Below are 89,828 nucleotides of genomic sequence, written 5' to 3' on the forward strand. Positions count from 1 at the left end.
CATTATCACTTACTTTTGTCTGTGCTAAGTATCGTTACAAAGGCATTGAAGAATGAATCAGCAAAAGGTTTCCATCGCTGTATTACCAAATCACTAGAATTATCATGAGCGTAATAATTTTCAGGGAATGAAATTGTTAGCCCTTTTTTACAATCACGAATATATTCCGTATGCAACGTATTAGGTGCATACTCTAAATGGCCATTGATATAAATATCTTTATTATCTTTTGATATTAATAAATCTGCACCAAATTCAGGATGAGTGCTGATTATGGTTAAGTCAGTCTTATCTTTAATATCTTGTATCACAAAATTTGTATAGCGTGATTGGGGTATATAGTAGCTTTGAAAATTATTTGTTAAAGGATGATCCACCAGAACATTATAAGCATATACACCAAACAATTTCTTATTACCTTTAAAAGTGAATTTCTCAATATTGTAATAGTGATGTAACGCAAATTGTGCTGCCCAGCAAATAAACAACCGCGTATGTTGTTGCGCTTTAGACCAATCTATGATCCTTTTAAGTTCTTCATAATAATAAACAGATGCAAAAGGAAGATGCTCTACAGGTGCTCCTGTTACGATTAACGCATCATAATCGTATCGTTGAGCTTGTTCGAAATTTATATAATGTTGCTTAGCATAATTTCTTTTTTCAGTATTTGTTTGATGTGTCTCTAAATATAAAAAATCAATCATAGCTGTTTTAAAATGATGTATAAACTGCAGTTCCGTTTCGAATTGATTTGGCATTAAATTAACGATTAGAATACGAGGAACAACCAATTAAATCACACTTAATCCTTGTTCCAGGTCTGCGATAATATCATCGATATGTTCAATGCCAATAGAAATTCGAATCGTTTCTGGACTTACACCTGCTGCGAGTTGTTCAGCTTCTGTAAGTTGTGCATGTGTAGTAGAAGCGGGATGAATGATAAGCGATTTTGCATCTCCAACATTTGCAAGTAAAGAGAAGAGCTCAAGTGATTCGATAAACTTCTTACCGGCTTCACGGCCACCTTTAACTCCGAACGTAAAGATAGAACCTGCACCTTTCGGTAAGTATTTTTCTTGCAATGTTTTGTAGGGACTGTCTGGTGTATCTGCATATTTAATCCAGGCAACCTTATCGTGATTGGAAAGAAACGCGATTACTTTTTGTGTATTTTCCACGTGACGCTCTACACGAAGCGAAAGTGTTTCTAATCCTTGGGTTAATAAAAATGAATTGAACGGTGAAATTGCTGCACCAGTATCTCTGAGTAGTGTTGTGCGTATCTTAAAGGCATAGGCAGCTTCACCAAAAGCTTCGGTAAAAATGAGATTATGATAGCTTGGATCAGGTTCGGATAAGTTTGTAAACTTACTATTATTCCAGTCAAAATTACCACTATCAATAATGACGCCACCAATTGAAGTACCATGTCCTCCGATAAATTTCGTTGCGGAATGTACGACAATATCTGCACCAAACTCAATTGGACGACACAGATAGGGAGAAGCAAAAGTATTATCGACGATTAAAGGAATACCATGATTGTGTGCAATGTTTGCAAGCGCTTCAATATCTTCAACATTTCCTTCAGGATTACCGATAGTTTCTACAAAAATAGCTTTTGTATTATCTTTTAATGCCTCTTTTACATGTTCTAAATTTGTCGTATCCACGAGTGTTGTTTCAATACCGAATTTCTTAAATGTGTGTTCGAATAAAGTGTGTGTTCCACCATATAAACTTGTAGTTGCTACGATGTGGTCACCGCTGTTCGCAATCGTTTGTATCGCGTAAGTAATGGCAGCCATTCCTGAAGCGACAGCGACACCTGCTACACCACCTTCAAGTTCAGCAACACGTGTCTCAAAAGCAGCTGTTGTAGGATTTGTAAGTCTTGAATAGATGTTACCTAATTCTTTTAAACCGAAGAGATTTGCAGCATGTTCCGTATCGTTGAATGTAAATGATGTTGTTTGATAAATTGGGAGTGCACGTGCATTCGTTTCCTTGTCGATAACTTGTCCTGCATGAACTTGCAGAGTTTCAAATTTGTACTGATTTGTCATAATGAATTCCTCCTGGCATAAAATTGTATTCCACACTAAATTTAATAAGAGGAGCAAAAAAATGAGCCTACCTCAAAGAAGTAGACTCATAAGCTCATCTTTCAGGTTAAACCTGCTGGAATTAGCACCTAATTGAATAGGTTGCTGGGTTTCATAGGGCCAGTCCCTCCACCACTCTGGATAAGTAATATTTAGTTGTAAGAATTAAACATATTCTAAAACGATTATTCTGAATTGTCAAATATTTATTTTGAAATGATTTGTTAGTTATTTTTTAATTTATTGATATATTCCTCTAGTTTCTCTTGATTTTCTTGTGAAATTTCAGGAAACTCAGGTTTTAATCGCTTTATTGTATCTATCATAACTTCTGTAACGATACGTCTTGTATGCCATTCATCATCTGCAGGTAAAATGAACCACGGACTATGTTCAGTAGATGTAGCTTCTAACATTTCAGAGAATATTTTTTGGTAGTCATCCCAATACTCACGCTCTTTTACGTCATTGAATGAAAATTCCCAGTTCTTATCTTTATTAGTCATTCGCTCAAGTAAACGATCACGTTGCTCATCTTTTGACATGTTGAAGAAGAATTTAATCACTTCAAAGCCATTCTCGGTTAAATAACGTTCATAATCATTGATTTGGCGGAATCGGGTTTTCCAAATTGATTCATCCACTTCGTTATTTGGTGTTTCATGTTCTTCAACAGAATCATGTATTCTTGGCGCAAGTACATCTTCATAGTATGAACGATTAAAAATTCCAATTTGCCCACGCTCAGGTAAACCTTCATGATAACGCCATAAATAGTCGTGTTTAAGTTCTGTGTTATTTGGCTTACCGAAAGAAGTAGTCTTTAATCCCTGTGCACTTAGATTAGAGAAGATATAACTGATAACTTCATCTTTTCCGGCGGCATCTAGCGCCTGCAGCACAACGATGATACCATTTTTTTCAGCAGCATGTAGTTTTAGATGAAGCTTTTCAAGTTTTTCTGTTAGTTCAGGCATGATATCATTTTTTATTTTATCGTTATTTTGTTTTTCATTTTCTGATGTTTTATAATTATTGAAATCAAATTTAGTATTAGGTATTACTTTATATTGGTTAATGTCCATAGAAACCCTCCATATACTTTTTTGATGTATTCCCTAGCAGATATAGAAGTAAACAGTATTTATATCTATTTGTTATAATTTAATAATAATCATTATGAAATAAGATGACTTAAGAGAGGAAGAGAGGAAGAGAGGAATTAATGAAACTTATTCGATCTACCCATTACCACGAAGATTTACTAGAACAATTTGAGTTAACTGAAGAACAACTAAAGTTTGTGAAAAGTCCTGAAGTAAACATCAGTGTGGCAAAAGAGGATACTAATCGCACACCAATTTTTGGACTAAATGAAGAGGGAATACCTGTTGTATTTTTGTGTTACATGAACATAGCGAATTTGAAAGCAAATTTGAAGTAGATAACAGTATATATATAAGATCTTTTGCGAATGACAACAGACATTTAAGACAAGGTTATGCAAAACAAGCATTAATTGCGTTACCGGAATTTATTATGAGTGATTTTCCGCATATTAAATATTTAACGTTACTTGTGGATGTCCCTAATACCGTTGCACACGACATGTATTTAAAACTTGGATTTGTACAAGGTAATCAAATAGAGGGTGAAAGATACCCAGCTTACTGCATGGTGAAAAAATAGCAGGTTAACATAAACCTGCTATTTCATACCGTCATGGATTACTTTAATATTGTGTTCCATCATTTTGTAGTAACTATCACCATCACTATTTTTGCTGCCGATTGAATCGGTATAGACTTCTCCCGCAATTGGTTTTTTTGTCATTTCACTTAATGTTTGCATACTACGTTTATCTACGCTTGTCTCAACGTATAAGGATTTTACATTATTGTGTCGTACGTAGTTGATGGCTTTTGTCATTTGTTCAGGAGTACCTTGCTTTTCAGTATTAATTTCCCATATATATGCATGATGGATATCATAATCTCTACTGAAATATTTAAAAGCGCCTTCACTTGTAACTAACTGTCGTTGTACCTTAGGGATGTCTTTGAACTTGTCTTTGTATTTGTTACTCAGTTGTTTCAACTGTCCAATGTATTGCGCTACATTTTTGTCATAATCCGATTTGTAATCTTTATCAAAGAGGACGAGTGTGTTTGCAATATTTTTACTATAAGTAATACCATTCTCTATGCTTAACCATGCATGAGGATCTACAGCATGTGTGTCTTTATGATTGTTTAAATATATTTTCTTAACACCTTCACTAACAGCAACAACTTGTCTATCATTAATGTCTTTATTCCCTTGCTTCAATGCTTTCTGAAACCAACCACTAGATGTTTCAAGGTTCAGTCCATTATAAAATACAATATCTGCATCTGTGATGGCTTTAATATCTTGTGGTTTAACTTCATATTCATGGGGATCCTGACCGATAGGGACTATGTTTATCACGTTAGCATTATTTCCTGTAATTTCTTTTGTCATATCGTAGAGGATGGAATTTGTTGTGACGATTTTTAACTTTTGTTCGGGAGGTTCTGATGAACAACCGTTTAATAATAAAGTAGGAAGTAAAATAAGCATACATAGATATAATAATAGACGTTTCCTCATAGTAATCTTCCTTTCTTATATAAAAAATTAGTCTTACTTAAAATGAAAGTAAACATATAAATAATAGTTGCGATAATAACTATACAAGCACCACTCGGTACGTTCATCATATAGCTGATATAAATACCTATGACTGCACTGATTAAACCGAATATTGCAGATAAAATCATCATTTGGTGTAAGCTTTTGGAAATTAAATAAGCACTTGAAGCAGGAGTGATTAACATAGCCACTACTAAAATAATCCCTATTGTCTGTAAGCTAACAACAGTAATAAGTGCGAGTAACATCATGACAGTATAGTGCCAGAATTTTGGATTAATGCCATTCATTTTACTAAAAATAGGGTCGAATGTTGTCAATTTAAGTTGTTGGTAAAATACGATGACGATGATAAGTACTAATATACATATGGATAGTGTTGTATACATTGCTTCTCTCGTCACAGTAAGTACATCACCAAATAGAATGTGGTAAAGATTTGTGGTTGTTTCCATCAAACTAATCATGACGACTCCGACAGAAAAGAAAAGTGTAAATGCAATACCAATTGCGGCATCTTTTTTCGTCTTCGAATGATCTGTAAGGGCACCGATGAGTACACTTGTTAATAATCCTGTGAATAGGGCACCGATAAACATAGGAATGTTTAATAGAAAGCTCAAAGCGACACCGGGTAATACGGCGTGACTCATTGCATCACCCATTAAACTCAGTCCTCTTAAAATGATAAGGCAACCAACGATGCCTGCCACAATACCAACTACTCCTGCGGTAATCATTGCTCTTGAAAGGAAAGGATAATTCATTAAATCATTGACAAAATGCATCATTTTCACCTCCTTGAACAAGGAATGTTTTTCTTATGTTGTCATCAGTTAAAACTTCTGAGGTAAAGCCAGATGCAATAATTTCTTTGTTTAATAAAATACATTCATCAAATAAATTTGCAGCCGTGTTTAAATCATGATGAATAATAAAAATTAGTTTGTTATTTTTACGTAAATCAAATAAGCGGTTTTTGATTATTTCATAACTGTTGAAATCAATACCAACAAACGGTTCATCTAAAAAATAAATATCTTTTTCCTGCATTAAACTTCTGGCGATAAGCACGCGCTGTAACTGTCCTCCACTCAATTCACTTATGAGCTTATGCTTTATAGATTGAAGTTCCATTAACGTCATCAATCGTTTTAGATTATTGCGAGCGCTAGATTGACTATCAGTAAGATGTCCTTTAGTATATGCACCTGAACGAATTACATCGATTACAGTTATGGGAAAATCAATATCTAAAGCTGACTTCTGAGGTATGTAAGCGCAGCGTGTCAATTGATGTTTCAGCAAATGATTATCCAAATGAACAGTCCCATTTGAATGAATAAATCCTAAAATGCTTTTAAAAAGTGTTGATTTACCTGCACCATTTGGACCTAAAACTCCGATAAGCTTTCCAGTTAATTGTTGTGTATAATTGATGTGTTGAAGAATTGTTCGCCCGTTTAATGCAAAATGTAAATTTTTAATTTCAATCATAATAATCACCTTTTCAAAGTTATTAAAAATACTTTTAGGTATACCTAAACTATTTTTAATATAATCCGAAAAGCTGTAAAGGTCAAGTTTACTTTATGAATAAAATATGAAAATTTTGGAGGAGAATGTATGTTATCAGATGAAAAAGAAGATTATTTAAAGTGTATATACCAATATAATGGTTTAAAAGATTATGTATCGAATAAACAAATATCTACACATTTGGGTATTAAACCCCCGTCTGTAACCGAAATGTTTAATCGATTAGAAAAAGAAAGTTATATTATTATCAAACCTTATAAAGGAGCAATGCTAACAGAAAAAGGTAAAAAAGAAGTTATTAGAATTGTGAGAAGACATCGTTTGATAGAATGTTTCTTGATAAAATCTTTAGGATACCGTTGGGATGAAGTACATCAGGAGGCAGAAATACTTGAGCATAAAGTGTCAGATCTATTTATTGAGCGTTTAGATAAAATGCTCGATTATCCAACATATTGTCCTCATGGAGCTATCATTCCTAGAGGAGAAATTATTGAAGAAGAGGTCCAGGAAATAACAAAATTACAAATAGGGAATTCATTTATTCTGCAAAAGGTGCAAGATGAGGTACCATTACTCACTTATTTATACGAACAAAATATTAAGATTGGTGACGAATTGTTGATTGAATCGATTGATGAAGCCAATCATATTGTCTATCTTACTAAAGGGAATGTGAGAACTGGGTTAAGTTTGGATAATGCTAAAAAGTTATATTACAAGGTAAATAATAACTTTTAAAATATAAAAACAATCTATCAATATGAATTTACTTGTAAATAAAAACTGTGCATGATCCTAATATCTATCAGCATCATGCACAGTTTTTATTTCTTTTCAAATTGGTAAATATTATTTTACAAAGTTTTGTTCAGAATGACATCGTCTCTTCTACCGTTTAAGTATGCATAAACTAATCCGATAAATAAACCACCACCGATGTAGTTACCGATATATGCATAAAATAAATTTTTCAGAACGTCAATCCAAGATAATGCATCGATATTGTAGAACATCATTCCGGCAAACAATCCTGCATTGTAAACAACGTGTTCGTAAGCCATAAATACAAAGATAACTACTCCGACACCGATAAAGAATACTTTAGCTAATACTTCCTTACATTGTAATGAAATATAAATACCGATATTGATAAAGAAGTTAGCGAATATCCCTTTAATTAGAATTGCATGCCAACTTGATTCAATTGTTTTTGCATCTACTGTTTTCGTTAATGCTGCTACCATTTCAGGTGTCATAACTTTAGTGCCTGTCATCATTCCAAATAAGATAAATCCACCAATAATATTTCCCAGGAAACATAACGTAAATATTTTTATTATTTTACCCATTGTGATTGTTTTGAAATAATAACCCACTGTAAAGAACATAAAGTTACTTGTTAATAATTCAGAATTAGTAAGTACGATCATTACGAGTGCGATACTGAATGCAATTGCCCCTACTAAATTGATAAGCCCTGCATTTTCAGTTGAAGCAAATTGTGTCTTAGCTGCAAGTTGAAGCACTGCCATAATAGCTAGTAAAAACCCTGACATAATCGCTTTTAACATATAGCGCCCAGGTGTCTTATCTGCCATCACTTCTTTCATTGATACTTGGTTTAATACGTTTTCAATGTTACCTTTCGAAGCATAAGTATCTTCGATAGTTTTAGCTGGAATTTCAATAGCCATTGTAGAGCCTCCTGTTGAACAAGATTTTATGAATAAACATGAATGTGATAAATACAATATTATTATATCTGTTACTGAGTAACGTGTATATAGTTAATTTGTGAAAAGGTGAACATTATACTAAATCAAGCATCATTATATAGTCGGTCTGTGCTTCATCGCCCATTTGAAAGACATGAGAATCGATATGTTTAAAGCCGATTTTTTTATAAAAATCTAATGCATTATGGTTATGTTCCCAAACACCAAGCCATATTTTTTTGATGTTCTGATCTTGTGCACGTGATACTGCCTTTTCATATAAATGTTTACCAATACCTTGTTTTTGAAAAGTTTTGTCGACATAAATTCGCTCAATTTCGAGTGAATTATCCGTTATGTTTTCTGTTTGAGCATCATCAGTATTAATTTTTAAGTAACCGGCAACTTGTTCTTCGATTAAAGCAAAATAAAATTCTGAATGTGGATCATTAAGCTGAGCCATCATCTTTTCTTTAGTGAAAGATGTCTTTAAGTAATGATCGATAACTTCATCCTTATTATCCGGTCTGAAAGTATCATCGAATGTTTTTTTGCTTATATTGATTAGAGTATTGAGATCGTTTTCTGTAACTTTGCGTATTACAATTTTATTCATAAAGCGAGCTCCTTTAGTCAATTTGTTAATCACATTATGAGCTTAAATGAATGTTTATGCAATCAATATTTGTATAGTAATATGTTGATGAAATAAAATTTCGAGTTGACAAAATTTAGTTTCGCGAGTACTGTAAAAATAACAAATCAAATAAGCGCACTAGGGGTGTTTTATTAAAAACTGAGATAAGGCTGTAGCCTTAGACCCTTTGAACCTGATCTAGATGATACTAGCGTAGGGAAGTGTATAGTCACAGTATAAGTGTGGCTATTTTTCCGTACGCAGTCTTCTCTATAGAAGGATGCGTATTTTTTATGGAGGAATGAAAATGAACAGAAATAGTCAAGGTTTGAAGTTGTCAGATATTTTAGTGACAGTATTAGTAGCAGTATTATTTGCGGTAGCGTACAATTTTGTCTGGTTACCTTATGAGGCAATGAAACCACTGGGGCTACATTTTGAACAGTTGATATATGGTGTTTGGTTTATGGCTGCAGTTGTGGCGTATTTAATTGTTCCGAAAGCAGGAATTGCATTACTGGCTGAGTTTGCAGCAGGTGCAGGAGAGACAATTGTAATGGGGAAATTTGATATACCAACGTTTGTTTTTGCATTTTTACAAGGTTTGGCATGTGAATTTGTATTTATGTTATTCAAATATCAATCACGTAGCATGATGGTGTGTATATTAGCGGGTGTTGCAGCTGCAATTATAAGTCTGCCAGTTGAGTATTTCTATGGATATATGTCTGAAGTAGCAGGATGGAACGTGCTGCTTTATATTATAATGCGTTTGATTAGTGGTGCATTAGTAACCGGGGTGTTGTCATATTTAATTGTTAAAGCATTGGATCAGACTGGTGTAACGAAGCTATTCAGAACGTCAACTCAATCAGATTACGATAGTTTATAGATGATGTTATCTGTTAGAAATTTAAGATTGAAATATCCCGGTGAAAAAGAAAAGATATTTGACGGTATCGATATTACGATAGCAGAGAAAGAAAAAGTATTATTGCTCGGACCTTCAGGTTCTGGAAAGAGCACATTGTTGAACGTACTAAGTGGCATTGTCCCTGAGTTGATAGATTTACCGATGAAATATGATGTATTAGAACGCGACATGAATGCTAGTGTTATATTTCAGGATCCAGACAGTCAATTTTGTATGCCGAAAGTCTATGAAGAACTGGCTTTTATTCTGGAAAATCAAAATGTTGATAAATCGCAAATGAATCACTTGATTAATGATGTTTTGATTAAAGTAGGACTGGATGTTGAACCCTCACAACCAATCAATCAACTCAGTGGCGGTATGAAACAGAAACTCGCAATTGCAGGGTCATTGCTGCAGAATGCTGATACGTGGTTTTTAGATGAACCTACAGCGATGCTCGATAGCGATGCAACAAAGTATTTATGGGAATTGATGATTGATTTATGGCAGGATAAGACAGTACTTATCGTAGAACATAAAGTTGAGCATATATGGCAATATGTTGATCGTATTATTCTGATGGATGCTGATGGTAAGTTGGTTACACAAGGCACACCACAATTTATTCTTGAGCAACATGAAGATTTATTGAACCAGTATGGTGTATGGCACCCTAATGCATATAAGTGTGCACCAGAACCATTGCATTATGATCATATTTCTAATGACTTTGAACTCGTGTTAAAAGATGTGGCAGTAAAACGTAAAGAAAAGACGTTATATCATATTGATAAACTTGTTATTAGTAGTCATGAATGGATTACGATTACTGGAAAGAACGGAACAGGAAAAACAACGTTATTAGAATCTTTGATGCAGCTTATCCCGTATAAAGGTTTGATGCAATACGATGATAAAACTTTGAAGAAAGTAAAAGATGCAGCGCGTAATATGTACCTCGTCTATCAAAATCCTGAGCTGCAATTTATCCAAGGTAGTGTATATGATGAAATATTCTTTAATTTTCAATTTTTAGATAAAAGCCGAGCTGTGGAACGTACATCAAATTTATTAAAGCAATTAAATCTGTACCATCTAAAAGATCGTCATCCTTTTGAACTTTCGATGGGACAAAAGAGAAGATTAAGTGTTGCGACTGCATTGAGTACAAAAGCTGATATTGTGTTACTAGATGAACCAACATTTGGGCTGGATAGTCATAATACGTTCGAACTTATTGAATTATTTAAAGCGCGTGTGCAATCTGGTCAGACGATAATTATGGTGACGCATGATGACGAAATCATAAAGCGATACCCTTCTACCGTGTTACGCATTCAGGATGGAATACTTTCTGAAGTGAGGAGGGGTGATGATGTACGAACAGTTTAAGATATATCGTACATTTATGGATCATGTAAATGTGATTACGAAGTTGATATTAGGGGTTTTACTATTCGCGCTTGTCATATTCATTCATAATTTTGACTGGATGCTGTATCTAGCAATTATTATGTTTATTTTTATGATTGGATTGAGTGGTGTGCGTTTGAAACTTATTATGGCTTTTGTAAGTGTAATGATGTTATTTAGTTTCACTTCGTCATTATTTATGATTTTCTATGGTGACGGCAGTACTACGCTATTTCAATGGGGCATCGTGCATATTACAGAAGAAAGTTTATATAGAGGAATACATTTATCGCTTAGAACAATTACAGTCAGTTTCTTTGGTTTAAGTATTGCGTTTACAAGTGAAATTGTAAAAGTATTCTATAGTTTGATGCAACATTTAAAGGTGAAACCTAAATATGCCTATGCCTTTATGGCAGCAATCCGTATGGTGCCGATGATGTTTGAGTCATTCTTCCAATTACGCAATGCATTGAAAATGCGTTATCACGTTATAGATTCGAGCCAATACAGAGGATTAAATCGCATAAAGCATTTGATTATCCCGCTATTAAGTCAAAATATTAGACGCGCACATCGTCTGTCTGTTGCAATGGAGAAAAAAGGATTCCATAATGGTACTAGAACTTACTATTATCATGTGCCATTTAGCTATCGGGATATTTTATTGATAGCTGTCTTTTTAATAATGGTTGTAAGTGCTTATTTATTGGCAATGTATTTTCCGATAACGCATATAACGGATGTACGTTAAATAGATTTGTTTGACGTATAATCAATATACTGATAGAATAATCAGTAATCTTAAACAAGTGAGGTAATTAGAATGAAGACTTTTGTACAGAACAGTACAAAATTAAATATGTGGTGGCAGCTGTCATAACTTATATTTATGCCCGTCATAGATATAAGTATCTATGGCGGCTTCATTCGCGTTACTTGAGGCCGGTTGCGTATGCATAAGGTCTCTTTTTTGAGGTCGATGTATATGCATTGGCCTCTTTTTTTGTTTAAAAAATTATATGAAGTGAGGGATTACACATGGAAAAAAGATCTGTTTGGGGATCAAAAATTGGATTTATTTTAGCAAGTGCAGGTTCGGCAATAGGGCTTGGTGCGATGTGGAAATTCCCGTATGTCATGGCTGATAATGGTGGTGCAGCGTTTTTAGTATTGTTCATGGTATTCACATTATTTATAGGTATGCCGTTATTATTAGCAGAATTCGTAATAGGTAAACACGGCAAGACATATAGCACAGAAGTGTTCGGAAAAATTACTGGTAACAAATATTATAATCTAATCGGTCATCTCGGTAATGTCGGTGTTTTCTTCTTGCTTAGTTTTTACAGTGTGATTGGTGGATGGATTTTACTTTATATGATGAGGACTGTTTATGTAATAGTTACAAATCAACACACGAAGAATTACGAGGGATTATTTGGTCAATTGATTAGTAACCCGATATATGCAATACTTGGCGCTGCATTATTTATTTTTCTTACTGCGATAATTGTTTCCCGTGGTATTCAGGATGGGATTGAAAAAGCTTCAAAAATCATGATGCCTATGTTGTTTATTGCATTTATTGTGATTATCATTCGTTCTTTAACGCTTCCAAATGCAATGGATGGTATTGTATATTTTCTGAAACCTGATTTTAATTCAATGAATGCAGAAGGCGTACTTTTTGCTTTAGGTCAATCATTCTTTTCGCTTTCAGTAGGGTTTGGTGGCATGTTAACATATGCATCGTATTTAGATAAGAAGACGGACATTGTCCAATCTGCCTTTTCTGTTGTAGGTTTAAATATACTGGTTACGATACTAGCAGGATTAGCAATATTTCCTGCGACTGCCTCACTAGGTATTGATAATGCGCAAGGTCCGGGTTTATTGTTTATCGTTTTACCTTATGTATTCGATCAGTTGCCGTTCGGTAGTATCTTTTATCTTATATTTTTATCGCTATTCTTTTTTGCAACTATAACTTCATCTATCTCTTTAATTGAAATTAATGTTTCAAATGCAATTAAAAATGAAGAAAAGAAACGAAAAAAATATGTGTATGCAATCGCATTACTATTGTTTATTTTATGTATACCTTCTGCATTATCGAATGGTACTTTAAGCCAGATGAAATTTTTAGCGGGAACATTCTTTGATAATATGGATTATTTAGTTTCGAACATTATGTTACCGATTGGAGCATTATGTTATGCGTTATTTGCGGGATACAAACTAGATGGTGCAATTGCAAAGCAGGAATTAATGGATAATAAATATAGAGGTTTATTTAAAATTTGGGTTTTCTTGCTGCGCTATGTTATTCCGCTTGTTATACTGGCTGTATTTATTACTTTGATGATAAAGTAAATGAGAATAAGTTGCTGTAATTGATATTGTAAAAAGTAATTTTATGCACTCCAATTACAGTAACTATTTTTATTTAAAAAAATATTAAATAATACGTCAAATATTTTTCACAATTTTAAAGTTTGAGTTGGTTGACTTAAAACGAGCATCATGTAATAATAAGTTTTGTAGAGATTAGAATTATTCTAATCTAGAGGTTATCTAAAAGTACTTAATTAAATTCTCAGGAGGAATTACACATGTCATTAATTAACAAAGAAATCTTACCATTCACTGCGAATGCTTATGATCCAAAATCAGATTCATTCGTTGAAGTATCAAACGAATCAATGAAAGGTAGCTGGAATATCGTATGCTTCTACCCAGCAGATTTCACTTTCGTTTGTCCAACTGAATTAGAAGATTTACAAGATCAATATGAAACGTTACAAGGTTTAGGAGTTAACGTATATTCTGTATCATGTGATACGCACTTTACACACAAAGCATGGCACGATCATTCAGAAGCAATCAGTAAAATTCAATACACAATGATCGGTGACCCATCTCACGTTATTGCTAACAACTTTGATGTACTAGATGAAGAAGCAGGTCTTGCACAACGTGCGACATTCTTAATCGATCCAGATGGAGTTGTTCAAACAATGGAGATCAACAATGATGGAATTGGTCGTGACGCTTCAGTATTAGTAGACAAAGTTAAAGCTGCTCAATACGTAGCTAGCCATGACGGTGAAGTTTGTCCTGCAAAATGGAAAGAAAGCGGCGAAACTTTAACACCTGGTTTAGACTTAGTTGGTAAAATCTAATTTAATCGATAATAAATAATTAAATATTAAAAGACTGCCACAACGCAAATTTTTGCGTTGTGGTATCTATTGCAATAAAATATAGAAATTTATCCTTTAAGGGAGGAAATGTAATGTTAAACGATACATTAAAGCAACAATTAGCTCAATATTTAGAGTTAATGGAAGGCGACGTTGTAATTACAGCGAGTGCTGGAGATGATAAAACAAGTAAAGACATGATGGACTTACTCACTCAAATCAAAGAGATGTCTTCACATATCACTTTAAAAGAAGCATCTTTGAAACGTACACCTAGCTTCACATTGGCACGTCCTGATGAAGAAGCACGTATTACATTTGCCGGAGTACCACTTGGACACGAGTTCACTTCTCTAGTCTTAGCTTTATTACAAGTAAGTGGTCGTGCACCTAAAGCAGATCAATCTGTAATTGATCAAATTAAAAAGTTAGAAGGACCTTTTAACTTTGAGACATTCATCAGCTTAACTTGTACGAAATGTCCAGATGTTGTACAAGCTTTAAATATGATGGCGGTATTAAATCCAAATATTACACATACAATGATTGATGGTGCAGCATTTAGAGAAGAATCTAAAGATATTATGGCTGTTCCTACAATGTTCTTAGATGGTGAAGAATTTGGAAGTGGTAAAGCGACTATTGAAGAGATTATCGGTAAACTTGGTGGTGGAGCAGATGCTTCTGAATTTGATGCGAAAGAAACATTTGATGTATTAGTAATCGGTGGAGGACCTGCGAGTGGTAGTGCAGCAATTTATGCAGCACGTAAAGGTTTACGTACAGGTATTGTAGCTGAACGTATCGGTGGTCAAGTTAATGATACTGCTGGTATTGAAAACTTTATTACAGTAAAAGAAACGACTGGACCAGAATTCTCGCAAAACTTAAAAGAACATATTAACAGTTATGATATCGATGTAATGAATGCTGTTCGTGTTGAAAAGTTAGAAAAAATTGATGATTTAGTACATGTTACTTTAGAGAATGGCGGTAAACTAACATCTAAAACATTGATTATCGGAACAGGTGCAAAATGGCGTAACATGAACGTGCCAGGAGAAGCTGAATATCAAACAAAAGGTGTAGCATATTGTCCGCACTGTGATGGTCCATTATTTGAAGGTAAACGCGTTGCAGTTGTAGGCGGCGGTAACTCAGGTGTTGAAGCAGCAATTGATTTAGCAGGTATTGTTAAACATGTTACATTACTAGAGTTTGGTGAAGAATTACGTGCAGACAAAGTACTACAAGATCGTTTAGCATCATTAAATAATACTGAGATTATTAAATCAGCTGCAACAAAAGAATTAACTGGTGATGCTACGTTAAAAGCGTTGACGTACGTTGATCGCAATACAAATGAAGAACATACGCTTGATCTGGAAGGCGTATTTGTTCAAATCGGTTTAGTACCGAGCACTGAATTTGTTGGAGACTTAGTTGCTAGAAATAACCGCGGTGAAATTATCGTTGATAAAAATGGTGCTACAAATGTACCAGGTATTTTTGCTGCAGGGGACTGTACAGATCAAACATATAAACAAATCATTATTTCTATGGGTTCTGGTGCAACAGCAGCATTAAGTGCGTTTGATTATTTAATCAGAAATTAATTAAATGACGGATTTAAGTTAAAAGACATATTACGTTATGACGTAGTATGTCTTTTTTATATGGTAAAATATACATAATAATTCTAGGAGGCAAGTAATGAAGAAAACATTTTTAATATTTATTGTCTGTATATTACTTAGTGGCTGTGTAAATCAAGAGAAAGAACAAGGAAGGTCACAGGAAAAAGTAATACTTACTGTCTCAGCGGCAGCAAGTTTAAAAAATGCATTAAATGATATCGAAAAATCTTATGAAGGCGAACACAAGCATGTTGATATTAAATTTAATTATGGTGCGTCTGGTGCATTAGCGCAACAGATAATGTCCGGTGCTCCGGTTGATATATTCTTTTCAGCTGCACAGGGAAAAGTTGATGATTTAGTAAAAAATAAAGCTGTAGATAAAGAGGATACAAAGTCTTTACTGAAAAATCATCTCGTGCTTATAACAGAAGAGAAACTAACATCTCTTGATGATTTACAACAAGAAAAGATAAAAAAAATTGCACTTGGCAATCCGGAATTAGTACCTGCAGGCGAATATGGTAAACAAGCCTTAGAAAACAAAAAACTATATCAAAAAGTCAAATCAAAATTAGTATTAACGAAGGACGTACGTCAAGTATTGACCTATGTAGAAACCGGTAATACTGAAGCAGGTATCGTATACACATCAGACCTCAAATCAACAAATAAAATAAAGCATACACTCAAAATTCAAGATGATTTACATGAACCGATAACATATCCAATTGCTAAAATAAAAGACACTAAACATAAGAAAGAAACTGAGGAACTTTATCAGTATTTACAGAATAATCAAAGTAAAAAAGTGTATCAAAAATATGGTTTTGATATTAATGAAAAGGAGTAGCGATGCTGCTTCTTTTTTAAAACAAAGAACAATTAAATAATGAAAATTCATTAAATTTAATTCCCCTATATAAATAGATATTGTTTATAATAAAGAAGTATTGGAGGAAATCGTATGACGGAATTATCAACAGAACAAAAACTAGAAAAATTTTTTAATAAAACTTCACAATGGCACGATGCTTATCAATTGTTAAGATCGATTATAAGAGAATTTGATCTTGAAGAAGATTATAAATGGATGCATCCTTGTTATACAATGAAAGATAAAAATGTGTTACTGATACATGGCTTTAAATCATATGTTGCTATATTATTTCATAAAGGAGTAATGCTTGAAGATAAATACAATCTTTTAATTCAACAAACTGAACATGTTCAAGTTGATCGTCAATTACGCTTTTCGTCAGTAGAAGAGATTGAAGAAAAAGCAGATATGATACGTTTTTATATTAAAGAAGCAATTCGAGTTGAGAAAACAGGCATAAAACCTCCTAAAAAAGAACATGGACCATTAGAAATTCCTATCGAATTAGAAGAAGCATTTAAAGAGAACGAACGTTTAAGAGAAGCGTTTTATAAATTAACACCTGGTCGCCAACGTGCGTACGTCATTGAAATTAATAAAGCGAAACGCAGCGAGACGAAAAGGAATCGTATAGAAAAGTATGCTGATAAAATTTATCAGGGAAAAGGTTTATTAGAACGATAACAAATAATAATGTCATACGCTTTAAAAATATAATGTTATAATATGTTAAAGAAAATATTTGTATTTTAACAATACTTGGTGAATGTATACTTGCATTCATTACCATACAAAAATATAATGAATTAAGCAGCTTGGAAAGTCTGGAACAAAACTACTATATAAAGGATAATGAACATGGCTAAATTTAACTTTATCCCAATAATTTTGGGTGCAAACATACATGCGTATGCTGCAGCAGCAAGTTTTCATAAAGATTATAAGAAAAAGTCGGTCATCGTCGCAGCCGATTATTTATCGTTCACTAAATTTTCTAGTCTTATTAGCGATTATTATATTGATAAAATGATATATGATGACAAAGTTTTCATCGAAACATTTGAGCGCATTGCAAAGAAATATCGTAAGAAAAATCGTAAACTATTGCTTGTCGCAACGACAGATGAATATGTTAAGATGCTAATTAAACATGAAGCAAAATTGAGAGAAGATTTTACCTTTAATTTTCCGACACAAGATTTATTTAACCAATTATATTATAAGAAACATTTCTATGAGACGGTTGCTTCATACGGTATTGATATTCCTACGACATACCACTTTAATTTAGCTACCATCGAAACATTTAATGAACCTATTAGATTCCCGGCAATTATTAAAGTTGATGATGGTACAGCGTACTTTAATTTAAAGTTTAAAGGTAAACAGAAAATTTATGTCCTTGATGATTACACTGGTATTAATGAGACGATTGAATTACTTCATAATAATGGATATCGTGAGGATATTATTATTCAGGAATTTATTGAAGGAAGTGATCAGGACTTGTGGGACATCGTTTATTACGGTGATTCAAATGGAAAAGCGCAAGTGATTACATTAGCACAAGTATTGTTACAAGAACCTGCGATGACTGCTATCGGAAATTATACAGCACTCATTTCAAGATATGATAAAGATTTGATGGATAAAGTAATCAAGATGATGGAAGGTATGCATTATACCGGATTTGCTAACTTTGATTTAAAATATGATCATCGAGATGGTAAATACAAGTTTTTTGAGGTTAATCTACGTGCCGGCCGTTCAAGTTCTTATATCAAAGAAACAGGTTATTCAATTGCGAGATGTTATGTGGAAGATTTAATTTTAAATCAATCCCATCCAGTGAAATATTTAGATACAACACATTTATTTACGGTAGTACCTAAAGATATTATATTAAAATACGTAAAACAAAAATCATTACGTAAAGAAATTAAACAACTTATTCACAAACATCAATATTATAATCCACTATTTTATGCAAAAGATCGTTCAGTAAAGCGTAAAGCTTATCTGATGATGAGAAATGCCAAGTATCATCTGAAGTATAAAAATAGTGAGTGGTATAAAGAACAGAAATAATCACTTTATAGTGGTTATTTTTTTATTTGTCGTTTATTTTTTTATCTTATTATCTGTTTATATTATACCTATACCTTTATATCTTTATATAAACTCAAATGATTGCTATAGACATTATAAAAATATATTACATGTTAAAATGTTATCGTATGAAAATAAAAATAAGTCAGGTGAGCATAAGTGTATCATTATTACAAATCACTAATATATGTTGATATCGATAAGATTAATGTTTCGAAAGGCATCATTCAATTCATATTGATGCTAATACCAATGATATATGGCTATTTCATTGGTAATTTATCATTAGGATTGTTGATATCACTTGGAACATTATCTAATATCTATGTATTTGGCGGAACTTTACAATCTAAAATAAAAACAGTAACGATTGCCACTTTAACATTAGCTTTTGCAATGGCTCTCGGTACGCTTACGGCTGGTAATATGGTGCTATTCGGCTTTTTACTATTTGGTTTTACAGTAATACCGTATTACGTGTGTAATGCCCTTGAAATTAAAGGTCCTAGTTCTACTTTCTTTTTAGTGGCTTATGGACTATCGTCAATTATGCCACATGCACCAGAATTATTTTTAAAACGAGCGGTGCTGGTTATAATAGGTGGTCTAATTACAATTGTAGTTATTTCAATACATAGTAAGTTATTTGATAGAAATTATGAACGTGAAATTGTAATTAGTGATTATCATATGCTTCAAAAGTTATTAAAAGCATTCAATGATAACGCAGCTTTTAATGAAGCACATACGACAGCAGTGCGCTCCTTAATGGCATCCAATGATGCGCTTTATGCAGCGCGTCCTGCTTTCAGTAAAGATGGTGGAGAATATGAACGTACTTTATTATTACATCACTTGGCTGAAGGGATTTATTCAGAAATATTAGATTTACATTTAAAGAATATTCGTCCTATCCCAGGTATTCTAATAGAAATGATGAATTATATCGTTGATATGGTAACAGATGATAAGACTACCAAACCAAGCTGGAATAAAGCAGTTAAACTTTCAGAAGAATTTAGAAATTTGGAAAACAATTTGTATAAAGTAGAAGAAATTCTTTTTGCTCCAGTCGAACAGATTAACTATAAAAGTGAAAATAGTCGTCCTCATTTCATGCGTAGATTATTATCAAATATCACACCAGAATCAAGTGTGTTTATGATGACAATAAAATATGCTGTGATAATGGGGATAGCCATATTTATAGCAATATTATTTCATATCGATCGTCCGTACTGGGTGGCTTTGACTGTACATTCAGTTCTAATCGGTAATACAACTGTTACAAGTCTGCAACGCGCTGGTGCCAGATTTATCGGTACACTTTTAGGAATCATTGTGGCAGCTATAATAATCAGTATAAATCCTGATTTACTTATTGTAGCAATTATTATTGCGATTGCTGGAGGTATCAATGAAGTATTTGTTGGATCAAATTATGCACTCGCAATGATTTCAATTACAACTCAGGTGTTGCTTATGTCAGGAATCGCAGCTGGACATATTTCATATTCTTTTGCATATTTAAGGATCATAGATGTTGTTATAGGGGTCATTATTGCAGTTCTTGGTGTGCTGATTCTTGGTAGAACAACGGCAAGTGAGAAGCTTCCGAAGTTCATTGCAGATTTAATTCGCGTAGAGGCAGCAACTTTCCATTATCTTTTTTCACAGAACCATTATGCAATACGAGATCGTTATCAAGATATGTTTAAACTTTATTTAAATGTCGTGAATGTCAGAATGACTTATACAAATGCATATGGTGAAATTTCTAATAATAAACAACAAGTGCTACATTATTATCCAGCGATTCACTTATTAGAACAAATTAATTTTTCTTTACAGCGTGTTATCAAAGATGACGCTAAGTTTTTAATAGATAATGAAATGATGGGACAATATTTACTTGCTTTTGAAAATTGCGCGAAATACTTTGAACGAGGTAGTAACCATTCACTTATTGATTTAAAGCTACTAGAGAGGTATCATCAAATTCATTATGCATTAATGGACTTACAGGAATTTAAAGTTAAATGATGGGTTTAATATATTGCTTCACTTTTTTTCTTTACAATAATGAAACAGAAAATTTATAGTATTTGTATAAAACAATCGCTAAACTATGAGTAATACATATCATAAGGAGCAACTAATGAAGAAAGATCTTAAACTATTATTGTCGTTACCTATTTTTAGCTGGGCACTCTATGATTTCAGTAATACAATTTTTAGTGCAAATATTGTGACATTGTTTTTCCCGCAATTTGTAACAGAACAGTTTGGCGTTGATCCTGTAACTGAGCAGGTATCATCAACCTGGATTGCTTATTCAGCGAGTGTAGCAGCATTGCTCCTCATTGTATTAAGTCCGATATATGGCGTATATATCGATAGAACACAAAAGAAGAAGCAATGGGTTATCATTTTTACTTTAATTGTATTTATCTGTACTTTTCTGATGGGCTATATTTATGAAGCGGATATTAAACAACAGATGTTCGGCATTCCAGTTTCATTTTTGCTGATTATTATTTTATTTACGATTGCGAAATTTATGTATAATTCGAGTCTTGTATTTTACGATGCAATGATGAGTAGCTTAGCACCAAAAGAAGAACATTCAGTATTATCTGGGTTTGGAGTAGCGCTAGGTTACATGGGAACATTATTTGGCGTGCTTACGATAATGGCTTTAGTAGGTACTGAAGATGCTGGAAAAACGTTTATTCCAACTGCTATTTTATTTTTAGTATTTAGCATACCTATTTTTATCTTTGGTAAAGACGGCAATAAAAAGACTGTGAAACAACATGTATCTCAATCAAGCTTAACATCAGGCTATAAAGAAGTATTAGAAACTTTTAAGCTCGCTAAGAACGAACCGGCGATTTACGTATTCTTAATTGTTTATTTCTTCTTAAATGATGCTTTGGCGACTGCTATAAGTATGATGCAACCATATGCAACTACAGTAGTAGGATTTACTTCGAGTGAATTTATTAAAATATTTATGATAGCAACGATTTTCAGTGTAATAGGTGCCTTTGTATTTGGATACATTGCTAAAAGAATAGGTTCTTTAAAAGCGTTGCATTATGTCGCGCTAGTATTGATGATTGCGCTTATTATTGCAACTATTCCTTTACCTAAGTCGGCATTTTATATTTGTGCGATTCTTTTCGGAATTGCAATGGGTTCTATCTGGGTTATCTCTAGAACGCTTATCATAGAACTCTCACCGGAAGCTCACGAAGGACAATTTTTTGGTTTATTCTCAATGAGTGGTAAATTATCTGCAGTTTTTGGACCTTTTGTTTATGGAACGATTACTCTACTATTAAAAGATTATGGACCGTTAGCAAGTCGTGTTGCAATTTTATCTTTATTTGTGATGGCGCTGGGTGCGTATCTGTTACATTTCAAAGTGATTCGTTTAAGTAATAATGAAAATCAAAGCATATAGAATAATATTTAATCTTTCACTGTAATATGTTTATTCAAAGTGTTTTTTACATTATTTCATTACTAAGTAAACTGATTTTCATAAATAATATTATTTATGGTTAATTTTGTGAAAAGTATTCCGTAATGATTTCTATTTTGATATGATGAAATTGAACGAGACATTAAATACAAAAGTGGAGGATATGGTATGAAAAAGTCAAAAGGGTTGATCTTAGGAATCATAGCAGCACTTGTATTATTAATCGGTGGCGGGGGCGCAGCGGCGTATTACTTTTTAACGAACACACCGAAAAATGCGTATCTTTTAAGTGAAAAAGAATCAATGGAGTCGTTGCAAGATTATTTCAATGAGCGTTTTGAAAATGAAACAAAATTCCAGGAGAAAATGCAGGATGATAATTATGCAGTAAATATGAAGTTAAGTGCAGATATTCCGGAAGCATTTGTATCACAAATGGGTATTTCAAAATCAGTAATTGATTCATCAAATATCGTATTTGATATAGCACACAATAGTAAAGATAAATTATCAAATTTAAGCATCACACCTACGATTGCTGATAATAAACTTGGTGAGTTTGCGTGGCAGGCAGATAAAAAAAATCAATATCTTTCTGCACCAGTGTTAAATGATGTATTAAGCGTTCCAAATGATAAAATTATTGAAACGATTGAAAAATTATCTGGAGATCCAACTTCAGTAGAAGATATGACAAATGATTCATTAAATCTGAACAACCTTTTAGGTGGCGCACAACTTTCTCAAGAAGATATGAACAAAATCATCGAGCGATACAGTAAAACATTTGCTGATAATGTAGAAGATGATCAATTTAAAAAAGATAAAGAAAAAGTTAAAATCTTTGATGAAGAGAAGGATTTAGAGAAGTTAACAATGACGTTACAACCAAAAGATACAAAGAAAATCATCGTTGCAATGTTAGAACAAGCAAAAGATGACAAAGAATTAAAAGATTTATTTACAAAACAAGCACAAGGTGTAGACTATGATAAAGAGTTAGATAAAGCACTAAAAGAAGTGAAGGATCAAAAAGAATCTGAGTTTCCAAAAGTAATCTCAACAATCTTTGTTGATGGCAAACAAATTATGAAACGCAATCTGGTGATGACAAGTAATGAAGAAGAAGTTAAATTAGATGCTTTAACAAAAGTTGATGACAATTTAAAACTAGAAGTAAAAGGATCTTCTAAAGATGCTCCAGATGCATTCGTGTTATCAGGAGATTCAACTAAAAAAGATGAAAATTATAAAGATAATTACAAAATTGTCATTAATCAAGATGGTGCAAGAGAAATATCATTTGTAAATGATTCTAAAACAGATGGTGATAAACGTACTGACAATGGAACAATCGATTTATCTCAATTAGCTGGACAGGATTTAAAATTAAATTATACAAATGATTTAGTAACAGATATCGGCAACAATGAACAAAAGCAAAAAGCAGAATTTACTGTAAATGTTCAAAATGAACCGGTTAAATTGATGCTTGATGGTGTGACAAAATTAAAGCAAGATGTGAAAGTGAAATCTGACGGTGCTAAAGACTTAAGCACAATGTCTGATAGTGACCTACAACAATTGCAGGATGATATTAGTGAGAACTTTAATAAAATTTTTGAAGACGTTTCTAAAGATTTAAATTAATAAAATTAATGGTTATTGATTAATATTAAGGGGTGATAAATGTGAAACTACAACTGTTCAGCATTTATCACTCTTTTCTTATGAAAAAGTGGTATTTACTGGTCTATATATTAGTATTGTTTTTTGTATTGTTTGCGACACTTATAGGATTATCTGTGATGAAAAGTCAGGAAGACGATAAGTTTTCGATTGGATTAGTAGATGAAGATCAATCTAGAGAAACGAAGTTGATATTAGATGCAATTGGCGATGGAAAGCGTATGGGTAACGATATTGAACTGAAGCATTTTGATGTGACTAAGGCTAATAATGAATTAAAGCAACATCATTTAGATGGTTATTTCGTGTTCGATCAAGGAATGACTGAGGCATTTTACAAGCAAGGAGCATTACCGATTTCTGTTTACACATACGATAAAACATCGCTTGAGAGTATTATCATCTATCAGTTAACGGATTCCGTATATAGTCGTTTGATGCTTTCTATCGGTGGAGCTGGAGCGTATAAAGCGTTATATCCTGAGTCAAGTGATGATGCGATGTTAATGATGATGACGGATATGCTTTTTACGGGTCTGAATCGTAATGGTGCATTTGATGAGCAACCGGTTAAACTTTATGATAACTATCAGTATTATACTATTTCAGTTTATTTTATCAGTGTTTATGTATTGTTTTTATCACTGTTTAATATTTTGAAGATGAATCAGGCGCATGCTTTGAAAGAACGTCTATCAATGTTTCATTTTTCATATGAAAAACTAACATTGACACGCGGGTTAATAAGTTTATGGTATACACTTTTATTTTCTGCAGTAGTATTGTATGTTTTATTAAAATACTTAGATGTATCTTTTGAAAGTTATAACCTAATGCCACTTTTAATTATTTTATTCTTATACCTCATAATGATATTTGTGGTGATGTTGCTTATTGAACTCGTTAATAATGAATCGTTTCAATTGATTCTTAAAGTAATGATAACGGGTCTTATCATTCTATTTTCCGGAGCAACAATTCCTTCGATATATTTTAAGGATGTATTAGGCGGTATATTGTATCATCAACCGTTTAGTCATATTTTTAATAAAGTACTGGAATTGATTTTGAATAACTATTTTATAAAGACTCCTATTCTGTTCTACTGGATATGTATTATATTGATAAGTCTATTGATATTACAACTGATAAGGAGGTATAGACGATGAAATCTATCTTATACCTCGTAGTGCAAAAACAATGGAAATCATACTTATTATTGTCGTTGCTGATTGCTGGCATGTTACTCACTTGTTTTATATTGCAGCAAAAAATGAATGCAGTGTTTAAAATGCCGATTGCTGTGCAGGATTTAGATCATTCTCAATCATCAGAAGCGTTGATTGCAATGTTTAAAGATAATCATGATATGACAGTTAAAATAATTGGTGATGAAGAAAGTTTTATAGAAGATCATGTGAAAACTAAAGAAGCGGTGTTAAGTTTATCAATTCCTGAAGGTTTTAATGAAGCATTAAAGCAACAATCTTTAAGAGATACGATTATACTTTATTATCGTGATGATTTTATTGGGGCTATTGCCCAGGAAATAGTAAGTAAAACATTATTTGAAGCGCAGATTCCTTATATCGTGAAATATCATATTGATAAAGAGAAGCAAGTAAATATTGAAGAAGTTAAGAAGAGGTATTATCAGAAAACACCTGAAAGTCGTATGAAACAAATTGCAGTTTCAAAATCACAAGATGAATCAATTGCTTTAAGTACAATATTCGCGCTTATTTTATTTGTATCATCTATACAAGTGATACTTCATTATCATTTAAAGCAGGACGCAGCACTTGAACGCATGTATATGTTTGACAAAACAAATTTTTATTTACATATAACGTATATCATGGTTCACGTTTTCATAATCATGTTATCAATTATCTTTGCAGCATTGTTCATGAATCAAATGATGAGTATAAAGTTTTATTTTGTATGCTTGTTATTCACACTTATTTATGAATTCGTATTAAGTTTATTACTCTTTAAAATCAATACAACAAGTCATCGTCTATTTATGACCATTACTTTCACATTGATGATTGTGACCGTTTATATGTTGTTATCGATAGGAGGAAGTATATGATAAAAGTTAAAAACTTAACTAAGCGATATGGGAAAAAAGAAATCTTTGATCAGTTGAACACAACTTTTGAAGATAGAGCTGTAACAATCCTGTTAGGTGAGAACGGCGCTGGGAAATCAACATTGTTACGAATGATTGCAAAGCTGGAAACGCAAGATGCGGGAGAAATTATTTATTTCGGTGAGAACCTAAGTCATAAATCTTTAAAGAACCGTTTAGGCTACATTCCTCAGGACATCGCATTATTTGAACATTTATCTGTGCAAGATAATATTAAGTTTTTTAAAGGGCTCTATACATCTCCTATTGATGATAATTTACTAAATACTTATAAAGATGCTTTAAATATTCGCGAAGATAAGGAGAAAGTTCAATCACTATCAGGAGGGACGAAACGTAAGGTGAACATGTTAATCGGCTTACTTGGAAATCCAGATATAATTATTTTGGATGAACCTACTGTTGGTATTGATTTGAAATCGAGATATGACATTCATCGACTGATTAATCAGCTGAAAAAAAGTAAACTCATTATTTTAACAACGCATCACTTAGATGAAGTTGAGGTGATTGGAGATCATATAAAATTAATTGGAAAAGATCCATTTTATAAACAGGTACTGACTGATAAACACTGGACATTTGAAGATATGCTAAAATTGAAATAAATGAATATGGAGGAAGTTATGCATAAATTTGAGCCGTTCTTTGACAAACTAACAAACATCAATCATCTCGGTAAGATTCAGGATTTATTTGAATGGATTGAGACAAATTTTCCGGAATTACAACGTGAATATAAATGGAATACACCGATGTATTCAGATCACGGCACGTTTATACTGGGTGTCAGTACAGCAAAAGCGCATATTTCAATAGCACCGGAAAATCAAACGATGGCGCATTTTAAAGATAAGATAGCAGAAGCTGGATACGATCAAACTGCAGGTCTTTTCAAAGTAAAGTGGGACCAGGAAATCGATTATGAATTATTGAAAGAGATAATTGAATACAATATAGAAGATAAAAAGGAAGTTACAACTTTCTGGAGAAAATAATAAATTTGAAACCGAGGAATATTACCTCGGATTTTTTTAGCTTAAAAATTAACATTTTAGTTGACTAATTTGCAAATTATAATATAATAAATATATCAAGTATAAAAATTAAACTAAAAAGCACACAAAAGAGGAGTTATTACACATGACTAAAGTATTATACATTACAGGACATCCTAATGATGAAACAGTTTCTTTCTCAATGGCTACAGGGAAAGCGTTTATTGAAAGCTACAAAGCTGCAAATCCAGATCACGAAGTTAAACATATTGATTTATATGAAACGTTTATCCCATTAATTGATAAAGAAGTATTTGCTGGTTGGGGTAAATTACAATCAGGAGAAGCTTTCGAAACATTAACTGAAACTGAGCAACAAAAAGTAGCACGTTTAAATGAATTAAGTGACGAATTTGCTGCGGCAGATAAATATGTATTCGTTACGCCAATGTGGAACTTATCATTCCCGGCAATCGTTAAAGCTTATATTGATGCAGTAGCAGTAGCTGGAAAAGCATTCAAATACACTGCTGAAGGTCCAGTTGGATTACTTACAGATAAGAAAGCAGTTATCGTTCAAGCACGTGGTGGTTACTATTCAGAAGGTCCAGCAGCAAACTTCGAAATGGGTAACCGTTACTTACAAACAATTTTAGGTTTCTTCGGTATTCCAAGCGTTGAAGAAATTATCATTGAAGGTCATAATGCACAGCCAGAACAAGCAGAAGCAATCAAAGCTGCTGCAATTGAAAAAGCTGAAAGTTTAGCAAAAACTTTCTAAATATAAATGAAATTTTAATAATAATGAATAAATTACAGCCATCGATTCCTTTGAATCGATGGTTTTTTAATTTTATTAATTATTTTATATTTATAAATATTATTTTAGCTTTTAATTGCAATTAAGGTGTTAATTATTTTGAAAATAATTCAATAAATTATCAAAATAACTAAAATTAACGGTATATGAGGGTTATTCCACATTCAATTTATGGGTGGTATAATTACATTAAGTATAAAAAATGCTATTAATAATATATATTACCAATTAAGAGGTGAGTCAATGAGGACAATAGAACTCTATTTGAAGTTGAAGTCGTTACAACAAAGTTTACCTGAAATTTATGAGGATGATTACAAACAAAGTATTGCACGAGCGATAATATTTACAAATGGATCAATCGATGAAGTCGAATTCTTAACAAGTGCCGACAAGATGGATATTATTTCTGTTTATCAGCAGTTAAAAAATGAACAATTTGATTTTAATGTTTCTAACGAACAAAAAGCGATGCATTATGTTAATAATCTCCACGGAGATACAAAAACAAAATCTCGTTCTTTTAAACGAACTGAAATGATAAATTTTGTAAAAGAAAAGTTGATAAAGTCGCATCCTAACATTGAATTTATACATTTGAAATATAACGTTCTAACTTGCAAGTTAAACAATCAGACGTACACAGTATATGTCAGTACATCAAGAGATTATGAGTTTCTTAATACTACAGAAGAAATTAATACAAAACGCGTATCTGCCTGGCACAAAGGCAATGATGAAATATTTTCAAGTTATGATTATTATGCAATGCTTGTAACAATTGATTCGAAATCTGAATATGTCACTGAACAATCAAATGGCATTGAAGGCATTTTTATGAATCAGAAGGAATTAAATAAGTGGTTAAATGAAAAAGAGAAGAATCAAAGTGGCATGATTAACTGTTATGTACATTACCATCAACCCAAATCGAACAGAGAAATTATTGAGGTAATAGACGCACGTGAACGTCCACAATTAAATTTAAGACATTTGTTAGATAATACATTTAAATTATAAAGATTAGAGGGAATCCAATGAAAATTTGTAGAAATTGTGGCGCAGAAGTAAAAGATTACGTTAAAGTATGTACGAATTGTGGAACGAAGTTTCCAGAAGATGCTGTCGAGGAGAGACGTGTGCCTAGTGATGAGAAATTAGTTTATGAAAGAAAACAGAAACAGCCTCTAGAAAAACCAGTTAAAAAAAGTAAAGGGAAGTCAATATTACCTTTACTAATCGGATTAATTGCTTTACTTGCATTACTATTTGGTTTGTATAAGTTCTTTGAACATAAATTTTCACCAGTTAATCAATCTGAAGAAATAAAACAGGCATTAATAGATAAAGATTATAATAAATTATCATCTATTTTAAGTGTCGGTGATAAGAATTTGTCAGAAAGTGAAGCAGAAGCTTTTGCTCATTATATTGCCGCAAGTGGTAATACAGAAAAGTTTGGTGAAAAACTTGTTACTACTACAGAACAAATGATCGATAATAAACAGCCTGACAGTATGGTCAGTGCAGGCGGTAAAGATGCAGTACAAATTACAACAGACAAAAAGAAATTTGGTATTTTTAAGAACTTCGCATTTAAAGTTCCGGAAGTACCCATTTATTTAACCGGAAAAGATGATAAAAAGATTGTGATCAAAGTGAATGGTGAGGAGCAGGACTATACACCGACATTAGATTCAAGAGAAAGATTAGGAAATTTTCCGCTTGGCAATTATGAATTAGACGCAACAAAAACTGCGATAAATGGTGAAGTTCAAGGTAAATTGCTAATCAATATGTCAGAAAGTGATGATGCTCAAGAAAGTTTTGATGTGGCTTATATCAAAACCAATGTTGAAATTCCAGAAGCTGTAGATAAAAATTCAGTGATGGTCTATGTTAATAATGAAGAAATGGATTTTGATGTGAACGGTGACAATGTATTTGGCCCATTTTTAGCTGGAAAAAAACTGAAGATTTATGCTGAAGGAGAAGCGGGCAACCAAACATTAGTCACAAATAAAGAAATTGAAACGCCTTCAGCATCTAGTGACAATCCAGCGGATATTGATTTAATATTTGATACGAGTGAACTTACACAAGAACCTGCAAAAGAAACGATTATCGTCAGAGAGTCAGATGAAAAAGATGCATCAGAACAAATTACTGTAACAAGAGAGAACGTTCAAAGTTTAGCTGAAGCATGGAGTGGTGTAGGTTTTGATTATGATCGTTATGAATATAGAACGCCAGTTTATGAAGATGGTAAATATGGATTTGGTATATTTGATGAAAATGATGAAATTGTTGGTTCGTTCGATGTATATAAAGATGGTACGATAATAGAATATGATGAAGATGGTCAAATTATCAGAAATGGTAATATTAATGATTAAACGTCATTGCTACAGTCCTTTTATTTAAAATATAAGGGGCTGTAGTTTTTTTAGTTTAATTGAAAATATGTTATAGTAAAAGTTGAAAATATGACAAATTTAAACATATTACAACATAATTTGGGTTGTAAATTTATAGAAATAATTGTATTATTAATAAAGTGTTTCATTTATGTTACGTTTATGTTAAAAAGGTGGTCCGTTTTACAATGAATAAACAATATTTTCCTGGTTTAGACGGCATGCGTGCAATTGCAGTGATTGCGATTATTATATTTCATCTTAATCCGAAATGGTTGCCAGGAGGATTTTTAGGTGTAGATACATTTTTTATTATCTCAGGATATTTGATTACCACATTGCTAATTAAAGAATACGAAGCGAATCAATCGATCAACTTAGTTCATTTCTGGTATAAACGTATTAAACGTCTATTGCCTCCAGTTCTGTTTATGATGTTTATTGTCATACAGTATATTATCTTCTTTGATCGAGCATTGTTATTTCAAGTAAAAAAAGATATGTATGCTGCGTTACTATATATTTCAAATTGGTGGTACATTTTTGATGGTCTGGATTATTTTCAGAGCCTCGAACCCCGTCCATTGAAACATTTGTGGTCTCTAGCTATCGAAGAGCAATTTTATCTCTTATTCCCCTTCATTTTATTAATGTTATTTAAAACTATTAAGAAAAAATCTAATATATTTATTGTATTTTTTATAGTGTCATTAATTTCTATGTCAATAATGTGGATGATGTATGATCCTTCAAAGAGCATATCTCGTATATATTTTGGTACTGATACTCGCCTTCAGACATTATTATTAGGAGCATTGCTGGCACTGATATGGCCGGCATATAAATTGAAGAAAAATCCACCAAAAGTAATCGTTTGGGTTATCGAAATGATAGGATTAGTTGGCGCAATCTTTTTAGTACGATCATTCTTTCTGTTTACAGAGCATAGTGCATCAGTATTTCAAGGTGGCTTATACATCTTAGGAATATTCACTTTGTTATTTATTATGTCTAGTGTTCATCCTGATACATGGATGTCGAAATTTTTAAGCTTACCTGTATTAACATGGATTGGTCGATATTCATATAGTTTGTATTTATGGCACTACCCTATTATCGTGTTGATGCAATCTCATTTTATACAGGGACAGATACCATGGTATGTACATCTGATTTCTATCATTCTTACAATGATTATGGCGATATTCAGTTATCAATTGATTGAACAGCCATTTAGAAAAAAAGGATTAAAAGCTTTTGTAGATGTGAAATCATTAAAAGCATTTATAACATTATTGGTAAGTTTATATTTACTGGTTTCAACACCTTATCTAATTAAAACAGTGAAAGCAGAGTCGCAAAATAATGAAAAGATTGTAGTTACACAAACAAAATCAATTGCACCAGCTATAAAACGCATCTCCCCTTTGCAAATTGAAGATGCGTCCAAACCAGCTACTGAAATTGCTAAAGTCTATCCTTATGCGCCTCTTTTTATAGGAGATTCAGTGCTAGTAGACATTGATTATCAAATTAGAAATGTGTTTCCAAATGCTACGATAGATGGTGAAGTCGGACGTAATATTTATAAAGCCATTCCTGTGGCAGATAAATATACAGATTTTAACAGAAAAGATGCCGTTGTTGTTCTCTATTTAGGTACAAATGGTGATTTTGAGGATATCCAGATGAATACGATCCTTAAAAAGTTTGATAAAGCGCAAGTATTTTTAGTCACTGCCCGTGTACCGAAAGATTATGAAGCACATGTTAATGCAGAGATGTATCGATTTTCAAAAAAATATAAAAATATACATATTATAGATTGGTATAAAGTTTCACAGGGACATCCTGAATATTTTGCCCCAGATGGTATTCACCTTGAGTACCCAGGTATAAAAGCGATGGTTAAAGTGGTTACAGATGAAATTATAAAGGTTGTCGAAAAATAGATGTATCATAAGGATAGGGAAACCTATCCTTTTTGTTTTGATTATGGTTATAATGTGGATGAATAAGGAGGACACTCATGTTAGAATTATTTATTTTATTACTTGAACGTGTGGGATTAATTATACTTGTAGCCTATATATTAATGAACATATCCCATTTTAAAATGGTGATGAGCGAACGCGAAAAATTATCTTCACAAATACAGTTGATTATCATCTTTGGTCTATTTGCTGTAGTCTCTAACTTTACGGGTGTTGAGATACGAGATAATCATGTAGTATCCAGCCAAATATTCAGGACGATCTCAGATGATGCTGCAATTGCCAACACACGTGTACTAACAATTAGTGTAGCAGGACTTGTAGGTGGTCCGATTGTCGGTTTTACTGTAGGAATCGTATCTGGAATTTCCAGATATTTAATTGGAGGTGTTGATGCATATACATACGTTATATCTTCAATTATTATCGGCTTAGTCTCCGGTTATTTTGGGCATAGAGCGAGAAAGAACGATCAATATCCTACGATTATTCAGGGGATGATTATTGGAATTGTTATGGAACTCATTCAAATGATATGTATTATCAGCTTTGCTTCAAATTTTGATAATGCTCTGGATTTAGTATCATTTATTATTTTACCGATGACACTCATTAACAGTTTAGGTACTGCAATATTTTTATCTATTATTATTTCAACATTACAACAAGAACAGCATATGAAAGCTGTACAGACACATGAAGTATTAAATCTAGCCAATCAAACTTTACCTTATTTCAGATTAGGATTAAATGAATCAAGTGCAACTGAAGCGGCTCAAATTATTAAAGATTTGATGAAAGTGTCTGCCGTTTCAATCACAAATAAAACGGATATATTAGCGCATGTTGGAGCAGCAAGCGATCATCACGTTCCGAAAAAGAAAATTATTACAGACCTTTCAAAAGAGGTCATACGCTCAGGTGAGATAAAAGAAGCACATACAACAGAAGAAATTGGTTGTACGTATCCAGGTTGTCCGTTAGAAGGTGCCATTGTTATTCCGTTATACGTTAATCAGGAAGTGGTAGGCACTTTGAAACTATATTTTACAGATAGTAAGAAGCTTACATACGTAGAACGCCGTTTGGCAGAAGGTTTAGCGGATATCTTCTCTAGTCAAATTGAATTAGGTGAAATTGAAATGCAAAGTAAGCTGTTAAAAGATGCTGAAATTAAATCTTTGCAGGCTCAAGTTAATCCACACTTCTTCTTTAATGCGATGAATACAATTTCAGCGCTTATACGGGTAGACAGTGAAAAAGCGCGTGAATTATTATTGAATTTGAGCAATTTTTTCAGATCTAATTTACAAGGTGCAAGACAAAATACCATTACGATAGAGAAAGAAATTCAACAAGTCGAAGCTTATTTATCTTTAGAGCAGGCGAGATTTCCAAATCGCTTCAATATTCATTTCGATGTAGCAGAAGATTGTGTCAATGCACAAGTACCGCCATTTATCATTCAGATACTTGTGGAAAATGCGATTAAGCACGCATTCCATAATCGTAAAACAGGTAATAATATCGATGTCGTCGTAAGAAAAGATATCGATGAAATTGAAATTTCTGTAGAAGATAATGGAAATGGTATTCCAAAGGATAAAAGAGATAAAATAGGAATTATTGAAGTAAACTCTACATCTGGTACCGGTAGTGCACTGGAAAATTTAAATAAGCGTTTAGTGGGACTATATAATCGTGATGCGAAATTGAAATTTATCACTGGAGCGCATGGAACGAAATTTTACACGCATATCCCTTATGAAAGAGAGGAGTTATTATAATGAAAATATTAGTCGTCGATGATGAACCGTTAGCGCGCAATGAATTGATGTATCTCATCAATAAGATTGATGACAGTCACGATATAGAAGAAGCGGATTCGGTTGAAGAAACGTTGACAGCCCTACTTGCAGATACGTATGACTTATTATTTTTAGATATTAATCTCATCAATGAAAGCGGACTTGATTTAGCACAGAAGATTAATAGAATGAAAACCCCGCCATTGATCGTATTTGCAACAGCACATGATACTTTTGCGGTGAAAGCATTTGAATTAAATGCACTCGATTATGTATTAAAGCCTTTCGAAATGAAAAGAATAGAAGTTGCACTTGAAAAAGCCCGAAGTAGAGTAGAAAAAGATCATACAGAAGGAACGAAACAGTCCACGGCAACGCTTTCAATTCAGATAGACGATAAAATATATGTAATTAATACGCTTGATATCATTGCATTGTACGTTGAAGAAGGCAAGTTACATATCATCACTTTAAAAAATGAATATACGATTAATGAACCGCTTAGTGCTTTTGAGAAAAAAATGCCAGAAGATATCTTTATACGTATACATCGTTCAAGTATTATTAATAAAAACCACATAAAATCAGCAGAACAATGGTTTAATAACACATATCAGGTAAAGTTAACAAAAGATGTGAAACTACAAGTATCCAGATCATATATTAAGCAGTTTAAACATGAGATAGGGCTAAAATAATTTTAGCCTTATCTTTTTGCATTTCAACTATCTATTTTTGCATCTCAACATGAAAACGTTTTATTTATTATTTTTCGTTGTATGATGAACTCAAGATAAATATCGGGAGGTCATTACAATGACAAACAATAAAACGTATAACTTTTTTCATCAAGTCATCGTGATATCAGTAATTTTACTTATTTCTAAGATTATCGAATCATTTATGCCGATACCGATGCCTGCATCAGTAATTGGACTCGTATTATTATTTATATGCTTATGCACAGGTATTGTTAAATTAGGACAAGTAGAACGTGTAGGTACAGCATTAACGGATAACATCGGATTATTATTCGTTCCTGCAGGTATTTCGGTTGTGAAATCACTCGGTCTTATCAGTGAGCATCCATTTTTAATCATCGGATTAATCTTCATTTCAACATTATTATTATTATTATGTACAGGATTCTTCTCACAAATGATTGTTATGACAACTGAACGTAAAGAGAAATCAACTGTAAAAAATGAAAAAGAAGTAAAAAATTATCGTAAAGCTGAGGTGCGTTAATCATGACAATGTTAGATCACTTAGGAGTGAATACAGTATACTTTGGGATATTACTTACAATCGTACCATTTGTTATCGGACAAATATTATTTAAAAAATCAAATGGCTTCTTCTTATTCGCACCATTGTTTGTAGGAATGGTCTTTGGCATTGCATTTCTAGCGATTACCGGCATTGATTTTGATACGTACAACAAAGGTGGAAGTATTATTAGTTTCTTCTTAGAGCCAGCTACAATTTGTTTTGCCATTCCGTTATACAAAAAACGTGATGTATTACAAAAATATTGGTTACATATTATTGGCGGCATTGCGTTAGGAACAACGGGCGCTATCTTTGGTATATATGGTGTAGCGAAGTTATTCGGATTTGGTAAAGAAATTATTGCTTCTATGTTACCTCAGGCAGCTACAACTGCAATCGCCTTACCAGTTTCAGATGGTATCGGTGGTATTCCGGAATTAACATCACTCGCTGTAATCTTAAATGCTGTGATCATCTATGCATTAGGTAATAAGATGCTCCGCTTCTTCAGAATTAGTAATCCAATTGCAAGAGGACTTGCTTTAGGAACGAGTGGTCATGCATTAGGCGTATCTGCTGCTACAGAATTAGGTGAAACAGAAACTTCAATGGCAAGTATCGCGCTCGTAATTGTAGGTGTAATTGTTGTAGTGATTATCCCGATACTTACACCAATCTTGCTCGGGGTTTAAAAATAAAGTTAAAAGTAAATAACGAAATGACGAAGTACAAAGTCCAGATGAGATATATCAATCTTATCTGGACTTTTTTATTTGAATATTATATTTTTGAGCAGTATTTTTTAATGTTACATAAATATATGTTATTATTTTTATGTAACATAGGAGGAGACATGATTAAATCCCAACCAATAAAAACGACCCATGAAATTCACATGATGAAGACTTATTTATTGAATGAGCGTACAAGAGATTATCTATTGTTTGTACTTGGTATCAATATACCTATGAAATTACAAGAACTATTAGAATTAAAGTATCGTGATCTTGTTTTTAAAGATGGTTGTTATCAATTTATCGTTAACGACTATACCATCTATTTAAACAAAGAAGATAGCAGTATTCTAAAGCGATTTGTTGCAACAAAGTCACCTGATGACTATATCTTTGAATCGATGAAGACGAAATCTCCGTTAACAAGGCAACAGTTTCATAGAATATTAAGTGCGGCATCAACTGCAATAGGTTGTAAACATTCGATCGGTCCTCAGGCATTAAAGAAAACATTTGCATATCATGCGTATCTCCAAGGCATTCACATATTTGATTTGATGCATATTTTAGGTCATAATACTAAGTCAGAAACATATCGATTTATTGATGTTAATCCACCAGATCACAAAACAATCCAAATAAATTTGTAAAGGATGTGAACGATGCTTTTTAATATTATTTTACTCGGTGTTTGTATGATATTGTTCATACAATTATTTCAGAAGCATTTAGCAAAACCATTCACTGCAATTGTCGCTTTACTATATCCCGTTATTGCGATGATTCTTATGATGATAACACCAAAGCATACAGCAAATACGTTTTCATGGATACCTGAAGCGGGACTTATGTTCTCATTAAAAGTTGATGCTGTGTCCTACTTTTTCTTTGTAGTCATTTCAATGATCAGTATCCTTGTTCTCTTCTATAGTATTTTTTATATGAAAAAATATGCAAGACATACATATTTTTATAGTAGTCTCATCCTTTTTATTATTGCGATGTACGGCGTAGTTCTAGCAAATAATACGATTATATTGTATTTTTTCTGGGAACTAACGAGCGTAGCTTCATTTCTGCTTATTTCATTTCACTTTACTAAAAAAACTTCTTATCTGGGTGCTTTAAAATCATTTGTTATTACCATCTTAGGTGGAAGCCTAATGCTTGTTGGCCTGTTAACCTTAAATCATATTGCTGGTACTGCACAGATTGATGACATATTAACTCAAACTGAACTTACCAATCATCCATTATTTATCATGAGTATGACATTAATTTTTATGGGTGCTTTTAGTAAATCTGCACAATTTCCTTTCCATATTTGGCTACCTGACGCAATGGAGGCACCGACACCAGTCAGTGCATTGCTGCATTCGGCAACAATGGTTAAAGCAGGAATATATTTATTAATTAAATTGTTACCTGTTTATAGTGGTAATCATATGCTTACAGGAGTGATCATTTCAGTTGGTATTTTGACGATGTTTATCGGAAGTTTTATTGCTATTTCAAAGCATGATATGAAAGCCTTGCTGGCATACTCGACAATTAGTCAGCTAGGTATGATGGTTGTACTCATAGGCGTGATTGCATTACCCCATACGGTGATTTCAGAAGGAGTGAGAGGTACAGCGTACAGCGCTTTAATCCTTCTTATATTAAGTCATGCCTGTTATAAAGCAACGCTCTTTATGGGCACAGGTATTATAGATTTAGCAACAGGTACACGTGATATGAATCAATTGTCTGGCCTGAGACAGCAATTACCTATTGTATTTGCTACGATGCTTATTTCAGCTGTCTCGATGGCAGGATTACCTTTTTTAAGTGGTTTCTTATCTAAAGAGCTGTTTATCACAGCATTATATGAAATCAACGATGCACATTTGAGTTTACTTATATTATTAATCATCGCTATTCTGGGGAGTATAGGTACTTTTATTTATTCTTTCGTATTAATAATCAGACCATTTATGGGTAAGCAATCAATAAAGATAAAAGCACAACAACCACTCATATATATGAGCAGTATTATTTTAACGTTCGCAACCATTTCTATTTTCTTTATTCCAAACATTATCCAGCATCATTTGATACAACCCATTGCACAAGAGCAATCAGCATTAAAGCTTAAGCATATTACTGCTTGGCATGGCTTTACACCGCCATTATTTATAACGATGTTCATTTTCGCTGCTGGTTTTATAGTTTTATATACTGGCGTGTATCGTAAAATTTACGATAAGTTTAACGATGTGTCATTAAACAAAGTGTACGACTTTATAGGTAGAACAAAAGATAACGTCTCAACTAAGATTTTATCATTGGTAATGAGGGGGACTTTAAATGTTTATGCGTTATACGTATATCTCTTTATTATCATCTTAATATTACCTAACTTATTAATGACTATGGATATAAAATGGTCGATAAAATATGAAATTACTATATTTACGATGATTATCGGATTAATTATGATTATTAGTGCATTAGGATTATTAGTTGTGAAAAGCAGAATGACTGCGGTAGTGCTCACTGGATTGGTAGGCTATGGTGTATCTATCTTATTTATGGAACTGAAAGCACCTGATTTAGCATTAACACAACTTGTTATCGAAACAATTACAACGGTGTTGTTCTTAGCATGTTTCTATCATTTACCGAATCTAAAGAAAGAAACATCTTCATTGATATATAAAGTATTTAGACATGGTATAGCTTTCTCCATTGCTACCATCATCTTTTTAATCATGATTCGAAGCAATCAAATGGATTCATTTGCGACTATCTCTGCTTACTATAATAATAGTTACCAGTTAGTAGGTGCAAAAAATGTCGTTAATGCAATCTTAGGTGATTTCCGCGCGTTTGATACGATGCTCGAGGGTGTTGTAATTATGATTGTTGGATTTGGAATATATACAATATTAAAGAAAGGAGCTACACATGAGGGAAAATGATTTGTTACTTGAGAGTATTTCTAAAATAGTAATAGTAATTATATTAACATTCGGCTTCTATATCTTTTTCAATGGACATAATGCACCAGGTGGTGGTTTCATTGGAGGCTTGGTCTTTAGTTCGGCATTTATATTAATGTTTCTGACGTTTGATGCTAAACGGATAAGAAAATTACTTCCATTCGAATTTCATAAACTCATCTCGATAGGTATTATTATTTCATTATTTGTTATGGTTGCACCTATATTCTTTGGACATGCATTTTTAAATCATGAAGATATATACATTCACTTACCAATATTGAACGAAGTTCATTTATCAAGCGTTACATTATTTGAATTTGGCATATTATTAACGGTTGTCGGAGTGATAATGACGATATTATTATCGATTAGTGGTGATATTAAATGACGATACTTACCATTATTACTGCAACCTTAGTATATGTTGGTGTAAATCTTGTGTTATCTAAAAATTTAATACGTGTTGTATTAGGGACAAGCATATTAAGCCATGCAGCACATTTATATTTAATATCAATGTCATTTCCAGGGACGGATTTACCTTTTGTAGAAAAGAATAACCCAGATGTAGATGCATTGCCACAAGCTTTAATCTTAACAGCTATTGTCATTAGTTTTGCCACAACCGCATTGTTGTTAGTTTTAGTATATAGAAACTATCAAATGAATAAAGATAATCAAGTTGATAGTTTAGGAGGTACAGATGAGTAATTTATTGATTGTACCTGTATTGATTCCTATATTATTGGGTGTATTTACGTATTTAAAGGACAAAAGAATATATACCATTGCTATTGCTACATTATCTATAAGTTTAATTACTACTATTGTCTTAGCTTATTCATCTATAAAAAAACCTATTATTTTAAGTTTAGGTGGTTATAGTGCACCATACGGCATCCAGCTTTATGGGGATCTTATGAGTTTGTTGTTCGTTATTGTGAGTATCGTTGTAGTGATTGTTGTGCTATATTTCCAATATATTAACCAACTCAAAGACTTAACAGTACCTTTTATTTTATTTATTCTTGCTGGTGTAAATGGTTCTTTCCTAACTGCGGATATCTTTAATCTATTTGTAATGTTTGAAGTCATGTTACTGTCATCGTTTATATTAATTGTTGTCGGTAAGAAAAAATATCAGTTTAAGGCGAGTATTACGTACGTTGTATTAAATTTAATTGGTTCATGGGTATTTCTGATTGGAATAGGCATTTTGTATCGCGTATATGGTACATTAAATTTCGCTCATTTAGGAATGCGAATGCAGGAAGCTGGATTTGTTCCTGAGCATGCCGTCATCGTATTATTATTTGTCGTAGTATTCAGTTTAAAATCAGCATTATTGGTATTTATATGGTTGCCGAGATCTTATAGTGTGTTGTCTTACGAAATTGGTGCAGTCTTTGCGGCGCTATTAACTAAGGTAGGCGTCTATGCGATGATAAGAACAACGACAGTAATCTTTGTACCTTATCAATCCATGTTGTCATCGATTATTTTGTATATGGCTACTGCTACAGTCATTATCGGTATGTTAGGCGTTATTAAATATAAAGAAATTAAATTGATGTTTTGTTATCAGATTATTTTATCTATAGGAATCATCTATTATGGTATTTCTACATTTAGTCAAAAAGGTATAGATGGTGCAGTGATGTATACGTTAAATGATATGTTGGTGAAATCATGTTTATTTCTTTTAGCAGGTCTCATCGTAAAAAGATTTGGCCTTATCAATATGAAATATAAACAAGGATTATTTTATCATGCTAAAGCTACCGCCATTATTGTGCTATTTTTTGTATTTGCGATAGGAGGAATGCCGTTTACAGGAGGATTTCCGGGGAAATTATTGATACTGCAAGCTGGTATGGATGCGCATCCACTAGGTTATGCAATAGTAATGGTTATTGGGACTTTCGTAGGAATGTTTGCGATGATGCGTATGTTTATCACATTGTTCTTTGGAGAAGAGGATGGATCTTGTGTTCAGCTGACCGATGCACAAAGACATGCATTAAATAAACCATATAGTAAGAAGTTGACTGTCATTGGCGTGGTTTTAGTCATCACATGTATGATTTCTATTTTTGCTGCACCATTACAACAACATTTATCAGCAATTCATTACGATCGATATATAGAAAATGTCATGATGGGAGGATAAGATTATCGCACAGGTTGTATTAAATTTATTTATTGCTATGATTTGGGTGCTTATGGTTGATGAAGATCAAATCTATTTATCGACGTTTATAAAAGGATATTTAATCGGTATTATAATTCTCTACATCATACATCGCTTTTTCGGACATCAGTTTTATTTATGGAAGTTAATGATTTTATTAAAGCTTGTTGTAATCTTCAACTATGAACTGATGAGCTCAAGTCTTTCAACGATGTATCACATCTTATTTATTCCGCATAAGATTGCTCCGGGGGTTGTCACATATAATACATCAATGAAGAAGAACTGGGAAATTACAAGTTTAATGATGCTGATTATATTAACACCAGGTTCAGTAGTGCTTCGTTTATCACATGATAATCAGAAATTATTTATTCATACATTGCATGCGACACCATCAGAAAATATGAAATTATTAAAATCTATTAAACGCTATGAACGCGTTATTAAGGAGGTAGGAGAAACATGAATATGATACTGATTCAAGCTGCACTCGTAATATATGGTATTGCTATAATGATAGTGTTATATCGTGTTATTGCTGGACCTTCTTTACCGGATAGAGTAGTAGCTTTCGATAGTATTGGTGCGATGGTCATGTCAAGTGTGAGTATTATATGTTTAATCATGGATACGACGCTATTCTTAGAAGCGATTTTAATTATTGGTGTATTGTCGTTTATCAGTACAATCGCAACATCAAGATTTATCGAGCGAGGTGTTATCTTTGAACGTAAACGATAGCATCAATCTTATTCTTTCGATTGTTATTTTTGTAGGTAGTATTATGGCACTTATTAGCGCAATAGGCATATTGATATTTAAAGATGTTTATACACGAAGTCATGCAGCGACAAAAAGCTCCACACTTGCTGTATTACTTACGTTAATCGGTGTTTTTGTTTATTTTATCGTCAATGATGGTTATGTGAGCTTTCGGTTGTTGCTCGGTATATTTTTCTTATATTTAACAAGTCCTGTCGCTGGACATCTCATTACACGTGCTGCGTATAATAGTGGTGTAGAGATGAAAGTCGAAGGTTCAAAAGGTAAGCATTTAAATGATTTGCTGCCTACTCAAAAGAAAACTTCTAAGGACAACGCGTTATTAAAAGATAAATAATGGAGTGACAAGCGTGACGATGCAATCAATGTTATTTAACACATTTATAAAGGTAATGGATCAATATAAAGATATTTTTAATCAGAAACCTGAAGGGATTCGAGCTACAAAAGATGTTGTCTATAGCAATCGTAAACAGAATGCCACGCTGAATATTTATTATCCGTATCATCGGAAGGAACGTTATCCAATCATTGTTAATATTCATGGTGGGGGATATGTTTATTCTACAAAAGAAACATATGAAGCATATTGCATGACCCTCGCGTCGCATGGCTTTGCTGTAATAAGTTATGATTATGACTTAGCACCAAAGCTGAAATATCCTACACCAATTGTCCAGCTTAATGAATGTATGCACTGGTTACATGAAAACTATGAACAGTACAATTTAGATATTAACCAGTTATTTATGATAGGAGATTCAGCGGGTGCTCAAATTATGGCACAGTATGTAACGATACTTACTAATCCTGAATATCACCAACTTTTTCAGATGAAGTTGCCACAAGTCAAAGTGTCAGGTATTGCGATTAACTGTGGTTTCTTTAATGCAATCGATATAGCGATTGCAAAGAAAAAGTCATTTACACGCTTTATGGTGAGAGGATTAATGGAAGATTATGTTGGTAAAGATTTTCACATGAAACAAAGCGAAATTAACTGTGAACCATTTATCAATAAACGATTTCCGCCAACTTTCGTAGCGAGTAGTGTAAACGATTTACTTGTGGGTAAAGCTCCGGATATACTCATTGATTTAAGAAGAAGTGGTATTAAAACGATATACAGAGAGTATGGTAAAGGTGACTTTTTTGCCCAACATAACTTTCAAATGGATATTAGAAGATCGAATGCGAAGCAATGTACTTTAGATGAGATGAAATTTTTTAAAAGTATAATAGATGAACACAAAAGCACACTGTAAATGAATACAGTGTGCTTTGTTTTTTATTGATTACGTGCAAAATTTCCATGCACTTCGGTTGTTTCATAAACATTGATAAAACAATTTTCATCATGGGTTTTAGCGATTTTGATGACATTAGGTAATTCATAACGTGTGAGCACCATTGTAATCATGTGTTTTTTATCGTTAGAATAACCGCCATAAACATCTGTCACTGTTATACCACGATAGATCTCATCAATCAGTCCTTGTCTAACACCTTCATAGTTTGAAGTGATAATATTAACGGTTAGTTTAATATTAGATGTAAAGATTGTATCAACAGTCTTGCCGGTAATATATATTGAAAGTAAAGTCATCAATGCGAGGTTCCAATCAAATAAGAAACCTGAACAAATAATAATAATGCCATTAAGAATCGTCATAATGAGACCGATAGATATATTGCTATTTTGACTGATAATCATCGCAACGATATCCATGCCGCCTGTAGTACCAGAATATTTTAGAATGATGCCTACACCGATACCGACGATTACACCCCCAAAAATCACATTTACAAAAAGTTCATTTGCGATGCTTTCTGTTGGAATGACAGTAAGGAAAAATGAAACAACAATGACACTAAGTATTGTATTGTACATTACAGATTTATTTAATTTCATAAATCCAAGTATCAATAAAGGCAGGTTTAATAAAAGGTTTAACAGACCTGCATCGACATGCAATAATTTATTTAATAGTAAAGCAAGTCCACCGATTCCACTGCTCAATACATCATTAGGTAATAAGAAGACATTAAACGCAAATGCAATAAGAAACGATCCCACTATTGTAATGAATGTCTTGAATAATAAGTTATCCTGATAATTCATTTGAAAAACTCCTTTAATCATGTAAAGCCATTATATCAACAATATTTTAAAAATAATAGGGTGCTTATTCTACTAAGTTACTCGCCTGACTTCGAGAATAGAATCCTTTCTTAATAGGTTCAAATCTAGGTTTCATTGCTAAACCGAACGCAAAAATAATGGCTGTTATCAAATATAAAAATCCAAGTTTTGACCATGTCAGTTCAGGGGTGATACCACCTACAGCTTCTCTCAGTAAGTCTACAGCGTAAGTAAATGGCAGGAACGGATGTATACGCTGGAAGAACAATGGTGTAACTTGAACAGGGAATGTGCCACCTCCACCGGCAATTTGTAATACCATAATAATGATGGCAACTGCTTTACCGATATTACCAAGTAAACTTACAAGCGTATAGACGATAACGGTAAAAGCAAGTCCAACGAGAATGGCAAATATCACATTATAGATAGGATGCTTAGCATACGCATCTAAAATAAACAAGTTCCCAAGTACGACGATTATTGCCTGGGCGATACTGATTAGAAGGAATAAAATCATTCGGCCAAGATATATTTCACGCAAACTAAACTTGTCTTTAATCGCCGGATCTTTTAATTCAGTAGTAAGTAAGTTACCACATAGTAACGCTCCTACCCAAAGTGCTAATGCTGTATAGAACGGTGCACTAGCAGAACCGTAATTAGGTATTGGAAATACTTGAGTTTCATCAAGTTGAATAGGTTTAGCAAAATAATCAGATTGATTTTTCATATCATTTTTCAGCAAGCTCACAAGCTTATTTAAAGTATCTTTATGATCAAAACTTCTTAGTTTTTTAGCAGATTTTTGTATATCTTTTTCGATAGCAGGTAACTCATCACGTGCAAATTGAGCGAGCTCATGAATACCATCTTGCGCACCTGGAAGATTGTTCTTTAATAATTTTGATGTATTATCATATTTATTTAACACTCCAGGTAAGTCGTTTTCAGCAAAGTTACTAAGACGTTCCAGGTCGCTCAATACACTTGGTAAATCAGATTGTACAAAATTACTGGCCTGACCAATTTTGGATTTGAATAACGGATAATTTGTCTGTGCTGTGTGATTAATTTGTTTAAAGCGTTGTTCCAGAGATGGAAGTTGTTGATTAATTTGATTCAATGTTGTGTTCGCTTCACTTGTAATGCGTGATGCTTCATTTAATATCTCGTCGACTTTATTAGCAAACGACTGAGCTGTGTTTAATTTTTGTGAAATCGAATCCAGGTCACCACTTAGGTTTGATAGTCCTCGATCAAAAATATCCGGCATTGTGGTATTAGCGAACGTACTCAAATCTTTAAGTGCAGTTCGTGCTGAATTAATCGCTTCCTTATTGATATTAACAGCTTGATTTGACTTAGATTGTGATATAGCATTTGAAATTGTTTTATTGAGCGCATCGAGTGACTGGTTAACGTTACTCAATTCATTTGAAATCGAAGTTGTATTAAATCCTAAATCATTAACGTCATTCATAATACGAATTAATTCATTATTGAAACGAATCGCTTGATTAATATTATCCTGATATACTGTTAAATTTTTTGTCAGTGTCTCAGTTGCTCCTGGCTTTTGTGCTGCAAGTTCATTCAATTGATCTAACATTTCCAGTGTTGTATTTGCTTGTTCGCCGGTTAATGTTGAGAGTGCGCCAAGTCCGTTTTGAAGTGCGGTGTGAGCAGGTTTAATATCGACCGTACTTAACTTTTCTTGTCCTTTTTTATTAATTTCCTGAGCTGTATTAATCTTATTATGGACTTTAGGCATAGCATTTTGGGATTGATTTAAAACCTGTTGTGCTTTAGTGGTAGCTTCAATACCTTGTTGGACCGCATTATTAATTTCCGGAAATTTTTGTTCAATTGTATTCGCTCTCTGTAAAGCATTTTCAATGCGCGGCAAATTATTATTAAGCTTAACGATCATTTGACCTAATGCATTGATATCTGATGCATGCTGATTTGCTGTAATAATTTTGTCAGCACCACCATTCAGTTTGTCACGATATTGATTTAAACTGTAGAATTCATCAGCATATTTTGAAATATCATCTTGATGTTCATCGATTTTAATCACAGCTTTTCTAAATCTTTCGATATCTGGAAGTGCACGTTCAGCATCGAATACTGCATTCTCAATTTTATGATAAAGTGGAATCTGTTCCTCTATTTTGATACCAGCACGATTACTTTCCTGTAATAGTGCTTTTGTGGCAGCGTCTACAAACTTTTCGTTTAATGATTCTGTAATGGCCGTAGCTCCTGCATTGGTCATTTTAGGTGCAATCGCATTAATTTTTTGATTCACTTTATAATCGATATGAGCACGTTTTGGTTTTTTATGAAATATACTTGTCATATCTTTAGAGAAGTCTTTTGGAATGTGAATAATCGCGTAATATTCACCCATACGCAATTTGTGATTGGCATCTTTCAAATCATCTTTAAACTGCCAGTTAAATTTATCGTTTTGACGTAGAGAGTTTACAAGTTGGTTACCAACATTGACTTCTTTTCCTTTTACTTCGGCACCGATGTCATGATTGATGACTGCCACTTGGAGATACTTCGTATTGGAATATGGATCCCATGATGACTTCAAATTAAACCATGCATAAAATGATGGCAAGATTGATAATCCGATGAGTAAGATGATGAAACTGGGAGCGCGTTTAATATTTTTTAAATCATGTAAGAATAGTTGATATGTGTTTTTCATTTGAACCCTTCTTTATACTAATATAGTAATTTTATGAATTATCATAAGTTTCTTAGAAAATATATATAAAACGAGTATATATCAATATAACAAATAGGGTAAAAAGATACAACAAAAAAGACATATAAAAATATGTCTTTTTATGTTTGCGCATGCTTGATTAAATCTTCTATAACTGCGGTAGCTTCTTCACTTGAATAGACATCAAATACAATAATACGACCGTTACTGAGGAGATGTATCTTACGTTCCCGAAAAGAAAGTAATTTAAAATGTTCATTTTGATGAATAATATATTCATTAATCGTGTTAAACAGATTAGAAGATACATGCGTTTGATATTTTCCGCGACACATCTTAGTAACAAAGGATAAAGATTGTTTAAGTGCTGGATAATCTTTATTTACACATGTAGGGCATGCAGGGTTGTGTATGGCATCGATATTTCTACTTTTAAATATCATTTTTTCACAATCTATTGTGGTAAGTTTTCCTGAAAAATGACCATGACTGATATAGTGCATTACTTCTGAAACTTGAATACTTGCAACGAGGTGAGCAGTTTGTGGCATGATGCCTGAAATAGCACAATCTTGTCCGGTATCAGGTTCATTAGGCAGAATACATCTTAAGCATGGTTGATTTTCTATACCATAAACAGTGCCATTTACATTTAGACACGCCCCATATATCCATGGCATATTATGTTTATGGCACGCATCATTAATGATATAACGCGTTGCAAAATTATCAGTACCATCAATGACGAGCAATGGTTTATATCTTCCAATAATGGATTCGATATTGTTTACTGTCACTTCTTCAGATATCGTAGTCACTTTTACATTGCTATTTATACGGTTGATGTGTGACGCTAATGCATCGACTTTTAAAGTATAAGCAGTGCTATCAGCTTCATCAAAAAGACTTTGACGATGAAGATTACTTAGTGACACAACATCCATATCACAAATTACTAGATGTCCTGCACCGCTTCTGGCAAGCATTTCACTTACTGTACTTCCCAAAGCGCCGCCTCCAATAATAAGGAATGTGCTGCTGCTTAATTTATCTTGGGCTGCTTGTCCGAATCCAGGTGATTTGATTTGTCGATCAAATCGTTCGCTCATAGAAACTCAAGACCTTCCATCGGACTTGATGCTTGGGTAGTATATTTCTTAGGGATGCGTCCTGCTTCAAATCCTAGTTGACCAGCCTGTACGGCATATTTCATTGCTTTAGCCATCTTAATTGGGTCTTTTGCATTTGAGACTGCTGTATTGAGTAACACTGCATCTGCACCGAGCTCCATCGCAAAACTAGCGTCTTTAGGTGAACCGATACCTGCATCAACGATAACAGGGACGTTAACCGCATCGATAATATATTTTAGATTTAACGGATCATTGATACCAAGGCCAGTTCCAATCGGTGCACCAAGTGGCATAATAGCATGACAACCTAATGCTTCTAATTTTTTTGCAAGGACGACATCACAAGGGATGTATGGACATACGATATATCCTTTTTCTAAAAGCATTTCGCATGCTTTATATGTTTCGATACTATCTGGTAGAAGCGTTGTATCATCACCGATAATTTCAACTTTAATCATGTCACACATACCTGCAATACGTGCAATTTCTGCAATCTTTACCGCTTCTTCAGCTGTTTTAGCGCCAGCAGTGTTAGGGAAGGTGATGTATTTATCTAAATCTACAGACTCTAATGGATTAGGGAGTGATTTATCATATAAACTCATGCGTCGTACTGCAAAAGTTAAAGCATTCGTTTCACTGATTTCAACTGCTTGTTTTTGTGTTTCGCCATCTTTAAACTTACCTGTTCCTAATATTAAACGAGAAGATAATTCTAAGGGTCCTATTTTTAACATATTAGCCGCCTCCAACGAATTCTAGTAATTCTAATTTTTGTTCGGGTTTTAAAGTGATAGATTGCCATTTAGATTGTTCGATGGGAACATCATCCACAAGCACTACAATCCTTTTTTTATCACTTGTAAAAGTTGCGAGTAAGTCAGATAAATTTGTCTTGTCTGTTTCAAAAGGCTCATCGTTAATGTATATTTTCATAAATTTCTCCTATCTTAAAATCGTTTTGAAATTGTTGATACAGTTCACCGTCTTGTTCAAAGATCATTTGACGCATAAATTCTCCGGTAATACGTGATAATAAGATACCATTACGGTAGTGTCCTGTTGCCACAAATAATCCTTCATCTAATTGATCGAGGACAGGTCGATGCAACGTACTATCTGGTCTAAAACCACAATCAATGCTGACGAGGGTGCTTTCTCGTAATATCGGGATGAGTTTAAACGTTTCTTCAAGTAACCACTTTATACCTTCTGCATTCGGTTGTTGATTTGTATCAAGTGAAGTTGTCGCACCAATCAAATAATGATTGTCTGATTTAGGGACAATATAATGTCCGTTTGTCTGGAATAGTGTCTCTTTTAAATTAAGAACAGGATGATGTAACGTCAGTACCTCTCCCTTCACACCTTGCATCGGAAAGTCTATATCAAGCATATTAAGTAATGGTTCGCTTTTACATCCTGCAGCAATAATGACTTTTTCTGAGATGATGGTTTTATCGCTTATTGATAAGTGATATTTATCATCTACGTAGTTAATGGACTTGACGTAATCTGAAATATGAGGAATATCTTGATTTGCTTGCTTTATAACGGTTAAATATTTACCGGCATTGACTTGACCATCTGTAGGAATCCACATTGCCTGTTCAAACACATTACTGATTGAACCATTCGCGTAAGAAGATAACGCTTTTGAAGCGATCCACTCAAATTGTTCTTGTTTTGAATTTAGAAATAAGTATTGAGCTTTTAGTTTCTCTTCATCTCCAGGTGAAGCAATTTTAAGCAATCCATGTTGTTGTAAGTCAATAGTTAATCCAGTCATGTTTTCCAGTTGCTGAATATGATCAGGCATCATTTGCTGACCAAGCATAGAGAGTCTGTATAAAGGACTATCTTCAGTAAATTCATTTTGTGCTCCGAGCATACCGCCAGCAGCGTGTGTTGCTTTATAACCATGTGCATCATCTATGATTGCAATATTATCTGTATGGTCTTTGAGTGCGTACACAATATTTTCTCCGATAATTCCTCCGCCTATTACAACGATGTCGTACGTAGTAACCACTCCTTTTTTACAGTAATAAATTCCTGTTTATTAGTAAATAACCTGATACCTGCAAATCCTGAAAATTTAGTGTTTAACTGTCTTATTGTGTCGATGTTGATGCCGCCTAATGCGATAACAGGGATATCGACATGAGTGACTGCATCAATTTGAGCTGCGGCTCTAGGTGGTAAATCAGGTTTGGATGGTGTAGGGAAGACATGACCAAATAAAATAAATGATAGATTAAGCGATTCAGCGTGTTTGGCTGATGCCAAAGAATGAACGCTTTGACTGACTTGTATTTCCGGATAATCATTTCTAAAGACATCTATTTCAGAATTACTTTCTTTAAAGTGAATTCTCGTTAAATGACATGCAAATAAAATATTTGGATTGTTATGCACGATAATTTTATCTTTAGGAATTCTTGTTATCAGCTGATTTATGAAATGAATAATATCTTTCTCTGCTGCATCAAACCTTAAAATAACGCCATCTATTTCATCATGAACCTGGATGATTTGATTGAGAACGGTGATTGAAGGTTTTGACGATGTAATCATGATAAACACACGTTTCACCTCGAAAAAACACCCACTAACTAAAATAAGCTAGTGGGTGTTGGAATTAGTATAATTAAAAACACTAAAATTCAATCACGCTTCCCTACGTTGGTTCTAACCAAGTCAGGTTCAAAGAGTCGGAAATCATTTCCTCTCAGCCCGGTTGTGGGCACCCCTAGCAAATATTTAATTCTGTATTAAGCCTACCACTAGTTAGAGTGAATTTCAATCATCTCAAATTCATGATAAAATAAATTAACGATAAAATGGGGTGTAAAAGGATGAATGAAGAAGAGAAGTTATCTTTATTAATTGATGAACGTACAGAACTTATTCAAAATGAGACGGTGTATGACAAAGCAGAAATTGAACAAAATCATACGGATTCTGTAGAGGTGGTACTTGAACCAGCGATACAACAGGAACGTATGTCTTCTGAAGAAATTTTAAGAGAAATTGCAGAAGAAGAAGAACTCGAAGAAGAGTACGCGCAAGCAGTTGAAGAAGTGAAATTATTTAAATATATTGTCCATACGATTAAATTTCATGAAGGAGATGCAATTACACTCTGTCAACTGCGCAATATATGTGCACATAGTGAAGCTAAATTATCACCAGATGATTTAGATGAAGTATTAAATGATTATATTGAAGCGGGCTACATCAGAATTGAAGATGACAAAATATATATCACATTCTTAGGTGAGCATGTAAATACACTGTTATAGGTGTTTATTACATCAAACAAGCAAGAGTGGAACAATTCAGTTCCACTCTTGCTTGTTAGTCAGAGATTAATCTTTCAGTAAAAATGCTTCTTCGTCTCGTGAATGAATTTCGTTAACGATAATTAAACTTCTAAAATAATCGATAATTTGAGTGGAGAACCCTTCGTTCTCCATTTGTGTTTTAATCTTAGCCACGACTTGGCGCATAATATCATGATCACGTGTGAGTTGTTGTACTTTATCATGTAGTTCAGGATTATTATTTTCCACTTCTGTGTAGAAACCATCTGCTTCTTCCTCAGCATCCGCGTGACTTATGACGCGTGATTCCCAGAAATCAACAAGAGCGATTACTTCCTGAATGACTTCATCTTCCGTACCATTTTGATAGGTTCTGATCAATTCATCTGTCATATTCACAGCAAGGCCTAACCCTGTATCGTGAATTTGTTTATGTGCATGTAGTTGTCTTAGTGATGGTCCGACTGGCATACAATCATCTCCGTTCAGTATATTTATCACTATTGTATTATAGAAAATATAATAAAAAGACTAGGGGATTCCCTAGTCTTATATTATTCAGATGCGTAGTGATCATTAATGTTGATGACTTTGTCCACGTTTACTTGTAACAAAACCAATCACTAAGATTGAAAGTAATACCCCCCAGAAGATCAGTTGCCATTGTAATGAGTGAGGGAAGTCATGAGGTAATACATGAATCGATTCATGCGCTAATACAAGTACGACAAGTTTGATACCAATCCAGCCTACAATCGCAAATGCTGCAGCTTCAAGTCCAGGATATGTTTCCAGGATTTTAATGAAATATGTTGCGGCAAATCGCATTAACACAACGCCAAGCATACCTCCGATAAACATTACCGTAAACTGTCCAGCGTTAAGTCCCATGAAGTCAGGACCAACTTTAGGTAAAGTAACCGCGATTGCGATTGCAGCTAACATTGAATCAATCGCGAATGCGATATCTGCACCTTCAACTTTCAGAACAGTCATCCAGAAACCACTACCTTTAGGCATTGCTTCTTCTTCTGCAATATCAGGAACACTTTCATCATCGACATGGTTTTTCTTTTTGAAATAAGTATATAAACTCTTTATCGACATAAAGATTAGATATGCTGCACCAAGTGCTTGTATCTGCCAATACTTAGCTAAGAATGTAATAAAGAATAATGAGATAAATCTAAAGATAAATGCTCCCATTAAACCATAAAATAAAGCTTTCTTTCTTTGTTCTTCCGGTAAATGCTTTACCATTACCGCCATAACAATTGCATTATCTGCTGCAAGTAACCCTTCCAAAACGATTAAAACAATTACTACCCATGCATACGCCATTAAAATACTTGGATCCACTTTAATTCCTCCTTATTTTAATGAATATAAAAAGACCCATGCCAAATATATTGGCAAAGGTCTCACTGAACAATAATTGTTCCATAACGCCGGAAGTTCCAAAACTTCGTAATGACGACGTTACGCTTAGGGTCTCCCCTTGAGCTACTCCCCTTCGACATAAGTCTTAGGATATTCATTTGTTGATTTATTCAAATTATGAATAAATATCATTGAAATCATCTTAACACAGTAATGTGTAAATAGCTATAATTTTATTTTTTATAAATAGTAATGGATGATATTTTAATGCTGTTATAAACATTAAAGATTTAAAAATGAAGCATATAAATATTTAGTTTTTCTTTCTGCGATAGAGCCAGATAATGCCCCCGATAATGATAACCGCCATTAAAATATAAAACACATTAGAATAAAGGTCGAAATAGTGGAGTACAACTTCCCAGTTCTGACCTAACACCATACCAAGATATATTAAGACTGCATTCCAGATGAGTGTCCCGACTGTCGTATACAAAACGAATGGAACGATAGACATTTGACTCAAACCAGCAGGGATGGAAATTAAACTGCGAATCAAAGGAACAAATCGGCATAAAAATACTGCGGTATAGCCGTATTTGTGAAACCATTTATTTGCACTGTGTAAATCATGAATATCAAGTCGCAATATAAAGCCGTATTTATCTACAATTTTTTCAATTCTTCTAAGACCAAGTATATGTCCGGCATAATAAAGAATAATAGCTCCGATTACTGCTCCAAGTGTTGAAGCGATGAGCATTCCTATGAATGTGAGTTTTGGAGACTGGTCAACCATAAAACCGCCAAATGTTAGAATTACTTCTGATGGGATAGGAGGAAAAACATTTTCAAGTAATATTAAAAAAAATACACCAAAGTATCCGAACTGTTCCATAACTTTCATAATCCATTCCTGCATATCGTCACTCCAATAGTTTTAGTAAATACTATTTTAACGTAATGTAATATATAAATTCAAAATATATGATAATTTTAAGCATAGTATTTAGATTTTTATTACAATTCATAATGATTATCAGGGGCTTTAAAGGGTATAAACAAATAAATGAAGAACTTTTAGGAGTGACATGATGAACAAGTTTAGACAAATTACAGCATCTGAATTATTCCCAAATGAACTATTAGGACCAGAGATTTATGGGACTGTGCATTTTCAAGTCGGAGAGACATCTGAATTTAGTGGTGCATATATTACAACGAATGAAAGATTATTTATGAATGTCGATATGGGTGAGAAAGTTTATGAGCGTGTTGTAGGTTATAATGAAATGAATGATGCATCTATAACTGATGAAGGTGTGTTATTAGATTTTCATATGGGTGGTATCCCGATGACGAATATTACAAAAGGTGATGCACAGGAATTTGTGGACTTTGTAAACCAGCAAATTGAAAAAGTAAAAGAAAGACAGGATAACGTTTCAGAATAATAGTTTAAAAGACCTTGATACATTTGTATCAAGGTGCTTTTAGTATAAAGAAAAAAGTATTTAAGAATATGTTTAAAGATTATTCTACGATTTCTAAAGCAATTTCCATCATTTTTGTGAATGAAGTTTGACGTTCTTCGGGTGTAGTTTCTTCATGTGTTAATAAGTGATCACTTACTGTAAATATTCCTAATGCCTTCACATCTCCGCCAGCGTAAGCTGCATTCATATAAAGACCAGCAGATTCCATTTCAACAGCTAAAATACCCATTGAACGCCATTTATCAGTAGCTTCTTTGTTAGCATTGTAGAAAATATCTGATGATAATACGTTACCAACGTGGTTTGGAACACCTTTTTTATCAGCTAATTTTTTCGCACGCGCTAATAAACTGTAATCAGCGATTGGCGCAAAGTGTCCTGGCAACCCATATTGTGCTACATAATTTGAATCAGTTGATGCACCTTGAGCGATGATTACATCATATACATTAATACCTTCCTGCATTGCGCCACATGAACCTACGCGAATTAAGTTTTTAACACCGAAAGTATGAATTAATTCATATGAATAGATACCGATTGATGGGATTCCCATTCCTGTCCCCATCACTGAAATCTTTTTCCCTTTATAAGTTCCTGTATAACCAAACATATTACGCACTTCATTAAATTGAACAACATCTTCTAAATATGTTTCAGCGATAAACTTTGCGCGTAAAGGATCTCCTGGTAAAAGAATAGTTTCTGCGATTGGATTGTTTTCCGGTTTAATATGTGGTGTTGATTTAGACATAATGTAAGTCTCCTTTAATATATAGTATTAACTTTAGTCTACAGAGTAATAGATTTTATTTCAAGTCGCAGCGTGATAATAAAAGTAATATAAAGTAATTATGGTATAAAAACTAATTTTTAACTATAGATTTTATGAATAGAACTATAATAAAAATTGTTTTGTGAATATATTCACAAGATGATATATTAATGGCGTAGGAGATATTAAAAATATTGATTATGAAACAATAAATATAAAATGAAAGAATGGGGAGGTCATTTTCATGACAGAAGTTCAGCAAAAACTCACAGCTAGATCGTTTTTATTCAAAGTTTTAAATGGTGTTGCGTTAGGAATCGTGGTTGGTTTAATTCCAAATGCAATTCTAGGGGAATTATTTAAGTATTTAATGCAGTTTCATCCGTTTTTCGGCACATTGTTAAATGTAGTTGTTGGTATTCAGTTTACAGTCCCTGTAATTGTGGGTGTACTGATTGCGATGCAGTTTAAATTAAATCCATTACAAACTGTAATTGTCGGAACAGCAGCATTCGTTGGTAGTGGTGCTGCAGTATTCCAGGATAAAGCGTGGATGTTAGTAGGTATAGGTGACTTAATCAATACGATGTTAACAGCATCAATTTCAGTCTTAATTATTTTATGGATTAAAGATAGATTAGGTTCATTAAATATCATCTTATTACCGATTATCGCCGGTGGATTAGCAGGACTCATCGGTATATTATCATTGCCATATGTTAAATTAATTACAAGTACTTTAGGACAGTTGGTCAATAGTTTTACAAATCTACAACCTGTATTAATGTGTGTGCTTATCGCTATTGTATTCAGTATTTTAATCATTTCTCCAATATCTACAGTTGCGATTGCTATGGCTATAGGTATTTCAGGTATGGCGTCAGGTGCAGCGAATTTAGGTGTAGCAGCTGCAGCTACAATGCTTGTTATTGGCTCTCTTAAAGTAAATAAATCTGGTATTACATTAGCGATATTAATGGGTGCGATGAAAATGATGATGCCAAACTTAATTAAATATCCAATCATCATTTTACCGATTGCAGTTACAGCTGCGATGAGTGGATTGGCTGGTGCCATTTTCATTATTCAGGGCACTCCGGCTTCAGCAGGATTTGGTTACTCTGGATTAGTTGGTCCGATTAATGCATTGAAGTTTATGGATGGAAATATAGGATTAAATTTAGGTATACTTGCATTAGCTTATATTGTAATTCCTGTTATTACAGGATTAATCGTGAATACTTTATGCCTTAAATTTAAAATATATAGTCCTGAAGTGTTCAAATTCCAATCTGGAGAATAGGGAGTGGATTGATGCATGAAAATATTAATGTATGGTACTAGAGAAGATGAAAAAGAAGCAGCCTTAGCATGGGCACAAAAAGAAAATGTTAAAGTAACTTTTAATGATGGCCCATTAACAATGGAAACGGTAGATTTATTAGATGGTTACGATGCTGTGACAACGAGTCAGACAGCGCAATTTGATGATAGATTATATGAAATAGTAGCAAATAAAGGGATTAAACAAATTGCACAACGTTCAGCAGGTTTCGATATGTTTGATTTAGATTTAGCCACACAACATGGATTAATCATTTCGAATGTACCAAGCTATTCACCCAATGCAATTGCTGAATATGCAGTAACCGCAGCGATGAATATTATCAGAAATACTGAAAAGATCCAGCGTAAAGTAAGAGAGCATGACTTTACATGGAATAAAACGATTATTAGTAAAGAAATGCGTTCAATGACGGTGGCAATTATCGGTACAGGTCGAATTGGTAGTATTACAGGACGAATTCTTAATGGTTTTGGAGCGAAGGTGATTGGTTATGATCTGTATCCAAATGAAGATGCTAAAGCATTTTTAACATATACAGATACTTTGGAAGAAGTGGTACGTCAGGCAGATTTAATTTCTATTCATATGCCACTTACAAAAGATAATACTTATATGTTCAACGCAGATTTATTCGCTAAAATGAAAGACGGAGTCTATATCGTCAATACTGCACGTGGTGGTATTGTCGATACTAAAGCGTTACTTGATGCATTAAATTCAGGCAAAGTGGCAGCTGCTGCATTAGATACTTATGAAAATGAAGCGCCATACTTCCCAAAAGATTTCAGAGATAAAGAAATTGAAGATAAAGTATTGTTGGAGTTAATCGCACGTGAAGATGTACAAGTATCGCAGCATATTGCATTCTATACTGAAACAGCAGTTATGAATCTAGTTGAAGGTGGTTTAAATTCAGCGAAAGAAGTTGTAGAAACCGGCAGCTGTGAGAATAGGGTAAATTAAGATAATTAAAAAATGAAAGAGACAAATTTGTCTCTTTCATTTTTTTGAATTTTTATGATTTATATGTTAAAGTACTGTCAATATTTCTTAAGAGAAAAGCTATCTTCTAAGTAACTGTGTGGTCATCATCAACAGGAAAGAAAGTATGATCATAATTGCAACCCATCCCCAGGCAAGTGTCATATCATTATTATCAATAGCGACATAGATTGCTGTTGGCATTGTTTCGGTGATGCCTGGAATATTACCTGCAAATATAAGCGTGGCTCCAAATTCACCGATTGCTCTGGCAAAGGATAATAATATGCCGGTCAGTAAAGCAGGCTTAGCAAGCGGTAAGATGATATTTGAGTAAATCTGTCTTTTTCTTGCGCCGTCTACAACTGCAGCATTGATGATTGTTTGAGGTACTTGTTCGATTCCAATTTTAAGTGACTGATACATGAGTGGCAGTGCGACGAGTGTTGATGCAAGAATAGCAGCATATATTGTAAATATTATTGGCTGATTGAAGAGTTGTTCGATGAAACTTCCTATTATACTTTTCTTTCCAAATATTATTAATAATATAAACCCGACGACTGTGGGAGGTAAAACCATAGGTAACATTATGAGAGATTCTAAAATAGATTTCCCTGGAAATGATCTGGTGCCTATAAAATAATGCAGCGATATACCGATGATAAGACTAAGGAATGTTGCAACTGTAGCGACTTTTAAAGAAATGAGAATTGGCGATAAAAATGTATCGCTAGTAATAAGTTGTTGCATTGCTACCCTCCTTATCTTTTCTTCCGGTTAAAGATTTAAGCTTATTATAGCACTATATATGTTTCATGATAATAACACGATGGAGGGTAAATATATGAATAGTAAAATTGGAATAGTAGGTTTAGGACATGTAGGCTCACAAGTATTAACAGAAGTCATTCAACTCGGAATATTTCGCGAAATTGTAGGCATTGATATTATTGAACATCTTTCTGACGGAGAAGCACTAGACCATCAACATACCCGTTCATTATATAGTACAAATAATGTGAATATAAAAGGTGGCAGCATTACAGATTTAAACGATGCAGATGTGATTATTATTGCAGCTGGAGAAAGTATTCAACAAGGATCAGAAGCACCAGATCGAACGCTATTAACTGAAGCAAGTACACGCGTTATCCGTGATGTTATGGGGCAAATTACTAAAGTTACAAAAGATGCGATTGTTATCATCATTACAAATCCGCTTGATACAATACTGTATATTGCTCAGACTGAGTTTGATTATCCAAAAGAAAAAATCTTTGGGACAGGTACAACTTTAGATTCAGCAAGGCTACGCAGTGTAATTGGTGATTATTATAATGTCGATGCTAAAAGCGTGCAGGCCAATATGTTAGGTGAACATGGAATGACTGCTTTTCCTGCTTTTTCTAAGATTACGATTGATGGTATTCCAATAAGTGAATATACACAAATCGTAGGCAAAGAATTAATAAATGAAGATGAAATAAAGGATTACGTTGTGCAGGTAGCGAATGATGTACTTAACTATAAAGGGTACACGAATGCAGGAATTGCAAAAGTAGCTGCAACGTTAGCAAAAGCAGTAATTCTTGATGAAAGAAGTGTATTTCCGGTTTGTACAGTAATTGACAAAGAATATGGTTACAGTGGAGATGTCGCCTTCAGTATACCATCAATAATAGGTAAAGATGGTGTGGTACAAAAGTTAGAAGTTGTGTTAAATGAAAAAGAATTAAAATTACTGCATGATTCTGCTTCATATATTAAAGAAATTATTGCAAAAGCACAAAAAGTGAAATAGCCATTAATACATTATTGGAGAGACGAAAGTCTCTCTTTTTGTGTGAACAATATATTTGATTATTCATGGAATTTGCTATTTAATTACAGATAAGAAGAGACAGGCGGCGATGATAATGAATAGATTAATACTTAATATTAAACCGAAGACACAGTGGTTTCCTCATTTTTATCTATTAGGATGTGAAGCAGTAGCAGTGTCGATGGGATTAAGATACAAAGGTGTTAAATTATCTGCAAGAAAGATTTTAGCTGAAATTCCGAAACATAAAACAAATCCTTTTAAAGGCTATGTTGGACCGAAACGCATCATCAAAACGGACCGGCATCAAACTGTCTTTCCGAACGTGATGGTGGATTATTTAAAACCTTATTATACAGCGCAAGATAGTACGGGAAAATCAATGGCAGAATTAGAACAAGCAATTTTGAATAATCACTCTGTCGTACTTTATGCCACACATTTTAAAGTTGAGCCCATTTTGAGAGAATTTAAAGTTGAAGGACGAATGCTGGAATTCGTATCTAATATACATATTACGTTACTTGTAGGTATGGATGATAAATACTATTATATGATTGATCCATTATGGGCAAAATTTGGATGGATTAAACTTCCGGCACTTTTTCCGATGAAGCAACAATTAATAAAAGTGAAAAGAAAGACATTAGAGAAAAGATACGAGAATGCAGGCCGAATGAGTATTATTATTTGAGGTGAGTGAAGTGGAAGAAACATTGTTTTTAGAGACAGAATTAGAAAGAAAATGGCGTGATCTATTTCATCAGAATAAAGAATGGATTGAGAAGAGTGCACGAGATGCAGATTTTTATGCTGAACTCAATCATAAATTGATAGACTGGCTCATTGCACATGATTATCACAAATTAACACTTCCGGTAGAACATGGTGGTATGGGTGCTAATATTAAAGAACTGATTTATATACAAGCGCAACTCGCACAGCTCGATGAATCAACGGCATTATCGATTGGATGGCATCTCGGTATTGTAGGTGAAGTGTTTGAAGGTGATTTATGGCCAGAAACAATGATAACTGAATTTATTGATGATATTCATAAAGGTGCCATAACGAATCGCATAGTGTCAGAAAGTGAAATGGGTAGTCCGACAAGAGGTGGTAAACCAAGTACGAATGCGCAACTCATCGATGATAAATATGTGATAAACGGTACGAAAACATTCGCCTCTATGAGTGAGCGACTTACACATTTTATTGTAGGTGCCTTTGATCCAGAACTTAAAGCGATGTGCTTTTATTATGTGCCGAGTCATTTAGAAGGTATTGAAATTGTGAATACTTGGGATATGGTGGGCATGCGGGCGACAGCGAGTCACGATATTATATTTAATAATGTTACGATACCAAAAAATTATTTGCTGGAAGTAAACCGCGAACGTCGACCGAATACATGGTTAATGCATATCCCTGCCATTTATCTCGGTATGGCAGAGCGCGCTGTAGATGAAGCGGTAAACTTCAGCATGCACTATCAACCCAATTCTATCGATACTTCTATTTCTGAAATTCCACATATTCAGGATAAAATAGCAAAAATGGAAATATTAAATATGCAATCACGTCACTTTATCTATCATGCATGTGATATGCATTTAGCAGGTAAAACAGATGGCTTAGGGGAAACATTTGGGCTCGCAAAATATATTGTCGTCAATAATGGACTACAAGTAATTGATTTGAGTATGCGTATTTTCGGTGCGAAAAGTTTAGAGCAAACACGTGTTATGGAACGATTATATCGCTCAATGCGTGCAGGTCTTCATAATCCACCGATGGATGATGCTGTAGAAAGAATGATAGTGAATAAAATATTGCGTAAAGCATAGACTTGGATGCCCAAGTCTATTCTTTTTGTGTAAAATTGATATATTTTAATTTGAAAATAACATTTGATTAATTTCTAAAAGCATTTATAATTAAATGGTATTGATAATCAATCTCAATTAGGAGGATGGAAAATGAAAAAGTTTTTAGCGTTACTAATCGCATGTATTATGGTACTTGCAGCATGTGGTGGTACGAGTGATAAAAAAGAATCAAAAGACACTTCAGGGAAAGCGGAAATGGTAGATTTCAAATTAGATAATGGTAAGACAATCAAGATTCCGAAAGAACCGAAACGAATTGTAGTAATGGGCGCAAGTTATGTCGGAAATCTATTAGATTTAGGTGTTAAACCAGTAGGTGCTGATCAGTATGCATTCCAATCAGACATTTTAAAACCTAAATTAAAAGGTGTAGAAAAATTAAATGCGGGTGAAATTGAAAAAATTATTAAATTGAAACCTGACTTAATCTTAACGTTCGATACTGATAAGGATAATTCAAAATATGCTAAAATTGCACCAACAATTCCTTTTACGTATACAAAGCATGGCTATTTAGATGTGCATGAATTATTAGGTAAAATTGTCGGTAAAGAAAAAGAAGCGAAAGCTTTTGTGGATCAATGGAAAGAAGAAACGAAAAAAGATGGTGAAGAGATAAAGAAACATTTAGGAGACGATAAAACGTATTCTATCTTCCAGTTCTTCCAAAAAGAAATATATGTATACGGAGATAACTGGGGTCGTGGATCAGAAATTATCTATCAGGCTTTTGATTTAAACATGCAGGATAAAATTACGAAAGATGTTAAACCTACAGGCTGGAAAAAAGTTTCTGCTGAAAGTTTAGGCGATTACGCAGGCGATATCGTACTTGTATCTAGTGATACAGGCAAAATTTCAAATACAGTAACTGAGTCTAAAGTATGGAAAAACATGGATGCTGTAAAAAATAATAAAGTCGTACAATATGATGCGGAAGATTTCTGGTTCAATGATCCAATTTCTTTAGAGCACCAAAGAAAAGTATTAAAAGAAGCATTGTTAAAATTAGAAAAATAAATTATTTCAAGCTGAGACTGATGTCTCAGCTTTTTAATTACAATTGTAAACTTATTATTTATTTAGGTTAACACTATTGCTATAATAAGATTATTCTGTCAGAAAAGAGGATGATTATGAAAACAAAAGATTTGGTCATTGTCGGCATGTTTACCGCATTAATTGCTGTTTTAGGCTTATTACCACCAATAAGTATTCCAGGTATTCCAGTACCATTTACATTTCAGAATTTAGGTTTTATTTTAGCGGGTTGTTTATTGGGTAGTCGATTAGGAGGGTTATCTGTTCTTATCTTTACAATCTTAGTAGCTATTGGACTACCAGTATTGTCAGGTGGCCGTGGTGGTTTTGCTTTATTTTTTGGTCCGACGGGAGGTTACATTCTTTCGTTCACACTGATTGCTTTTTTAATCGGACTATTTGTTGAACGTATGAAGTCTCCAAAAGTGTGGCAAGTGTTCCTGATTAACGCATTAATTGGCGCATTTTTATGTAATTTAATCGGTGGTACGTTTATGGCATTTAATTTAAAGCAGGATTTATTCACTGCGCTTAAATCAGTGATGGTATTTATCCCTGGTGATTGTATAAAAGCACTGATTGCAGCAATACTTGCTGTAAAGTTACGTAATAACCCATCTATTCAAAAAAGTTTACGCATAAATTAATATGCGTAAACTTTTTTTCTTGTATAGAAAAGGAAATATTACATTATACATGTTAATATGATGATAATCATATACATATTTATTACGTTTTTCCTATGATTTAAGAAATATATATAAGAGAGTGGGAAATAAATTGGAAACGATAGCAATGCGCTTTTCTCGTAAAGATGTGGAAATAATGAATGGAAAAGATTTCAGAGTGCCTGATGTGTTATTGATAAAACCATGGTATATTTCAAAATACCATCAGGAAAGAAAAAGTTGTCAGCATATTAAACAGTTGATTACACAAAACCAACTAGAAGTAGAAAAAACGTATGAGGTAAAAATTAAGCTGATAGATCAAAGAACGATTAAACATGTGGATCAATATACATACGAATTAAATTATTATTTTGATGATGTACTGAAAGCAACGGTGATATCAACTTACATAGAAGAGGTGTCTCATGCAGTTTCAAATCACATTGGATGAATTAAAACAATACCGAGATGCAGTTGCTGAAGATTCGGATGATGCATTAATAGAAAAGAAAGTACCTGGTAATTTAGTGATGCATAAAGTAATAACATTACTCAATGTTCCCGAAGTGATTTCTAACCAGGCAACGTTCAAAAATGAGGTGTTCGTACACGAACGACTATTCCTTGATCTATTTCAGGCAAACGACGTGATTGAATATAAAGTGACATATGGCAGACAGCTAAAGTTAGCTGGTACGATTCAATTAAAATAAAGTAGAGGACTTAATGATTAAGTCCTCTACTTTATTTATTCAGTTATTATTCTTTCAGGATGACTGTAAACATTAAATGTATCATTTCGTACAAAACCTACAGCAGTAATATTTAAGTCTTCTGCAAGTCCTATTGCTAAATCAGTAGGAGCAGATTTACTTAATATTATACCGACGCCAATTTTAGAAGCTTTTATTAAAATTTCTGAAGAAATTCTGCCAGAAAAGATGAGTATTTTATCTTTAATCGAGATGTTATTTAATATACAGTGTCCGTACAGTTTGTCGAGTGCATTATGGCGACCGATATCATTGCGGTGTAAGTAGAAATCTTGTCCATCACTGAGTGCAGCATTGTGTAGGCCGCCAGTCACTTTAAAATCTGTACTTTGACTTTGCATCGTATGCATCAAATGAAAAATTTCATCAGGTTTGATTGAACGTGTTGTCGTAGCAACTTTTGACGTTTTCATATCATTGACAAAATAAAACTGGCGACTTTTGCCACAGCATGAACTGATCATGCGTTTCGTAAACTGGCTTTGCGTTGTATCCACTTCATGTGCTAATTCGATATGACATAATCCTTTAGAATCATCAAGATGAAAATTTTTTATATCACTATGTTTTCTAATGACGCCTTCAGATGCTAAAAATCCCATTGTAAGTTCTCTTAAATATTTCGGTGTACATACAATTGTAGCGAATTCTTCTCTATTCACATATAACGTCAAGGGAAATTCATTCGCAATTGTATCCTCAACGTTTATAAGTTTACCATCTATATATTTCATCATTTTTCTATGTTGATATACTTCATGACTCATTCAATCAACTCCTATATACATATTATATTACAGTACATTTAAAAATTATATGCTGTAATAGACTTGCTCCTACAATTGTTTGTCCTAGGGATTCCCCTACATGCTTAGGGAAATCCCCAATAGTAATCATTTGTGAAACGTTTCATAATCTATGGTAAGAGGGCAAAACTGCAATTAAAGGAGTGTTATGAATGGCAATTGGTACGGGATTACGTTTTTTTAAACCTACAGAAAGATTTAATGGCAATTGGTCAGTTTTAGAAGAGAAGAGTCGTGAATGGGAGAAGATGTATCGACAACGCTGGAGCCACGATAAGGTAGTACGTACGACGCACGGAGTAAACTGTACAGGATCATGTTCATGGAAAGTATTTGTGAAAAACGGCATTATCACATGGGAAAATCAACAAATTGATTATCCTTCATGTGGTCCTGATATGCCTGAATTTGAACCACGTGGTTGTCCACGTGGCGCATCATTCTCATGGTATGAATACTCACCATTACGTATTAAGTTTCCATATGTACGTGGTGTATTATGGCGCCTTTGGCAACAAGCTTTAGAAGAACACGGAGACCCTGTTCGCGCCTGGCAATCAATTGTTGAAGATCCAGAAAAAGCACGTAGCTATAAGCAGGCACGTGGTATGGGTGGACATGTACGTGTTAATTGGAGAGAAGTGACGCAACTGATCGCATCTCAACTAATCTATACAATCAAGAAATACGGTCCAGACCGTATCGCAGGTTTTACACCGATTCCAGCCATGAGTATGATCAGTTACGCAGCTGGGGCACGTTTCATCTCATTACTTGGTGGAGAAATGTTATCATTCTACGACTGGTATGCCGATTTACCACCAGCATCACCACAAATTTGGGGCGAACAAACAGATGTACCGGAATCAAGTGACTGGTACAATGCAGGATATATTATCATGTGGGGTTCTAACGTACCATTAACACGTACACCAGATGCTCACTTTATGACTGAAGTTCGATACAAAGGGACAAAAGTTGTTTCTGTAGCACCAGACTATGCTGAAAACGTAAAATTCGCAGATAACTGGTTAGCACCAAACCCAGGTACAGATGCTGCTCTTGCGCAAGCAATGACGCACGTTATTTTAGATGAGTTCTATGAACAAAGACAAGAACCGATGTTTATTAATTACGCAAAACAATACACAGATATGCCTTTCTTAATAATGTTAGATGAACATGAAGACACTTTAAAAGCAGGCCGTTTCCTACGTTCGAGTGATTTAGGTGACACAAGTGAACATAGCGAATGGAAACCTGTGGTATTCGATGATATTTCCAAACAAATTGTTGTACCGAATGGAACAATGGGACAACGTTGGGAAAAAGATGTGAAATGGAATATTAAATTAGAAACAGCAGATGGTACGAAAATTGATCCATCAATGACGATTAAAGATAATGAACATGAAGTTGTTGAAATTGTGTTCCCATTCTTTGATAATGCAGGCAACGGAACATTCAAACGTCCGATTGCTGCAAAGAAAGTAACATTAGCAAATGGAGAAACAAAATACGTTGCAACAATTTATGATTTAATGTTATCTCAATACGGTGTTAATCGATTCAATACGGATTTAGAAGCGAAAGGTTATGACGATGAAACTTCAATCTACACACCAGCATGGCAATTAAAAGTAGCTGGTGTTAAACCATCAGTGGTTGTTCAAATTGCACGTGAATTTGCACAAAATGCAATTGATACTGGTGGACGCTCAATGATTATCATGGGTGCAGGTATAAACCACTGGTTTAACTCAGATACGATTTATCGTTCAGTATTAAACTTAGTAACGCTTTGTGCAACACAAGGTGTAAATGGCGGAGGTTGGGCACATTACGTTGGACAAGAAAAATGTCGTCCAATTGAAGGCTGGTCAACAATCGCATTCGCAAAAGACTGGTCAGCACCACCACGTCTACAAAATGCGACAAGCTGGTTCTACTTTGCGACTGACCAATGGAAATATGAAGAAGCGGGTGTTGATACTTTAACATCACCTTTAGCTGAAAACGTAAAATTTACACATCCTGCTGATTATAATGTATTAGCAGCCCGTTTAGGATGGTTACCATCATATCCACAGTTCGATAAGAACAGTCTGTTATTTGGCGAAGATGCACGTGACGCAGGAAACTTCACGAATGAAGAAGTGTTGAAACGTGCTGTAGAATCTGTGAAATCACGTGAAACAAAATTTGCAGTAGAAGATCCTGATGCGAAACAAAACCACCCGAAAACATTATTCGTATGGCGCTCAAACTTAATTTCAAGTTCAGCGAAAGGTCAAGAATACTTCATGAAACATTTATTAGGTACGAAACACGGCTTGCTTGCAGAACCAAATGAACGTGAGAAACCAGAAGAAATCACTTGGAGAGAAGATACTGAAGGTAAATTAGATTTACTGGTAGCACTTGATTTCCGTATGACGACAACACCTTTATATGCCGATGTCGTATTACCGGCAGCAACATGGTACGAAAAACATGACTTATCTTCAACAGATATGCATCCATTCGTACATCCATTCAACCCAGCGGTTGATCCACTTTGGGAATCTAGAAGTGACTGGGATATTTACAAATCAATTGCAAAGACATTCTCTGAAATGTCAGAACGCCATTTACCAGGTACGTTTAAAGATGTCGTAACAGCACCTCTTGCTCACGATTCACAACAAGAAATTTCAACACCAATGGGTATTGTTCGCGACTGGACAAAAGGTGAAGTTGAACCGATTCCAGGTAAGACAATGCCAGGGTTTGCAGTGGTAGATAGAACATATACAGATGTTTATGATAAATACGTATCAGTTGGACCATTACTTGAAAACGGTAAAGTCGGTGCCCATGGTGTTGCTTTCAGCGTTAAAGAACAATACGATGAGTTACGTTCGATGGTAGGAACGTATGAAGATGATACAGTGAAAAATGGTAAACCGAGAATTGATACAGCAAAACGTGTTGCAGACGTGATCTTAAATGTATCATCTGCAACGAACGGCCAAGTATCTCAAAAATCATATGCTGATTTAGAAGAACAGACAGGTATGGCATTAAAAGATATCTCAGCAGAACGTGCAGCAGAAAAAATTACCTTTGCAAATATTACTGCACAACCACGTGAAGTAATTCCGACAGCAGTGTTCCCGGGCTCTAATAAATTAGGACGTCGTTATTCACCATTTACAACAAATATTGAACGATTAGTACCTTTTAGAACGTTAACTGGACGTCAAAGTTACTACATCGATCATGAAGTATTCCAGCAACTTGGTGAAGCTTTACCAGTGTATAAACCTACATTACCACCTATGGTATTCGGTACGAAGGATAAACAGATTAAAGGTGGCGTAGATAGTTTAGTGTTACGTTACTTAACGCCACACGGTAAATGGAATATTCACTCAACATATCAGGATAACCTTCACATGTTAACTTTATTCCGTGGTGGTCCAACGGTTTGGATCAACAACGAAGATGCAGCAAGTCATGAAATTTATGATAATGACTGGTTAGAAGTATATAACCGAAATGGTTTAGTAACAGCACGTGCGGTTGTTTCTCACCGTATGCCACGTGGCACAATGTTTATGTATCATGCACAAGATAAACATATTCAAACACCAGGCTCAGAAATTACAGATACACGTGGTGGTTCACATAATGCACCGACACGTATTCACTTAAAGCCAACGCAACTTGTTGGTGGATATGCGCAAATTAGTTATGGATTCAACTACTACGGACCAATCGGAAACCAACGTGACGTTTACGTTGCTGTTCGTAAGATGAAGGAGGTTGATTGGCTTGAAGATTAAAGCTCAAGTTGCAATGGTGATGAATTTAGATAAATGTATCGGCTGTCATACATGTAGTGTGACATGTAAGACGACATGGACAAACCGTCCGGGTGCTGAATATATGTGGTTTAACAACGTAGAAACGAAACCGGGTATCGGTTATCCGAAACGTTGGGAAGATCAGGAGCAATATAAAGGTGGATGGCAATTGAGTCGTAAAGGAAAGTTAGAGCTGAAATCTGGTTCAAAACTTTCTAAGATTGCTTTAGGTAAGATCTTCTACAATCCTGATATGCCGGAAATGAAAGATTACTATGAACCATGGACGTATAACTATGCAGATTTAACGAATGCAAAAGAGAAAAAGCACTCTCCAGTTGCACGTGCAGAATCACTAGTTACAGGTAAGAAAATGGATTTAGAATGGGGACCAAACTGGGAAGATGATTTAGCAGGTGCTCATATTACTGGTCCAACTGATCCGAACATTGAAAAAATCGAAGAAGAAATCAAATTTAATTTTGAACAGACGTTTATGATGTATTTACCACGTTTATGTGAACACTGTTTAAATCCAAGTTGTGTCGCAAGTTGTCCGAGTGGTGCAATGTATAAACGTGATGAAGATGGTATTGTCCTTGTAGATCAGGATGCATGTCGCGGATGGCGCTATTGTATGACAGGTTGCCCGTATAAAAAAGTTTACTTCAACTGGAAAACAAATAAAGCAGAAAAATGTACATTCTGTTTCCCACGTGTTGAAGCAGGTCTTCCGACAGTATGTTCGGAAACTTGTACTGGTCGCATGCGTTACTTAGGGGTGTTATTGTATGATGCAGATAAAGTATTAGAAGCAGCATCCGTTACAGATGAAAAAGATTTATATCAATCTCAACTTGATTTATTCTTAGATCCGTTTGATCCAGAAGTAATTGCTCAGGCTGAGCGTGATGGTATTAGTCAGGAATGGATTGAAGCAGCGCAAAATTCTCCAGTCTATAAATTAGCAATTGAATATAAACTGGCATTTCCATTACATCCTGAGTACCGTACATTACCAATGGTTTGGTATTGTCCGCCACTTAGTCCGATTATGAACTACTTTGAAGGAAAGGATTCAATTAAAAATCCGGATATGATTTTCCCGGCAATCGAAGAAATGCGTTTACCAATTCAATATTTAGCGAATATGCTGACAGCAGGAGATGCTGAAACAGTGAAGCGCGCATTACAAAAAATGGCCATGATGCGTAGTTATATGAGAGCAATTTCAAGCGGTAAAGATTTCGATGAATCAAGACTTGATCGTGTTGGTTTAACAGCACAACAAGTAAAAGCAATGTATCGCTTACTTGCAATTGCTAAACATGAAGATCGTTTCGTCGTTCCAACATCACATAAAGAAGGTTATGTAAATACGTATAGCGCTCAAGGTGGCGAAGGTTATACAAGTGACAACTTCGGAGCAGATTGTGATGGTTGTGGACCAGTACCAGCTGGTAAATCAGGAAAAGAAGTGTATGAAGATAACTTCTACGGAGGCATTTGGCGTGATTGATTTAAATAAATTATACGAGTATAAAAAGTCATTCGGATTTTTTAGCCACCAACTCGTTTATCCTGAAAAATTAAACTTCCATCCTAAAGCTTTTGAAGGTGTGTTTGATAACAATCATCCAGCTTATGAAGCAGTCAACCAATACTGGAAAGATATGCATGAAATTAGTCTGTCAGAAATACAGGAAGTCTATACGTCTACATTCGATTTTGAGAAGAAGACGACACTATATATGACATTCGTGAAGTTCGAAGACAAAAAAGAGCGCGGACAAATGCTCGCACGATTAAAAGTATTATATGAAATGTTCGGTTTAGAAATGCCGTCATCTGAGCTATCGGATTTTTTACCATTAATGTGTGAATTTATTTATGCAGCAGAATGGCGTGGTGATGATCGTGCTGAAGAAAGTATGCAGCTAGTACTTATGGTTATTGAAGATGGTACTTACAATTTACTTAGTGCTTTAGAGAAGATTCAAAGTCCATACTACAATTTAATCCTTGCTATTCGTGAAACTTGTAAAGCGTGTCTATCAGTAGACGAAAAAGAGGTGACATCACATGCTTAGTCAATTACTATGGGTAATCTTTCCATACGCATGTATTGCTATATTTATCATCGGTCATATTTTCCGATTTAAGTATGATCAGTTCTCCTGGACTGCAAAATCAAGTGAGTTTGTAGAAAAGAAACAATTGATGTGGGGTAGTATTCTATTTCACTTAGGTATTATTCCCGTTATTATGGGACATATTGTCGGACTTGGCATTCCTGCAAACTGGTTAAGAGCAATTGGTATAAATGATCATATCTATCATATCGGAGCGGTATACATTGGAAGTATTTTTGGTATTGTAACGTTAATCGGTATGTTATTATTAACAGCAAGACGTATCACGAATCAAAATGTAAGACATTTAAGTTCTGCATCAGACATATTAGTAAACTTATTGTTATTATTGATTGTATTCTTAGGTTGTTATTCAACAATTGTAACTAATGCTACAACGCCAGATTTTGATTATCGTGCGACCATTTCAGAATGGTTTAGAGGTTTGTTAATTCTTAGACCTCAGGCAGAATTTATGTTAAATGTACCACTAGCATTCAAACTGCATGTCATCTCTGGATTCTTAATTACAGCATTATGGCCATTTACACGACTTGTACATGTGTGGAGTGTGCCGGTAAACTATGTGGGTCGTAGTCATATTATTTATCGTAAACATAGATAACGGTTAGGAGAGGTAGCATGGAAGCAATACACTATAATTATCAGGATGAAGTTAATCAATTAAAAGATAAATTAAATGTAGATTTTGTTGGCCTTGCAATGCCCTCTGATCTAATCTTACAGACAGATATACATTGGACATTTGTATCTGGTGCTACAAACGAACGATATAAAAAAATTGAACTCCAAAAAGGGAAAGGTATCGCCGGATTTGTGCTCAAATCCGGCCGTTCCTGGATAGAATTAGATATTTCAACGAGCAGTATCGCAACGCATATTTTTGACTTTCCGATAGTAAGATTTGAGAAGCTGACTAATTTTATGGCTATTCCACTATGGAAATATAATAAAGTAGCAGCCGTACTACTTGTCGGTAATCGAGAACAACGTCCATTCAATCTGGAAGTTTATGAAACAATTAATCGTGAGTTAGATAAAGGGTTGGGTGCATTTTATCGTAAGGATGTGATTAATAGTGTCACTTAGTATGAATCGATTTAATCAGAATTTATTAGAAGAACTGATTAAATATTATTACAATGATACGGAAGAATTAATCATTTTCATCAATGCGGACAACTCAATTATTACGATGAATGATGCTGCTAAACGTGTACTAAATTACGAAAAGAATTTAGATGCGTTACTTGAAAGTTTTTGTTCAACTTGTATGGGTTATACGAATGAACATGCATTGATGACCTGTATGAATTGTTTTATGAAAGAAGATAAAAATAATCAATCGTTTCAACTCTTTTTGAAGAATGAAATTGGAGAACCTGTTGCATACTCAGCATCTTTTGTAGTACTTCAGAATGCACCAAATGTGAAAGTCCTTACATTACAAAATGTGTCGCCACAACTTAGAACGCAGAAGATGCTACATCAAAAAACAATCACAAAAAAAATTATCAATGCACAAGAGAATGAAAGAAAAAGAATTTCTCGAGAATTGCATGATAGTGTAGTTCAGGAACTACTCAATGTTGTGGTTGATTTAAGATTGCTGAAATATAAAGATGATGAAGATAGAAATAAACATATACAGCTCATGGAAGGTTCGATGTCACGACTGATGAATGATATTCGGAATTTATCGCTTGAATTACGCCCTTCCTCACTTGATGATCTCGGTCTCGTTGCAGCATTTCGCTCGCACTTCAAACAATTAGAGAAGAACTATGGCTTAGATGTCCAGTTTGATACAAACATACAGTCAGAGCGTTTCTCAAATGAAATAGAAACTGCAGTTTACCGTATAACACAGGAAGCGATACTTAATGCTTTAAAATATGCAAATGTTGATGTGGTGAACGTATTAGTTCAAAAAGAAATAGATGAACTGATTGTAGAAATTAGTGACAATGGAGATGGATTTGAGATTGGACAGACACCTAAAGGCACAGGGCTAGGTTTATTTGGAATGCAGGAACGTGCAGAAATCGTGAACGGCTCTGTAAAAATTAACAGTGAGAAAGGTAAGGGGACTTTTGTAACACTCACCATTCCACTGTAGGGGGAGTAACATGAAAATAGTAATTGCTGATGATCATGCGGTGGTCAGAACTGGTTTTTCCATGATTCTTAACTATCAGAAAGACATGGAAGTTGTTGCAACTGCTGCTGATGGATTAGAAGCATTTCAAGTTGTAGCAACACATAAACCGGATGTATTGATTATGGATTTAAGCATGCCACCAGGAGAATCTGGATTAATTGCAACCGGCAAAATTAAAGATGCCTTTCCTGATACTAAAATATTGATTCTTACGATGTATGATGATGATGAGTATTTATTTCACGTATTAAAGAATGGCGCCAATGGCTATATATTAAAAAATGCGCCGGATGAAGAACTCATTCAGGCAGTAAAGACAGTTTATGCTGGAGATACTTATATTGATCCGAAGATGGCAACCTCACTTGTTCATGAGCTCATTCATCATGATAGTGAATACTCAGCAAAAAATGATCACTTAAAAATACTATCTAAAAGAGAGTTAGAGATTTTACCACTCATCGCTAAAGGCTATGGTAATAAAGAGATTGCAGAGATGCTTTTTGTATCTGTAAAGACAGTCGAAGCACATAAGGCAAGAATCATGGATAAGTTGAGTTTAAAGTCAAAGCCTGAACTAGTAGAATATGCTTTAAAGAAAAAATTATTAGATTTTTAGGACGTGTAGATATGCAACAATTCCAGACGAAGATGAAAGCATTACGCATATTAGAAAATGAGCATATGCTCATTAGAAGTTTAATGCATGAATGGTTTAGTGAAATGCAAATTGTTAAAACATGCGCACCGCTCGCGCGTTTTGAACATGTAAACAACATACGTAAATTGATAACAGCATTCATTCCTGTATTGATTAAACATCAGGAAAAAGAATCACGCTTCTTCTTTCCAATCCTGGGTTCATATATCGGAACAGATCAAGGTCCGATTATTACGATAGAAGCAGAACATGATGAGATGATGCAGTACTTTGATCACTTTTTAGAAGTGACGAAAATAATGAACTACGAAGTAGATGACATCCCTTTAATCATGCAGGATTTAAATGAAGGATATGAAATCTGTATGGTACATATGTATAAAGAGGAAAATGTACTGTTTCCGATGGCAGAAAAAGTATTCAAGATTAAGGATGAAGATTTGCTGCTGGAAGTCGTAAATACAAAAATATTATAAGTATAGAACGCAGAATAATTATTATTCTGCGTTTTTAATTTTATACTGTACAACATATAGGGAAACTTACCTCATCATAGGGGAAATCCCCAATTATCTACGTACATAAAAAGCCTTAAAATAAGTTTGTATAAAAAATCACAAACTTATGAAAAAGGGTGAAACGTATGAACAAAGCATCAGGTAAAGTGCAGTTAACGCTTCAAACGTTCAGTTTATTAGCTGGATTTATGGCATGGACAATTATCGCACCATTATTACCATTTATGTCTCAGGACTTCTCAATTCCTGAAAGTCAGAAAGCAATTATTTTAGCGATACCAGTTATTTTAGGGTCTGTATTACGTATTCCATTAGGATATTATGCAAATTTAATCGGTGCACGAAAAGTATTTTTAGGAGCATTTATATTCCTGCTCATTCCTGTATTTTTACTTAGTATGGCGCAATCCACTACAATGTTAATGATTGCTGGTCTATTTTTAGGGGTTGGGGGAGCAATCTTCTCAGTAGGTGTAACAAGTGTTCCAAAATATTTCCCTAAAGAAAAGCATGGTCTTGCTAACGGAATTTACGGTATGGGTAACATCGGTACTGCAGTATCAGCGTTTGCTGCACCACCTTTAGCAAATGCGATTGGCTGGAGCAATACAGTAAAATCATATTTAATCGTTATGGCATTATTTGCATTACTTAATTTCTTATTCGGTGATAAAGACGAACCGAAAGTTAAACAACCATTGATGGATCAGATAAAAGGCGTATTGCCGGAGTATAAACTATACTTATTAAGCTTCTGGTACTTTATCACTTTCGGCTCTTTCGTAGCATTCGGATTATTCTTACCGAACTTTTTAGTTAATAACTTTGGTTTAGATAAAGTTGATGCTGGTATTCGTACAGGTACATTTATCGCAATAGCAACGTTATTACGTCCAATCGGAGGTGTGCTTGGTGATAAGCTACGTGCAATGGATGTATTAAAAGTTGTATTTGTCGGACTAATCATTGGTGCAGCAATGCTTTCTATAAATCATCAAATCTTCTTCTTTACTGCAGGATGTTTAATCATCTCTGCGTGTGCTGGTTTAGGTAATGGTCTGATTTTTAAATTAGCACCGACTTATTATTCTAAACAGGCTGGTATTGTAAACGGTATCGTATCGATGATGGGTGGTTTAGGTGGTTTCTTCCCACCGTTAGTAATCGCATTTTGTGCAGCAAGCTTTGGTACGAATAAACCAGCTTTCGCTTTCCTTGCAGTGTTTGGTATAATTGCCTTAATAACAATGTTCTGGATGGATAAAAAAGAAGGCAGAAAGTAACGGAATTGAGGGGTAGTCATGACAAGATACGATAGACAAATAAAGTTTTACGGGATTGGTGAAAGTGGTCAATCATTCATCGAAAATGCTACAGTAGGTATTGTTGGGTGCGGTGCATTAGGTACACACTTAGCAGAATCTATTGCAAGAAGCGGCGTAAAAAAAATTGTTATCGTCGATCGTGACTATGTCGAAGTTTCAAACTTGCAACGTCAATCACTTTTTAAAGAATCAGATGCTGAACTGAGCACGCCTAAAGTTGTGGCATGTGAACGAGAACTAAAGAGTATACGCAGTGATTTAGAACTTGAAACTTATATAGCACATTGTGATGCGTCGCTTCTTGAAGCGGCGTTTTTGCAATGTGATTGTATATTAGATGCGACGGATAACTTTGAAACGCGATTGGTTATCAATGATTTTAGTTATAAATATAATATACCGTGGATTTATGGTGCATGTGTAGAATCCACATACGTTGCCTGTCCATTTATTCCGGGTGTAACACCATGCTTTAACTGTGTAATGGGTATACTTCCTGTAATGAACAGAACATGTGACACTGTAGGAATTATAGAGCCTGCAGTGAATCTTGCGACAAGCTATCAAATGATGTATTGTATGAAAATTTTAAGTAAAACACCATTTGATGCGAAACTCATATTCGGAGATGTATGGCAGATGGATCATACAGCTTTGAAGTTCTCTAAAATGTTCAATGAAAAATGTACAACATGTGGAGACGATAAGACGTTTCCTAATCTATTGTTTAAGCAAACGGAAACGATGCTTTGCGGACGAGATACAGTACAATTTATGACGTTAAACTTCAATGAAGAGGAGCTTATTCGTCATTTAGAAGAACAACATATTATGTATAATATAAATCCTTATTTCATAAGGTTTAAGTTTATGGATCGACCTATGATATGGTTTAAAGGTGGCAGGTTATTGATTCATGAAGTGAAGACAGTCAATGAAGCTAAAAAAATCTATCATCAGTTATTTGGGTAGGAGGAAATTCAATGCATAACGAACATGATAATATCGAGCGTAAAGCATTAAAAGTTGCAGTAATAACGGTGAGTGATACCCGTGACTTTGATACAGATAAAGGTGGCAAAGCAGTGATTCAGCATTTAGCTGATATAAATATCTCTGTCGATAAAGCCTACTATTCAATCGTAAAAGACGATCAGGCGGAAATTCGAAAGGAGATTCAACATCTTTTACACGAGAAAGTAGATGCGATTATTACAACTGGTGGAACGGGAATTGCGAAGCGCGATGTAACGATAGAAGTGGTGAAATCAGTCATCGATAAAGAAATGGAAGGTTTCGGAGAGATTTTCAGATTTTTAAGTTATACAGAAGATGTAGGACCGCGGGCGATTCTTTCACGTGCCATTTGTGGTACGAAAGATAACACGGTCATCTTCTCAATTCCTGGTTCGGTCGGTGCTGTAAATTTAGCAATGAAGAAGCTCATTACACAACAGATTCATCATATTGTGCATGAGCTAACAAAATAATTAACGTTTAAAATCGCCATTTTTTCCGCCAGATTTTGACGCTAAATATGTCGGTCCGATAATCATACCTTTATCGACTGCTTTAGTCATATCATAGATTGTCAACGCTGTGGCGCTTGCTCCAGTTAATGCTTCCATTTCTACACCAGTCTGACCGGTTGTTTTAACAGTGCAAGCAATCAGTATTTCGTAACCATCTGTTGTATCCCATTCAAATGCAATATCGATACCACTCAAATTAAGCGGATGACACATTGGAATAATTTGTGCGGTGTTTTTGGCAGCCATAATACCTGCAACTTGTGCAACGCCAAGCACATCGCCTTTTTTATTTGTATGGTTGATAATCTGATCGTAAATGATTTCATTTACTTTGATTGAACTTTTAGCGACTGCAGTGCGCGTAGAAATTTGTTTATCCGAAACATCTACCATCTTAGCTCTACCTTGTTCATTAAAGTGAGTCAATTCGCTCATAGAATTACTTCCTTTCCTATATACTTATATTAATCATACTACAATTTTAGAGCGGGAGGATATATATGTTAGAGAAAAGAACACCAATACCTGTTAGTGAAGCAATTGAGAAATGTATCAAAAATGCCAAGGAAAAAGAAGTTAAAGATATTAACTATCTTGACAGTTTAAATTATGTTTTAGCAGAAGATATCATCGCGACTTATGATATACCGATGTTTAATAAGTCTCCATATGATGGCTTTGCAATTCGTAGTGAAGCAAGTGCTGGAGCGAGCGGAGACAATCGCGTCGCTTTTAATGTAGTTGACCATATTGGGGCTGGTAGTGTAAGTGAGAAATCACTCAAAAATAATGAAGCAGTACGCATTATGACAGGTGCTGAAATTCCTGCAGGTGCTGATGCGGTGGTAATGCTTGAACAAACTGTAGCAACAGAAGATGGGTTTACTTTAAGAAAGCCATTTACAAGTGGTGAGAACATTTCATTCCAGGGTGAAGAGTGCAAAAAAGGCGATACTATCCTGAAGCGAGGTACGTTCATTAATGCTGGAGTGATTGCGGTACTAGCAACCTTTTCTTATGCAACAGTGAAGGTATATCAAAAGCCGTCAGTAGCAATCATCGCAACAGGAAGCGAGCTTATTGACATCGATGAAGAGCTATTACCCGGAAAAATAAGAAACTCAAACGGCCCGATGATTATGGGGTTATGTAAAGAGATGAATATCGAAGTCCTCAATTATCATGTAAAAGCGGATGATTACGAAACGCTTTTTAATGCAGTGCGTAATGCATATCAAAATCATGACATCGTTATAACGACTGGCGGTGTGAGTGTAGGGGACTTTGATTATATGCCGCAAATTTATAAAGATTTAACAACTGATGTATTGTTTAATAAAATTGCGATGCGACCAGGTAGTGTAACGACAGTAGCAGTAAAAGAAAATAAATTCTTATTCGGGTTATCGGGTAATCCAAGCGCATGCTATACAGGATTTGAATTGTATACACGTCCAGTGATACGTGTGATGCTAGGTGAAAGGGAAGTTTACCCAACGTTTGTAAAAGCAAAATTATCCGAAGATTTTACGAAAGCTAACCCTTTCACGCGTTTTATACGTGCGGATTTAGACTATAGAACGATGACTGTAAAACCAAGTGGTTTCAATAAAAGTAACGCAGTAATAGCAATTGCTACGAGCAATAGTATGATTATACTGCCGGGTGGTACGAGAGGATTTGTTGCAGGTGATACGGTTGATGTATTAGTGAATAGATTGTCGCCATCAGACGGTGTCCCATGGTAAAAATATTACAAGTAGTAGGATATAAAAAAAGTGGCAAGACAACAACAATGAATACAATGATTCATTTATTAAAGTCTAAAGGATTAACAGTTGCTGTTATTAAACATCATGGAGACAAAAATGGTGACGAAATAGATATACCTAAATCACGTGATCACATTACTTATATGGAAAGTGGTGCTGATGAGAGCATCGTACAAGGTTATCAATATTTACACAAACTGATAAAACAAGAAGATATAGATGTGCTGAATAACTTAGAGTATATTATTCAGCACGAAGTTACTTCTCAACCGGATGTAATCCTTATAGAAGGTTATAAGCAGGCAAACTATGATAAAATAGTATTATTTAAATCGACTGAAGATGAGTTGGATTTAAAAAGATTAAACAATATAAAGTTAATGATTGATACTTCAAAAGATCAACAGGAATGCACTGCAATGATAAAAACATTTATAAACAAATGGGTGGATGATACACGTGAAACAATTTGAAGTTGTAACGATGCCAATCGATGTTGAGCATTATAGAAAGATGACTGTAACACCGTATCAAGGCGCAGTTTGTGTATTTACAGGCATTGTCCGTGAATGGACGCAAGGTGTTAAAACAGAGTATTTAGAGTATGAAGCATATATTCCGATGGCCGAGAAAAAGCTCGCACAAATCGGTAAAGAAATTAATGAGAAGTGGCCAGGAACAATCGTCAGTATTGCACATCGCATCGGAAATTTGCAAGTGTCAGAAATTGCCGTTGTAATCTGTGTGTCTAGTCCGCATCGTAAAGACAGTTATGCTGCGAATGAATACGCAATCGAACGTATAAAAGAAGTTGTTCCAATCTGGAAAAAAGAAATTTGGGAAGACGGAGAAGAATGGATTGGTGGTCAACGCGGATACCATCCAAATTACAAAGGGTGATATAGATGAAAATATTATATTTTGCACATATTAAAGCTAAAGTAAATCGTTCTCAAGATGAGTTTATATTTACTGAGCCTATTTCAGTAAATGATTTGAAAGCACACTTAGGAAAGACATATCCAAACATTCAAGGCGAAAGCTATCAAATAGCTGTGAATGAGGAATTTGTTAAGGATGACGAAATAATTCATAACCACGATATTGTTGCACTCATCCCGCCAGTAAGTGGTGGTTAGATGATAGGAGTTATTCTTGCAGGTGGTAAATCTTCTCGTTTTGGAAGTCATAAATCGCTCTATCCACTTGATGAGCAACCATTCTATGAACATGTTTATCATGCAATGATTGAAAGTGGTATAGAGCGAATTGTATTGAGTTCAAATAAGATGTTATCGCAATATTTTATAGATGATATAAAGATGCGTCAACTTGATATTGAAGTGATTGTTGATGAAGTATCTTATAAAGAATGTGGACCATTATCAGGTATTTATGCTGTAATGCATGCAATACCAGATGAAGACTATTGTGTAATTTCTGTTGATACACCTTTTGTCACTCCGGTTGCAATTCGGTACTTAATTGAAATGGCGGGTATACACAATAGGTCAAATGCTGTCTTATATCAAGACAATGAGCAAATACACAGAACGATAGCCGTCTATCGTTATGCGTTATTACCAATCGTAAAAGAATCACTTGATGCTGGAAGACTTGCATTAAAAGAATTGACGCAGCAAAGTACAACATTGATTCATATTAACCGCATTAACAGCACGCCGTTTTGGTATGAAAATATCAATACTAAAGAAGATTTAAAACGTGTCCTCAAATTAAGGAGTGGATATTATGGGGCAAATAACAGATAAATTAGGGCGTCCGATCCGCGACCTTAGAATTTCAGTAACGGACCGTTGTAATTTTAGATGCACATATTGTATGCCGAAAGAAATATTTGGTGATGACTACGTGTTCCTCCCCAAAGATGAGTTACTTTCATTTGAAGAACTTGTGAGGTTAGCGAAAATTTATGCTAAGTTAGGTGTGAAAAAGATTCGCATTACAGGTGGGGAACCTTTATTACGTCGAGATTTGGCGCTTCTAATCGAGGAACTTAACAAGATTGAAGGCATTGAAGATATTGGTCTTACGACGAATGGTCTACTATTAAAAAAACATGGCAAAGCTTTATATGATGCTGGATTACGTCGCATCAATGTATCGCTTGATGCATTAGATGAATCATTTGAAGCGATCAATGGGCGTGGTATTAAAGCAACCCAAATATTAGAACAAATTGATTATGCGATCTCAATCGGTCTGAAAGTGAAGATGAATATGGTCATTCAAAAAGGTTTAAATGATGATCAGATGATACCGATGGTGCAATATTTTAAAGAAAAGAAAATAACATTACGTTTTATTGAATTCATGGATGTAGGTAATGATAACGGATGGAATTTTGATAAAGTCATCTCAAAAAAAGAGATGATTGAAGTCATTTCCAAAGCGTTTGACATTCAACCAGAAGCTCCAAAGTATTTCGGAGAAGTAGCAAAGTATTATACGCATGATAATGGTGCAAAACTTGGATTTATTACGAGTGTTTCTGAGTCGTTCTGTTCAACTTGTACGCGTGCACGTTTAAGTTCCGACGGTAAGATATTCGGTTGTCTTTTTGCGACAGATGGATATGATATCAAATCGTTTATGAGAAGCGGTGTCAGCGATGAAGCGCTTGAAACGAAACTTACTCAACTGTGGAACAATCGAAGTGATCGTTATTCAGATGAACGTACTGAAGAAACAGTGAAAAATAGAAAGAAGAAAAAAATCAATATGAATTATATCGGTGGATAATTTTATTTCCTATACTAATATAATTTTTAGAATATATGCAATTTGATTGTATAGTGTTTAACTGCTTATTAATAATAGTAAAATAGCATTTGGTCTGTTTTTAAGACTAGGTGCTATTTTTTATGTTTTATTATTTGGATTAAACGTTTATAATAGTTAAGTAAAGACTTTTTGTAACTGATTAGGGAATACTGGCTTCATTATTATTTTATTTAGAGGTGACCTATGGAAAGGAATAAAAAGTTGATGTTAAGAAAAGCAGTAAAGCCGTATGAGAAATCTGAATTTCAGTTGAGTATTATACAAATTTTTAATACGCTCGTACCTTATTTACTATGTATTATTTTAGGCATGTTTGCGTATCAGGTTTCACCATTGATTTCAATTGCACTTGGTGTAGTTGGGGCGTTCTTTTTAGTACGTAGTTTCATTATTTTCCATGATTGCTGTCATGGTTCATTTTTTAAGAACAAAAAGTGGAATGATCGATTAGGCAATTTCACAGGATTTTTAACGTTATTTCCGTATCAACAATGGCGCAGAGAACATAATATTCACCACGCAACAAGCGGCAACCTGGATAAAAAAGGTGTCGGTGATATTTGGATGATGACGATTGAAGAATATGAAGCTGCTGATAAGAAGACACAACTTGCTTACCGTATATATCGTAATCCATTTGTGATGTTTGTTATTGGCCCGATTTATCTATTGCTTGTTTCAAATCGATTTAATCGTAAAGATGCAAGACAAAAAGAAAAGATCAACACATGGTTGCATAATATAGCAATTGTTGTAGTATATGGAGCAATTATTTATTTCTTCGGTTTCGGAATGTTTGCTGCAGTATTTATTCCAGTAATGTTTATCGGTGGAATGCTTGGGATTTGGATGTTCTATATTCAGCATACCTTTGAAGAGTCTTACTTTGAAGAAAATTCAGAATGGGATTATGTAAAAGCAGCTGTTGAAGGTAGTTCATATTATAAATTGCCAAAATTATTGCAGTGGTTGACTGGTAATATAGGTTTTCATCATGTTCATCACTTAAGTCCGCGAATTCCAAATTATTACCTGGAAAAAGCACATGAAGAAACACCGCCTTTACAGCATGCAACAACAATTACATTAAAGACAAGCTTAGAATCAATACGATATAAGTTATATGATGAGAAAAAGAAAGTGTTTATTACTTTCAAAGAGTATTATCAAAACTATGCAAATAAAAAAGTAATATAAAGTAACTAACGTGTTACTGAATTAAAAAAAGGATTTGGACATATGTCCAAATCCTTTTTATGATTTAAAAAATACTTCAATGATATGGTCGAGTTGTGCTGTTGTAAGTGTCAGTGTATTTTCCCCTGTTTTATCAAGCATTGATTTTGTATTGGTTTCATCAAAAGTAATTGATTTTTTAAAATAAGGTTCGAATACATCGATATAACCATTCAGGATAGCTTCCTGGTCGTTCATCGTATGTTGGTCGCTTGTAGGTGCAACGGTTAGTTGATCGAAGTTTAAATACTTTTTAATAATTTCTAGTACTGCTAAGTTTTCAGGTGGTTCGTTATTTGTAATATGATAAATTTTCTTATCTTCAGCATTAGGTATTGCACGAGTTAATACACGAACGACATAATCAACTGGAACTAAGTTAGAAGTACAGTTATCATCTACAAATAATCGATATGTATGTTTGTCGCTTTCCGGATTACGATCCATCTTGCGTTTGAAAACTTTTAAAGCTTTCATGAATCCATACATCGTAAACTTAGAGTCTGCTTCACCTGTAACTGAATCTCCGATGATAATTGCAGGTCTTAAAATAGATGTTTTCATATTTGAAGCAGCAACTAAGTGCTCGGCTTTTACTTTGCTTTCTTCATAAGGATTATTTGTTTCTGCATCAATGTCGTGTAATATTTCTTTTGCATCTTCATTAATGCCTACAGTATAAGCCGTAGATACATAAAGGAAATGGTTCGTATTGATTTTTTCGGCAAAAGCTAATGCATGTTTAGTACCTTCGTAATTGATCTTAAATAAATCTTCTCTTAAATCTTCGTCAAATTTTACAAGTGCCGCTAGATGATAGAAATAATCCATAGCAGGAAGACGCGAAATCGTATCGTTATCTACGCCAAAATCTTCTGCAGTAATATCACCTTTAATCAAATGTAATCTGTCTTTGTTGTCTTCTGTAATAAGTTTATTTTTACGATGTTCATCACGATACAGAACATAAAGTTCATAATCTTTATTGTTAAGCAAATTATTAATTAGTTGAGCTCCGACAAATCCTGTTGCGCCCGTTAAAAATATTTTCAAAGTTTTCACATCCATTATTTTTGTTAAGTACTTTCTATTGTGCAATAAATTGTATGGATAAGTAAAGAAAAAACCAAGACAAAAAAAGTCTTAGTTTAATGCATCATAAATATGTGCCTTTCTTCCATGTAAGATGAAATATACAATCATCCCGATGACTACGACGATACCCATATAAAAATACAATCCATGTAATCCGATAATAGGAATGAAGATACCTAATAAATACGGTCCAAAACCTAATGCAAAATCTAAAAAGATAAAGAAAGTAGATGTAGCGAGACCGATTTTTTGAGGTTCAGTTCGTTTTACCGCAGCAGCTTGCGCGATTGATAAAAAGTTACCATACCCGAATCCCAGTAACATCGCACTGATAATTAGCATCATAGGAGTATGCGTTAAGCTAAGTGAGAATAGCCCTGCAATAAATGCGAGCATTGCTGGAATCATAACAACATTTGTACCTCGTGTATCCATTAGTCGACCTGTAAATGGTCTGGATAATAATACGACAATAGCATAAGCTAAGAAAAAGAAGCTACCGGCAGTTACCATATTATTCTCTTTTGCAAAAAATGAAATAAAACTGAGTACACTAGAGTATGCAGTACAACAAATCAACACAACAATTGCAATTGGAATAGCATTCGTATCGATAAAGTTAGAAATGTGTAGACCTTTAGGTGCCTGTGATTTTAAACCTTCTAAATCTTCGTTGACTTTGATGCTCGGTAACATGAAGAGTGCAATTAACGCTAATGCTAAACAAAAAATAAATAGTTGTCTGAACGTTATAAATTGTAATAAGAACATTCCTAGGAAAGGACCTACAGCAGTTGCCATTACAGCACTCATGCTAAAATAACTTATACCTTCACCACGTCTTTTCTTTGGAGTAATAAATGCAGCAATCGTACCTGTAGCAGTAGAAGCTATCCCGCAGCCTATCCCGTTTAGTAAACGAACGGTAATAAGAACGGTTAAATCGAATGAAACAAAGTAAAGTGCAGTTGTTACTACAAATATAATGACACCAATAACAAGTGTCTTTTTCTGACCGATGATATCAATATATTTTCCAGCCCAAAATCTGCCGAATAAACTTCCAACAATAAAAATACCTGAAACAAGACCAGCTGTACTTGTTGAAACATGATAATGTTCAACAGCGTAACCACCGATTGTAACAAGTAATAAAAACATTGAAAGCATAATAATGAAATTGATTAGTGACACGAGTACAAATTCTCTTGTCCATAATTTATCTACTGAATGTGACAAATAATCATTCCTTTCTTTTGTAATATATGAAAATCAATAACTTAGATATTATATGCCTCTTTCATCAATATGTAAATTTAATAAGCTTAAGGGAGATTTTTCTCCCTTAAGCTTGATGTTATAAGAATTTAGTATTAATAAATTTAGCTGTAACGTATTCTTTAATACCAAGATGAGAATTTTCTCGTCCGAATCCTGAGTGTTTTACGCCTCCAAAAGGTGTTTCAGGATTAGAAATAGCAACTTCGTTTATACCAACCATACCATACTCAAGTGAAGTTGCTAAAGTTTGAATTGTTTTACTGTCTTTAGCATAAGCATAACTTGCTAAACCAAATTCACTATCATTTGCCATTTCGATGACTTCGTCTAAAGTCTCAAATGTAATGATTGGAATAACTGGTCCAAATGTTTCTTCATAGAAAATATCCATCGTACGATTAACGTTATCTAAAACTGTAGGCTGGAAGAAGAAACCATTATCATATTCATCACCGGTTAAGCGATGACCACCTGTAACAAGTGTTGCACCTTTATCAGTTGCATTAATAATTTGTTTCTTAATTTTATCTATAGCATCTTCTCGTATAAGTGGTCCAACATTCGTATCTTCATTAAGGCCGTTTCCAACTTTAAGTGCTTCAACTTTTTCAGTAAGTTGTTGTAATACATCATCTTTAATAGATTTATGAACGAAAATTCTATTTGGTGCAATACAAACTTGTCCGTTATTACGGAATTTAGCAGCCATTAATCCTTCTACCGCTGCATTAATATCTGCATCTTCATTGATAATAAATGGAGCATGTCCACCAAGTTCAAGTGACATTTTTTTCAACGTATCAGCTGATTGTTCATAGAGCGCTTTACCAATAGGTGTAGAACCTGTAAATGTTATTTTCTTCACTAATTTTGAAGATGTCATTGCTTCACCTATCTCTTTTGAGCTGCCCATTATGATATTGGCAACACCTTTTGGTAATTCTGCTAGTTCAAATAATTCGAAGATTGCTAATGCTGAAAGTGGCGTATCACTTGATGGTTTAAGGACAACTGTATTTCCTGCTGCAAGTGCAGGTGCAATCTTTCGAGTAATCATTCCTGATGGGAAGTTCCATGGTGTGATGGCACCAACGACACCTACAGGTTCATAGGCAATTTCATACTTATGGTCATTTGGTGCAGGTATTGTTTCACCATATAGACGACGCGCTTCTTCGGCATTCCATCTGAAACTTTCAGCGCCAGCTATGACTTCTAATTTTGATTCTTTTAAAGGTTTACCTTGTTCAATCGTCATAATTTCCGCAAGACGATCAGCATATTCTTCCAGTAAGTCAGCAACGTTGTGTAAATATTTAGTACGATCTTTTAATTCTAAACTTTTCCATGGCTGAAAAGCTTCATGGGCTGCCTGAATTGCATCTTCTACTTGTGTTTCATCAGCTTGTGCAATTTTAGCGATTACTTCTCCTGTTGCAGGATTAATTAAATCTTTATATTCAGCGGTCTTTACCCATTCGCCATTGATAAATAAATCTTTATGAACATTGTTAATTGATTCTGTCATGTATATCCCTCTTTCTGTGTTTTGCTTATAGTTATATTTTCCCTTGCATAATGAAGTTAAACAAGTGATATGCTTCATGAGTTAAGGTATACTAATAATTATTTCATTATGGAGGATGGCATGGAACGAGTAGTAAGAAAAGAACAGAATAAATTTATATTGGTAATAGTATTGGGGCTATTAGCAGCATTTGGTCCACTTTCATTAGACATGTATCTTCCCGCGTTACCAAGTGTCGCAGATGAGTTGCATACGACAGCATCGAACGCACAATTAAGTCTTACTGCATGTATGATTGGTCTTGCAGTTGGACAAATTTTTGTAGGGCCACTCAGTGATATTATTGGAAGGAAGAAACCACTAGCAGTTGTCTTGTTAGTTTACGCAATATCATCATTATTGGCAGCTACAAGTACTAGTATTGGTATGCTCGTATTATTTAGATTTATTCAAGGATTTTCTGGTGGTGCAGGAGCTGTACTTTCCAGAGCGATATCGAGTGATTTATACAAAGGAAAAGATTTAACGAAATTTATGGCAGTATTAATGCTTGTAAATGGATTAGCACCCGTATTAGCACCTGTTATCGGCGGAGTAATTTTAAGCGTGTCAACATGGCAAACAGTGTTTATCATACTTGCGATATATGGCGGGTTGATGTTTTTTCTTTCTTTTACATTAAAAGAAAGTTTGCCGAAATCAGCCCGTAATGAAGGGGCATTGAAATCGATCGTGAATGATTTCAAAAAATTACTCACTAATAAACAGTTTGTAACGGTATTAATGTTACAAGCTTTGACTTATGGGATTTTGTTTAGTTATATCTCAGGATCACCTTTTATTACCCAGAAAATATATCATATGAATGCGCAGCAGTTTAGTTATCTATTTGCTTTCAATGGTGTTGGTTTGATTATATTTAGTCAAATTACAGCGAAGTTAGTAGATAAAATGAGTGAAGTAGACATATTGAAGTTAGGTCAGACGATACAACTCGTTGGAATGTTAGCAACAAGTATCATACTCATATTACATTTACCGATGTGGTGTTTATGGATGAGTTTCTTCTTATTGATCACACCGGTTAGTATGATTGGAACAACAGGATTTTCCATTGCGATGCAGGTGCAGAAACAAGGAGCAGGTAGCGCATCTTCAATTTTAGGATTGATGCAATTTCTAGTAGGTGGATTATTGTCACCAATCGTTGGTGTTATGGGAGAAACATCTGTCGTACCGTTTATAGTGATTATCGTGATATGCAGTTTACTGGCACAATTTATACGAATTAAATTTTTAAAAGACATCACTTTGTAGTGGTGTTTTTTTTATGTAAAATTTATACAATTGTAATAGTAATTTTACAACGATTTGTTATATGTAAGGTATCACATAATGGAGGACAATCATGATTCAACCACCACGAATTGTTGTACTTGAAGATATACTGAAACGTCGTTTGCCATCGTATGAATACAGTGAAGATTATCATCGCAGTTACTATGGTTATTTAGGTGAGTTGCAATTCTTAAACGAATTTCCTGTGGAAGATAAATATATTCAGCTGTTCAATATTTGTATAGAGTTCGAAGGTCAGTCTTTTGAAGTTGATCGAATGATTTTAACCGGAGAGAAGATATTTGCATTTGATGTAAAGAATTATTTCGGGAAATTTGTGAACGAAGGAATGGTCTGGAAAAAGCCTGGCTTTAGTATAAAGAATCCAGAAGCACAATTTATGACGATGCATGAAACATTGACAGGTCTTATTCAATGGATGGAAACAGGGCATTCTGTTGAAAGTAAAATGATATTTATTAATAAAGGATTTTCATTTCAAAATAAAGTTATTGGCATGGTAAAGTATTACGATATAGGTCAGGTTATGAAATCCGTTGGAGAATGTGCTGCGGCGGGAGAACTCGAAAGTAGGATGGCAAGTTATTTTAAGGATATCCATAGACCAATTAGTTTATATGATCGAAGACCGAATTTTAACTTTGAAAAAGTTAAGCGCGGACTACAATGTACGAAATGTGGTTTGGAAATTAACATTATTTGTGATAAGACGAAAGCGATTGTGTGCAAAGGGTGTTTGAAGCGCATGAAGAAGATGGAATTGATTAGAGATAACTTAATAGAATTAGAAGTATTGCTGAATCGCCCAATAACAACAAAGGATGCTCATCGCTGGGTAGGAAGGGAGTTGAGGAATACCAGTTATAGAGTATTGGAGAAGTATTTTAAAAAAGACGGGGAGAAATATTTTTATTTCACGAATTATTATAAATAAATTTAAGAGGATATGGCCCGATTCAGCAAGGGAACCGTGCCAAACAAGACGAAATGGCCCGATTCAGGAAGAGAACCGTGCCAAACAAGACGAAATGGCCCGATTCAGGAAGAGAACCGTGCCAAAACCAACGAAATGGCCCGATTCAGTAAGGGAACCGTGCCAAAATCAGCGAAATGGCCCGATTCAGCAAGGGAACCGTGCCAAAGCAAGCAAAATTGCCCGATTCAACAATAGAATCGACCCATTTCATCCCAATATCAAGACTTTCACAACGTACCAGCAACTTCCGAGTTGCACTATTATAAACAATAAATAATAAACCAAAACTGGCAATCTTGTTAGACGGCTTAACATTGCACCATCCCAAGAGGTATTCCCCTGGAAATAGATGATAGTCATCGTATAGCTTGATAGAATCGTGTCAGCTAATAGAACTCCTAGCACGATATAAATAATCCAATCTCCAACCACCCACATTGAAACAACATCCTGATAACGATAATACAAATAACATCCACCGGCAATTAATAACATCACAACAAAAGGAAATATCTTTCTAGATGTTTTTACAAAATAATAGAGAAAAACAAGTCCTAGTAATATCCAAAAACCGATTTGCCACGCTCTCGATAAACAAAATACTCCAAGTATTAAAAATAGTGGTGGAAACATATAACCTGCGATAAAAGTAGCAAATCGATTCCAACCAGATGTCGTATGTGAAACAGCATAACCGTTACGTCCAGTTGAAAGTCGTTCAGTTCTTCTTGTCACGATAACGATGTCGCTTACATTTCCCCCGGTTAACTGACATATTAATGCATGTCCGAATTCGTGCAATAATGTTGGTAAATAACTCAACCACAACATCAATACATTCGGCCGATTATAGTAATACAATGATAATATTAAATAAATGCTAGCAAATGCTAACAATAAAAAAGTATTCAAATGGTTCACCTCATAAAGATAGTAGCATAAAAAAAGATGCGACTCCTCAATGGTGCTGAACCCTTAATTTGAGACATAACAAAAAAGCATCTCAATTAGGCTGCTTGTTTTCGATATTCTATCGGAGATAAGTAGCCTAATTTTTGTTGA

Annotated in this window: 93 protein-coding genes and 3 riboswitches; of the genes, 67 read left to right on the plus strand and 26 right to left on the minus strand. The window is 34.2% G+C overall.

Annotated elements, in window-relative coordinates:
* Nucleotides 1-5: 5 nt before the first annotated feature.
* From BHU61_RS08320 to BHU61_RS08330, 3 genes are all read right to left on the minus strand, one after another.
* On the minus strand, nucleotides 6-794 hold the full coding sequence (locus BHU61_RS08320; protein WP_111716088.1) for a homoserine O-acetyltransferase/O-succinyltransferase family protein: 789 nt from the start codon (nucleotides 792-794) through the stop codon (nucleotides 6-8).
* Entirely contained in the window at nucleotides 795-2,072 is a 1,278-nt protein-coding gene (locus tag BHU61_RS08325; protein WP_111716090.1) for an O-acetylhomoserine aminocarboxypropyltransferase/cysteine synthase family protein, read from the minus strand.
* Between the two features lie 91 nt (nucleotides 2,073-2,163).
* Nucleotides 2,164-2,259: riboswitch (SAM riboswitch) on the minus strand.
* 76 nt (nucleotides 2,260-2,335) lie between these two features.
* Nucleotides 2,336-3,196, minus strand: a complete 861-nt coding sequence (locus BHU61_RS08330) for a PPK2 family polyphosphate kinase (protein WP_111716092.1) — start codon at nucleotides 3,194-3,196, stop codon at nucleotides 2,336-2,338.
* Nucleotides 3,197-3,336: 140 nt separating this feature from the next.
* Between BHU61_RS08330 and BHU61_RS08335 the strand changes: the two genes are divergently transcribed.
* Together BHU61_RS08335 and BHU61_RS08340 are read left to right on the plus strand one after the other, a co-directional pair.
* Complete coding sequence (locus BHU61_RS08335; protein ID WP_111716093.1) at nucleotides 3,337-3,555, plus strand: hypothetical protein; 219 nt, start codon at nucleotides 3,337-3,339, stop codon at nucleotides 3,553-3,555.
* Nucleotides 3,513-3,800, plus strand: coding sequence for a GNAT family N-acetyltransferase (locus BHU61_RS08340; protein WP_170122512.1), 288 nt, complete (start codon nucleotides 3,513-3,515; stop codon nucleotides 3,798-3,800). The genes BHU61_RS08335 and BHU61_RS08340 overlap by 43 nt, the downstream gene beginning before the upstream one ends.
* Before the next feature lie 18 nt (nucleotides 3,801-3,818).
* Here the strand turns inward: BHU61_RS08340 and BHU61_RS08345 are convergent, their stop codons facing one another.
* Genes BHU61_RS08345 through BHU61_RS08355 form a run of 3 tightly spaced genes read right to left on the minus strand, consistent with a single transcriptional unit; the run spans nucleotide 3,819 to nucleotide 6,281 of the window.
* Complete coding sequence (locus tag BHU61_RS08345) at nucleotides 3,819-4,742, minus strand: metal ABC transporter solute-binding protein, Zn/Mn family (protein WP_111716097.1); 924 nt, start codon at nucleotides 4,740-4,742, stop codon at nucleotides 3,819-3,821.
* Nucleotides 4,739-5,572 (minus strand): metal ABC transporter permease, encoded by an 834-nt coding sequence (locus BHU61_RS08350; protein WP_111716239.1) that lies wholly within the window; start codon nucleotides 5,570-5,572, stop codon nucleotides 4,739-4,741. Before BHU61_RS08350 ends, BHU61_RS08345 begins: the two co-directional genes overlap by 4 nt.
* Nucleotides 5,556-6,281, minus strand: coding sequence for a metal ABC transporter ATP-binding protein (locus BHU61_RS08355; protein WP_111716098.1), 726 nt, complete (start codon nucleotides 6,279-6,281; stop codon nucleotides 5,556-5,558). The genes BHU61_RS08350 and BHU61_RS08355 overlap by 17 nt, the downstream gene beginning before the upstream one ends.
* Before the next feature lie 129 nt (nucleotides 6,282-6,410).
* On the opposite strand from BHU61_RS08355, the gene BHU61_RS08360 reads away from it, so the two are divergent.
* Entirely contained in the window at nucleotides 6,411-7,064 is a 654-nt protein-coding gene (locus BHU61_RS08360; RefSeq protein WP_111716100.1) for a metal-dependent transcriptional regulator, read from the plus strand.
* Nucleotides 7,065-7,180: 116 nt separating this feature from the next.
* Here the strand turns inward: BHU61_RS08360 and BHU61_RS08365 are convergent, their stop codons facing one another.
* The gene (locus BHU61_RS08365) at nucleotides 7,181-8,020 is read right to left on the minus strand and encodes a formate/nitrite transporter family protein (RefSeq protein WP_111716102.1); all 840 of its coding nucleotides are present in this window, start codon (nucleotides 8,018-8,020) and stop codon (nucleotides 7,181-7,183) included.
* A 115-nt stretch (nucleotides 8,021-8,135) separates the two neighbouring features.
* Nucleotides 8,136-8,657 carry a GNAT family N-acetyltransferase gene (locus tag BHU61_RS08370; RefSeq protein ID WP_111716103.1) on the minus strand — a complete coding sequence of 174 codons (522 nt, stop codon included), beginning with the start codon at nucleotides 8,655-8,657 and terminating at the stop codon, nucleotides 8,136-8,138.
* A gap of 151 nt (nucleotides 8,658-8,808) precedes the next feature.
* Nucleotides 8,809-8,915, plus strand: a riboswitch (TPP riboswitch).
* Nucleotides 8,916-8,985: 70 nt separating this feature from the next.
* On the opposite strand from BHU61_RS08370, the gene BHU61_RS08375 reads away from it, so the two are divergent.
* The 33 genes from BHU61_RS08375 to BHU61_RS08535 all read left to right on the plus strand — a co-directional run bounded on the left by BHU61_RS08375 (nucleotide 8,986) and on the right by BHU61_RS08535 (nucleotide 43,445).
* Nucleotides 8,986-9,570, plus strand: coding sequence for an ECF transporter S component (locus BHU61_RS08375; protein ID WP_111716105.1), 585 nt, complete (start codon nucleotides 8,986-8,988; stop codon nucleotides 9,568-9,570).
* A 3-nt stretch (nucleotides 9,571-9,573) separates the two neighbouring features.
* Entirely contained in the window at nucleotides 9,574-10,986 is a 1,413-nt protein-coding gene (locus tag BHU61_RS08380; RefSeq protein WP_111716240.1) for an ABC transporter ATP-binding protein, read from the plus strand.
* Nucleotides 10,970-11,761 (plus strand): energy-coupling factor transporter transmembrane component T family protein, encoded by a 792-nt coding sequence (locus BHU61_RS08385; protein WP_111716106.1) that lies wholly within the window; start codon nucleotides 10,970-10,972, stop codon nucleotides 11,759-11,761. Before BHU61_RS08380 ends, BHU61_RS08385 begins: the two co-directional genes overlap by 17 nt.
* Before the next feature lie 287 nt (nucleotides 11,762-12,048).
* Nucleotides 12,049-13,383 carry a sodium-dependent transporter gene (locus BHU61_RS08390; protein ID WP_111716108.1) on the plus strand — a complete coding sequence of 445 codons (1,335 nt, stop codon included), beginning with the start codon at nucleotides 12,049-12,051 and terminating at the stop codon, nucleotides 13,381-13,383.
* Nucleotides 13,384-13,622: 239 nt separating this feature from the next.
* Nucleotides 13,623-14,192 carry an alkyl hydroperoxide reductase subunit C gene (gene ahpC / locus BHU61_RS08395; RefSeq protein ID WP_111716109.1) on the plus strand — a complete coding sequence of 190 codons (570 nt, stop codon included), beginning with the start codon at nucleotides 13,623-13,625 and terminating at the stop codon, nucleotides 14,190-14,192.
* A 113-nt stretch (nucleotides 14,193-14,305) separates the two neighbouring features.
* The gene (ahpF, locus tag BHU61_RS08400) at nucleotides 14,306-15,829 is read left to right on the plus strand and encodes an alkyl hydroperoxide reductase subunit F (RefSeq protein WP_111716111.1); all 1,524 of its coding nucleotides are present in this window, start codon (nucleotides 14,306-14,308) and stop codon (nucleotides 15,827-15,829) included.
* Nucleotides 15,830-15,926: 97 nt separating this feature from the next.
* Entirely contained in the window at nucleotides 15,927-16,703 is a 777-nt protein-coding gene (gene modA / locus BHU61_RS08405) for a molybdate ABC transporter substrate-binding protein (protein ID WP_111716112.1), read from the plus strand.
* A gap of 114 nt (nucleotides 16,704-16,817) precedes the next feature.
* On the plus strand, nucleotides 16,818-17,414 hold the full coding sequence (locus BHU61_RS08410; protein WP_111716114.1) for a YdeI/OmpD-associated family protein: 597 nt from the start codon (nucleotides 16,818-16,820) through the stop codon (nucleotides 17,412-17,414).
* Nucleotides 17,415-17,588: 174 nt separating this feature from the next.
* Nucleotides 17,589-18,818, plus strand: a complete 1,230-nt coding sequence (locus BHU61_RS08415) for a carboxylate--amine ligase (protein ID WP_111716116.1) — start codon at nucleotides 17,589-17,591, stop codon at nucleotides 18,816-18,818.
* A 180-nt stretch (nucleotides 18,819-18,998) separates the two neighbouring features.
* On the plus strand, nucleotides 18,999-20,882 hold the full coding sequence (locus tag BHU61_RS08420) for an FUSC family protein (RefSeq protein WP_111716117.1): 1,884 nt from the start codon (nucleotides 18,999-19,001) through the stop codon (nucleotides 20,880-20,882).
* Nucleotides 20,883-20,997: 115 nt separating this feature from the next.
* A complete protein-coding gene (locus BHU61_RS08425; protein WP_111716119.1) occupies nucleotides 20,998-22,308 on the plus strand; it encodes an MFS transporter in 1,311 nt (436 codons plus the stop codon).
* A gap of 189 nt (nucleotides 22,309-22,497) precedes the next feature.
* Complete coding sequence (locus BHU61_RS08430; protein ID WP_111716121.1) at nucleotides 22,498-23,979, plus strand: Rossmann-fold NAD(P)-binding domain-containing protein; 1,482 nt, start codon at nucleotides 22,498-22,500, stop codon at nucleotides 23,977-23,979.
* 41 nt (nucleotides 23,980-24,020) lie between these two features.
* Complete coding sequence (locus BHU61_RS08435; RefSeq protein WP_111716122.1) at nucleotides 24,021-25,187, plus strand: ABC transporter permease; 1,167 nt, start codon at nucleotides 24,021-24,023, stop codon at nucleotides 25,185-25,187.
* The gene (locus tag BHU61_RS08440; RefSeq protein ID WP_111716124.1) at nucleotides 25,184-26,113 is read left to right on the plus strand and encodes an ABC transporter permease; all 930 of its coding nucleotides are present in this window, start codon (nucleotides 25,184-25,186) and stop codon (nucleotides 26,111-26,113) included. Before BHU61_RS08435 ends, BHU61_RS08440 begins: the two co-directional genes overlap by 4 nt.
* Nucleotides 26,110-26,781: an ABC transporter ATP-binding protein gene (locus BHU61_RS08445; RefSeq protein ID WP_111716126.1), complete on the plus strand. Its 672-nt coding sequence runs from the start codon at nucleotides 26,110-26,112 to the stop codon at nucleotides 26,779-26,781. Before BHU61_RS08440 ends, BHU61_RS08445 begins: the two co-directional genes overlap by 4 nt.
* Nucleotides 26,782-26,799: 18 nt before the next feature.
* Nucleotides 26,800-27,171 (plus strand): iron chaperone, encoded by a 372-nt coding sequence (locus BHU61_RS08450; RefSeq protein ID WP_111716127.1) that lies wholly within the window; start codon nucleotides 26,800-26,802, stop codon nucleotides 27,169-27,171.
* Between the two features lie 145 nt (nucleotides 27,172-27,316).
* Complete coding sequence (locus BHU61_RS08455) at nucleotides 27,317-27,952, plus strand: FMN-dependent NADH-azoreductase (RefSeq protein WP_111716129.1); 636 nt, start codon at nucleotides 27,317-27,319, stop codon at nucleotides 27,950-27,952.
* Between the two features lie 282 nt (nucleotides 27,953-28,234).
* A complete protein-coding gene (locus tag BHU61_RS08460; protein ID WP_111716131.1) occupies nucleotides 28,235-29,011 on the plus strand; it encodes a hypothetical protein in 777 nt (258 codons plus the stop codon).
* A 17-nt stretch (nucleotides 29,012-29,028) separates the two neighbouring features.
* Complete coding sequence (locus tag BHU61_RS08465) at nucleotides 29,029-30,387, plus strand: TcaA second domain-containing protein (RefSeq protein ID WP_111716132.1); 1,359 nt, start codon at nucleotides 29,029-29,031, stop codon at nucleotides 30,385-30,387.
* A gap of 209 nt (nucleotides 30,388-30,596) precedes the next feature.
* Nucleotides 30,597-32,360, plus strand: coding sequence for an acyltransferase family protein (locus tag BHU61_RS08470; protein ID WP_111716134.1), 1,764 nt, complete (start codon nucleotides 30,597-30,599; stop codon nucleotides 32,358-32,360).
* 77 nt (nucleotides 32,361-32,437) lie between these two features.
* Complete coding sequence (locus BHU61_RS08475; protein ID WP_111716136.1) at nucleotides 32,438-34,189, plus strand: sensor histidine kinase; 1,752 nt, start codon at nucleotides 32,438-32,440, stop codon at nucleotides 34,187-34,189.
* Complete coding sequence (locus BHU61_RS08480) at nucleotides 34,189-34,908, plus strand: LytTR family transcriptional regulator DNA-binding domain-containing protein (protein ID WP_111716138.1); 720 nt, start codon at nucleotides 34,189-34,191, stop codon at nucleotides 34,906-34,908. Before BHU61_RS08475 ends, BHU61_RS08480 begins: the two co-directional genes overlap by 1 nt.
* Nucleotides 34,909-35,026: 118 nt before the next feature.
* Nucleotides 35,027-35,458: an antiholin-like murein hydrolase modulator LrgA gene (lrgA, locus tag BHU61_RS08485; protein WP_111716139.1), complete on the plus strand. Its 432-nt coding sequence runs from the start codon at nucleotides 35,027-35,029 to the stop codon at nucleotides 35,456-35,458.
* Nucleotides 35,459-35,466: 8 nt separating this feature from the next.
* Entirely contained in the window at nucleotides 35,467-36,174 is a 708-nt protein-coding gene (gene lrgB, locus BHU61_RS08490) for an antiholin-like protein LrgB (protein WP_111716242.1), read from the plus strand.
* 161 nt (nucleotides 36,175-36,335) lie between these two features.
* The gene (locus BHU61_RS08495) at nucleotides 36,336-36,866 is read left to right on the plus strand and encodes a tyrosine-type recombinase/integrase (protein ID WP_170122513.1); all 531 of its coding nucleotides are present in this window, start codon (nucleotides 36,336-36,338) and stop codon (nucleotides 36,864-36,866) included.
* A gap of 12 nt (nucleotides 36,867-36,878) precedes the next feature.
* A complete protein-coding gene (gene mbhE / locus BHU61_RS08500) occupies nucleotides 36,879-39,179 on the plus strand; it encodes a hydrogen gas-evolving membrane-bound hydrogenase subunit E (RefSeq protein WP_111716143.1) in 2,301 nt (766 codons plus the stop codon).
* Nucleotides 39,166-39,591 (plus strand): monovalent cation/H+ antiporter subunit B, encoded by a 426-nt coding sequence (locus BHU61_RS08505; RefSeq protein ID WP_111716144.1) that lies wholly within the window; start codon nucleotides 39,166-39,168, stop codon nucleotides 39,589-39,591. Before mbhE ends, BHU61_RS08505 begins: the two co-directional genes overlap by 14 nt.
* Nucleotides 39,588-39,914, plus strand: a complete 327-nt coding sequence (locus BHU61_RS08510; protein WP_099579211.1) for an NADH-quinone oxidoreductase subunit K — start codon at nucleotides 39,588-39,590, stop codon at nucleotides 39,912-39,914. Before BHU61_RS08505 ends, BHU61_RS08510 begins: the two co-directional genes overlap by 4 nt.
* Nucleotides 39,907-41,373 carry a proton-conducting transporter transmembrane domain-containing protein gene (locus tag BHU61_RS08515; protein ID WP_111716146.1) on the plus strand — a complete coding sequence of 489 codons (1,467 nt, stop codon included), beginning with the start codon at nucleotides 39,907-39,909 and terminating at the stop codon, nucleotides 41,371-41,373. The genes BHU61_RS08510 and BHU61_RS08515 overlap by 8 nt, the downstream gene beginning before the upstream one ends.
* A gap of 4 nt (nucleotides 41,374-41,377) precedes the next feature.
* Nucleotides 41,378-41,863 carry a Na+/H+ antiporter subunit E gene (locus tag BHU61_RS08520; RefSeq protein ID WP_111716148.1) on the plus strand — a complete coding sequence of 162 codons (486 nt, stop codon included), beginning with the start codon at nucleotides 41,378-41,380 and terminating at the stop codon, nucleotides 41,861-41,863.
* A complete protein-coding gene (locus BHU61_RS08525) occupies nucleotides 41,860-42,138 on the plus strand; it encodes a Na(+)/H(+) antiporter subunit F1 (protein WP_111716149.1) in 279 nt (92 codons plus the stop codon). Before BHU61_RS08520 ends, BHU61_RS08525 begins: the two co-directional genes overlap by 4 nt.
* Nucleotides 42,139-42,181: 43 nt before the next feature.
* Entirely contained in the window at nucleotides 42,182-42,517 is a 336-nt protein-coding gene (gene mnhG / locus BHU61_RS08530; RefSeq protein ID WP_239242252.1) for a monovalent cation/H(+) antiporter subunit G, read from the plus strand.
* A gap of 19 nt (nucleotides 42,518-42,536) precedes the next feature.
* Nucleotides 42,537-43,445 carry an alpha/beta hydrolase gene (locus BHU61_RS08535; protein WP_239242251.1) on the plus strand — a complete coding sequence of 303 codons (909 nt, stop codon included), beginning with the start codon at nucleotides 42,537-42,539 and terminating at the stop codon, nucleotides 43,443-43,445.
* A gap of 23 nt (nucleotides 43,446-43,468) precedes the next feature.
* On the opposite strand, the gene BHU61_RS08540 is transcribed toward BHU61_RS08535, so the two are convergent.
* The 7 genes from BHU61_RS08540 to BHU61_RS08570 all read right to left on the minus strand — a co-directional run bounded on the left by BHU61_RS08540 (nucleotide 43,469) and on the right by BHU61_RS08570 (nucleotide 50,782).
* A complete protein-coding gene (locus BHU61_RS08540; protein WP_111716154.1) occupies nucleotides 43,469-44,302 on the minus strand; it encodes a YitT family protein in 834 nt (277 codons plus the stop codon).
* 64 nt (nucleotides 44,303-44,366) lie between these two features.
* A complete protein-coding gene (locus tag BHU61_RS08545) occupies nucleotides 44,367-47,048 on the minus strand; it encodes a YhgE/Pip domain-containing protein (RefSeq protein ID WP_111716156.1) in 2,682 nt (893 codons plus the stop codon).
* Nucleotides 47,049-47,188: 140 nt separating this feature from the next.
* Nucleotides 47,189-48,178: a HesA/MoeB/ThiF family protein gene (locus BHU61_RS08550; RefSeq protein WP_111716157.1), complete on the minus strand. Its 990-nt coding sequence runs from the start codon at nucleotides 48,176-48,178 to the stop codon at nucleotides 47,189-47,191.
* Complete coding sequence (locus BHU61_RS08555) at nucleotides 48,175-48,942, minus strand: thiazole synthase (RefSeq protein ID WP_111716159.1); 768 nt, start codon at nucleotides 48,940-48,942, stop codon at nucleotides 48,175-48,177. The genes BHU61_RS08550 and BHU61_RS08555 overlap by 4 nt, the downstream gene beginning before the upstream one ends.
* A 1-nt stretch (nucleotide 48,943) precedes the next feature.
* A complete protein-coding gene (gene thiS, locus BHU61_RS08560; RefSeq protein ID WP_111716161.1) occupies nucleotides 48,944-49,141 on the minus strand; it encodes a sulfur carrier protein ThiS in 198 nt (65 codons plus the stop codon).
* Entirely contained in the window at nucleotides 49,125-50,180 is a 1,056-nt protein-coding gene (locus tag BHU61_RS08565; protein ID WP_242444240.1) for an NAD(P)/FAD-dependent oxidoreductase, read from the minus strand. The genes thiS and BHU61_RS08565 overlap by 17 nt, the downstream gene beginning before the upstream one ends.
* Before the next feature lie 29 nt (nucleotides 50,181-50,209).
* A complete protein-coding gene (locus BHU61_RS08570; protein WP_242444242.1) occupies nucleotides 50,210-50,782 on the minus strand; it encodes a thiamine phosphate synthase in 573 nt (190 codons plus the stop codon).
* Nucleotides 50,783-50,865: 83 nt separating this feature from the next.
* Nucleotides 50,866-50,969: riboswitch (TPP riboswitch) on the minus strand.
* A 94-nt stretch (nucleotides 50,970-51,063) separates the two neighbouring features.
* Here BHU61_RS08570 and BHU61_RS08575 point away from each other — a divergent pair.
* Nucleotides 51,064-51,510 (plus strand): hypothetical protein, encoded by a 447-nt coding sequence (locus tag BHU61_RS08575; RefSeq protein WP_111716166.1) that lies wholly within the window; start codon nucleotides 51,064-51,066, stop codon nucleotides 51,508-51,510.
* A 66-nt stretch (nucleotides 51,511-51,576) separates the two neighbouring features.
* Here the strand turns inward: BHU61_RS08575 and BHU61_RS08580 are convergent, their stop codons facing one another.
* From BHU61_RS08580 to BHU61_RS08590, 3 genes are all read right to left on the minus strand, one after another.
* Nucleotides 51,577-52,002, minus strand: coding sequence for a hemerythrin domain-containing protein (locus BHU61_RS08580; RefSeq protein WP_111716168.1), 426 nt, complete (start codon nucleotides 52,000-52,002; stop codon nucleotides 51,577-51,579).
* Between the two features lie 105 nt (nucleotides 52,003-52,107).
* Nucleotides 52,108-52,890 carry a TerC family protein gene (locus BHU61_RS08585; RefSeq protein ID WP_111716169.1) on the minus strand — a complete coding sequence of 261 codons (783 nt, stop codon included), beginning with the start codon at nucleotides 52,888-52,890 and terminating at the stop codon, nucleotides 52,108-52,110.
* Nucleotides 52,891-53,224: 334 nt separating this feature from the next.
* Nucleotides 53,225-53,833, minus strand: a complete 609-nt coding sequence (locus BHU61_RS08590; protein WP_111716171.1) for a DedA family protein — start codon at nucleotides 53,831-53,833, stop codon at nucleotides 53,225-53,227.
* 172 nt (nucleotides 53,834-54,005) lie between these two features.
* Here BHU61_RS08590 and BHU61_RS08595 point away from each other — a divergent pair, with 172 nt between their 5' ends.
* Entirely contained in the window at nucleotides 54,006-54,365 is a 360-nt protein-coding gene (locus tag BHU61_RS08595; protein WP_111716173.1) for a PH domain-containing protein, read from the plus strand.
* Between the two features lie 79 nt (nucleotides 54,366-54,444).
* Here the strand turns inward: BHU61_RS08595 and deoD are convergent, their stop codons facing one another.
* Nucleotides 54,445-55,161 (minus strand): purine-nucleoside phosphorylase, encoded by a 717-nt coding sequence (gene deoD / locus BHU61_RS08600; protein ID WP_111716174.1) that lies wholly within the window; start codon nucleotides 55,159-55,161, stop codon nucleotides 54,445-54,447.
* 265 nt (nucleotides 55,162-55,426) lie between these two features.
* Between deoD and BHU61_RS08605 the strand changes: the two genes are divergently transcribed.
* Both BHU61_RS08605 and BHU61_RS08610 read left to right on the plus strand, forming a co-directional pair.
* Entirely contained in the window at nucleotides 55,427-56,485 is a 1,059-nt protein-coding gene (locus BHU61_RS08605) for a PTS sugar transporter subunit IIC (protein ID WP_111716176.1), read from the plus strand.
* A gap of 15 nt (nucleotides 56,486-56,500) precedes the next feature.
* A complete protein-coding gene (locus BHU61_RS08610; protein ID WP_111716178.1) occupies nucleotides 56,501-57,493 on the plus strand; it encodes a D-2-hydroxyacid dehydrogenase in 993 nt (330 codons plus the stop codon).
* A 99-nt stretch (nucleotides 57,494-57,592) separates the two neighbouring features.
* Here BHU61_RS08610 and modB read toward each other — a convergent pair whose 3' ends face one another.
* Nucleotides 57,593-58,264 carry a molybdate ABC transporter permease subunit gene (modB, locus tag BHU61_RS08615; RefSeq protein WP_111716179.1) on the minus strand — a complete coding sequence of 224 codons (672 nt, stop codon included), beginning with the start codon at nucleotides 58,262-58,264 and terminating at the stop codon, nucleotides 57,593-57,595.
* A gap of 94 nt (nucleotides 58,265-58,358) precedes the next feature.
* Here modB and BHU61_RS08620 point away from each other — a divergent pair, with 94 nt between their 5' ends.
* From BHU61_RS08620 to BHU61_RS08650, 7 genes are all read left to right on the plus strand, one after another.
* Nucleotides 58,359-59,315 carry a lactate/malate family dehydrogenase gene (locus tag BHU61_RS08620; protein WP_111716181.1) on the plus strand — a complete coding sequence of 319 codons (957 nt, stop codon included), beginning with the start codon at nucleotides 58,359-58,361 and terminating at the stop codon, nucleotides 59,313-59,315.
* A gap of 115 nt (nucleotides 59,316-59,430) precedes the next feature.
* Complete coding sequence (locus tag BHU61_RS08625; protein WP_170122515.1) at nucleotides 59,431-60,030, plus strand: C39 family peptidase; 600 nt, start codon at nucleotides 59,431-59,433, stop codon at nucleotides 60,028-60,030.
* Nucleotides 60,031-60,040: 10 nt separating this feature from the next.
* A complete protein-coding gene (locus BHU61_RS08630; RefSeq protein WP_111716184.1) occupies nucleotides 60,041-61,183 on the plus strand; it encodes an acyl-CoA dehydrogenase family protein in 1,143 nt (380 codons plus the stop codon).
* A 132-nt stretch (nucleotides 61,184-61,315) separates the two neighbouring features.
* Nucleotides 61,316-62,245 (plus strand): ABC transporter substrate-binding protein, encoded by a 930-nt coding sequence (locus tag BHU61_RS08635; protein WP_111716186.1) that lies wholly within the window; start codon nucleotides 61,316-61,318, stop codon nucleotides 62,243-62,245.
* Nucleotides 62,246-62,361: 116 nt separating this feature from the next.
* The gene (locus tag BHU61_RS08640) at nucleotides 62,362-62,913 is read left to right on the plus strand and encodes a biotin transporter BioY (RefSeq protein ID WP_111716187.1); all 552 of its coding nucleotides are present in this window, start codon (nucleotides 62,362-62,364) and stop codon (nucleotides 62,911-62,913) included.
* Between the two features lie 133 nt (nucleotides 62,914-63,046).
* Nucleotides 63,047-63,388 carry a hypothetical protein gene (locus BHU61_RS08645; protein ID WP_111716189.1) on the plus strand — a complete coding sequence of 114 codons (342 nt, stop codon included), beginning with the start codon at nucleotides 63,047-63,049 and terminating at the stop codon, nucleotides 63,386-63,388.
* Nucleotides 63,363-63,650 carry a hypothetical protein gene (locus tag BHU61_RS08650; protein WP_111716191.1) on the plus strand — a complete coding sequence of 96 codons (288 nt, stop codon included), beginning with the start codon at nucleotides 63,363-63,365 and terminating at the stop codon, nucleotides 63,648-63,650. Before BHU61_RS08645 ends, BHU61_RS08650 begins: the two co-directional genes overlap by 26 nt.
* Nucleotides 63,651-63,685: 35 nt before the next feature.
* On the opposite strand, the gene fdhD is transcribed toward BHU61_RS08650, so the two are convergent.
* Nucleotides 63,686-64,477 carry a formate dehydrogenase accessory sulfurtransferase FdhD gene (gene fdhD, locus BHU61_RS08655; RefSeq protein WP_111716193.1) on the minus strand — a complete coding sequence of 264 codons (792 nt, stop codon included), beginning with the start codon at nucleotides 64,475-64,477 and terminating at the stop codon, nucleotides 63,686-63,688.
* 191 nt (nucleotides 64,478-64,668) lie between these two features.
* On the opposite strand from fdhD, the gene BHU61_RS08660 reads away from it, so the two are divergent.
* The 11 genes from BHU61_RS08660 (at nucleotide 64,669) to BHU61_RS08710 (ending at nucleotide 76,672) form a co-directional block, all read left to right on the plus strand.
* Nucleotides 64,669-68,343: a nitrate reductase subunit alpha gene (locus BHU61_RS08660; RefSeq protein WP_379883842.1), complete on the plus strand. Its 3,675-nt coding sequence runs from the start codon at nucleotides 64,669-64,671 to the stop codon at nucleotides 68,341-68,343.
* The gene (gene narH / locus BHU61_RS08665) at nucleotides 68,333-69,883 is read left to right on the plus strand and encodes a nitrate reductase subunit beta (RefSeq protein ID WP_111716195.1); all 1,551 of its coding nucleotides are present in this window, start codon (nucleotides 68,333-68,335) and stop codon (nucleotides 69,881-69,883) included. Before BHU61_RS08660 ends, narH begins: the two co-directional genes overlap by 11 nt.
* Nucleotides 69,876-70,454, plus strand: a complete 579-nt coding sequence (narJ, locus tag BHU61_RS08670; protein WP_111716196.1) for a nitrate reductase molybdenum cofactor assembly chaperone — start codon at nucleotides 69,876-69,878, stop codon at nucleotides 70,452-70,454. The genes narH and narJ overlap by 8 nt, the downstream gene beginning before the upstream one ends.
* A complete protein-coding gene (narI, locus tag BHU61_RS08675) occupies nucleotides 70,447-71,121 on the plus strand; it encodes a respiratory nitrate reductase subunit gamma (protein ID WP_086037887.1) in 675 nt (224 codons plus the stop codon). Before narJ ends, narI begins: the two co-directional genes overlap by 8 nt.
* A 17-nt stretch (nucleotides 71,122-71,138) precedes the next feature.
* A complete protein-coding gene (locus BHU61_RS08680; protein WP_111716198.1) occupies nucleotides 71,139-71,606 on the plus strand; it encodes a GAF domain-containing protein in 468 nt (155 codons plus the stop codon).
* Nucleotides 71,596-72,636, plus strand: a complete 1,041-nt coding sequence (locus tag BHU61_RS08685) for a sensor histidine kinase (RefSeq protein ID WP_338066931.1) — start codon at nucleotides 71,596-71,598, stop codon at nucleotides 72,634-72,636. Before BHU61_RS08680 ends, BHU61_RS08685 begins: the two co-directional genes overlap by 11 nt.
* Nucleotides 72,637-72,646: 10 nt before the next feature.
* On the plus strand, nucleotides 72,647-73,297 hold the full coding sequence (nreC, locus tag BHU61_RS08690; protein WP_111716200.1) for a nitrate respiration regulation response regulator NreC: 651 nt from the start codon (nucleotides 72,647-72,649) through the stop codon (nucleotides 73,295-73,297).
* Between the two features lie 11 nt (nucleotides 73,298-73,308).
* Nucleotides 73,309-73,815 (plus strand): hemerythrin domain-containing protein, encoded by a 507-nt coding sequence (locus BHU61_RS08695; protein WP_111716202.1) that lies wholly within the window; start codon nucleotides 73,309-73,311, stop codon nucleotides 73,813-73,815.
* A gap of 167 nt (nucleotides 73,816-73,982) precedes the next feature.
* Entirely contained in the window at nucleotides 73,983-75,140 is a 1,158-nt protein-coding gene (locus BHU61_RS08700; RefSeq protein ID WP_111716203.1) for a nitrate/nitrite transporter, read from the plus strand.
* An 18-nt stretch (nucleotides 75,141-75,158) separates the two neighbouring features.
* Nucleotides 75,159-76,154: a ThiF family adenylyltransferase gene (locus tag BHU61_RS08705; protein WP_111716205.1), complete on the plus strand. Its 996-nt coding sequence runs from the start codon at nucleotides 75,159-75,161 to the stop codon at nucleotides 76,152-76,154.
* Between the two features lie 11 nt (nucleotides 76,155-76,165).
* Nucleotides 76,166-76,672, plus strand: a complete 507-nt coding sequence (locus tag BHU61_RS08710) for a MogA/MoaB family molybdenum cofactor biosynthesis protein (protein WP_111716207.1) — start codon at nucleotides 76,166-76,168, stop codon at nucleotides 76,670-76,672.
* Here the strand turns inward: BHU61_RS08710 and moaC are convergent, their stop codons facing one another.
* Nucleotides 76,673-77,149 (minus strand): cyclic pyranopterin monophosphate synthase MoaC, encoded by a 477-nt coding sequence (moaC, locus tag BHU61_RS08715; RefSeq protein WP_111716208.1) that lies wholly within the window; start codon nucleotides 77,147-77,149, stop codon nucleotides 76,673-76,675.
* 65 nt (nucleotides 77,150-77,214) lie between these two features.
* On the opposite strand from moaC, the gene BHU61_RS08720 reads away from it, so the two are divergent.
* From BHU61_RS08720 to desA, 7 genes are all read left to right on the plus strand, one after another.
* A complete protein-coding gene (locus BHU61_RS08720) occupies nucleotides 77,215-78,462 on the plus strand; it encodes a molybdopterin molybdotransferase MoeA (RefSeq protein ID WP_111716210.1) in 1,248 nt (415 codons plus the stop codon).
* Nucleotides 78,456-78,959: a molybdopterin-guanine dinucleotide biosynthesis protein B gene (mobB, locus tag BHU61_RS08725; RefSeq protein WP_111716211.1), complete on the plus strand. Its 504-nt coding sequence runs from the start codon at nucleotides 78,456-78,458 to the stop codon at nucleotides 78,957-78,959. Before BHU61_RS08720 ends, mobB begins: the two co-directional genes overlap by 7 nt.
* Nucleotides 78,946-79,386 (plus strand): molybdenum cofactor biosynthesis protein MoaE, encoded by a 441-nt coding sequence (locus tag BHU61_RS08730; protein WP_099579134.1) that lies wholly within the window; start codon nucleotides 78,946-78,948, stop codon nucleotides 79,384-79,386. Before mobB ends, BHU61_RS08730 begins: the two co-directional genes overlap by 14 nt.
* 5 nt (nucleotides 79,387-79,391) lie before the next feature.
* Nucleotides 79,392-79,625: a MoaD/ThiS family protein gene (locus BHU61_RS08735; protein ID WP_111716213.1), complete on the plus strand. Its 234-nt coding sequence runs from the start codon at nucleotides 79,392-79,394 to the stop codon at nucleotides 79,623-79,625.
* Nucleotides 79,626-80,258: a molybdenum cofactor guanylyltransferase gene (gene mobA, locus BHU61_RS08740; protein ID WP_111716214.1), complete on the plus strand. Its 633-nt coding sequence runs from the start codon at nucleotides 79,626-79,628 to the stop codon at nucleotides 80,256-80,258.
* Nucleotides 80,236-81,249, plus strand: coding sequence for a GTP 3',8-cyclase MoaA (gene moaA, locus BHU61_RS08745; RefSeq protein WP_111716246.1), 1,014 nt, complete (start codon nucleotides 80,236-80,238; stop codon nucleotides 81,247-81,249). The genes mobA and moaA overlap by 23 nt, the downstream gene beginning before the upstream one ends.
* Before the next feature lie 225 nt (nucleotides 81,250-81,474).
* Complete coding sequence (gene desA / locus BHU61_RS08750; protein ID WP_111716216.1) at nucleotides 81,475-82,488, plus strand: Delta(5) desaturase DesA; 1,014 nt, start codon at nucleotides 81,475-81,477, stop codon at nucleotides 82,486-82,488.
* A gap of 57 nt (nucleotides 82,489-82,545) precedes the next feature.
* Here desA and BHU61_RS08755 read toward each other — a convergent pair whose 3' ends face one another.
* The 3 genes from BHU61_RS08755 to BHU61_RS08765 form a co-directional block, all read right to left on the minus strand.
* Nucleotides 82,546-83,580, minus strand: a complete 1,035-nt coding sequence (locus tag BHU61_RS08755) for an SDR family oxidoreductase (protein WP_111716217.1) — start codon at nucleotides 83,578-83,580, stop codon at nucleotides 82,546-82,548.
* 90 nt (nucleotides 83,581-83,670) lie between these two features.
* Complete coding sequence (locus BHU61_RS08760) at nucleotides 83,671-84,861, minus strand: MFS transporter (protein WP_111716219.1); 1,191 nt, start codon at nucleotides 84,859-84,861, stop codon at nucleotides 83,671-83,673.
* Between the two features lie 118 nt (nucleotides 84,862-84,979).
* Entirely contained in the window at nucleotides 84,980-86,431 is a 1,452-nt protein-coding gene (locus BHU61_RS08765) for an NAD-dependent succinate-semialdehyde dehydrogenase (protein ID WP_111716221.1), read from the minus strand.
* Between the two features lie 120 nt (nucleotides 86,432-86,551).
* On the opposite strand from BHU61_RS08765, the gene BHU61_RS08770 reads away from it, so the two are divergent.
* On the plus strand, nucleotides 86,552-87,748 hold the full coding sequence (locus tag BHU61_RS08770) for a putative multidrug effflux MFS transporter TcaB (RefSeq protein ID WP_111716223.1): 1,197 nt from the start codon (nucleotides 86,552-86,554) through the stop codon (nucleotides 87,746-87,748).
* A gap of 91 nt (nucleotides 87,749-87,839) precedes the next feature.
* Nucleotides 87,840-88,724, plus strand: coding sequence for a nuclease-related domain-containing protein (locus tag BHU61_RS08775; RefSeq protein ID WP_111716225.1), 885 nt, complete (start codon nucleotides 87,840-87,842; stop codon nucleotides 88,722-88,724).
* Between the two features lie 249 nt (nucleotides 88,725-88,973).
* On the opposite strand, the gene BHU61_RS08785 is transcribed toward BHU61_RS08775, so the two are convergent.
* Nucleotides 88,974-89,678: a M50 family metallopeptidase gene (locus BHU61_RS08785; protein ID WP_170122516.1), complete on the minus strand. Its 705-nt coding sequence runs from the start codon at nucleotides 89,676-89,678 to the stop codon at nucleotides 88,974-88,976.
* Between the last annotated feature and the right edge of the window lie 150 nt (nucleotides 89,679-89,828).

The sequence above is a fragment of the Macrococcus epidermidis genome (genome assembly GCF_003259695.1).
Classification (GTDB): domain Bacteria; phylum Bacillota; class Bacilli; order Staphylococcales; family Staphylococcaceae; genus Macrococcoides; species Macrococcoides epidermidis.

Bases quoted from the DNA above. Each gene is read 5' to 3' on its own strand.
- BHU61_RS08325 (WP_111716090.1), bottom strand. From the start codon at position 2,072: ATGACAAATCAGTACAAATTTGAAACTCTGCAAGTTCATGCAGGACAA.
- BHU61_RS08330 (WP_111716092.1), bottom strand. From the start codon at position 3,196: ATGGACATTAACCAATATAAAGTAATACCTAATACTAAATTTGATTTC.
- BHU61_RS08335 (WP_111716093.1), top strand. From the start codon at position 3,337: ATGAAACTTATTCGATCTACCCATTACCACGAAGATTTACTAGAACAA.
- BHU61_RS08345 (WP_111716097.1), bottom strand. From the start codon at position 4,742: ATGAGGAAACGTCTATTATTATATCTATGTATGCTTATTTTACTTCCT.
- BHU61_RS08350 (WP_111716239.1), bottom strand. From the start codon at position 5,572: ATGCATTTTGTCAATGATTTAATGAATTATCCTTTCCTTTCAAGAGCA.
- BHU61_RS08355 (WP_111716098.1), bottom strand. From the start codon at position 6,281: ATGATTGAAATTAAAAATTTACATTTTGCATTAAACGGGCGAACAATT.
- BHU61_RS08360 (WP_111716100.1), top strand. From the start codon at position 6,411: ATGTTATCAGATGAAAAAGAAGATTATTTAAAGTGTATATACCAATAT.
- BHU61_RS08365 (WP_111716102.1), bottom strand. From the start codon at position 8,020: ATGGCTATTGAAATTCCAGCTAAAACTATCGAAGATACTTATGCTTCG.
- BHU61_RS08370 (WP_111716103.1), bottom strand. From the start codon at position 8,657: ATGAATAAAATTGTAATACGCAAAGTTACAGAAAACGATCTCAATACT.
- BHU61_RS08375 (WP_111716105.1), top strand. From the start codon at position 8,986: ATGAACAGAAATAGTCAAGGTTTGAAGTTGTCAGATATTTTAGTGACA.
- BHU61_RS08380 (WP_111716240.1), top strand. From the start codon at position 9,574: ATGTTATCTGTTAGAAATTTAAGATTGAAATATCCCGGTGAAAAAGAA.
- BHU61_RS08385 (WP_111716106.1), top strand. From the start codon at position 10,970: ATGTACGAACAGTTTAAGATATATCGTACATTTATGGATCATGTAAAT.
- BHU61_RS08390 (WP_111716108.1), top strand. From the start codon at position 12,049: ATGGAAAAAAGATCTGTTTGGGGATCAAAAATTGGATTTATTTTAGCA.
- ahpC (WP_111716109.1), top strand. From the start codon at position 13,623: ATGTCATTAATTAACAAAGAAATCTTACCATTCACTGCGAATGCTTAT.
- ahpF (WP_111716111.1), top strand. From the start codon at position 14,306: ATGTTAAACGATACATTAAAGCAACAATTAGCTCAATATTTAGAGTTA.
- modA (WP_111716112.1), top strand. From the start codon at position 15,927: ATGAAGAAAACATTTTTAATATTTATTGTCTGTATATTACTTAGTGGC.
- BHU61_RS08410 (WP_111716114.1), top strand. From the start codon at position 16,818: ATGACGGAATTATCAACAGAACAAAAACTAGAAAAATTTTTTAATAAA.
- BHU61_RS08415 (WP_111716116.1), top strand. From the start codon at position 17,589: ATGGCTAAATTTAACTTTATCCCAATAATTTTGGGTGCAAACATACAT.
- BHU61_RS08425 (WP_111716119.1), top strand. From the start codon at position 20,998: ATGAAGAAAGATCTTAAACTATTATTGTCGTTACCTATTTTTAGCTGG.
- BHU61_RS08430 (WP_111716121.1), top strand. From the start codon at position 22,498: ATGAAAAAGTCAAAAGGGTTGATCTTAGGAATCATAGCAGCACTTGTA.
- BHU61_RS08440 (WP_111716124.1), top strand. From the start codon at position 25,184: ATGAAATCTATCTTATACCTCGTAGTGCAAAAACAATGGAAATCATAC.
- BHU61_RS08445 (WP_111716126.1), top strand. From the start codon at position 26,110: ATGATAAAAGTTAAAAACTTAACTAAGCGATATGGGAAAAAAGAAATC.
- BHU61_RS08450 (WP_111716127.1), top strand. From the start codon at position 26,800: ATGCATAAATTTGAGCCGTTCTTTGACAAACTAACAAACATCAATCAT.
- BHU61_RS08455 (WP_111716129.1), top strand. From the start codon at position 27,317: ATGACTAAAGTATTATACATTACAGGACATCCTAATGATGAAACAGTT.
- BHU61_RS08460 (WP_111716131.1), top strand. From the start codon at position 28,235: ATGAGGACAATAGAACTCTATTTGAAGTTGAAGTCGTTACAACAAAGT.
- BHU61_RS08465 (WP_111716132.1), top strand. From the start codon at position 29,029: ATGAAAATTTGTAGAAATTGTGGCGCAGAAGTAAAAGATTACGTTAAA.
- BHU61_RS08470 (WP_111716134.1), top strand. From the start codon at position 30,597: ATGAATAAACAATATTTTCCTGGTTTAGACGGCATGCGTGCAATTGCA.
- BHU61_RS08475 (WP_111716136.1), top strand. From the start codon at position 32,438: ATGTTAGAATTATTTATTTTATTACTTGAACGTGTGGGATTAATTATA.
- BHU61_RS08480 (WP_111716138.1), top strand. From the start codon at position 34,189: ATGAAAATATTAGTCGTCGATGATGAACCGTTAGCGCGCAATGAATTG.
- lrgA (WP_111716139.1), top strand. From the start codon at position 35,027: ATGACAAACAATAAAACGTATAACTTTTTTCATCAAGTCATCGTGATA.
- lrgB (WP_111716242.1), top strand. From the start codon at position 35,467: ATGTTAGATCACTTAGGAGTGAATACAGTATACTTTGGGATATTACTT.
- BHU61_RS08495 (WP_170122513.1), top strand. From the start codon at position 36,336: ATGATTAAATCCCAACCAATAAAAACGACCCATGAAATTCACATGATG.
- mbhE (WP_111716143.1), top strand. From the start codon at position 36,879: ATGCTTTTTAATATTATTTTACTCGGTGTTTGTATGATATTGTTCATA.
- BHU61_RS08505 (WP_111716144.1), top strand. From the start codon at position 39,166: ATGAGGGAAAATGATTTGTTACTTGAGAGTATTTCTAAAATAGTAATA.
- BHU61_RS08510 (WP_099579211.1), top strand. From the start codon at position 39,588: ATGACGATACTTACCATTATTACTGCAACCTTAGTATATGTTGGTGTA.
- BHU61_RS08515 (WP_111716146.1), top strand. From the start codon at position 39,907: ATGAGTAATTTATTGATTGTACCTGTATTGATTCCTATATTATTGGGT.
- BHU61_RS08525 (WP_111716149.1), top strand. From the start codon at position 41,860: ATGAATATGATACTGATTCAAGCTGCACTCGTAATATATGGTATTGCT.
- mnhG (WP_239242252.1), top strand. From the start codon at position 42,182: ATGGCACTTATTAGCGCAATAGGCATATTGATATTTAAAGATGTTTAT.
- BHU61_RS08535 (WP_239242251.1), top strand. From the start codon at position 42,537: ATGCAATCAATGTTATTTAACACATTTATAAAGGTAATGGATCAATAT.
- BHU61_RS08540 (WP_111716154.1), bottom strand. From the start codon at position 44,302: ATGAATTATCAGGATAACTTATTATTCAAGACATTCATTACAATAGTG.
- BHU61_RS08545 (WP_111716156.1), bottom strand. From the start codon at position 47,048: ATGAAAAACACATATCAACTATTCTTACATGATTTAAAAAATATTAAA.
- BHU61_RS08550 (WP_111716157.1), bottom strand. From the start codon at position 48,178: ATGAGCGAACGATTTGATCGACAAATCAAATCACCTGGATTCGGACAA.
- BHU61_RS08555 (WP_111716159.1), bottom strand. From the start codon at position 48,942: ATGTTAAAAATAGGACCCTTAGAATTATCTTCTCGTTTAATATTAGGA.
- thiS (WP_111716161.1), bottom strand. From the start codon at position 49,141: ATGAAAATATACATTAACGATGAGCCTTTTGAAACAGACAAGACAAAT.
- BHU61_RS08570 (WP_242444242.1), bottom strand. From the start codon at position 50,782: ATGATTACATCGTCAAAACCTTCAATCACCGTTCTCAATCAAATCATC.
- BHU61_RS08575 (WP_111716166.1), top strand. From the start codon at position 51,064: ATGAATGAAGAAGAGAAGTTATCTTTATTAATTGATGAACGTACAGAA.
- BHU61_RS08580 (WP_111716168.1), bottom strand. From the start codon at position 52,002: ATGCCAGTCGGACCATCACTAAGACAACTACATGCACATAAACAAATT.
- BHU61_RS08590 (WP_111716171.1), bottom strand. From the start codon at position 53,833: ATGCAGGAATGGATTATGAAAGTTATGGAACAGTTCGGATACTTTGGT.
- BHU61_RS08595 (WP_111716173.1), top strand. From the start codon at position 54,006: ATGAACAAGTTTAGACAAATTACAGCATCTGAATTATTCCCAAATGAA.
- deoD (WP_111716174.1), bottom strand. From the start codon at position 55,161: ATGTCTAAATCAACACCACATATTAAACCGGAAAACAATCCAATCGCA.
- BHU61_RS08605 (WP_111716176.1), top strand. From the start codon at position 55,427: ATGACAGAAGTTCAGCAAAAACTCACAGCTAGATCGTTTTTATTCAAA.
- BHU61_RS08610 (WP_111716178.1), top strand. From the start codon at position 56,501: ATGAAAATATTAATGTATGGTACTAGAGAAGATGAAAAAGAAGCAGCC.
- modB (WP_111716179.1), bottom strand. From the start codon at position 58,264: ATGCAACAACTTATTACTAGCGATACATTTTTATCGCCAATTCTCATT.
- BHU61_RS08620 (WP_111716181.1), top strand. From the start codon at position 58,359: ATGAATAGTAAAATTGGAATAGTAGGTTTAGGACATGTAGGCTCACAA.
- BHU61_RS08625 (WP_170122515.1), top strand. From the start codon at position 59,431: ATGAATAGATTAATACTTAATATTAAACCGAAGACACAGTGGTTTCCT.
- BHU61_RS08635 (WP_111716186.1), top strand. From the start codon at position 61,316: ATGAAAAAGTTTTTAGCGTTACTAATCGCATGTATTATGGTACTTGCA.
- BHU61_RS08640 (WP_111716187.1), top strand. From the start codon at position 62,362: ATGAAAACAAAAGATTTGGTCATTGTCGGCATGTTTACCGCATTAATT.
- BHU61_RS08650 (WP_111716191.1), top strand. From the start codon at position 63,363: ATGCAGTTTCAAATCACATTGGATGAATTAAAACAATACCGAGATGCA.
- fdhD (WP_111716193.1), bottom strand. From the start codon at position 64,477: ATGAGTCATGAAGTATATCAACATAGAAAAATGATGAAATATATAGAT.
- BHU61_RS08660 (WP_379883842.1), top strand. From the start codon at position 64,669: ATGGCAATTGGTACGGGATTACGTTTTTTTAAACCTACAGAAAGATTT.
- narI (WP_086037887.1), top strand. From the start codon at position 70,447: ATGCTTAGTCAATTACTATGGGTAATCTTTCCATACGCATGTATTGCT.
- BHU61_RS08680 (WP_111716198.1), top strand. From the start codon at position 71,139: ATGGAAGCAATACACTATAATTATCAGGATGAAGTTAATCAATTAAAA.
- nreC (WP_111716200.1), top strand. From the start codon at position 72,647: ATGAAAATAGTAATTGCTGATGATCATGCGGTGGTCAGAACTGGTTTT.
- BHU61_RS08695 (WP_111716202.1), top strand. From the start codon at position 73,309: ATGCAACAATTCCAGACGAAGATGAAAGCATTACGCATATTAGAAAAT.
- BHU61_RS08700 (WP_111716203.1), top strand. From the start codon at position 73,983: ATGAACAAAGCATCAGGTAAAGTGCAGTTAACGCTTCAAACGTTCAGT.
- BHU61_RS08705 (WP_111716205.1), top strand. From the start codon at position 75,159: ATGACAAGATACGATAGACAAATAAAGTTTTACGGGATTGGTGAAAGT.
- BHU61_RS08710 (WP_111716207.1), top strand. From the start codon at position 76,166: ATGCATAACGAACATGATAATATCGAGCGTAAAGCATTAAAAGTTGCA.
- moaC (WP_111716208.1), bottom strand. From the start codon at position 77,149: ATGAGCGAATTGACTCACTTTAATGAACAAGGTAGAGCTAAGATGGTA.
- BHU61_RS08720 (WP_111716210.1), top strand. From the start codon at position 77,215: ATGTTAGAGAAAAGAACACCAATACCTGTTAGTGAAGCAATTGAGAAA.
- mobB (WP_111716211.1), top strand. From the start codon at position 78,456: ATGGTAAAAATATTACAAGTAGTAGGATATAAAAAAAGTGGCAAGACA.
- BHU61_RS08735 (WP_111716213.1), top strand. From the start codon at position 79,392: ATGAAAATATTATATTTTGCACATATTAAAGCTAAAGTAAATCGTTCT.
- mobA (WP_111716214.1), top strand. From the start codon at position 79,626: ATGATAGGAGTTATTCTTGCAGGTGGTAAATCTTCTCGTTTTGGAAGT.
- desA (WP_111716216.1), top strand. From the start codon at position 81,475: ATGGAAAGGAATAAAAAGTTGATGTTAAGAAAAGCAGTAAAGCCGTAT.
- BHU61_RS08765 (WP_111716221.1), bottom strand. From the start codon at position 86,431: ATGACAGAATCAATTAACAATGTTCATAAAGATTTATTTATCAATGGC.
- BHU61_RS08770 (WP_111716223.1), top strand. From the start codon at position 86,552: ATGGAACGAGTAGTAAGAAAAGAACAGAATAAATTTATATTGGTAATA.
- BHU61_RS08775 (WP_111716225.1), top strand. From the start codon at position 87,840: ATGATTCAACCACCACGAATTGTTGTACTTGAAGATATACTGAAACGT.